The organism is Agrobacterium sp. 6Ca8 (assembly GCF_055382765.1).
Genome location: NZ_AP026434.1, coordinates 570306 through 685648 on the forward strand (window position 1 = coordinate 570306; position 115343 = coordinate 685648).

General features: G+C 59.0%; 97 protein-coding genes, 3 pseudogenes and 1 riboswitch (2 of these 101 cut by a window edge). Of the genes and pseudogenes, 49 read left to right on the forward strand and 51 right to left on the reverse strand.

All coding sequences use genetic code 11. From position 1 onward, the window contains the following. Window positions 1-832 carry the 3' portion of an ABC transporter permease gene (locus ACZ5A6_RS16835; RefSeq protein WP_003510990.1) on the forward strand. Its footprint begins 200 nt before the window's first position, so 832 of the gene's 1032 nt are visible here — the last part of the coding sequence; the start codon falls outside the window, past its left edge; its stop codon occupies window positions 830-832. Between the two features lie 98 nt (window positions 833-930). Here the strand turns inward: ACZ5A6_RS16835 and ACZ5A6_RS16840 are convergent, their stop codons facing one another. Then, window positions 931-1686, reverse strand: a complete 756-nt coding sequence (locus tag ACZ5A6_RS16840) for a gamma-glutamyl-gamma-aminobutyrate hydrolase family protein (protein ID WP_065704194.1) — start codon at window positions 1684-1686, stop codon at window positions 931-933. Between the two features lie 304 nt (window positions 1687-1990). On the opposite strand from ACZ5A6_RS16840, the gene ACZ5A6_RS16845 reads away from it, so the two are divergent. Further along, window positions 1991-3088: a TRAP transporter substrate-binding protein gene (locus ACZ5A6_RS16845; protein WP_003510986.1), complete on the forward strand. Its 1098-nt coding sequence runs from the start codon at window positions 1991-1993 to the stop codon at window positions 3086-3088. 313 nt (window positions 3089-3401) lie between these two features. Here the strand turns inward: ACZ5A6_RS16845 and ACZ5A6_RS16850 are convergent, their stop codons facing one another. After that, window positions 3402-4883 carry a TRAP transporter large permease gene (locus ACZ5A6_RS16850; RefSeq protein WP_003510985.1) on the reverse strand — a complete coding sequence of 494 codons (1482 nt, stop codon included), beginning with the start codon at window positions 4881-4883 and terminating at the stop codon, window positions 3402-3404. Between the two features lie 32 nt (window positions 4884-4915). Next, window positions 4916-5455 carry a TRAP transporter small permease subunit gene (locus tag ACZ5A6_RS16855; RefSeq protein WP_003510982.1) on the reverse strand — a complete coding sequence of 180 codons (540 nt, stop codon included), beginning with the start codon at window positions 5453-5455 and terminating at the stop codon, window positions 4916-4918. A 415-nt stretch (window positions 5456-5870) separates the two neighbouring features. On the opposite strand from ACZ5A6_RS16855, the gene ACZ5A6_RS16860 reads away from it, so the two are divergent. Both ACZ5A6_RS16860 and ACZ5A6_RS16865 read left to right on the forward strand, forming a co-directional pair. Continuing rightward, window positions 5871-6095, forward strand: coding sequence for an aa3-type cytochrome c oxidase subunit IV (locus tag ACZ5A6_RS16860; RefSeq protein ID WP_003510978.1), 225 nt, complete (start codon window positions 5871-5873; stop codon window positions 6093-6095). Window positions 6096-6177: 82 nt separating this feature from the next. Further along, window positions 6178-6711, forward strand: a complete 534-nt coding sequence (locus ACZ5A6_RS16865) for a hypothetical protein (RefSeq protein ID WP_035199477.1) — start codon at window positions 6178-6180, stop codon at window positions 6709-6711. Window positions 6712-6772: 61 nt separating this feature from the next. Here ACZ5A6_RS16865 and ACZ5A6_RS16870 read toward each other — a convergent pair whose 3' ends face one another. Next, window positions 6773-8026, reverse strand: a complete 1254-nt coding sequence (locus ACZ5A6_RS16870; protein WP_065704190.1) for an NAD(P)/FAD-dependent oxidoreductase — start codon at window positions 8024-8026, stop codon at window positions 6773-6775. Between the two features lie 332 nt (window positions 8027-8358). On the opposite strand from ACZ5A6_RS16870, the gene ACZ5A6_RS16875 reads away from it, so the two are divergent. Continuing rightward, a complete protein-coding gene (locus tag ACZ5A6_RS16875) occupies window positions 8359-10095 on the forward strand; it encodes a methyl-accepting chemotaxis protein (protein ID WP_112292092.1) in 1737 nt (578 codons plus the stop codon). 70 nt (window positions 10096-10165) lie between these two features. Here the strand turns inward: ACZ5A6_RS16875 and ACZ5A6_RS16880 are convergent, their stop codons facing one another. The 8 genes from ACZ5A6_RS16880 to ACZ5A6_RS16915 all read right to left on the reverse strand — a co-directional run bounded on the left by ACZ5A6_RS16880 (window position 10166) and on the right by ACZ5A6_RS16915 (window position 19924). Continuing rightward, a complete protein-coding gene (locus ACZ5A6_RS16880) occupies window positions 10166-11485 on the reverse strand; it encodes an LLM class flavin-dependent oxidoreductase (RefSeq protein WP_003510972.1) in 1320 nt (439 codons plus the stop codon). A gap of 18 nt (window positions 11486-11503) precedes the next feature. After that, window positions 11504-12850 (reverse strand): MmgE/PrpD family protein, encoded by a 1347-nt coding sequence (locus ACZ5A6_RS16885; RefSeq protein ID WP_019564697.1) that lies wholly within the window; start codon window positions 12848-12850, stop codon window positions 11504-11506. A gap of 4 nt (window positions 12851-12854) precedes the next feature. Next, the gene (locus tag ACZ5A6_RS16890; RefSeq protein ID WP_065704188.1) at window positions 12855-13655 is read right to left on the reverse strand and encodes an amino acid ABC transporter ATP-binding protein; all 801 of its coding nucleotides are present in this window, start codon (window positions 13653-13655) and stop codon (window positions 12855-12857) included. A 12-nt stretch (window positions 13656-13667) separates the two neighbouring features. Then, the gene (locus tag ACZ5A6_RS16895; RefSeq protein WP_013761604.1) at window positions 13668-14450 is read right to left on the reverse strand and encodes an amino acid ABC transporter permease; all 783 of its coding nucleotides are present in this window, start codon (window positions 14448-14450) and stop codon (window positions 13668-13670) included. Next, window positions 14447-15190, reverse strand: coding sequence for an amino acid ABC transporter permease (locus ACZ5A6_RS16900; RefSeq protein ID WP_003510965.1), 744 nt, complete (start codon window positions 15188-15190; stop codon window positions 14447-14449). Before ACZ5A6_RS16900 ends, ACZ5A6_RS16895 begins: the two co-directional genes overlap by 4 nt. Before the next feature lie 203 nt (window positions 15191-15393). Further along, window positions 15394-16233, reverse strand: coding sequence for a transporter substrate-binding domain-containing protein (locus tag ACZ5A6_RS16905; protein WP_019564695.1), 840 nt, complete (start codon window positions 16231-16233; stop codon window positions 15394-15396). A 267-nt stretch (window positions 16234-16500) separates the two neighbouring features. After that, window positions 16501-18789, reverse strand: coding sequence for an NADP-dependent malic enzyme (locus ACZ5A6_RS16910; protein ID WP_003510961.1), 2289 nt, complete (start codon window positions 18787-18789; stop codon window positions 16501-16503). Window positions 18790-18949: 160 nt separating this feature from the next. Then, window positions 18950-19924, reverse strand: a complete 975-nt coding sequence (locus tag ACZ5A6_RS16915) for a LysR family transcriptional regulator (RefSeq protein WP_162696582.1) — start codon at window positions 19922-19924, stop codon at window positions 18950-18952. Window positions 19925-20251: 327 nt separating this feature from the next. Here ACZ5A6_RS16915 and ACZ5A6_RS16920 point away from each other — a divergent pair. Together ACZ5A6_RS16920 and ACZ5A6_RS16925 are read left to right on the forward strand one after the other, a co-directional pair. Continuing rightward, window positions 20252-22680: pseudogene (locus tag ACZ5A6_RS16920) on the forward strand (glucose/quinate/shikimate family membrane-bound PQQ-dependent dehydrogenase). A gap of 267 nt (window positions 22681-22947) precedes the next feature. Beyond that, the gene (locus tag ACZ5A6_RS16925) at window positions 22948-24378 is read left to right on the forward strand and encodes a mannose-1-phosphate guanylyltransferase/mannose-6-phosphate isomerase (protein WP_111789776.1); all 1431 of its coding nucleotides are present in this window, start codon (window positions 22948-22950) and stop codon (window positions 24376-24378) included. Window positions 24379-24464: 86 nt separating this feature from the next. On the opposite strand, the gene ACZ5A6_RS16930 is transcribed toward ACZ5A6_RS16925, so the two are convergent. Continuing rightward, window positions 24465-25190 (reverse strand): CPBP family glutamic-type intramembrane protease, encoded by a 726-nt coding sequence (locus tag ACZ5A6_RS16930; RefSeq protein ID WP_065704079.1) that lies wholly within the window; start codon window positions 25188-25190, stop codon window positions 24465-24467. 305 nt (window positions 25191-25495) lie between these two features. On the opposite strand from ACZ5A6_RS16930, the gene ACZ5A6_RS16935 reads away from it, so the two are divergent. The 6 genes from ACZ5A6_RS16935 (at window position 25496) to ACZ5A6_RS16960 (ending at window position 31781) form a co-directional block, all read left to right on the forward strand. After that, complete coding sequence (locus ACZ5A6_RS16935) at window positions 25496-26728, forward strand: ABC transporter substrate-binding protein (protein ID WP_026330684.1); 1233 nt, start codon at window positions 25496-25498, stop codon at window positions 26726-26728. 141 nt (window positions 26729-26869) lie between these two features. Then, the gene (locus tag ACZ5A6_RS16940) at window positions 26870-27772 is read left to right on the forward strand and encodes a carbohydrate ABC transporter permease (RefSeq protein ID WP_003510951.1); all 903 of its coding nucleotides are present in this window, start codon (window positions 26870-26872) and stop codon (window positions 27770-27772) included. Next, window positions 27765-28706 carry a carbohydrate ABC transporter permease gene (locus tag ACZ5A6_RS16945; protein WP_003510950.1) on the forward strand — a complete coding sequence of 314 codons (942 nt, stop codon included), beginning with the start codon at window positions 27765-27767 and terminating at the stop codon, window positions 28704-28706. The genes ACZ5A6_RS16940 and ACZ5A6_RS16945 overlap by 8 nt, the downstream gene beginning before the upstream one ends. A gap of 5 nt (window positions 28707-28711) precedes the next feature. Further along, on the forward strand, window positions 28712-29800 hold the full coding sequence (locus ACZ5A6_RS16950) for an ABC transporter ATP-binding protein (RefSeq protein WP_003510949.1): 1089 nt from the start codon (window positions 28712-28714) through the stop codon (window positions 29798-29800). Between the two features lie 60 nt (window positions 29801-29860). Next, a complete protein-coding gene (locus ACZ5A6_RS16955) occupies window positions 29861-30625 on the forward strand; it encodes a sugar phosphate isomerase/epimerase family protein (RefSeq protein ID WP_065704077.1) in 765 nt (254 codons plus the stop codon). A gap of 22 nt (window positions 30626-30647) precedes the next feature. Further along, entirely contained in the window at window positions 30648-31781 is a 1134-nt protein-coding gene (locus tag ACZ5A6_RS16960) for a Gfo/Idh/MocA family protein (RefSeq protein WP_003510945.1), read from the forward strand. 249 nt (window positions 31782-32030) lie between these two features. On the opposite strand, the gene ACZ5A6_RS16965 is transcribed toward ACZ5A6_RS16960, so the two are convergent. Further along, window positions 32031-32168, reverse strand: coding sequence for a hypothetical protein (locus ACZ5A6_RS16965; protein ID WP_464111194.1), 138 nt, complete (start codon window positions 32166-32168; stop codon window positions 32031-32033). A 225-nt stretch (window positions 32169-32393) separates the two neighbouring features. On the opposite strand from ACZ5A6_RS16965, the gene queC reads away from it, so the two are divergent. The 3 genes from queC to queE are packed head-to-tail and all read left to right on the forward strand — an operon-like array spanning window position 32394 to window position 34212. Next, a complete protein-coding gene (gene queC, locus ACZ5A6_RS16970; protein WP_112292094.1) occupies window positions 32394-33104 on the forward strand; it encodes a 7-cyano-7-deazaguanine synthase QueC in 711 nt (236 codons plus the stop codon). Continuing rightward, window positions 33104-33460 (forward strand): 6-carboxytetrahydropterin synthase QueD, encoded by a 357-nt coding sequence (gene queD, locus ACZ5A6_RS16975; RefSeq protein WP_003510937.1) that lies wholly within the window; start codon window positions 33104-33106, stop codon window positions 33458-33460. Before queC ends, queD begins: the two co-directional genes overlap by 1 nt. Continuing rightward, complete coding sequence (gene queE / locus ACZ5A6_RS16980; protein WP_013761593.1) at window positions 33457-34212, forward strand: 7-carboxy-7-deazaguanine synthase QueE; 756 nt, start codon at window positions 33457-33459, stop codon at window positions 34210-34212. Before queD ends, queE begins: the two co-directional genes overlap by 4 nt. A gap of 102 nt (window positions 34213-34314) precedes the next feature. Here queE and ACZ5A6_RS16985 read toward each other — a convergent pair whose 3' ends face one another. From ACZ5A6_RS16985 to ACZ5A6_RS17010, 6 genes are all read right to left on the reverse strand, one after another. Further along, window positions 34315-35364 carry a Gfo/Idh/MocA family protein gene (locus ACZ5A6_RS16985; protein WP_003510934.1) on the reverse strand — a complete coding sequence of 350 codons (1050 nt, stop codon included), beginning with the start codon at window positions 35362-35364 and terminating at the stop codon, window positions 34315-34317. Between the two features lie 6 nt (window positions 35365-35370). After that, window positions 35371-36156 carry a ThuA domain-containing protein gene (locus ACZ5A6_RS16990; RefSeq protein ID WP_112292095.1) on the reverse strand — a complete coding sequence of 262 codons (786 nt, stop codon included), beginning with the start codon at window positions 36154-36156 and terminating at the stop codon, window positions 35371-35373. Window positions 36157-36212: 56 nt separating this feature from the next. Beyond that, window positions 36213-37241 carry an ABC transporter ATP-binding protein gene (locus ACZ5A6_RS16995; RefSeq protein WP_013761592.1) on the reverse strand — a complete coding sequence of 343 codons (1029 nt, stop codon included), beginning with the start codon at window positions 37239-37241 and terminating at the stop codon, window positions 36213-36215. A gap of 10 nt (window positions 37242-37251) precedes the next feature. After that, complete coding sequence (locus ACZ5A6_RS17000) at window positions 37252-38085, reverse strand: carbohydrate ABC transporter permease (protein WP_003510927.1); 834 nt, start codon at window positions 38083-38085, stop codon at window positions 37252-37254. Beyond that, window positions 38082-39056, reverse strand: a complete 975-nt coding sequence (locus ACZ5A6_RS17005) for a carbohydrate ABC transporter permease (protein ID WP_003510926.1) — start codon at window positions 39054-39056, stop codon at window positions 38082-38084. The genes ACZ5A6_RS17000 and ACZ5A6_RS17005 overlap by 4 nt, the downstream gene beginning before the upstream one ends. A gap of 64 nt (window positions 39057-39120) precedes the next feature. After that, a complete protein-coding gene (locus ACZ5A6_RS17010; RefSeq protein WP_111789780.1) occupies window positions 39121-40386 on the reverse strand; it encodes an ABC transporter substrate-binding protein in 1266 nt (421 codons plus the stop codon). Window positions 40387-40654: 268 nt separating this feature from the next. On the opposite strand from ACZ5A6_RS17010, the gene ACZ5A6_RS17015 reads away from it, so the two are divergent. From ACZ5A6_RS17015 to ACZ5A6_RS17025, 3 genes are all read left to right on the forward strand, one after another. Further along, a complete protein-coding gene (locus ACZ5A6_RS17015; RefSeq protein WP_003510924.1) occupies window positions 40655-41668 on the forward strand; it encodes a substrate-binding domain-containing protein in 1014 nt (337 codons plus the stop codon). Window positions 41669-41841: 173 nt separating this feature from the next. Then, window positions 41842-42039 carry a hypothetical protein gene (locus tag ACZ5A6_RS17020; protein ID WP_003510923.1) on the forward strand — a complete coding sequence of 66 codons (198 nt, stop codon included), beginning with the start codon at window positions 41842-41844 and terminating at the stop codon, window positions 42037-42039. A gap of 233 nt (window positions 42040-42272) precedes the next feature. Beyond that, complete coding sequence (locus tag ACZ5A6_RS17025) at window positions 42273-42431, forward strand: hypothetical protein (RefSeq protein ID WP_034501930.1); 159 nt, start codon at window positions 42273-42275, stop codon at window positions 42429-42431. A gap of 3 nt (window positions 42432-42434) precedes the next feature. On the opposite strand, the gene ACZ5A6_RS17030 is transcribed toward ACZ5A6_RS17025, so the two are convergent. Then, complete coding sequence (locus ACZ5A6_RS17030; protein ID WP_112292112.1) at window positions 42435-43010, reverse strand: DNA-3-methyladenine glycosylase; 576 nt, start codon at window positions 43008-43010, stop codon at window positions 42435-42437. A gap of 97 nt (window positions 43011-43107) precedes the next feature. On the opposite strand from ACZ5A6_RS17030, the gene ACZ5A6_RS17035 reads away from it, so the two are divergent. From ACZ5A6_RS17035 to ACZ5A6_RS17050, 4 genes are all read left to right on the forward strand, one after another. Then, on the forward strand, window positions 43108-43491 hold the full coding sequence (locus ACZ5A6_RS17035; RefSeq protein WP_162696583.1) for a hypothetical protein: 384 nt from the start codon (window positions 43108-43110) through the stop codon (window positions 43489-43491). Continuing rightward, a complete protein-coding gene (locus tag ACZ5A6_RS17040) occupies window positions 43488-44273 on the forward strand; it encodes an SDR family oxidoreductase (RefSeq protein ID WP_111789781.1) in 786 nt (261 codons plus the stop codon). Before ACZ5A6_RS17035 ends, ACZ5A6_RS17040 begins: the two co-directional genes overlap by 4 nt. 156 nt (window positions 44274-44429) lie before the next feature. Continuing rightward, window positions 44430-45485: a L,D-transpeptidase family protein gene (locus tag ACZ5A6_RS17045; protein WP_162647910.1), complete on the forward strand. Its 1056-nt coding sequence runs from the start codon at window positions 44430-44432 to the stop codon at window positions 45483-45485. A gap of 19 nt (window positions 45486-45504) precedes the next feature. Then, window positions 45505-46290 (forward strand): L,D-transpeptidase, encoded by a 786-nt coding sequence (locus ACZ5A6_RS17050; protein WP_035251547.1) that lies wholly within the window; start codon window positions 45505-45507, stop codon window positions 46288-46290. A gap of 110 nt (window positions 46291-46400) precedes the next feature. Here ACZ5A6_RS17050 and ACZ5A6_RS17055 read toward each other — a convergent pair whose 3' ends face one another. Beyond that, entirely contained in the window at window positions 46401-48221 is a 1821-nt protein-coding gene (locus ACZ5A6_RS17055) for a HAMP domain-containing methyl-accepting chemotaxis protein (RefSeq protein ID WP_025595667.1), read from the reverse strand. 146 nt (window positions 48222-48367) lie between these two features. Next, window positions 48368-49702, reverse strand: coding sequence for an omega-aminotransferase AptA (aptA, locus tag ACZ5A6_RS17060; RefSeq protein WP_003510911.1), 1335 nt, complete (start codon window positions 49700-49702; stop codon window positions 48368-48370). A gap of 146 nt (window positions 49703-49848) precedes the next feature. Between aptA and ACZ5A6_RS17065 the strand changes: the two genes are divergently transcribed. Continuing rightward, entirely contained in the window at window positions 49849-50397 is a 549-nt protein-coding gene (locus ACZ5A6_RS17065; protein ID WP_003510910.1) for a cupin domain-containing protein, read from the forward strand. Window positions 50398-50418: 21 nt separating this feature from the next. Here the strand turns inward: ACZ5A6_RS17065 and ACZ5A6_RS17070 are convergent, their stop codons facing one another. After that, window positions 50419-50628: a hypothetical protein gene (locus ACZ5A6_RS17070; RefSeq protein ID WP_141680512.1), complete on the reverse strand. Its 210-nt coding sequence runs from the start codon at window positions 50626-50628 to the stop codon at window positions 50419-50421. A gap of 385 nt (window positions 50629-51013) precedes the next feature. Here ACZ5A6_RS17070 and ACZ5A6_RS17075 point away from each other — a divergent pair, with 385 nt between their 5' ends. The 3 genes from ACZ5A6_RS17075 to ACZ5A6_RS17085 all read left to right on the forward strand — a co-directional run bounded on the left by ACZ5A6_RS17075 (window position 51014) and on the right by ACZ5A6_RS17085 (window position 54451). Continuing rightward, a complete protein-coding gene (locus tag ACZ5A6_RS17075) occupies window positions 51014-51694 on the forward strand; it encodes a sugar transferase (RefSeq protein WP_003510909.1) in 681 nt (226 codons plus the stop codon). Window positions 51695-51888: 194 nt separating this feature from the next. Next, complete coding sequence (locus ACZ5A6_RS17080) at window positions 51889-53175, forward strand: polysaccharide biosynthesis/export family protein (protein WP_013761580.1); 1287 nt, start codon at window positions 51889-51891, stop codon at window positions 53173-53175. Between the two features lie 7 nt (window positions 53176-53182). Then, on the forward strand, window positions 53183-54451 hold the full coding sequence (locus ACZ5A6_RS17085) for an O-antigen ligase family protein (RefSeq protein WP_019564678.1): 1269 nt from the start codon (window positions 53183-53185) through the stop codon (window positions 54449-54451). 19 nt (window positions 54452-54470) lie between these two features. Here ACZ5A6_RS17085 and ACZ5A6_RS17090 read toward each other — a convergent pair whose 3' ends face one another. The 5 genes from ACZ5A6_RS17090 to ACZ5A6_RS17110 all read right to left on the reverse strand — a co-directional run bounded on the left by ACZ5A6_RS17090 (window position 54471) and on the right by ACZ5A6_RS17110 (window position 61908). Further along, window positions 54471-54965, reverse strand: a complete 495-nt coding sequence (locus ACZ5A6_RS17090) for a hypothetical protein (RefSeq protein WP_013761578.1) — start codon at window positions 54963-54965, stop codon at window positions 54471-54473. Between the two features lie 137 nt (window positions 54966-55102). Further along, window positions 55103-56467, reverse strand: coding sequence for an HlyD family type I secretion periplasmic adaptor subunit (locus ACZ5A6_RS17095; RefSeq protein WP_003510897.1), 1365 nt, complete (start codon window positions 56465-56467; stop codon window positions 55103-55105). An 8-nt stretch (window positions 56468-56475) separates the two neighbouring features. Next, a complete protein-coding gene (locus ACZ5A6_RS17100; RefSeq protein ID WP_019564676.1) occupies window positions 56476-58698 on the reverse strand; it encodes a type I secretion system permease/ATPase in 2223 nt (740 codons plus the stop codon). A gap of 74 nt (window positions 58699-58772) precedes the next feature. Next, a complete protein-coding gene (locus ACZ5A6_RS17105) occupies window positions 58773-60794 on the reverse strand; it encodes a hypothetical protein (protein WP_112292283.1) in 2022 nt (673 codons plus the stop codon). A gap of 151 nt (window positions 60795-60945) precedes the next feature. Continuing rightward, on the reverse strand, window positions 60946-61908 hold the full coding sequence (locus tag ACZ5A6_RS17110) for a hypothetical protein (RefSeq protein WP_003510894.1): 963 nt from the start codon (window positions 61906-61908) through the stop codon (window positions 60946-60948). Window positions 61909-62816: 908 nt separating this feature from the next. Here ACZ5A6_RS17110 and ACZ5A6_RS17115 point away from each other — a divergent pair. After that, a complete protein-coding gene (locus ACZ5A6_RS17115; protein WP_019564673.1) occupies window positions 62817-63587 on the forward strand; it encodes a helix-turn-helix domain-containing protein in 771 nt (256 codons plus the stop codon). 60 nt (window positions 63588-63647) lie between these two features. Here ACZ5A6_RS17115 and ACZ5A6_RS17120 read toward each other — a convergent pair whose 3' ends face one another. After that, window positions 63648-63998 carry a hypothetical protein gene (locus tag ACZ5A6_RS17120; RefSeq protein WP_003510891.1) on the reverse strand — a complete coding sequence of 117 codons (351 nt, stop codon included), beginning with the start codon at window positions 63996-63998 and terminating at the stop codon, window positions 63648-63650. Between the two features lie 396 nt (window positions 63999-64394). Between ACZ5A6_RS17120 and ACZ5A6_RS17125 the strand changes: the two genes are divergently transcribed. The 5 genes from ACZ5A6_RS17125 to ACZ5A6_RS17145 are packed head-to-tail and all read left to right on the forward strand — an operon-like array spanning window position 64395 to window position 69824. Continuing rightward, window positions 64395-65417: a UDP-glucuronic acid decarboxylase family protein gene (locus tag ACZ5A6_RS17125; RefSeq protein WP_019564672.1), complete on the forward strand. Its 1023-nt coding sequence runs from the start codon at window positions 64395-64397 to the stop codon at window positions 65415-65417. Window position 65418: 1 nt separating this feature from the next. Further along, a complete protein-coding gene (galE, locus tag ACZ5A6_RS17130) occupies window positions 65419-66402 on the forward strand; it encodes a UDP-glucose 4-epimerase GalE (RefSeq protein ID WP_464111195.1) in 984 nt (327 codons plus the stop codon). Further along, window positions 66399-68327 carry a glycosyltransferase family 2 protein gene (locus ACZ5A6_RS17135; protein ID WP_026330682.1) on the forward strand — a complete coding sequence of 643 codons (1929 nt, stop codon included), beginning with the start codon at window positions 66399-66401 and terminating at the stop codon, window positions 68325-68327. Before galE ends, ACZ5A6_RS17135 begins: the two co-directional genes overlap by 4 nt. Window positions 68328-68342: 15 nt before the next feature. Next, window positions 68343-68846, forward strand: a complete 504-nt coding sequence (locus ACZ5A6_RS17140; protein WP_003510879.1) for a DUF995 domain-containing protein — start codon at window positions 68343-68345, stop codon at window positions 68844-68846. 12 nt (window positions 68847-68858) lie between these two features. Beyond that, entirely contained in the window at window positions 68859-69824 is a 966-nt protein-coding gene (locus tag ACZ5A6_RS17145; RefSeq protein WP_003510877.1) for a glycoside hydrolase family 26 protein, read from the forward strand. A gap of 48 nt (window positions 69825-69872) precedes the next feature. Here ACZ5A6_RS17145 and ACZ5A6_RS17150 read toward each other — a convergent pair whose 3' ends face one another. Continuing rightward, a complete protein-coding gene (locus tag ACZ5A6_RS17150; RefSeq protein ID WP_112153990.1) occupies window positions 69873-71057 on the reverse strand; it encodes an AGE family epimerase/isomerase in 1185 nt (394 codons plus the stop codon). A gap of 433 nt (window positions 71058-71490) precedes the next feature. Here ACZ5A6_RS17150 and bcsN point away from each other — a divergent pair, with 433 nt between their 5' ends. The 5 genes from bcsN (at window position 71491) to ACZ5A6_RS17175 (ending at window position 80542) form a co-directional block, all read left to right on the forward strand. After that, window positions 71491-72390 (forward strand): cellulose biosynthesis protein BcsN, encoded by a 900-nt coding sequence (gene bcsN, locus ACZ5A6_RS17155; protein WP_019564667.1) that lies wholly within the window; start codon window positions 71491-71493, stop codon window positions 72388-72390. Between the two features lie 82 nt (window positions 72391-72472). Further along, the gene (bcsA, locus tag ACZ5A6_RS17160; protein WP_003510865.1) at window positions 72473-74662 is read left to right on the forward strand and encodes a UDP-forming cellulose synthase catalytic subunit; all 2190 of its coding nucleotides are present in this window, start codon (window positions 72473-72475) and stop codon (window positions 74660-74662) included. Next, complete coding sequence (locus ACZ5A6_RS17165; protein ID WP_112292284.1) at window positions 74659-77145, forward strand: cellulose biosynthesis cyclic di-GMP-binding regulatory protein BcsB; 2487 nt, start codon at window positions 74659-74661, stop codon at window positions 77143-77145. Before bcsA ends, ACZ5A6_RS17165 begins: the two co-directional genes overlap by 4 nt. After that, window positions 77142-78197: a glycosyl hydrolase family 8 gene (locus tag ACZ5A6_RS17170; RefSeq protein ID WP_019564665.1), complete on the forward strand. Its 1056-nt coding sequence runs from the start codon at window positions 77142-77144 to the stop codon at window positions 78195-78197. Before ACZ5A6_RS17165 ends, ACZ5A6_RS17170 begins: the two co-directional genes overlap by 4 nt. Then, window positions 78194-80542 carry a cellulose synthesis protein gene (locus ACZ5A6_RS17175; RefSeq protein ID WP_019564664.1) on the forward strand — a complete coding sequence of 783 codons (2349 nt, stop codon included), beginning with the start codon at window positions 78194-78196 and terminating at the stop codon, window positions 80540-80542. The genes ACZ5A6_RS17170 and ACZ5A6_RS17175 overlap by 4 nt, the downstream gene beginning before the upstream one ends. Window positions 80543-80572: 30 nt before the next feature. On the opposite strand, the gene ACZ5A6_RS17180 is transcribed toward ACZ5A6_RS17175, so the two are convergent. Both ACZ5A6_RS17180 and ACZ5A6_RS17185 read right to left on the reverse strand, forming a co-directional pair. After that, window positions 80573-81727, reverse strand: a complete 1155-nt coding sequence (locus ACZ5A6_RS17180; protein WP_019564663.1) for an amidohydrolase — start codon at window positions 81725-81727, stop codon at window positions 80573-80575. A gap of 60 nt (window positions 81728-81787) precedes the next feature. Then, window positions 81788-83434: a GNAT family N-acetyltransferase gene (locus ACZ5A6_RS17185; RefSeq protein WP_019564662.1), complete on the reverse strand. Its 1647-nt coding sequence runs from the start codon at window positions 83432-83434 to the stop codon at window positions 81788-81790. 233 nt (window positions 83435-83667) lie between these two features. On the opposite strand from ACZ5A6_RS17185, the gene ACZ5A6_RS17190 reads away from it, so the two are divergent. Next, on the forward strand, window positions 83668-84402 hold the full coding sequence (locus ACZ5A6_RS17190; RefSeq protein ID WP_003510849.1) for an SDR family NAD(P)-dependent oxidoreductase: 735 nt from the start codon (window positions 83668-83670) through the stop codon (window positions 84400-84402). A 38-nt stretch (window positions 84403-84440) separates the two neighbouring features. After that, window positions 84441-85793, forward strand: a complete 1353-nt coding sequence (locus ACZ5A6_RS17195; protein ID WP_019564661.1) for an aspartate aminotransferase family protein — start codon at window positions 84441-84443, stop codon at window positions 85791-85793. Between the two features lie 56 nt (window positions 85794-85849). Here ACZ5A6_RS17195 and ACZ5A6_RS17200 read toward each other — a convergent pair whose 3' ends face one another. Continuing rightward, the gene (locus ACZ5A6_RS17200) at window positions 85850-86287 is read right to left on the reverse strand and encodes an EamA family transporter (protein ID WP_019564660.1); all 438 of its coding nucleotides are present in this window, start codon (window positions 86285-86287) and stop codon (window positions 85850-85852) included. A gap of 192 nt (window positions 86288-86479) precedes the next feature. Further along, complete coding sequence (locus tag ACZ5A6_RS17205) at window positions 86480-87826, reverse strand: dicarboxylate/amino acid:cation symporter (RefSeq protein ID WP_112292285.1); 1347 nt, start codon at window positions 87824-87826, stop codon at window positions 86480-86482. A 236-nt stretch (window positions 87827-88062) separates the two neighbouring features. On the opposite strand from ACZ5A6_RS17205, the gene ACZ5A6_RS17210 reads away from it, so the two are divergent. Next, entirely contained in the window at window positions 88063-89904 is a 1842-nt protein-coding gene (locus tag ACZ5A6_RS17210) for a sensor histidine kinase (RefSeq protein WP_464111196.1), read from the forward strand. A gap of 1 nt (window position 89905) precedes the next feature. After that, a complete protein-coding gene (locus tag ACZ5A6_RS17215) occupies window positions 89906-91270 on the forward strand; it encodes a sigma-54-dependent transcriptional regulator (protein ID WP_019564658.1) in 1365 nt (454 codons plus the stop codon). A 100-nt stretch (window positions 91271-91370) separates the two neighbouring features. On the opposite strand, the gene ACZ5A6_RS17220 is transcribed toward ACZ5A6_RS17215, so the two are convergent. After that, entirely contained in the window at window positions 91371-91865 is a 495-nt protein-coding gene (locus ACZ5A6_RS17220) for a BA14K family protein (RefSeq protein WP_019564657.1), read from the reverse strand. Between the two features lie 176 nt (window positions 91866-92041). Here ACZ5A6_RS17220 and ACZ5A6_RS17225 point away from each other — a divergent pair, with 176 nt between their 5' ends. After that, on the forward strand, window positions 92042-92752 hold the full coding sequence (locus tag ACZ5A6_RS17225) for a GntR family transcriptional regulator (RefSeq protein ID WP_025595694.1): 711 nt from the start codon (window positions 92042-92044) through the stop codon (window positions 92750-92752). A gap of 52 nt (window positions 92753-92804) precedes the next feature. On the opposite strand, the gene ACZ5A6_RS17230 is transcribed toward ACZ5A6_RS17225, so the two are convergent. Together ACZ5A6_RS17230 and alr are read right to left on the reverse strand one after the other, a co-directional pair. Then, window positions 92805-94061: a D-amino acid dehydrogenase gene (locus ACZ5A6_RS17230; protein WP_019564655.1), complete on the reverse strand. Its 1257-nt coding sequence runs from the start codon at window positions 94059-94061 to the stop codon at window positions 92805-92807. Between the two features lie 7 nt (window positions 94062-94068). Continuing rightward, entirely contained in the window at window positions 94069-95235 is a 1167-nt protein-coding gene (gene alr / locus ACZ5A6_RS17235; protein WP_019564654.1) for an alanine racemase, read from the reverse strand. 127 nt (window positions 95236-95362) lie between these two features. On the opposite strand from alr, the gene ACZ5A6_RS17240 reads away from it, so the two are divergent. After that, window positions 95363-95821 carry an Lrp/AsnC family transcriptional regulator gene (locus tag ACZ5A6_RS17240; protein WP_003500727.1) on the forward strand — a complete coding sequence of 153 codons (459 nt, stop codon included), beginning with the start codon at window positions 95363-95365 and terminating at the stop codon, window positions 95819-95821. Between the two features lie 226 nt (window positions 95822-96047). On the opposite strand, the gene thiD is transcribed toward ACZ5A6_RS17240, so the two are convergent. From thiD to ACZ5A6_RS17265, 5 genes are read right to left on the reverse strand one after another with little or no spacing between them, the layout of a single operon-like run. After that, a complete protein-coding gene (gene thiD / locus ACZ5A6_RS17245; protein ID WP_019564653.1) occupies window positions 96048-96845 on the reverse strand; it encodes a bifunctional hydroxymethylpyrimidine kinase/phosphomethylpyrimidine kinase in 798 nt (265 codons plus the stop codon). Beyond that, on the reverse strand, window positions 96842-97504 hold the full coding sequence (thiE, locus tag ACZ5A6_RS17250; protein WP_013761553.1) for a thiamine phosphate synthase: 663 nt from the start codon (window positions 97502-97504) through the stop codon (window positions 96842-96844). The genes thiD and thiE overlap by 4 nt, the downstream gene beginning before the upstream one ends. After that, window positions 97491-98231 carry a hydroxyethylthiazole kinase gene (locus tag ACZ5A6_RS17255; RefSeq protein ID WP_019564651.1) on the reverse strand — a complete coding sequence of 247 codons (741 nt, stop codon included), beginning with the start codon at window positions 98229-98231 and terminating at the stop codon, window positions 97491-97493. The genes thiE and ACZ5A6_RS17255 overlap by 14 nt, the downstream gene beginning before the upstream one ends. Before the next feature lie 2 nt (window positions 98232-98233). Then, window positions 98234-99178: an ABC transporter substrate-binding protein gene (locus tag ACZ5A6_RS17260; RefSeq protein ID WP_019564650.1), complete on the reverse strand. Its 945-nt coding sequence runs from the start codon at window positions 99176-99178 to the stop codon at window positions 98234-98236. Continuing rightward, on the reverse strand, window positions 99175-99960 hold the full coding sequence (locus ACZ5A6_RS17265; protein ID WP_019564649.1) for an ABC transporter permease: 786 nt from the start codon (window positions 99958-99960) through the stop codon (window positions 99175-99177). The genes ACZ5A6_RS17260 and ACZ5A6_RS17265 overlap by 4 nt, the downstream gene beginning before the upstream one ends. 128 nt (window positions 99961-100088) lie before the next feature. Continuing rightward, a riboswitch (TPP riboswitch) is annotated at window positions 100089-100191 on the reverse strand. 181 nt (window positions 100192-100372) lie between these two features. Between ACZ5A6_RS17265 and ACZ5A6_RS17270 the strand changes: the two genes are divergently transcribed. Beyond that, window positions 100373-101662 (forward strand): TadE/TadG family type IV pilus assembly protein, encoded by a 1290-nt coding sequence (locus tag ACZ5A6_RS17270; protein WP_019564648.1) that lies wholly within the window; start codon window positions 100373-100375, stop codon window positions 101660-101662. An 85-nt stretch (window positions 101663-101747) separates the two neighbouring features. On the opposite strand, the gene ACZ5A6_RS17275 is transcribed toward ACZ5A6_RS17270, so the two are convergent. From ACZ5A6_RS17275 to ACZ5A6_RS17310, 8 genes and pseudogenes are all read right to left on the reverse strand, one after another. After that, complete coding sequence (locus ACZ5A6_RS17275; protein ID WP_019564647.1) at window positions 101748-103742, reverse strand: alpha-glucosidase; 1995 nt, start codon at window positions 103740-103742, stop codon at window positions 101748-101750. A gap of 12 nt (window positions 103743-103754) precedes the next feature. Then, window positions 103755-104612, reverse strand: a complete 858-nt coding sequence (locus ACZ5A6_RS17280; protein ID WP_003500737.1) for a carbohydrate ABC transporter permease — start codon at window positions 104610-104612, stop codon at window positions 103755-103757. A gap of 4 nt (window positions 104613-104616) precedes the next feature. Continuing rightward, window positions 104617-104883, reverse strand: a pseudogene (locus tag ACZ5A6_RS17285) (sugar ABC transporter permease); the annotation flags it as partial. Window positions 104884-104886: 3 nt separating this feature from the next. After that, window positions 104887-105060 (reverse strand): annotated as a pseudogene (locus ACZ5A6_RS17290) (carbohydrate ABC transporter permease); the annotation flags it as partial. 4 nt (window positions 105061-105064) lie between these two features. After that, on the reverse strand, window positions 105065-105976 hold the full coding sequence (locus ACZ5A6_RS17295; protein WP_003510821.1) for a carbohydrate ABC transporter permease: 912 nt from the start codon (window positions 105974-105976) through the stop codon (window positions 105065-105067). A 174-nt stretch (window positions 105977-106150) separates the two neighbouring features. After that, entirely contained in the window at window positions 106151-107386 is a 1236-nt protein-coding gene (locus ACZ5A6_RS17300; protein ID WP_013761547.1) for an ABC transporter substrate-binding protein, read from the reverse strand. A 54-nt stretch (window positions 107387-107440) separates the two neighbouring features. Beyond that, complete coding sequence (locus ACZ5A6_RS17305; protein ID WP_003510819.1) at window positions 107441-108517, reverse strand: ABC transporter ATP-binding protein; 1077 nt, start codon at window positions 108515-108517, stop codon at window positions 107441-107443. Window positions 108518-108849: 332 nt separating this feature from the next. Next, window positions 108850-109554 (reverse strand): GntR family transcriptional regulator, encoded by a 705-nt coding sequence (locus ACZ5A6_RS17310; RefSeq protein WP_026330679.1) that lies wholly within the window; start codon window positions 109552-109554, stop codon window positions 108850-108852. Between the two features lie 100 nt (window positions 109555-109654). Here ACZ5A6_RS17310 and ACZ5A6_RS17315 point away from each other — a divergent pair, with 100 nt between their 5' ends. From ACZ5A6_RS17315 to ACZ5A6_RS17330, 4 genes are all read left to right on the forward strand, one after another. Beyond that, window positions 109655-110812 carry an LLM class flavin-dependent oxidoreductase gene (locus tag ACZ5A6_RS17315; protein WP_019564644.1) on the forward strand — a complete coding sequence of 386 codons (1158 nt, stop codon included), beginning with the start codon at window positions 109655-109657 and terminating at the stop codon, window positions 110810-110812. Further along, window positions 110812-111705 carry an aldo/keto reductase gene (locus ACZ5A6_RS17320; RefSeq protein WP_019564643.1) on the forward strand — a complete coding sequence of 298 codons (894 nt, stop codon included), beginning with the start codon at window positions 110812-110814 and terminating at the stop codon, window positions 111703-111705. Before ACZ5A6_RS17315 ends, ACZ5A6_RS17320 begins: the two co-directional genes overlap by 1 nt. Beyond that, window positions 111705-112229, forward strand: coding sequence for an NADH-dependent FMN reductase SmoA (smoA, locus tag ACZ5A6_RS17325; protein WP_013761544.1), 525 nt, complete (start codon window positions 111705-111707; stop codon window positions 112227-112229). Before ACZ5A6_RS17320 ends, smoA begins: the two co-directional genes overlap by 1 nt. 232 nt (window positions 112230-112461) lie before the next feature. Further along, window positions 112462-115343, forward strand: the 5' portion of a protein-coding gene (locus tag ACZ5A6_RS17330; RefSeq protein ID WP_019564642.1) for an autotransporter domain-containing protein. It continues 1087 nt past the right edge of the window; only the first 2882 of its 3969 coding nucleotides appear in the window; its start codon is at window positions 112462-112464; the stop codon falls past the right edge of the window.

A 115343-nucleotide genomic window follows, 5' to 3' on the forward strand; every position in this document is an offset into this window, starting at 1 on the left:
CGTCATCGGCATCATCGCCGTCGGCGTCACGCAGGTCATCATCACCGGCGGCATCGATCTGTCCTCCGGTTCGGTCGTCGGCCTGACGGCGATGCTGTCTGCCAGCGTGGGGCAGTCCTCCACATGGCCGCGGGCGCTTTATCCGGGTCTGACCGATCTGCCTTTCTTCATGCCGCTGGCTGTCGGCATTCTGGCTGGCGCTTTGGCCGGTTTCATCAACGGGCAGCTTATAGCACGCACGAAAATCCCGCCCTTCATCGCAACCCTGGGCATGATGGTGACGGCTCGCGGCCTTTCCAAATGGTACACCAAGGGCCAACCGATTTCCGGTCTGACCGACGGTTTCACCTTCATCGGTACAGGTGTCTGGCCGGTCGTGGTTTTCCTCGTCGTCGCGGTTATTTTCCACGTTGCGCTGCGTTACACCCGTTACGGCAAGTTCACCTATGCCATCGGCGCCAACCAGCAGGCCGCCCGCGTTTCCGGTATCAATATCGAGGCGCATCTGATCAAGGTCTATGCCATTGCCGGCATGCTGGCCGGTCTTGCTGGTGTCGTCACCGCTGCCCGTGCACAGACGGCCCAGGCCGGCATGGGTGTGATGTATGAACTCGACGCCATCGCCGCGGCCGTTATCGGCGGCACTTCGCTCGCCGGCGGTGCTGGCCGTATTACCGGCACAGTGATCGGCACCATCATTCTCGGTGTCATGACATCCGGTTTCACGTTCCTCAGGGTCGATGCCTATTACCAGGAGATCGTCAAGGGGCTGATCATCGTGGCTGCGGTCGTCGCTGACGTCTACCGCCAGAAGAAACGCGCAAAACGCTAAGCACTCCTCCTCCCGGACCTGGGGCAGGCCTTCAGGCTTGCCCCTTTTTTTGTCCTATCGACAAGGACCTGAATGGCCTTGGAGGGGAGGGGTCGGTTTCAGGTCTTGCTGTTCCGGTAGTCGTGAACTGCCTTGCCGAAAGCTTCAAACAAAGCGCGCGAGGGTGCGTCTGTCTCGGCCCAATATTCCGGGTGCCATTGCACACCAACGGCAAAGCCCTTGGCATCGATGACGGAAACGGCCTCGATCGTGCCGTCTGCCGCCGTCGCCTCCACCTGCAGGCGTGGCGCGGTCTCGGCAATTGCCTGCCGGTGCAGCGAATTGATCTGGATTTCTCCCGACACGCCAAGATGCTGCGCAATGCAGGAGCCTTCGCGCACATGCACCGGCTGGCGGATTGCGAAGGCCACGTCGCGGTCCTCATGTTCCGGCTTGCGGTGGTCCCATATTCCGGGCTGTTCCTGAATTTCGGAAGCAAGCGTGCCGCCCAGCGCGACGTTCAGCTCCTGAATGCCGCGACAGATGGCAAGCATCGGAATGCCGCGCTCCAACGCCCGGCGGATCAGCGGCAGGCTGGTGGCGTCGCGGGCTGGATCGAACGGGCCGTCACTCTCCTTTGCCTCTTTTCCGTAGAGAGAAGGGTGGACATTGGTGGCCGAGCCGGAGACGAGCAGGCCATCGACCCGGTCGAGGATGGCATCGACCTCATTGCCGTCCTCGAAGGCCGGAACGATGAAGGACATGACATCAGCCACCCTCAGCGCCGCGGAAAGATACTGGTTCTGCGCGGCGTGCCAGTCGGCTCCGGTGAAATGCCGGATGTCGGCGGGGACGGCGATAATCGGTTTTGGCATGGTGGCTCCGGGGGCGAATCTTCGAAAATTTGTGCGACTGCCAGCGGGCCAAGTCAAGCATGTGTTTCGTCCTCGGAACGCAATATATGCGGCTAAAGTATAAGGCGGCGTCGCGATATTTCAGTTGCAAATAAAATAGCGAAGAGGCCGCCGAAAAAATCCTGATATGGCTGGTTTTCCGGCAATTAATTCTTGGCGCGGGTGCTTGTCAGCTGGGCGGTAACCGTGCTTACTTTGCTGCGATGCCTGAACAGCACGAGGGGAATTCAAGCTGCGGGCAGCGTTGATATCTGGGAGGATATAGATGGATCGCCGTTCCTTTATGAAAAAAGGTGCGCTGGCGGGGGCTGCTGCGACAGCCTTGGCTGCGCCCGCAATTGCACAACAGAATACCAAGATCACCTGGCGACTGACGTCTTCGTTTCCGAAGTCGCTCGATACGATCTATGGCGGCGCCGAGGATATTGCCAAACATGTGGCGGCCGCTACCGACGGCAATTTCACCATCCAGCCCTTTGCGGCTGGCGAAATCGTGCCCGGCCTGCAGGCGGCCGATGCCGTATCATCAGGTACGGTGGAGATGTGCCATACCTGCTCCTATTATTACGTCGGCAAGGATCCGACCTTCGCTATCGGCACGGCGATACCGTTCGGTCTTAATGCCCGCCTGACCAATTCCTGGTTCTACGAAGGCAACGGCAACAAGCTGCTCAACGAGTTTTACGCCAAGCACAATCTCTACGGCATGATATCAGGTAATACCGGCGCCCAGATGGGCGGCTGGTTCCGCAAGGAAATCAACACCGTCGACGATTTCAAGGGCGTGAAGATGCGCATTGCCGGTCTTGCCGGCAAGGTGGTGGAAAAGCTCGGCGTGGTCCCGCAGCAGATCGCCGGCGGCGATATCTATCCGGCGCTGGAAAAAGGCACTATTGATGCCGCCGAATGGGTTGGTCCGTATGACGACCACAAGCTCGGTTTCCAGAAGGTGGCGAAATATTATTATTACCCGGCCTTCTGGGAAGGCGGACCGGTCATCCATTCCTTCGTCAATCTGGACAAGTGGAACAGCCTGCCGAAGAACTACCAGACGGTGCTGCAGGATGCCTGCGCTTTCGCCAATACCAGCATGATGGCGAAATACGACGCGAAAAACCCGATCGCCATCAAGCAGCTGGTTTCGGAGGGTGCCGTGCTGCGGCCCTTCAGCCAGGAAATCCTCGAGGCCTGCTATAAGGCGGCGTTGGAAGTCTATGCCAATATTTCAGCAACCAACCCGGACTTCAAGAAGATCTACGAGGATCAGGTCGCCTTCAAGCGCGAGGGTTACCTGTGGATGCAGCTTGCGGAATATACTTTCGATACTTTCATGATGATCCAGCAGCGTAACGGCAAGCTCTGATTATTCGGTGCGGCGGACCGGACAAAAGCCTCGGGGACTTCGGTCCCCGGGGTTTTTGTCGTGCCGTCGCGCCTGCATCCGCCCGATAGAAAAGGGCGATTGACGATCAGGGCTGTCGGAATCAACAGCAGCAGGCTCAGTGACCAGGCGCAGTCTCGGCAAGGATTGGCCACGCTGACCTCGGAAAAACCGGACAGGCTGGTCGATGACTGTCAGGTTCAATTTCCACACAGAGTAAATGGAAGGCAGGGGTGCAACCCTGTCTTCCACTCAGCAATGATCAGTTCTCCGAAAAATCCGTAAAAGACGCCGGTTAAGGCCCGATCTTCGGTGGTTCACCGAGGTTAGGCATGCCTGGCAACCCACCCGGCTGGCCTCCTGGCAGGCCGAAATTGGGCATGGTGTTGCCGCCCTGATTGCCGAAGGCAGGCACTTCGATCTTGATGGAGTTGAGGTCCACCTGGGGTGCTTTGTCCAACCAGTAGGTGACGGATTCCGGCCAGAAGATCACGATTGCGACGAGGATGAGCTGCATGCCGAGCCAGGGAATGGCACCCATGTAGATATCCGAGGTCTTGACCGTGCGCGGCGCGATTGAGCGCAGGTAGAACAGCGCGAAACCGAAGGGCGGGTGCATGAAGCTGGTCTGCATGTTGATGCAGATCAGCACGCCGAACCAGATCAGGTCGATGCCGAGCGCCTGCGCGATGGGTGCGAGCATCGGGATAACGATGAAGGCGATCTCGAAGAAATCGAGGAAGAAGGCGAGGAAGAAGATGAAGATGTTGACGAAGATCAGGAAGCCGATCGGGCCGCCCGGAATGCCCGACAACATGTGCTCGATCCACAGCGAACCGTCCATGCCCTGAAAGACGAGGGAAAAGCAGGTGGCGCCTACCAGAATGAACACCACCATGGACGTGATGTGCATGGTGGAATGCATACCCTGCTTGACGAGATCCCAGGTGAGGCGGCGGTGGGCTGCGGCCAGCGCCATGGCGCCGACGACGCCGAGCGCGCCGGCTTCCGTTGGTGTTGCAAGGCCGAGGAAGATGGTGCCGAGCACGAGGAAGATCAGCACGATGGAGGGCACCATGCCCGCCAGCACGCGAAATACCAGTGCACGGTTGAGTTCGCCCCGCGCTTCTGGCGGCAAAGCAGGCAAATCCTTCGGCCGCACGATCGACATGAACAGGATGAAGAGCATGAAGATGGCGACTTGCAGGATCGACGGGCCGATTGCGCCGAGATACATGTCGCCGACGGATTTGCCGAGCTGGTCGGCAAGAACGATCAGCACGAGCGAAGGCGGAATGACCTGCGTGATGGTGCCGGATGCGGCGATGACGCCGGTGGCGAGGCGCGGATTGTAACCGTATTTCAGCATGATCGGCAGCGAGATGACGCCCATGGTGATGACGGAGGCGGCAACCGTGCCGGTGATCGCGCCAAGGATTGCGCCGACGATGATGACGGCATAGGCGAGGCCGCCCGGAATGGCGCCGAACAGCTTGCCTGTGCCTTCAAGCAAATCTTCGGCAAGCCCGCATCGCTCCAGGATCGCGCCCATGAAGGTGAAGAACGGAATGGCGAGCAGCAGGTCGTTCGAGACGATGCCGAAGATGCGCAGCGGCAAGGCCTGAAGGAAGGCCGGCGAAAAATGCTCGGTGAAGATGCCGATGACGCCGAAAACCAGACCGACGGTGGCAAGAGAGAAAGCAACCGGAAATCCGTAGAGCATGAAGATGATCATGCCGAGGAACATCAGTGGCGGAAGAATTCCATATTCGAACATGGGAAATATCCTGAAGGTTCAGATCGCGGCGATCATTGCAGGGGTTTTTCGTACTTCGTATCGAGCGCATAAAGCCCGTTGAGGGCGCCGATGCGCTTGATGAGTTCGGAAAATCCCTGAAGAACCAGAAGGGCGAAACCGGCGAAGATGATGAGTTTCACCGGCCAGCGGATAAGCCCGCCCGCATTGGAGGACATTTCGTTCTGATGCCAGGAAAGCATGAACATCGGCCAGGAAAGCCAGGCCAGATAAAAGCAGGCGGGCATAAGAAAAAGTACGATGCCGATGATGTCCACCCACAGGCGCGTGCGCGACGAGATAGCCCCGTAGATGATGTCCACCCGCACATGTTCATTCATGCGCAGCGTGTAGGACGCACCCACCAGCACGATGAAGGCAAACATGTACCACTGGATTTCGAGCCAGCCGTTTGAACTATAGTTGAAGGTATAACGCACCATGGCGTTTCCGGCGCTGACGAGGCAGCAGACAAGCACCAGATAACCGGCGACCTTGCCCAGAGCTTCGCTGACAAGGTCGATCAGCGCACTTAATTTCAAAAGCGGTTTCATGACTTTCCCCTCTTCCCTTGCCGGGCCCTTTGCGGGTTATGGTGGCAAGCAAGCCGGTCGGCCATCGTGACGGGCACGCCTCCACGCGTATCCGCACAGCCAAATTCCGGCGTTCCTCCCCACAGAATCCCGTGTATGGGCAGGCTGTCCGAAAAGCAACCGAAACCACTATTAAACCGGCCGTATGGCCGCCGTTTTCAACCGTTTACAAAAGAATGTTGCACGACGGCACGCTTTGCACGGCATACCGTTTGCCCCGCTTGTCATCGATGTTCTTTCGTGTGGAACGCATTGCACTTTTCGCCGACTTCATGTTACCTCTGGCTCCGGAGAATCCGGCATGGGCCCGTTATCGTCCGCAGGGCAAATTGTCTTGTGCGGCGGGTATGGCGGATGGAGCAGAAGGGGAAGCGGAATGAGCGAACACCACACAGGTCCGGTCGAAGTTGGCGCCGAGATGAACTACGCCGAGCATGAAAAGACCTACAACGCTTTTCTTGCCATGACGAAGTACGGCACGATGCTGGTCTGCGTGCTGATGCTGGCCATGGTCGCGGGTTTCTTCACGTCCGTGGGTTTCCTTGGCGGCCTTATCGTTTTCCTCGTGCTTTCGGCTGCGGGTTTCATTCTGCTGCGCTGAGCAACGCTGTTCACAAGCGTGTCGCGGCGCGGACGTTGCGATGCCTTGCAACAGGCAAGCCCAAACCCGGAAAGGCGAAGCAATGAAACGCCTGTTTGCCTGGCTGTTATTGTTGGCGGTGATGTCGCATCCCGCTTTGTCGCGCGATCTTTTGCCGTCTGAGCAAGACAAGCTGCAAACACAGATAGAGCGGTTCAGCGCCGCCTTGAATGCGCAGGATTTTGATTTTGTCGGCCGGACGGTGCCGCCGAAAATCTTTGAATTCATTGCAAACGACGCGGGTGTTTCCGTCGGGCAGTTGCGTAGCGCTCTGACCACGCAGATGCAAATGGCGCTTGCAGCGGTCAAGATCACCGAATTCACCATGGACACGGCGGCGATCAGTGTGCAGCAGACGCCTGATGGAACGCCCTATGCGCTCGTTCCGACGAAAACGGTGATGGAAACCGGCGGCCAGACGATCGAAGCGAAATCCCATACCCTGGCGCTTATCGACGGTACGCAATGGTATTTGCTGCGTGTGAGCGATCAGCAGCAGGTGACCATCCTGCGAAAGGTCTATCCATCCTTCGCCACGGTGGAGTTTCCGGAAGATTCCGTACAGCAGGTGAAATAGCGTGCAGGCGTCCGCTAAACCGTAGAAACTCTAACCGGCTTGAAACCGGATTTCCGCATTGTCAGGAAAAACGCCCCGGACGGAACGGATCGACCGATATTGCGGTCTCCTCGCCGTTTGCCAGTTGCGTCACGAGGCGGGCGGTAGCTGCCGATTGCGTCAGCCCCAAATGACCATGGCCGAAGGCATAGATGACGGAAGGTGTTGTGCGCGCGGTGCCGATGACGGGAAGACAGTCCGGCATCGAAGGGCGGAACCCCATCCATTGCTGGCCGCCTTCAACCTTGAGACCGGGCAGGAAACGACCGGCTTTTTTGAGCATGGCCTCGGATCGCTTGAAATTCGGCTTCAACTCCAGACCGCCCAACTCGACTGCGCCGCCAACGCGGATGCCGGAAGATAGCGGTGTAACGACAAAACCGTGGTCGTTGAAATAAAGCTGGCGCGTGAGGTTGAAGGCGCCGGCGGGCAGGGTGGTGTTATAGCCGCGTTCGGTTTCCAGCGGCACGATGTTGCCAAGTGTTGCGGCAAGCGGCTTGGACCACGCGCCGCAGGCGATCACCACCTTGTCGGCGTCGATCTTGTCGCCGTTTTCCAGGGTCACGATCGTACTTTCGCCGACGGCGTCGATGCGTTCTGCCTCGCCCTTGCGCAGCTTTCCGCCACGGGCGATCACCAGGTCGAAAATGGCACGGGTGAAGTCGTAGGGATTGGAGACCTGCAAGCCATCAGGCGAGAACATGGCGTGGCGGAATTGCGGGGCAAGACCCGGCTGCAATTCGTCTATCTCGTTGCGGGCGACACGCTTGGAAGAGAAGCCTGCCTGTTCCTTTTCATCCCAGTCCTTGCGGGCAGCGTTGAGGCTGGCTTCGCTGTCGTAAAGATCGAGCGTGCCGGTTTTCGCGACAAAGTGCGAGAGCTCCGGCATGGCCGCGACATGGGCCATTTCGGTGGCAGACAGCCGGTTGATCTCGCTGAGCGTTCTCAGGCCGTGGCGAAAGTTGCGCTCAGCGCTGGCGCGCCAGAAACGCCACAGCCACGGCGCGATCTTCGGCGCATAAGCAGGCGGCACACTGAGCGGGCCAAGCGGATCGAAAAGCCAGCGCGGTGCTTTTCTCATGATGCCGGGGGCGGGAATGGGGATGATTTCGGGAAAGGCCAGGATGCCGGCATTACCGGAGCTTGCGCCGCGGGCAACTTCACCGCGCTCCAGAAGAAAGACCTCACGCCCGGCATTTTGCAGGTAAAGCGCCGCCATGGAACCGATAATGCCGGTGCCGATCACCAGCACGTCGCATTTCAGGGTTTTGGTCATCGGCGCTCCTGCAACACAAATCTTTCAAGCCCGCCATAACAATGAATGCCGTACCGATGAAAGCCCGTATCGCTCTGCGGCGGCAGAAATATCAGCACTGTGGCAAATAAGCGGTTCTCATCCGGTGCGGACGGGTTGGTAAAGGCAGCTCGGTCTGAAGTATTCTTGCCAACAGTTTCGGTCATTGGACCAATAGTTATGGGTCATCATTAATTGCTATTTAACGGTGTCCGGCTAGGTTTCGCGTACACGCAGACCGATCCTTTATTTTCATCTCTTTGGCATCGAGGAGGAAAGGTCCGCATACAAGTTATTGTTGGGAGTTCAAAGACATGTCTCAATTTTTCAAACTCGGTACGGACGCATCTGCGGTACTTGATGCCCTAAGCCGCTCGCAAGCCATCATCGAGTTCGATCTGACTGGCAAAATTCTGAAAGCGAACGACAATTTCTGCAAGGCGGTCGGCTATCAGCAATCAGAAATCATCGGACACCCCCATAGCATGTTCCTGTCTCCCGAAGATGCAGCGTCACCCGAATACAAGGCCTTCTGGGCGAAACTCTCACGCGGCGAATACGATCAGGGCCAATATCGGCGGCGGTCGAAAACCGGCGACGACATCTGGATTGAAGCCTCCTACAATCCGGTTTTTCGTTTCGGCAAACCTTACAAGGTGGTCAAGATCGCTTCCGATATCACGGCGACGAAGCGCCGAAGCACCGAGGATAACGGCAAGCTGGCAGCGCTTTCGCGTGCGCAGGCGATGATCGAGTTCACGCCCGAGGGGAAAATTCTCTCCGCGAATGAAAACTTCCTCACAGCACTCGGCTACACGGCGGAAGAGATCATCGGCAACCATCATTCGATGTTTTGTGAGCGTGGCTACGTGCAGTCCGAAGAGTACCGCAATTTCTGGAAGGATCTTGGTAAGGGAGAGTTCTCGACCGGTCAGTTCATGCGGCTTGGCAAGAACGAAAAACGCGTCTTCATCCAGGCGTCCTACAACCCGATCATCGACGAGCGGGGAAAAGTCGTCAAGGTGGTGAAATTTGCCTTCGATGTAACGGACCGCGTGCATGCGGTGGAAGAACTGGGCGCGGCGCTTGAGCGTCTTTCCCAGTGCAACATCCGCGTCACGCTCGACAAGCCTTTCGTGGGTGAGTTCGAGGGGCTGAGACGGGATTTCAACAAGTCCATCGCCGAATTCCAGAAAACCCTGGAAAATGTTCTTGGGCAGACCGATGACCTGACCAGAAGCAGCCAGGAAGTCAGCGAAGCCTCTGTTCATCTCGCTGAAAGATCGCGTGAGCAGGCCGTGGCGCTGGAGGAAACCTCGGCGGCGCTGGAAGAAATCACCGCGACCGTACGGGCATCGACGGAAAACACCAAGGAAACCCGAAAACTCGTTCAGAGTGCGCGGACGTCAACGGCGGCTTCCACCGAAGTCGTTGGGCGTACCGTCAACGCCATGCAGCGCATCGAGACGGCATCGCGGGAAATCAGCCAGATTATCGGCGTTATCGACGAAATCGCCTTCCAGACCAACCTTCTTGCCCTGAATGCGGGCGTCGAAGCCGCGCGCGCGGGTGATGCGGGCAAGGGTTTTGCGGTCGTGGCACAGGAGGTGCGCGAACTTGCGCAACGCTCCGCCAGTGCCGCCAAGGAAATCAAGGCGCTCATCAACAATTCCGGCACCGAAGTTATGGAAGGCGTGCGGCTTGTTGGCGAGACGGGTGAGGCGCTGAAGCAGATCGATGCGCTGGTGAAGCACATTGACGGCAATGTCGATATGATCGCCAAGGCCGCCGATGAACAGGCCTTAGGCATCAGCGAAATCAACCGCGCAGTCAACCAGCTCGACCGGATGACGCAGGAGAACGCGGCGATGAGCGCGCGCACGACCGCCATTAGCGCTACACTTGCCCAGGGTGCGGATGTGCTGGCGCAACTGGTCAGCCTGTTCAAACTGAACCGCCGCGCGACCCAGCGCGACGACGGGGCATCCATTTCATCCAACTCGTCGCGGACGAGCCACAGTGTGAAACTGTCGGGAAGGAAAGCAGCCTGACGGATCGGCGACAGCCTGCTTCCACGTGAGCCTCTTGTCATACGGATGCCCGTCGCCGGGCATCCGTTTTTTATGCCCGCAGGGCAGGCCTGTTGATGCCGAGATGGTCGCGCAACGTCGAGCCTTCGTATTCCTTGCGGAACAGGCCACGTTCCTGCAAGAGCGGCACGACTTCGCGGTTGAATTCTTCCAACCCGCCGGGGAAGAAGGGCGGCATGACGTTGAAGCCGTCTGCCGCGCCGTTCTCGAACCACTCCTGCATGCGATCCGCAACGTCCTTGGCCGTGCCCATGACGATATGGTGGCCACGACCAGCTGCAACGCGCAGCGCCAGTTCCCGGATCGTCAACTTTTCGCGGCGCGCCAGTTCTGTCAAAAGTTCGGCGCGGCTGCGCAACTGGTCGGAAATAGGCAGGTCCGGCAGCGGGCCGTCGAGATCATACTCGGTAAGGCTATGGCCGATGCGTTCCTCAAGCAACGGCATGGCGCTCTTGATGTCGGTCCAGCGGTTCAGCTCCTTCAGCTTCTCGCCGGCCTCTTCGAAGCTCTTGCCGATGATGGGCATGAAACCGGGCATCACGGCAACGCTTGCGGGATCGCGGCCGAATTTCTCCACTCGCGCCTTTAGGCTGGTGTAGAAGGCCTGCGCCTCGGAAATGGCCTGCTGGGCTGTGAAGACGATATCGGCAGTGCGGGCGGCGAGATCCTGCCCCGGGCCGGAGGAGCCGGCCTGAATGAGAACTGGGTGACCCTGCGGCGAACGCGGAATGTTCAGCGGCCCCTTCACCGTGAAATATTTGCCTTCGTGATCGAGAATGTGGACCTTCTGCGGATCGACGTAGCGGCCGCCTTCCTTGTCCTTGACGAAGGCGTCGTCGTCCCAGCTGTCCCACAGGCCACGCACGACGTTCACATATTCTTCCGCAACGGCATAACGCTCGTCATGCTCGGGATGGCTCTTGGAGAAGTTCGCCGCCGTGCGGGCATAGGAGGTGGTAACGATGTTCCACGCCGCACGTCCGTGGCTGAGATGGTCGATGGAGGCGAAGGCGCGTGCGGTGTGGTAGGGCTCACCATAGGTGGTGGAGGCGGTGGCGGCCAGTCCGATCTTGTTTGTCACCATGGCAAGCGCCGCAAGCAGGGTAAGCGGCTCGAAACGGGCGATCATCGAGGGATGGGCGTCGACGCCGCTTGTGAGGCCATCGGCCAGAAAGACCATGTCGAACTTGGCATCTTCGGCCATTTTCGTGACACGGGTCAACAGGTCGAAATTCTCGCTGCCGGCTTCCGCATCCGGGTGACGCCAGCCGGAAACGTGGTGGCCGGCTCCTTGCAGGAACAGGCCAAGATGCATCTGTCTTTTGCGGGTATTCGTGGTCATGGTGATCATGCCTTTATTTCGGTCGTGTTATATTTGCGTTGCCAGAAGCGCTTCTAGCTTCTTGAGGTCGGCTGAGGTTTTCATGGTCCGCACCAGTGCCGGAATTCCGGCGAATTTTTCATTGCCGCCGGTGGCGTCGGCAAATTTTTCCGTGGGGTCATCAATGCCGGGAAGACCGTCAATACGGCGCGACAGCACCGTGCCATCCTTCTTCGTCACGTCGATGACCACGAAACGGGTGGTAGGATCCGGCGAGAGGCGGCGGGCGGTCTCGTCGTGCCGGCGCGAGACTTTTGCGGAAAGTCCAAGCAGGTCGGCGCGTGCAGGGCGTTCGTCGAAATGGCTGATGCCGAGTGCGCCATCCGTCAGTGCGGCGGCGAAGACATATTCGGCGCTGAAACGCGCATCGATGCCCGTGGCGGGTGTGGCCGAACCCACAAGAGCGGCATCGCCTCCCGGGGGGAAGGTGATGACGACAGTTTCGATTTCATCTGGTGCCAGATCACTGGCGCTGCGCAGTGCAAGCGCACCAACGGCAACAGGGTGGCTGGCGGTGCAGCAGGGAAATGCCTTGAGCGTCAATCCGGGAGAGACGATCTGCCAGGGTGTACCCCAGCCGGACAGGAGCCGTTTCGGCTGTTCCGCGCCAAAGGCGAAGGCGGAATAAAAGCCGATAGGGTTTTCCAGAAAATCCGGCGCGCCCTGAAAACCTGATCTTGCCAGCTGCGCGGCGGTGAGGCCAGCGCGTGTCGCAAGCCCGGCATGCAGGGGCTTGGCATCATAACCAAATTGCAGGCGAAGTCCGGCCGACTGCGTGGCGGCAAGGCCGAGTGCGATAGCGGTCGTCTGCGGGGTGAATTTGAGAAGATGGGCAATGGCCGCCGCCGCACCGATGGGGCCGAGGGTCGCGGTGGCGTGGAAGCCATTTTCGTAATGCTTTGTACCGAGCGACAGGCCAAGCCGCGCCATGGTTTCCAGCCCGACAATATAGGCGGCGATAAATGCATCCGCCGTAGAGCCTTCCTCGACCGCAACAGCCAATAGAGCGGGAACGATGGCGACGGTGGGGTGGCCGCGCACGCTGCCATGGACGTCGTCATAATCCAGCACGTGCCCCGCATGACCATTGATGAGTGCGGCCGTGAAAGCATCCGTGCGCAGATCATGGCCGACAATGCCCGCCGTGCCGGATGTGCCTGACGTAAAGCTGTCGATGAGGATTTTCGTGCTTCGGTCGTAAGCGCCACCCAGCATACAGGCAAAAAAGTCGATCAGCGCCGTGCGGGCGATCGTCACAGCCTCTTCGTCGCGGAGCGGATCAGAGGCGGCGATGGCTTCTGCCAGATGAAGGGTGAGTTTTTCGTCGGCGGTCATGGCGTCAGATCCCTTCGCCGTCGGCGACCCGTGCCACCTGTCCGCCGAGGCCCTTTACGAAGGCGTTGATACGCGGATTGGTCGACTTGTAGAAGATGTGCTCCGGCGTGCCCTGATCAACGATCAGGCCGTTTTCCGTGAAGACGATATTGTCGCTGATTTCCTCGGCGAAGCGCATTTCGTGTGTCACGAGAATGCTGGTCATGCCGTCATTGACGAGATCGCGGATGACGGCGAGCACTTCGCCGACGGTTTCCGGATCAAGTGCGGAGGTAACCTCGTCGAACAGAACCAGTTCAGGCCGCATGGCAAGCGCGCGGGCAATGGCCACACGCTGCTGCTGGCCGCCGGACAGCTGACCGGGATAGGCATCCACCTTCTGCGACAGGCGGACTTTTTCCAGCAATTCGCGGGCATGACGCTCGGCTTCCGCCTTCGGCGTGCCGAGGATTTTAATCGGCGCGATGTTGATATTTTCCATGACAGTTAGATGCGGGAAGAGGTTGAACTGCTGGAAGACAATGCCGATGCGCTTGCGCAGCGTTATGCGCTCAGCTTCCGTTTTCAGCTGATCGACGCGGGTGCCCCCCACGGTGATCTTGCCAGATTGCGGAATGAGCAGGCCGTTGATGCAGCGCAGGATCGTGGATTTGCCCGAGCCGGAAGGGCCGATGATGGAGACGGCGTCGCCCTTGTTGACGGTGAGATCAATGCCTTTGAGCACTTGATTGTCGCCGAAGGACAGGTGCACGCCTTCCAGTTCAACCAGAGCTTTGGCGGCGGTTTGGGGGGCGGATGCGGACATGGTGTATTCCAATCAGCGGGAAGCGAAGCGCCGTTCAAGGCGCTGCGTGAAACGGGACACGGGATAGCAGAACAGGAAGAACGCCATCAGGACGGTGAGATAGACCACGACGGTGAAATCGTTGCGCTGCACGGCGGTGCTGGCATCGGTTGCGGCGTGGAGAAGCTCATGCACGCCGACCAGCGAGGCAAGCGCCGTGCCCATGGTGATGGAGGCGTAAAGGTTCATCCACGGCGGCAGCGAGCGCTTCACGCATTGCGGCAGGATGATCCAGCGCAGCGTCTGGTTGCGCGAAAACCCGAGGCCCTGCGCCGCTTCCCATTGTGCGGTGGGAATGGACTGGATGGCGCCCCGGGTGATTTCGGCGATGTGGGCGCTGGCCGGAATCGCAAGCCCGACCACGGCCTTGATCCAGTCTGGAAACGGAATGTAGTTGCCGAAGGCGACGATCTCGAAGGGGAAGATGTAGGTCGCGGCGAAAATCAGCACCAGATGCGGGGCGTTGCGGAAGATTTGCACGTAGGTGAGCGCCGGCGCGCGCACGAGCCGATAGGGCGCAAGCTCCATGATGCCAAGCACGACGCCGATGATGGTGCCGATGGCAATCGCCAGGATGCTGATCAGCACATTCATGGCAAAACCCTTGCCCAGATAGGGCAGCCATTCCAGCAGCACCTGTCCGAGCGAGGGATCGAGAACCAGCCACAGCACGACGGCAACCAGCACGCCGCACAGAAGAATGGTGCCGAAAGGCAGCTTCTTCGCCGCCTGTGTTGGAGAGACCACCGCGCTCATTGACCGAACCCCGGAACCGCAAGACGCCGCTCAAGCCACAGGCCCGCCCTTGCGACGATGAAATTGATGACACTGAAAAAGATGAGGATCACCAGCATAAGTTCGACCACATTGTCGCGCTGCGTCCAGATCAGGATCGAGGCATAGGTGATTTCACCGACCGCAATCGCCGAGCCGACGGTGGTGAGCTTCACCAGATTGATGAGATTGTTGATGATGGAAGGAAGTGCCGTGCGGATTGCCAGCGGAAATTCCACGTAACGTAAAATCTCGAAAGAGCTGAAACCGATGGCCCGTGCCGCCTCGATGGTGGTAGCCGGCACCGCCTCGATACCGCCGCGCAAGGCTTCCGCATGGAAGGCGGCAACGTGCAGGCCGGTGATGGCGACGACCCAGAAGAACGGGGTGAGCGGATTGTTCTGCGCGCCGCCGAGCGCGTTTGAAATCAACATGTTGAGCACAAGGAAACCACACATCAGCTGCACCAGCGTCGGCGTGTTGCGCGTCAATTCCACATAGGCGCGCACCGGACCGGCGAGCCAGCCTTTGCCTGACGTGAGCATGGCGGCGAAAATGAAGCCGAAAACGAGGCTGAGCGGCAGGGTGACGGCGACGAGGATGAGCGTCATCTTCATGCCGTCGAGCCAGATCTGAACCTCGTAGCCGCTGTTCAGAAAGTCATAGTTGAGGCCTATATGTGCGGCCAACTCTATGAAACGCGCTGTAAATCCATCCTGCATCGGATATCCATGCTGTTGTCGCGGCTGCCGCCCGGCAGGCGGTGCCAGAATGACCTGTCTTGCTATAAAGCAGAAAAGAACGGCGGGCGAAACCGGCCGTTCTCAGTGGTGAGGGGAAATCTCCGTGATGGCAGATGCCCCTACGACATGCCGGTCCCCCGGACCAGTTCCGGGGTGACGGAGCAAGCGGGATTGCCCAGCCGTTACTGCGCCGCGGAGAGCTTCGTCTTCTGCTCTTCCATGAAGCCGATGCTCGGCAGGCGGTTGGCCTTGGCGAATTCGATCATTTTGCCGGAAGCGTGCAGCTCCTTGACGATCTTGTCGAGCGCAGCCTGCGTGTCGGCCTCGCCCTTGCGCAGCCAGATGACGGAGTCAGAAGGGATAAGGTCGGTGGGGATCAGGATGCCGTAATCCTTCCACTCATCGGCGCGGTCCTGAAGCATCAGGCTCAGCGTGCCGTTGACGTGCACGGAGACATCGCAATTGCCGCCCTTCAGCGCGAGCAGCGATTCCGGCTGGCTCGGCAACGCCTTTACCTGCGCGCCATATTGCTCGATCAGCGGCTGGGTGTAGTTGGAGCCCTGCGATACGCAGGCAATCTTGCCCTTCAGGTCCGGCCAGTCCTTGATGCCCGAGTCCTTTCGACCGATGGCTGCGCCGCCCTGGCGGTCATAGGGGGTGGGCACGTAATCGAGCGTTTTGGCGCGCTCTTCCGTGTACTGCATGTTGGCGATCAGAATATCGACCTTGCCCTGCTGCAGGAACTGCACGCGGTTGGGCGGGGTCACGGTTTCGGTCACCAGCTCCACACCGAGACCGGCGGCCAGCGCCTTGGCGACGTCGATGTTGAGGCCCTTCTGCTCCTGCGTCTTCGGATCGATGAAGCCGAAAGGCGCGCCGGACAGGATGACGCCGACGGTGAGCTTGCCGCGACCCTTGATACGGTCGAGCGTCGCATCCGCGTGAGCGGCGGTGGCCATCGAAGCGATAGCGACGGTTCCGGCGATGAGTTTTGCGGCAAATCTGGAGAAGGAGAGGGCCATGGGTATTTCCTTTTGGTTGTGGGTGGAAACTACATGAGGCGTCCGTCGAGAGCGAGAATTGGCGTTGCGCAAAAAATTGTATAAATAAAATCGTGTTCCAATAAGTTCTCTGGTGAGAAAAAATAACCTAATAATTTGAAATCGTAGAATCTTGTTCTTACGGTGCCGGGGTTCGGCGCTTTGGCATATCCTCGCCACAGGGCGAGGATATGCTGGCTATGCCGGGGCATTTTGAGCACCCTTCTCCCGAAGAGCGCTCCCACACCGTTACCGACCGGCGTTATAGGCCGCGATCGCCGCCATATTGACGATGTCGCTGTCCTTGGCACCCATCGAGGTGATCTGCACCGATTTGTCGAGGCCGACGAGAAGCGGGCCGATGACGGTCGCGCCGCCCAGTTCCTGTAGCATCTTGGTGGAGATCGAGGCGGAATGGATGGCTGGCATGACCAGCACGTTGGCCGCACCGGAAAGGCGGGCAAAGGGATACTGGCTCTGCATGCGATGATGGTTCAGCGCCACATCGGCCGACATTTCCCCGTCGACCTCAAAATTGACGTTGCGCTTGTCGAGGATTTTCACCGCTTCGCGCACCTTGTCGGAGCGTTCGCCAACCGGCTGGCCGAAGGTGGAATAGGCGAGCATCGCCACACGCGGTTCGTAGCCGAAACGGCGGGCAAGACCGGCCGCTTCTTCGGCGATATCGGCAAGGTCTTCGGCGGACGGCATGTCGTGCACGGCGGTATCTGCCACGAAGACCGTTCGGTTGCGCGACACGACCAGAGAAACGCCGATGACACGGTGGCCGGGTTTGGTGTTGATGCAGCGGCGGATATCCTCGAGCGCCGTGGAATAGTTGCGGGTAACGCCGGTGACCACGGCGTCCGCATCGCCCATCGCCACCATGCAGGCGGCGAAATGGTTACGGTCGTTGTGGATCAGGCGCTGCACGTCGCGCAGCAGGAAGCCGCCGCGCTGCAAACGCGCATAGAGATAATCGACATAGGCATCGACGCGGCTGGAAAGGCGGGCATTGGTGATCTCTATATTGGCGCGGTCGAGATCGATGCCGGCACGCTCCGCATTGGCCTTGATGATGTCGTCACGGCCGAGCAGGATGGCGGTGCCAAGCCCCTGCGCGGTAAACGAGATCGCCGCGCGCATCACCTGTTCTTCTTCCGCTTCGGCGAAAACGACCCGCTTCGGAGAGCGGCGCACACGCTCGTAAAGGCGCTGCGTGGTCGACGCCATGGGGTCGCGACGGGCGGAAAGCTCGCGGGCATAGGCATCGAGATCGGGCAATTCGCGGCGAGCGACGCCGGTTTCGATGGCGGCCTTCGCCACGGCCACCGGAATTGCCGAGATCAGTCGCGGATCGAAGGGAACGGGAATGATATATTGCGATCCGAAGCGCGGGCGGTTGCCCTGATAGGCGGCGGCCACATCATCCGGCACATCCTCGCGGGCAAGATCGGCCAGCGCCTGTGCAGCGGCAATCTTCATTGCGTCGTTGATCTGGCTTGCGCGGACATCGAGCGCGCCGCGGAAGATATAGGGAAAGCCGAGGACGTTGTTGACCTGGTTCGGATAATCCGAACGCCCCGTCGCCATGATGGCGTCGTCGCGGATGCGGGCGACTTCTTCCGGGGTGATTTCCGGGTCAGGGTTGGCCATCGCGAAAATGATCGGCTTCGGCGCCATGGAGCGGATCATCTCTTCGGTGAAGGCACCCTTCTGCGACAGGCCGAAGACGACATCCGCGCCCTTCATGGCCTCAGTCAGCGTGCGGTTGTCAGTCTTTACCGCATGGGCGGATTTCCACTGGTTCATGCCTTCGGTGCGGCCCTGGTAGATCACGCCCTTGGTGTCGCAAAGCGTGATGTTTTCGGGGTTGAAACCCATGGCCTTGATGAGGTCCATGCAGGCGATGGCAGCAGCACCTGCGCCGTTACAGACGAGCTTCGTCGTCTTGAAGTCTCGGCCCGTCAGTTCGATGGCGTTGATGAGACCGGCGGCGGCGATGATGGCGGTTCCGTGCTGGTCGTCATGGAAAACGGGAATGTCCATCAGCTCGCGCAGGCGGCTTTCGATGATGAAACATTCCGGCGCCTTGATGTCTTCCAGATTGATGCCGCCGAAAGAGGGGCCAAGGTAACGCACGCAATTGATGAATTCGTCGGCGTCTTCGGTATCGACCTCGAGATCGATGGAATCCACATCCGCAAAGCGCTTGAACAGAACGGACTTGCCTTCCATGACAGGCTTGGAGGCGAGCGCGCCGAGATTGCCGAGACCGAGGATCGCCGTGCCGTTGGAGATCACTGCTACCATGTTGCCGCGTGTCGTATAATCGTAAGCGGTCGCCGGATTTTCGGCGATGGCTTTCACCGGCACGGCCACTCCCGGCGAATAGGCAAGCGACAGATCCCGCTGAGTCGCCATCGGCTTGGTCGGGGTGATTTCCAGTTTCCCCGGTCTGCCTTGCGCGTGGAAATCCAGTGCTTCCTGATCTGTAACCGATGTTCTGGGGCTGGCGGGCTTCGTCGTGTCGGACATGGGCTGAGTGTGCTTTCGTGTCGATAACAGTGCAAAAATATCCGTCGTTGTTATTGTATTTTTCGCGCGCGTGCCAAGCGTTGAATGTTGTTCAGTGCAGCAAATTTAGCCGTGGCGAAATTTGTGGCCGATTCAATCGATTAAGTGCGTATTGTCGGCATTATAGGTGGGACTGGTAGGCCTGCCGTACCATATTCACGAAGGCCTCCACGTGGAGGGCAAGCGGACCGCGTCTGACGACCAGCACGCTATCTGACCAGGCATCGGCGCTTTCGAGCGGCACACCTGTGATGCCCCTTGTGGAGCGCACGGTGCTTTCCGGCAGAATGGAAATTCCCGCGCCAGCTTCCACGAGGGCAAGGATGGTGTTGACGTTGGCGATGCGCGTGCCGATTTCCGGCTCACAGCCTGCATCCTCGAAAAGGGAAAGCGCGCTGCTGCTGAGCCCCAGGCCGATCTCGTCCACCGGTAGCAGCAGTTTTTCCTGCACGATATCGCCAACCGAAACTCTGGGGCGGGAGGCGAGCGGATGGCGCTCCGGCAGGGCGACGCACAGTTTGGAGCGGTCGAAGGGCATGGCCCGCAAGCTCTGCGGCAATTGGGGCAGGGGTGCGCGAATGAAAGCGACGTCTGTCTTGCGCGTCGCCACCTGCTCGATCAATTGTTCCATCGTCATGCCGGGCAGGAGTTCAAGCGTCACCTCCCTGTGGTCGTTGCCATAGCGGGTGATCAGCGCCGGCAATTTTCGTTCCGCCATTACGCTGGTGCCGAAGCCGATGCGCAGCGTGCCGAGCTGGCCGCGCCTGATCTGGTGTGCCTTTTCCAGCGCCCCCTTGGTGCGGGCAAGAATTTCCTCCGCATCGAGCAGCATCGACTGCCCAGCCGGCGTAAGTTCCACACCGCGGTTGACACGGAGGAAAAGCTTGAAGCCCAGATTCTCTTCCAGTTGCCGGATACGCTGCGTTACGGCCGGTTGGGCGATGCCCAGCTGCAAAGCGGCCGCGCGGAAATTTTTGGCCCTTGCGGCTTCCACGAAAATGGCGAGCTGGCGAATATCCATCGGCGGAGAGGTCTTTGTGTTGTAGGTGTTGATATGGTATAAGCGCAGCTTATCAAAAATGCCCGTCTTGCGCATTGTCATCTTGTCGCAGGCGACGTTATACCGCACCGAGGTTTCGGTCGCCCAGTGCCCGCATGCGGGCCTCTGCGATACGAACTTGGGAGGATTTGTTCGAGCACATTGTCCGCCGTCCATTGGGGCCGGCGATAAACTGCAGTGAATGGGTCAAAATGACAGTCACCACGGAAGTCTCCCGCACCATTGTTCCCCATTTCGCCTCGTCGCCTTCAGCGCATCTTCGCTCAGCCGTAAGTGCGGCGGACTGTCTGGCCTGGGCCGGGCATTGAAAGATCATCGGGCGTCAGCCTTCGCGGCGGCTCTCCTAACCGGATATTTAATTTCATGAGTAAACCAGCAACCTCAACGTCGCTTGCAGCCAGATTATGGCTCTTCGTGCTCGGCGCTGTCATTGTCGCTGCGGGACTGTTCTTCGCCATTGGCGGCGGGCAGCTCGCAACACTCGGCGGCAGCCTCTATTTCGTCTTTGCGGGTATCGCGCTGATCGTCTCCGGCTTGCTTATTCTGCTGCGCAAGCCTGCCGGCGCGCTCCTGTTCGGCCTTGTCTTCATCGTTAGCGGTGTTTGGGCAGTGTGGGAAGCCGGACTGCACTTCTGGCCGCTCATCTCCCGCCTGCTGGCGTTGGGCGTGGGCGCCACGGTGGTTGCGCTCTCCTATCCGCTGCTGCGGCGCGCGGCTGGCAAGACGCCTGCTTACGGCGCGTCCTTTGCCCTTGCTGGCGTTCTGGCCATTGCGTCCGCTGCCGGTTTTGCCGGCATGTTCGTGCCGCATCCGACCGTCGCCTTCAAGGGTGAGGTTGCTGCACTGACGCCGGTAACGCCGGAAAATGAGCAGAAGAACTGGGAACATTACGGCAATACGGCGGGCGGCAGCCGCTTTGTTGCGCTTGACGAAATCAACCGCGATAACGTCAAGAACCTTGAGGTGGCATGGACCTATCGGACCGGCGACATCCCGATCAGCCCCGGCGCGAACGGTGCGGAAGATCAGGAAACGCCGCTTCAGGTCGGCGACACCGTGTTTGTGTGCACACCGCACAACAATGTCATCGCCCTCGACGCCGATACCGGCGCGCAGAAGTGGAAGACCGAAATCAACGCCAAATCCACCGTCTGGATGCGTTGCCGTGGTCTCGCCTATTTCGATGCCAAGGCGCCGCTGAAGCAGCCGACCGCTCCGGGCGCAACGCCTGTCACCCCGGCGATCGTAGCTGACGGCGCGCTTTGCCAGCGCCGCATTCTCATGAACACCATCAACGCGGAACTCATCGCGCTCGACGCCGACACCGGCGCGTTTTGCCCGGATTTCGGCACCAACGGCCGCGTCGATCTGAAGATCGGTCTTGGTGATGCGCCGGACCCGCAATATGTGCTGACATCGGCCCCCACACTGGCCGGCACCACCGTCGTGGTCGGCGGGCGTATCGCTGACAACGTACAGGTGGATATGCCTGGCGGCGTGATGCGCGGTTTCGACGTTGTGACGGGTGAGCTTCGCTGGGCTTTCGATCCCGGCAACCCTGAAATCACCAAACTGCCGCCCGAGGGCCAGACCTACACCCGTTCCACGCCGAACGTCTGGGCATCCATGTCCTACGATCCGGAGCTGAACACGGTCTTCATGCCGGTAGGCAGCCCCTCGGTCGATCTTTATGGCGCGACGCGCACACCGCTCGATCATAAATACGGCGCTTCCATGCTGGCGCTCGATGCCACGACCGGCCGCGAAAAGTGGGTCTACCAGACGGTTCATAACGACCTATGGGACTTCGACGTGCCGATGCAGCCGAGCTTCGTCGATTTCCCGAAGGCTGACGGAACGACCGTTCCGGCTCTGGTCTTCGGCACCAAGGCCGGTCAGATCTATGTGCTGGACCGTGCGACTGGCCAGCCGCTGACCAAGGTGGAAGACGTTCCGGTCAAGGCCGGCAACATTCCGAACGAGCCATATGCACCAACGCAGCCGCGTTCGGTGGGCATGCCGCAAATCGGCGCGCAGACGCTGACGGAAGCCGATATGTGGGGTGCCACCCCTTTCGATCAGCTTCTTTGCCGTATCGCTTTCAAGGGCATGCGTTATGAAGGCCTCTATACGGCGCCGGGCACGGACCTCTCCCTCGCCTTCCCGGGTTCGCTCGGTGGCATGAACTGGGGCGGCATCTCGACTGACCCGACGACCAACACAATCTTCATCAACGACATGCGCCTCGGCCTGTGGATTGAGATGAAGGAAGCTGCTCCCACCAAGGCAACGGCAAGCGGCGGCGAAAGCGTCAATACCGGCATGGGCGTCGTTCCCATGAAGGGCACGCCCTATGCGGTGAACAAGAACCGTTTCCTGTCTGCTCTCGGCATTCCCTGCCAGGCTCCACCCTATGGCTCGATGACTGCGATTGACATGAAGACGCAGCAGATCAAGTGGCAGGTTCCTGTCGGCACCGTTGAGGATACCGGTCCGCTTGGCATCAAGATGGGTCTGCCGATCCCGATCGGCATGCCCACGCTCGGCGGAACGCTTGCCACCCAGGGCGGTCTCGTCTTCATCGCCGGCACACAGATTATTATCTGCGCGCCTTCGATACGGCGACCGGCAAGGAAGTCTGGAAGGCCCGCCTTCCTGTCGGCAGCCAGGGCGGCCCGATGAGCTACAAGTCTCCGAAGACAGGCAAGCAATATGTCGTCATCTCGGCCGGCGGTGCACGTCAGTCTCCTGACCGTGGCGACTACGTGATCGCTTACGCGCTGCCGAACTGATCCTGACAGGTCATCGCTCTGAAAACGGAAACCCGGGCCATTCGCCCGGGTTTTTCTTTGCGGCCTGTCAAAGCCATTGATCGCCCTTTGCGCGGAACCTCACCCTGTGCGTTGCGTTAGCAAAACGGGTCCGACATTCACCAAGCTTTCACAAGGCGAACTTATGAGCTTGCGCTTATCCGCCCGTGAACCGATGATGGCAGCATTGGTAAATATGTATATTGTCCGGCCCGCCGGAAGTTTTTTAAAGTTGGAAAGGTTTTTATTGTGACGGAACAATCTCGAAAGATCACGCCGGTTCTTCTTGCTGGTGGGGCGGGATCACGGCTTTGGCCGGTATCGCGCGATCAGTTGCCCAAGCAGTTCCAGCCGCTGGTCGGCAATCTTTCGACCTATCAGCAGACACTGACGCGCGTGGCCGACAAGGCGCTTTATGCCGAGCCGCTGGTGATCACCAACGAGGATTTCCGTTTCTTCGCCCGCCGCCAGGCTGAGGAGATCGATCTTCCGGCGACGGTGGTTCTCGAACCCGCCCGCCGCGACAGTGCCGCCGCCATGGCCGCTGCCGCCGTGCTGGCCGAGCGCCGGGAGCCGGGATGCCTCGTGCTGGCGCTCGCCGCCGACCATGTGGTGCTGGATGCCGACAAATTTTCAGAGTCCGTGAGGCTTGGCGCCAAGGCCGCCGATCAGGGCAATATCGTCGTTTTCGGTCTGGTGCCAACCGAGCCGCGCACCTCTTACGGCTACATCAAGCCTGGTGAAGCAATTGATGGTGAGGCTGACTTGAGCATCGTCGAGGCATTCGTGGAAAAGCCGGACGTGAAGACGGCAATCTCCTATCTGGAGAAGGGGTATCTCTGGAACTCCGGCAACTTCCTGTTCCGTTCCGACGTGATGATTGCCGAACTCAAGGCATTCGCGCCGGAAATTCTTGCGGCAGTAACGAAGTCGGTCGAACAATATGAAAGCGACCTTGGCTTCGTGCGCCTGCATCAGGCGAGCTTCGAAGCCTCTCCGAAAAACTCCATCGACTATGCGGTGATCGAGAAGACCAAGCGCATGGCGGTGGTGCACGGCCATTTCCGCTGGTCGGATATCGGCAGCTGGGACGCGATCTGGGAAATCGCCGACAAGCACGGCAACGACAATGCGCTCGAGGGCGACGGCGTCTTCATCGATTCCGAGGGCTGCCTGATCCATTCCACGCAATTGCTGACGACCGTGGTGGGGGCAAAGGATTTGGTGGTGGTGGCTACCAAGGATGCGGTTCTGGTGGTGCCGAAAAACCGGGTTCAGGACGTGAAGGGCCTGGTGGAGACACTGAAGGATGGCGAACACGCGCCGCGGACGCAAGCGCACAGGCGAGTGTATCGTCCATGGGGTTACATCGAACATATGTATGTGGACGAGCGCTACCGCGTGGGCCACATCACGGTTGATCCTGGCCACCGCATCTCGTTCCAGAAACACTATCACCGCTCGGAGCACTGGATCATCGTCAAGGGCACGGCAACCGTAACGATTGGCGACGAAACCCGGCTGCTGACGGAAAACCAGTCCGTCTATATCCCGATTGGTCAACCGCACCGGCTTGCCAATGAGGGGCAGATTCCGCTCGAGTTGGTCGAAATCCAGACCGGCGCCTATCTTGGCGAAGACGACGTCATCCGCATCGAGGATGATTATAAGAGGCATTAGGACTGCTGCGCGCACCGACGCGGCATTTTATCCCGGCCGGCGAGGCCGGGATGATAAATCCCTGACTTATCTGTCGGCTCGACGGATCAGGAGACAGTTGCATTCACGCAGTGGGCGAAAGCGTGGGAAAGCATCGCTGCTTCCAGCCCGCGACGCCAGAACAGCCACCCGAACATCAGTCCGGGGATAAAATTGCCGAGCATGACACTGACAATCAGCAATGGTTGCGGATGAACGGGAATGGCAAACAGAAAGGGCAGGTGGCCCACGGCAAAAAGGGCCGCTGCGATAAAAATTGCATTCCACAGCATGACCGGTTGGACTTGCCCCTTGCCCACTATTCGCCAGAGCACCCATGCGAATAATGTCATCAAGCCCCATCGGGTCAGCAGCTCCTCCGTTATGCCACCATAGAGAACCCGGGTGACACGTGGGACTTCAAACGCCGCCATTTTTTCCATGGTTGCCGTATCGGTGAAGGCAGGCAGGATCACAGACGAATAAGCGATCATCAGCAGGCCGACGATAAGACCCGTCAGCAAAGCTGCTGGGGCTTGCCTGCGCAAGACTGGCCCGAACCCGGTTCCTTTCAGCCAGGCATCGATCAGCGGAGTGCCGAGCCCGAGTTTGCCGGCAAGCGCTTGACCCGTCGCCACCGCAGCAATGATCAGGACTGCCGGCTGGACGAGCATCACAACCCGTATCGTGAAGGAAAGATCCTGTCCCGCCGCCAGTCGTTCGAACGGTGCGAGCAAAAGCGATAACACGCCCGCCAGACCGATCATCAAAAGAATGTGCCAACGTTTTGCCATCGCTCACCTTATGTTCGCCCGTCCATGCGGGCTTGGCACTCTGTGCGCAGGAACCGACGCCAAAGTCGGAAGACTATGAAGATGCTACGTTGCCTGCAGATTACCGGTGCGCAGTCTTTGTCGTGCCATTCGGCATCCTTCCAATTTCCCAATCTTCTTTCTCAACAAAATCTAGCCGTTCGGCACGTTTGTAGCTGCTCGACACAGCGCGGCGAGCTGCGGCGAGATTCATTTTTTAGGCGGTTGCCTAATCAAAAATCTTCGCTTACGTTCCAACTGCAACGTTTCAGTGAGGGAGGAGACTCATGCGAATGCGCTTTATTTCTGCGGCCTTTTTGGCCAGTGTTATGATTCCGGCGGGTGTCGCTGGGGCTACCGATCTTGAAGTTACCCATTGGTGGACATCGGGCGGTGAAGCCGCTGCCGTTGCCGAACTTGCCAAGGCTTTTGATGCCACCGGCAACAAGTGGGTGGACGGCGCTATTGCCGGTTCGGGCGGCACCGCCCGTCCGATCATGATCAGCCGTATCACCGGCGGCGACCCGATGGGTGCCACCCAGTTCAACCATGGCAGACAGGCCGAAGAGCTGGTGCAGGCCGGCCTGATGCGCGACCTGACCGACGTTGCCGAAAAGGGCAAGTGGAAAGACGTCATAAAGCCGGCAAGCCTGCTCGACAGCTGCACCATCGACGGCAAGATCTATTGCGCGCCGGTCAACATCCATTCCTGGCAATGGTTGTGGCTTTCCAACGAAGCGTTCAAGAAAGCGGGCGTCGAAGTTCCCAAGAACTGGACTGAATTTGCTGCCGCAGCACCGGCACTGAAAAAAGCCGGCATCCAGCCGCTCGCGCTCGGCGGTCAGGCATGGCAGGCCAATGGCCTGTTCGACACGTTGACGCTTTCGATCGGCGGCAAGGATCTTTATCAGAAGGTCTATGGCGACAAGGATGCCGAAGCAGCGGCCGGTCCTGACATGGCCAAGATTTTTGCGGCCGCCGTCGAGGCCCGCGACATGGCCAAGGGCACAAATGTTCAGGACTGGAACCAGGCCACCAACATGGTCATAACAGGCAAGGCCGGCGGCCAGATCATGGGCGACTGGGCGCAGGGCGAGTTCCAGCTTGCCAACCAGAAGGCGGGTACGGACTACACCTGCCTGCCGGGTCTCGGCCTTAATGACTATCTCACCACCGGCGGCGACGCCTTTTATTTCCCGCTGCTGAAGGATGAAGCAAAATCCAAGGCGCAGGACGTTCTGGCCGCAACCATCGTCGATCCTAAAACGCAGGTGGCTTTCAACCTTAAGAAGGGCTCGCTGCCGATCCGTGGCGACGTCGACCTCAATGCGGCCAATGACTGCATGAAGAAGGGTCTGGAAATTCTGGCCAAGGGCAATGCGCTGACCAGCACAGACCAGCTGATTTCTGCTGATACGCAGAAGCAGAAAGAAGACCTGATGGCAGAGTTTTTTGCCAGCGCGATGACTGCAGAAGATGCACAGAAGCGCTTCGCCGGCATCATCGGTTCCGCTGACTAACCGCAACCTCTTGTGCGGCGGGTGGCATCCATCCGCCGCAAGCTCCCTGCGGGATGCGTAAACGCGCAAGCCCGGAGGATTGGGGCAAGGTCTTTGAGACCTTGCCTGGCTATCAACGGCAACGTTACAGGAGGGTCATCCATGGCGGGTCTAGCGCGCTCCGGCCGCCCCAACCAGCTTTTCCGCAATCTCAATTCGAAGATTGCTTCCATTCCCATGATATTGACCGCCGTCGTGATTTTTCTCGGCGGAACGGTCTGGACGGTGATTTATTCATTCACCAATTCCAAGCTTCTGCCACGTGCAAGCTTCATCGGTTTCGACCAGTATGAGCGGTTGTGGGCCGCGCCGCGCTGGATCATTTCCATCCAGAATCTGGCGATCTACGGCATTCTGTCGCTGATCTTCAGTCTGGTGATCGGCTTCGTGCTGGCGGCGCTGATGGATCAGAAGATCCGTTTCGAGAACACCTTCCGCACCATCTTCCTTTATCCCTTTGCTCTGTCGTTCATCGTAACCGGCCTTGTCTGGCAATGGCTGTTGAACCCGGAATTCGGCATTCAGTCGGTGGTCCGCTCGATGGGGTGGGAAAGCTTCACCTTCGACCCGCTTTATAATTCCGAGATCGTTATCTACGGCATCCTGATTGCTGCGCTCTGGCAGGGCACGGGGCTCGTCATGTGCCTGATGCTGGCCGGTCTTCGCGGCATAGACGAGGATATCTGGAAGGCGACGCGCGTCGACGGCATTCCGATGTGGAAGACCTATATCCTCATCATCATTCCCATGATGCGGCCGGTCTTCATCACCACGCTTGTCATTATCGCGAGCGGCATCGTCAAGGTGTACGATCTGGTGGTGGCGCAGACCAGTGGCGGACCGGGCATCGCATCCGAAGTGCCGGCGAAATATGTCTACGACTACATGTTCCAGGCGCAGAACCTGGGGCAGGGCTTTGCCGCCTCCACCATGATGCTTCTGACCGTCGCCATTATCGTCATTCCATGGGCGTACCTCGAATTCGGAGGCAAGAAGCGTGGCTAATATCAGCACATTGAACACGGTCGCCGCCGCAACCGATGCGGTTGCCACGGACCTTTCCGGTCCCCGCGGCAAGAAGCCGAAAAAAACGTTTTCCCGCCGCAACATCATTCTCTATGGCACGCTGTTTGTCGCTGCCGCCTACTACCTGCTGCCGCTTTACGTGATGGTCGTCACCTCTCTGAAGGGTATGCCGGAAATACGGCTCGGCAACATTTTCGCGCCACCGGTGGAAATCACCTTCGAACCCTGGGTGAAAGCCTGGGCGAATGCCTGCACCGGGCTGAACTGCGACGGGCTTTCACGCGGCTTCTGGAACTCGGTACGCATCCTCATACCGTCGGTCGTGATCTCGATCATCGTGGCTTCCGTCAGCGGTTACGCCATCGCGAACTGGAAGTTCAAGGGTTCGGAACTGTTCTTCTCGATCCTCATCATCGGCGCCTTCATCCCCTATCAGGTAATGATCTACCCGATCGTCATCGTGCTGCGCGAATTGGGCATTTATGGCACGCTGACCGGCCTCGTGATCGTGCACACGATTTTCGGCATGCCGATCCTGACGCTGCTCTTCCGCAACTATTTCGCGTCGCTGCCGGAGGAATTGTTCAAGGCGGCACGTATTGATGGCGCCAATTTCTGGCAGATCTATTTTCGCATCATGCTGCCCATGTCGCTGCCGATCTTCGTCGTGGCGATGATCCTGCAGGTCACCGGCATCTGGAACGACTTCCTGTTCGGCGTCGTGTTCACGCGGCCGGAATATTACCCGATGACGGTGCAGCTCAATAATATCGTCAACTCCGTGCAGGGCGTGAAGGAATACAACGTCAACATGGCTGCAACCCTTCTCACCGGGGCCGTGCCGTTGATCGTTTATTTCGTCTCCGGCAGGCTTTTCGTCCGTGGCATCGCCGCAGGCGCAGTAAAAGGTTGAGTTATATGAACAAAAGCGTTTCCATTCGCGATCTTTCCCTGTCCTTCGGTGCCGTTACCGTCCTGAAAGACCTCAATCTCGATATTTACGACGGCGAGTTCCTCGTGCTGCTCGGCTCTTCCGGCTGCGGCAAGTCGACACTTCTCAATTGCATTGCGGGCCTTCTGGAGCCAACCGACGGGCAAATCTTCATCAAGGACCGCAACGTTACCTGGGAGGAGCCGAAGGATCGTGGCATCGGCATGGTGTTCCAGTCCTATGCGCTTTATCCGCAGATGACGGTGGAGAAGAACCTCTCCTTCGGCCTTCAGGTCGCCAAGGTTCCGAAAGAGGAAATCGACCGGCGCGTCAAAAGGGCGGCGGGCATATTGCAGATCGAACCACTCCTGAAGCGCAAGCCCGCCGAGCTTTCCGGCGGCCAGCGCCAGCGCGTGGCGATCGGCCGGGCGCTGGTGCGCGATGTGGATGTGTTCCTGTTCGATGAACCGCTTTCCAACCTCGATGCCAAGCTGCGCTCGGAACTGCGCGTCGAGATCAAACGGCTGCACCAGGCGCTGAAAAACACCATGATCTACGTGACACACGATCAGATCGAGGCGCTGACACTGGCTGATCGTATCGCCATCATGAAAAGCGGCGTCATCCAGCAGCTTGCCGATCCCGTCACCATCTACAACAAGCCAAGGAACCTCTTCGTCGCGGGCTTCATCGGTTCGCCCTCGATGAATTTCCTGCGTGGCGAATTGATCGAGAAGGACGGCAAGGTGGTCTTCACCACCAACGGCGTCACCTTCTCACTGGATGGTTATCAGCCGGAGGCGCCGCTTGTCGCCGGTCGTGCCGTGGTTCTCGGTGTGCGTCCCGAACATGTGCGCGTCGATGCCGACATCGTCAGCGGCGAGGTGCATGAGGCGATCGTTGACATCGAGGAGCCGATGGGCGCCGACAATCTGATCTGGCTCAAACATGCCGGTCATACCTTGTCCGTGCGCGTTGGCGGCCACAGGCGGTTTGCGCCGGGCACCCGGGTTCGCCTCGGCCTAGACCTCACCATGGCCTCGCTGTTCGACGCACAGAGCGAAGAGCGGCTTTAGGAAGGGCCCCGTTTTACCCCCAACACCATCCCAAGCACCCACATCTCTATGGAGGAGATAATGACAGAACTCGGTTTCCAGCTTTACAGCGCCCGCAATTTCCAGCCGTTTTCCAATATTTTGAAGAAGCTTTCGGCGGCTGGTTACAAACATGTCGAAGGTTACGGCGCCATGTACGCCTCGCTTGATGACGCTGGGTTGAACAGCCTGCGCTCCGAACTCGATGCCAATGGTCTTGCCATGCCGACCGGCCATTTCGGCCTTGACCTTCTCGAGGGTGATCCGAAAAAGGCTCTGAACATCGCCAAGGTTCTGGGCGTGGAAGCGATTTATTGCCCTTACCTGATGCCCGACCAGCGCCCGGCGGACGCGGCTGGTTGGTTCGCCTTCGGCAAGCGCCTGCAGGAAGCGGGTAAGCCATTCGTGGATGCCGGGCTGACCTTCGGCTGGCACAACCACGATTTCGAGTTCCAGGTGCTCCCGGACGGCTCCACCCCGCAGGAGCAGATTTTTGCCGGCGGACCGGACCTGAAATGGGAAGCGGATATCGCCTGGATTATCAGAGGCAATGCCGATCCGCTCGCCTGGATCGAAAGCTACGGCAAGCGCATTACCGCCGTGCACGTGAAGGACATCGCACCATCAGGCGAAAATGCGGATGAGGACGGCTGGGCGGATGTCGGCCACGGCACGGTGGACTGGAAGGCCCTCGTGGCAGCACTGAGGGCAAAATCCGCCACGAAACATTTCGTGGTCGAACACGACAATCCCAAGGATATCGATCGGCTGATCACTCGCTCCATCGCATCCTTCAAAACCTATTGAGCATCAATCCGGAGTTTTCATCATGCAAAGGGAACTGGGCGTCGGCATCATCGGGTGCGGCAACATCTCGTCTGCTTACTTTTCGCTGGCACCGCTCTTCAAGGGCATCAAGGTGCTGGCCTGCGCCGACCTTAACCGCAATGCGGCGGAACTGAGGGCAGAAGAATTTGGTGTCACGGCGCAGTCGATCGAGGAACTCCTCGCCAACAAGGACATCGACGTGGTGGTGAACCTCACCATTCCCGCCGCGCATTTTCCCGTGTCGAAAGCGGCACTCGAGGCGGGTAAACACGTCTATTCGGAAAAGCCGCTGGTGCTTTCGCTGGAGGAAGGCGAGGAGTTGCGGCGCATCGCCCGCGAGAAGAACCTTTCCGTTGGCTGCGCGCCTGATACTTTCCTTGGCGGCGCGCATCAGCTTGCCCGGCAATATATCGACGAGGGCAAGGTCGGGCGCATCACCTCCGGCACCTGCCATGTGATGAGCCCCGGCATGGAGATGTGGCACCCCAATCCGGGCTTCTTCTTCCTGAAGGGGGGCGGGCCGATCCTTGATCTTGGCCCCTATTATGTGGCGAACCTCATCAACCTCATCGGCCCGGTCAAGCGCGTTGGCGCACTGACATCAATGGCCAACCCCACCCGAACGGTGACCAGCCAGCCGCTGAACGGCGAGATCATCCCGGTAGAAACGCCTACCAACATCCATGCGCTTCTGGAATTCGTGAACGGAGCAACGATCACACTTTCGGCCAGCTGGGATGTGTGGTCGCATCGCCACGCCAATATGGAACTTTACGGTACGGAAGGATCGATCTACGTGCCGGACCCCAACTTCTTCGGCGGTGTGGTGGAGGCGAGCGGACGCGACAAAAATATCCAGCCGCTGGAAGACTGGGCGCATCCCTTCGGCATTGCCAACCAGGAAAGCCCGAATGGCCCGCGCGCCAACTATCGCACGGCAGGCCTGGCCGATATGGCGATTGCTATCCTTGAAGGCCGCGATGCCCGCTGCTCGCTGGATCGCTCCCTGCACGGTATCGACGTGATGACCTCCATCCTCAAATCCGGGGAAGAAGGCCGCTTCATCGAGATGACCACAACCTGCACGCAGCCGGCAGCACTCGGCATCGAGGAGGCGCAGGCGCTGCTGCGCTGAGCCCGGTCTATCGAAAAAAAGAGCCCGGCGCACTGCCGTTTTGCCGGGCTCCTTCCGCTCCGCCGCATCATGGCGAGCTTCGTGTCTCAAAAGCCGATGAAAAAACCAAGCCAGCGTGCGACGGTCGTGACCATCCAGATCAGGAAGACGAACGGGGCGATCCCTATCGTGGCGACGAGCGTCGCGGAGGCTATGAAAAGTAAGACTGCAAGATTGCGCCTGAGCCCTGGGCGTCTGTTGCCGAGTGCCTTATCCATGACGCACGGTGGCCATCAGCCTACGAACGGTAAGGGTGACATAAAGCGTGCCTGCCAACGCCATCAAAATGCCGGAGCCGATGGAGTTGAGATCGCTTAGCGAAAAGAGGAACATAGAACCGGCCGCCATCGGCAACATCCTTCAAGAACTGCAACGTTCAGTCCGTTCTAGATCAAGCCGGTTTCCCGCTTATGTCGCGATTGTTTCGTCTTGTTGCTGCGGCGGGGCAATTTCGTGGATTGCGCGGAATTTCCGCTATTTCCGCAAAGCCCTTCACAATCGCTTCGCTTTGGTTTAAAGCCGCCCCCGTAATCCGGTCGCAGCCCACCCGGTCAAAACAAGGGATCCCAACGTATGAAAACCATCGTCATCTGCTCCGGCGGATTGGACTCCGTTTCGCTTGCGCACAAAATCGCGGCGGAACATGAACTTTTCGCTCTTGTCTCCTTCGATTACGGCCAGCGCCACAAGAAGGAGCTGGATTTCGCAGCCGACTGCGCAAAACGTCTCGGCGTGCCGCATCATCTCATAGACATCACAACCATCGGCGCGCACCTCACCGGTTCCGCGCTAACGGACGATATCGACGTGCCGGACGGACATTATGCGGAAGAGACAATGCGCTCCACGGTGGTCCCGAACCGCAACGCCATCATGCTGACCATCGCCTTCGGCCTTGCCGCCGCCCAGCAGGCGGATGCGGTGGCGATCGCCGTGCATGGCGGCGACCATTTCATCTATCCCGATTGCCGGCCGGGCTTCATCGACAGCTTTAATGCCATGCAGGCGCATGCGCTGGAAGGCTACGCAGACGTCACCTTGTTTGCGCCCTATGTCACCGTCTCCAAAGCGGCGATTGTGACTGACGCGGTCAAATACGGGACCCCATTTGGCGAAACCTGGTCCTGTTACAAGGGCGGCTCTCGCCATTGTGGCCGTTGCGGCACCTGCGTGGAGCGGCGCGAGGCCTTCCATCTGGCAGGTGTTACCGATCCGACGGACTATGAGGACCCGGATTTCTGGGTGGCGGCCACCCATGCCTATGCGGCACAGGAGGTGCGTTGATGTTTCGCATCACCAAGGAGTTCCATTTCTCCGCCTCTCACCAGCTGAAAAGCCTGCCCGCCGACCATCAGTGCGCCCGCCTGCACGGGCATAATTACATCGTTGAGGTCGAACTATCAGGCGAAGAGCTGAACGAGCACGGTTTCGTGCGTGATTACCACGAACTCGCGCCGCTGAAGCGCTACATCGACGATCATTTCGATCATCGCCACCTGAACGACGTTCTCGGCCATGACCGGGTCACCGCGGAATGTCTGGCGAAGCACTTTTACGATTGGTGCAAGACGAGCCTGCCGGAAACCAGCGCCGTGCGAGTGAGCGAAACCGCCAAGACCTGGGCGGAATACCGGCCATGACGGCGGCTGCACAGAAAGTTGCAGCGAAGGAAACAGCGATCCGCATCAGCGAAATCTTCGGCCCGACCATTCAGGGCGAGGGTTTGCTGATTGGTCTGCCCACCGTTTTCGTTCGCACTGGTGGCTGCGATTACCGCTGCTCCTGGTGCGATACGCTGCATGCCGTCGACAGCGAGTATCGCGACACATGGAAACCGATGTCCGTGGAGGCGATCTGGCAGGAGGTGCGACGGCTTTCCGGCGGTGTGCCGCTGACGGTGTCGCTTTCGGGCGGCAATCCCGCCATCCAGCCCCTTGGGCAACTAATCGCGAAGGGGCAGGGCGAGGGCTATAGGTTCGCGCTGGAAACGCAGGGCAGCATCGCAAAAGACTGGTTTGGCGATCTCGATCATCTGGTGCTAAGCCCGAAGCCACCATCGAGCGGCATGGAAACCGACTGGCAGGCCTTTGAAGACTGTCTTGCCGCCGCCGGCGATGGACCGCAGGTGGCGCTGAAGATCGTCGTGTTTGACGATGCGGACTATGCTTATGCCAAGGCTGCATCAGCCCGTTTCCCGCATTTGCCGATTTACCTCCAGCCCGGCAACCACACCCCGCCGCCGCCTGATGACGACAACGCGCGTGTGGATATCGATGGTATCATGGATCGCATGTTGTGGCTGGTGGACAAGGTCAGCGAAGACCGTTGGTTTTCCGCCCGGGTGCTGCCGCAGTTGCATGTGCTCTTGTGGGGGAATAGGCGAGGCGTTTGAGGTAGTACCTCCGTCACGCAGCGCTAGATTCGGGGTGACGGGAGATAATAGTACACGCTGCAGTATTGGAAGCGGCGGCTTACGCCGCCGCGCCCTTGCAATTCAAGCAGAGACGGCCAGCTCCCGCCGTTCGCGGTCGGCGATGATCGAGAGATCAAGCACCTTCTGCAAATTCGCGGCGTGGCGGAAGTCCGGGTCAGCAATGCCACCTTCCATGACGGCCTTGGCGAATTTTTCGTAATTCGTCGGCACCGGGTCGACATCGATTGTCTTCCAGATCGCCTTTTCCACATCGTCGCCGATGCAGGCTCGCAGGCTGGAATAGTCAGGCGTGTGAATCACTTCCAGCGCACCCTTGTCGCCGTGGATGCGCAGGCGCAGTTCGTTGAGATGGCCCGTTGCCCAGCGGCTGGCGTGAATGACGCCCATGGCGCCGTTTTCCAACTCGGCGGTCATGGTGAAGCTGTCATTGGCGTCAAGATCGTAGGCGCCGATCTTGTTGCCTTCATATTTGTCGAAGGTCTTCAGACGCGTGAAGATGCGCTCCACATCGCTGCCCGCGCCATAGGAGGCGAAGTCGAGAATGTGGATGCCGACATCACCCAGAACACCGTTTGAGCCGTGCTTGGTGGAAAGCCGCCACAGCCACTTGCTCTCCGTCATCCAGTCGCCCCAGGCCTTGGAAACGAGCCAGCTCTGGAGATAGGAGGCTTCCAGATGGCGCACCTTTCCGATCTTGCCGGCCAGCACCATTTCGCGTGCCGCCTGCAAGGGGGCGACATTGCGATAAGTGAGGTTGACCATGGCAACAAGGCCCGCTTTTTCTGCGGCATCGGCCATTTCGGCGGCCTTGGCGTAGTTCTCCGCCAGCGGCTTTTCGCAGAAAACATGTTTGCCCGCCGCCAGAAGCTTGAGGCTGGTCGGGTGGTGGATGGCATCCGGCGTGACGTTTGCCGCCGCGTCGAACTCGCCCCAGGCAATCGCGTCATCCAGCGAGGTAAAGGAGAGTGGAATGTTGTGGCGAAGCGCAAAGCCCCGCACAACCACATCATCCACATCCACCGCAGCCACCAGTTCGACGCCGGGGATTTGCGAGAAATATGTGGCATGGTTGTTGGCCATGCCGCCGGTTCCGAGAATGAGAAGTCTCATGGCTGTTTACCTGTAACCTGCTTCGCCTGCCTTGTGCAGCTTGGGGCCGCGTTCTTCGATAGGCTCCAGCGCCTTGTCGACGGGAACGTTAGGGGCGTCATGAATGCTTTTCAGTGCGCCGACCGGATTATAGGCCCATTTCACCGAATTGCTGATGACCTTCTGTACATTGGCGTCGTGATAGGTCGGATAAGTCTCGTGACCGGGGCGGAAATAGAAGATGTTGCCTGCGCCACGGCGCCAGGTAAGGCCGGAACGGAAGACTTCGCCGCCCTGGAACCAGGAGATGAACACGGTTTCCAGCGGCTCCGGCACGGAGAACTGCTCGCCATACATCTCTTCGTTTTCCAGCTCGAAATGCTCGGGCAGGCCGGCTGCAATCGGGTGGCGCGGATTGATCGTCCACAGGCGTTCGCGTTCGCCCGCCTCACGCCACTTAAGCGCGCAGGGCGTGCCCATCAGTCGCTTGAAAGGCTTGGAGAAGTGGCCGGAATGCAGGACGATGAGGCCCATGCCTTCCCAGACACGCTTGGCAACGCGCTCGACGATTTCATCCTGAACCGCACCGTGGTCCTTGTGGCCCCACCAGACCAGAACGTCGGTCTTGTCCAGACGCTCCTGCGAAAGGCCGTGTTCCGGTTCCTGAAGCGTGGCGGTGGTGGCGCTGATCTCAGGGTTGGTATTCAGCGCATCGGCAATCGTATTGTGCATACCATTAGGGTAGATCGAACGCACCGTCTCGTTGATGTGTTCGTGGATATTTTCGCCCCATACAACGGTGTTGATGGTCATTTTCTTGCTCCTTGGTGAAAGCCGGAAGCTTGGGTGATCCGGCGAAAGTTAACTGTTCAGGCGGCGCCGCGCACGGGATTGCGCGCAAGGGCCTGGCCCTGCGCGTCGAAGCGGTGGATCTGCGCCGCATCCGGCACGAGAACGATTTTTTCTCCCGGCTTGCGGTCGGTCACACCTTCCTCACGAACGACGATGGGTTCGCCAGCACCAATCTCGACATAGATGTAGCTGTCCGATCCCAGCATTTCCGAATGGATGATTTCGCCGTTCCAGCCGGTCTCACCGGCACCGATCGCAAGGTGTTCGGGGCGGATGCCGATGGTCGCGGCACCTTCGACTTCCGCATATTTGCCGGCAAGGAAGTTCATCTTCGGCGAGCCGATGAAGCCGGCAACGAAGGTGTTGACCGGGCTTTCGTAAAGCTCGAGCGGCGTGCCGATCTGTTCGACGCGGCCATCGCGCAGAACGCAGATGCGGTCGGCAAGCGTCATGGCTTCCACCTGATCATGGGTGACGTAGATCATCGTCGTGTCATGCATCTCCCGGTGCAGCTTGGCGATTTCGAGACGGGTTGCGACGCGCAGCGCCGCATCGAGGTTGGAGAGCGGTTCATCGAACAGGAACACCTTCGGATCACGCACGATGGCACGGCCGATGGCGACACGCTGGCGCTGGCCGCCGGAAAGCTGCTTCGGCAGACGTTCCAGATAGGGCGTGAGCTGCAGCATTTCCGCTGCCGCCTCTACACGCTTGCGGCGCTGCTCCTTGTCGGCGCCTGAGAGTTTCATGCCGAATGCCATGTTTTCGAATACGGTCATATGCGGATAAAGCGCATAGGACTGGAAGACCATGGCGACGCCACGCTTGGCGGGTGGCAGGCGGTTGACGGCCTCTCCGTCAAAGGAGAGCGTGCCGCCAGTGATTTCCTCGAGCCCGCAGATGAGGCGTAGCAGCGTGGACTTGCCGCAACCGGAAGGGCCGACGAAAACCATGAACTCGCCGGAGCGGATGTCCATGTCGATGCCCTTGATGACATCGAAGGCGCCGAAGGATTTGCGAAGATTGCGCAGTTGAATGGTGGTCATAAGTTTTCTCCTAGCCTTTGACGCCGCCGGCGGTGAGGCCGGAAATGATGCGTCGCTGGAAGATAAGAACGAGGACGACGAGCGGGGCGGTGACGATGACGGAGGCCGCCATGATCGTTCCCCAGGGGATTTCAAACTGCGAACCGCCCGAAAGAAGTGCGATGGCGACGGGCACCGTGCGCTGTTCGTTCGATGAGGTAAAGGTGAGCGCGAAGAGGAACTCGTTCCACGCCGCAATGAAGGCGAGGAGCCCTGTGGTGACGAGCGCCGGCCACATCAGCGGCATGAAGACCTGGGTGATGATGACCCATGGCGTTGCGCCATCGACGATTGCCGCTTCCTCGATTTCGATCGGCAGGTCGCGCATGAATGTCGTCAGCACCCAGACAGTGAAGGGCAGGGTGAAGATCATGTAGGAAAAGATCAGCGCGAGCGGCGTGTTGAAGATGCCAGCCCAGCGGATGAGTTCGAACAGGCCGGCGAGAACGGCGATCTGTGGAAACATCGAGACCGAGAGGATGGTGAGCAGAAGCAGCGAGCGGCCGCGGAAACGGACACGGGCGAGAGCATAGGACGCCGTTACCGCAAGGAACAGCGACAGTACGACGACTGAAGATGCAACGAACAGCGAATTGCCGAGATTGCGCAGGAACGTGCCGTTGCCGATGACGAAGTTGTAATTGGTCAGCGAGAATTCACGCGGCCAGTAATTCACCTGGAACAGCGCTGAGCCGGATTTCAGGCTGGTCAGTATCGCGTAATAGAACGGGAATACCGAAATCACCATGATGACGGCGACCAGCGCATAAAAGGCGGTGGTTTTCAGGATGCTTGGCAGGGTCATCGCGAAGCTCCATCTGTGTTGACGCGCCCGAGCCACATATAAACGACTGTTATCGAGGCGATGATGAGGAACAGCATGGTGGAAGCGGCTGCGCCATAGGCGAACTTGTCGAAATCGAACAGGTTCTCACGCGCCAGCACCGACATCGTGCGGGTCTGGGCGTTATTCGGCGTCAGAATGTAGATGAGGTCAAAGACGCGCATCGCATCCAGCATACGGAAGATGACGGCAACCATGAGCGCTGGCCGGATCATGGGCAGGGTGACGCGGAAGAACACTTTGACGGGGTGGATACCGTCCACCTTCGCCGCCTCATACATGTCCTTCGGCACCATTTGCAGGCCGGCGAGAATGAGCAGCGCCATGAAGGGCGTCGTCTTCCAGATATCGACAATAAGAACGGCGACCATTGCGGTGTCCGGATTGGCGGTCCATGCGATCTTGTGGGAGATCAGCCCGAGATTGAGGAACAGGTCGTTCAAGATACCGAACTGGTCGTTCAGCATCCACGCCCACATCTGCGCCGAAACGATGGTGGGAATGGCCCATGGAACGAGGATGGCGGCGCGCACGAGGCCGCGTCCCTTGAATTCCGCGTTCAGCACCAGCGCAACGATAAGGCCGAGAACGGTTTCGAAGCTGACCGAAAGGATGGTGAATTTCAGCGTGTTCAGAACCGCGCCCCACCAGGCGGGATCAGCCAACAGGCCGCGATAGATGGTTCGGCCGCTGCTGAGCGTGATCCAGGTGAGGTAGTTCTTGAAGCCAACGAATTGTGCGCCGTCGAGATTGGTCAGCGACGCGTCGGTGAGGCTGAACCAGACGGTGCGTACCAGCGGCCAGCCGGCCACCATCGCAAGTACCAGAAACGTGGGGGCAAGGAACAGCCATGCGGATTTCAGGCGTTCCGACTGAAGGTCGGAGCCGGTGCCGGATGCCGCGGCCGGTCTTTGAAGGGCGGTATCGTTCATGGGGATATCTCGCAGTTGGGGTGTGGGAAACGCTCAGGCGAGACCGCTTCCCACACGGGCCGGATTACCAGCCGTTGCCTTTGAGATCGGTCAATTCGACTTCAAGGAGCTCAAGGTTTTCCGCCGCCGTGCCGTTGCCGGAGAGCGTGTTGTGCACGGCACCCCAGAATTTGGCCGAAACCTCGTTGTATTTCACCTTCGCCGAGGCAGAGGGGCGTGGAACGGCGGTCTGGAAAATTGGCTTCCATGTCGGCATGAAAGGCTGTGCGTCCGCGACATCCTTGTCGTCGTAAAGCGAGGCGATCGTGGGCATGTTGGAAAGCTGGATCGCACGCATCTTCTGGGTATCCTTCGATGCGAGGAACTTCACGAGCTGGATGGCAGCTTCTTGATCGTCGGAATATTTCGAAACGGCGAGGTTCCAGCCGCCGAGCGTTGAGGCGGGTGCCGCACCCTCTTCACCGGCCGGCAACGGCGTGACGCCGAATTTGCCCTTGATGGCGCTGTCGGCACCGTTTCCAAGCGCATATGCATAGGGCCAGTTGCGCATGAAGACAGAATTGCCGGTCTGCCAGACGCCGCGTGCTTCCTCTTCCTTGTAGGCAAGCACGCCCTGCGGCGCGATGGTGCCGACCCAGCCCTTGGCGGCTTCGATCGCGGCTGCGGCTTTCTCGTTGTTGATGGAGATGTCGCCGTTGGTCTCAACGATATGACCGCCACCGGCGGATGCAATCCATTCCAGCGCGTTGCAGGTCAGACCTTCATAGGCGCTGCCCTGGAAGACGAAGCCCCAGAGGTCCTTCTGCCCGTCTTCGCGTTCCTTGTCCTGAATTTCCTTGGCGGTCTCGCCCAGTTCCTTCCAGGTTTTCGGCGGCTGCTTGCCGTATTTTTCCAGAAGGTCCTTGCGGTAGAACAGAGCGGGTGCATCGGTGAACATCGGCATGGCGACGAGCTTGCCGTCCACCGTCTGTGACGCCACGATGGAGGGGAAATGATCGCCAATGACATCCTTGGTTGCTTCGGTCAGATCCACGAATTGGTCGGAGAGCTGCGGCGCCCAGATCACGTCCGTCTGGTAGACGTCGACATCCTTGTTACCCGCTGCAAGCCATAGCCTGTACTGGCTGAACTGCTCACTGGACGATGACGGCATGGTGACGAGATTGACCTTGTGGCCGGTCTCTTTTTCGAAGGCGGCGATCCGCTCCTTGAAAAATGCAATGTTCTTGCCGGTCGAGTTGGCGGCGATGGAAAGTTCGGCCGCCTGCGCGGAAACTGCCGCAGACAGCACGCTGCCACACAGCAACAAAGTCTTCATGGAAATATTCATTGTCAAACTCCTCCGTTGACGCTTCCAATCATCCTCAAAATTGAAAGCGCTTTTGACTGGTGTGACGTTCGCAAAAGCCGACAAATCTGTCAATACTCTTTCTTATGGCGTGGAAATTGGGCGTCTTCGGGTGTTGCCACGGAGGGTTTGCCTTTCGAAACGGCGAACTGTAAGGTTTCAGGTGGGAATAAATTGAAAGCGATTTCAATTTTTGCCCGCTTGAAAAATCTGCGGCGGCGACGCATGCAGGAGCAAATTGGCAGAAAACATGAAGCTCAAGGAATTCGCAGAAAAGGTCGGGCTGTCACCCACCACGGTCAGCCGCGCGCTTGGCGGCTATCCCGAGGTGCGTGAAGAGACGCGCCAGCGGGTGATGGATGCTGCGCTGAAATACGGCTACCGTCCCAATGCCAACGCGGTCAGGCTGGCAACAGGCAGGGCTGGCGCCATCGGTGTCGTGATGGGCCGTTCGGGCGGCGGGCATTTCTTTTCGGAATTCATGGGCGGCATGGCGACGCGGCTGGAAGGCGAAGAGACCGACATTCTCGTCAGCGTCACCGTCGACAATAACATTGAGGAAGAGCTCGCGATTTTCAGCCGGCTGGCGTCGAGCGGACGGGTGGATGGCATAATCGTGCATTCGCCGCGTCCGGAGGACGAGCGCATCGCGCTGCTCAATCGGCTGGGCGTGCCTTTCATCGTGCATGGTCGCTCGAAGACGGCGTTCGAGCACGCCTGGCTCGATATCGACAATCATGATGTGACGTATCGTCCGACAATCCATTTTCTGGAACGTGGCCACCGTCGCATCGCGATGATAAACGGCCCGACAGGCCGTACATTCGTGCAGGACCGCGAACAGGGTTTTCGTGATGCGCTCGCGACCCATGGCATCACGCCTGATCCGCGCCTCATGATGAGCGAGCATTTCAGCGAAGATGCCGCCTTCCGTTTCGCCCGCTCGCTGCTGGAGCAGACGCCGCGCCCGACCGCCTTCGTCGCCGGTGCGATGATGACGGCGCAGGGCGTCTATCGCGCGGCAACCCAACTGGGATTGGTGATCGGCAAGGACGTGTCCGTCATCGCCCATGACGACGTGTTTCCTTACCTCACTCCGGAAAGCATGATGCCGCCGCTTTCCACCACCCGCTCGCCCATGCGCATGGCTGGCATGCGGGTTACGGACCTGCTTCTGCAGATCGTCGGCGGCCGTCCTGTCCGCGAGGTTCAGGAATTGTGGCCGGTCGAACTGATCCTGCGGGAATCGGTCGGTCCAGCCTGACCTCGTCGCCATAGCTCACTGATTCCATTCCATTTTGTGAACGTCAATTGATTGCCGTTCGTCTTTCATCGCCTATACGGCAGCGTCATCTCGTGTATAATTGAAGCTGCACAGGCCTTTTGGAACAGGACCTGGGCCAGCGCGTTGAGGGGACGTGTTGAAGGAGGTGACCGATGTTTGAATTTTTAAAGCCGCAACAACAGACTGTGATCGATGACGTGGAGGCAACCGGCACCTATGCCGACGCGCTGCTCAACGTGCCCAGCCCGGAACTGACCCGTTCCACCGCTCGCGAACACGGCCATGAGGCCCACTCCCGCGACTATTGCGAAAACCGCGATATTTCCCGCAGCTCGCTCGGTTTCGCCTGAGCCCTCGCAAAAGCTTCCCAAAAAAAACGGAACTGACCGGCGTTTTCCCGCGTTTGCCTTGTACAATCCGCACGGCGGCGCAATGAAATCGAAGGGACCTGACCGGCATTTGACCGATGGGCGAATTGGGTGTTGCGCCGCCTGAGGAGGGGCGGCGCGCTCGCGTTGTCTCAGCAGATGAAAGCGCATTTCGATTCCGCATTGGAAGAAAGCGCTTATATCCAGGAGCTGCAATGCCAACTGTTCCCGTTGAACCCTATCCAGACCCGCCAATGCCGGTGCCGCCACAGCCGGATATACCGCCGGTCAAAGAGCCGGAGCCCGACAGGCTGCCGGACGAGGCGCCAACCCCCAATCCAGATGAAAACGACGGACCGCCCAAGGTCTTGTAGGTTTCAAGCCTGTTCGAATTTCCTGCTGAGGAAGGCCGAGCCTTCAAGTCCGAACCGCCACGGATAATCCTGCGCGCGGCTTATGCCGATGCGTCTGCCGCTGGTAACGGCGGCGGCCTCCTTTGGCAGGCGGAGGAAAAACGGCGGGCGGTCCAGCGCTGCTCCGTCCATTTCTCCGGTAATGGCCAAGGCCTGACAAAGCCTGCCGGGGCCGGAACATAACAGTTTCAGTTTGTCAGTTCCTCGCCGCAGTTTCATCATGTCTATGCCGGTGAGGGGTTCGATGGCGCGCAGAAGCACGGCGGAGCCCGGAGCGCATACGAAGTTTGCGCACCAGTGAATGCCGTAGGACCGGTAGACATAGAGATGGCCGGCCGGGCCGAACATCGCCTTGGTGCGCGGGGTCTGCCCATTGAAACTATGGGATGCCGGATCATCAGGATGATAGGCTTCGGTTTCCACGATGATGCCGCCTGTATTGCCAACGCGGAATTCCACGCCGATGAGGGCGCGCGCAACGTTAACGGGATCGCGCTGAAAGAAGCGCTCCTGCATTTCCGGGCCCAAGGCCTGATCCATCTGGAACCCCTTCTGCTCCGCCATCGTTGTGAATTCAGGTTTCAGTGTGTTGTCGCATCGGATTACGCCGATGCTTTTTCAAATCGGAGGACATGTCATGCAACTTTCTACGACCTATGTAAAACGGGATAGCGGAGTGATTTCCGTGGAATTTGTCGGCAGCGACGGCGATCAGGTCTCGGTCCGCCTTGCCGACGGTCTTGATGGCATCGACGATGCGGAGGCCATCAAACGCGCGAGCGCGGTGATGGTTCAGCTGACGGCATTCGGAACGCGTCAGGGCGCCGATGCGCCGTCGCAGTTTTCCGCTCTCGGCACGGCGCAGGATGAAGTCCCGCACGGTCAGGCGAGCGCCCGCACATCGAAGGATCGTGACATTCTTGAAGAGGAACTGGAAGAGGGGCTGGAAGACAGTTTTCCGGCCAGCGACCCCGTCTCGGCAACGGTCACCTCGATCGCGTCTAGAAAAGGAGGGCTGTGACCTTGGCCACTGGTAAAGTCGCCCTCGTGACCGGCGCTGGCTCCGGCATTGGCCGGGCTGCTGCCCTTCATCTGGCTGCGGAAGGCTTTTCCGTAGGCCTTCTCGGCCGTACCGAATCTGAATTGCAGGCGGTGAAAAATGAGATTTCCGCCTTATCCGGCGCTTCTAAGGTCCTCGTCGCCGATGTGGCGGAAGAGGCAGTCATGCGACACTCCGTTGCAGAGCTTGTGGATGCTTTCGGCCGTCTGGATGTCGTGGTGGCCAATGCGGGCGTCAACGGCGTCTGGGCACCGATTGACGAGCTGACGCCTTCGGAGTGGGACGATACGATCCGCATCAACCTGCGAGGCACCTATCTCACTATCCATGCCAGTGTGCCGCATCTGAGGGCGGCGGGTGGTGGCTCCATCATCATCGTCTCTTCCATCAACGGCACACGCACTTTCAACTCGCCTGGCGCTACCGCCTATTCGGTGACGAAGGCCGGGCAGCTTGCCATGGCCCAGCAACTGGCGCTGGAGCTCGGGCGTCATCGCATTCGTGTCAACGCGGTGTGTCCGGGCGAAATTGAAACGGCGATTGACGAAAATACCGACATACGCGGGCGCGACAGGACCGAAGTGCCAGTCCGTTTCCCGGCGGGTGACATTCCGGTCACCGGCGGGGTTGCAGGGACGAGCGAGGATGTTGCTGCATTGATCGGTTTTCTGGCATCGGACCAGTCGCGCCATATCACCGGAACGCCGGTATGGATCGATGGCGGGCAGGGGCTTCTTCGGTAGCGGCAGTTCCATCACAGGCTTGTGTGCGTATGATTAACGAATGGGTAACGTCTGTTCACGAGACTTTGTCCTTGCGGGAGGTTGCCGCCATATGGCCACCTTCGCTAGTTAAGCCTCTGCCACAAAGGCGGGCAAATCGGGCGGGCAGAACGATCCATGGGTATGAATGCATTGCTGAACTTCGCAAGTGCGGGGCTGCGGCGCAGGGTAAAAGTGGGAATGAGAATAGCTGCGGTCGTCGCGATCGGCAGCGGTCTCGCCGCGTGCACCTCCATGGGTCTCGACAGCGTCAAAAAGGACCCGCCGAAGCTGTCATCCAAGATGATGGCGCAGATGTCTGCCAAGAGCATGCGCCCGGAAAGCCCGGTTCTCGTTCGCATTTTCAAGCAGGAAAGCGAGCTTGAGGTCTGGAAGATCGACAAGACCGGTAATTATGCGCTGCTCAAGACCTATCCCATGTGCCGCTGGTCCGGAAAACTTGGCCCGAAGACGAAGACGGGCGACCGGCAGGCGCCGGAAGGATTTTATCATGTCTCCGCAGGCATGCTGAACCCCAATTCGCAATATTACGTCTCCTTCAATCTCGGCTATCCCAACCGGCTGGAATCGGCGCTTGGTTACACCGGCGAAGCGTTGATGGTGCATGGCGCCTGTTCTTCGTCGGGCTGTTACGCGATGACCGATCAACAGGTCGGCGAGATTTATGCGGTCGTGGCGCGCGCGCTGCAGGGCGGGCAGGACCGCTTTCAGGTTCAGGCCTATCCCTTCCGCATGAGCGCGCGGAACATGGTGGCGAATCGGGACGATCCCAATATGCCCTTCTGGAAGACGCTCAAGGAAGGCTATGACTATTTCGAGGTGACGCGCCGCCAGCCAAAGGTTTCCGTTTGCGGCCGGCGATACGTTTTTAACAGCGAATTTGCCGGCGGTGAGCCTGCCGATCCGCTGGCGGCCTGCCCACCTGCGATAAACCAGCCGGACCCCTTGGTGGCGTCGAAAATGGCCGAAGAGCAACAGAAATTTGCCGCCGCGATGAACGAGGGAACTTCTGCCCCGGTCAGCGCGTATGTAGACGGCGGCATGCACCCAAGCTTCCGTGCCATCCTGAAATCCAGTGGCGCAAAGGCCATGGCATCGCAGGTCTCCGGCACGAAGTACCCTATAAGCCGCCCCGAGGCGGCGCTGGCAGATCCCTTTGCCAGCGCAAGATGACGCAGATGAGGTTTTTCAATTGAACGACACGACAACGACCCGGCGAGGTTTCCTGCTTGGAGCGGGTGGATTGGCGCTGGCCGGCCTTGCAGGCTGCAACACCACCGCGCGTGAGGCTACACGGCCAACAGCCCCCGCCGACGACCCGATGTATGCCCTGATGTACGGTCCGAAGCCCGACGAGCAGTTTCCGTTGCCGGAAATTCCCTACAAGCGGATCCCGCGCCAGTTCCTGCGCCAAATGGTGGAAAATCCCACCGGTGAGCGTCCCGGCATCATTGTGGTCGATACCGCCAACCATTTCCTTTATCTCACCTACGAGAATAACCAGGCCATGCGTTACGGCGTCGGTCTCGGCCGCGCGGGCTTCGAATGGGCCGGACGCGGCGTTATCCAGTACAAGCGTCAATGGCCGCGCTGGACGCCGCCCGACGAGATGATTGCCCGCCAGCCTGAGCTGGAACCCTATAGCGGCCGCAATGGCGGCATGGAGCCGGGCCTCAAGAACCCGCTCGGTGCGCGTGCACTTTATATCTTCAAGGACGGCAAGGACACGATCTACCGTCTGCACGGCTCGCCGGAATGGTGGACGATCGGCAAGTCGGTTTCCTCCGGCTGCGTGCGTCTGCTGAACCAGGATATTGTCGACCTCTATAACCGTGTGCCTGATGGTACGCCGATTGTGGTGACGGCGCTCGGGCCGGCACAGCAGGGTGTTCCTATCGGGCAGGCGGGCGTGCCCGTGGCGCAGTATGGCGGCGGCGTGGTCGGCGACGGCCTGTCGCAACCAATGCAGACCTATTGATAGACAAAATTTCCAGCCGCCTGAGAAGGCGGCTGGAAATGGCTAATGAATGAAGGCGCAATCACAGCGCTTCGATACTGCTGCTGCCGGCGCGATTTGCGGCAGCAACCTCAGGCCACGCGACGGGTAACGTCGCGGCTGCCGGCACTTTCCATTTCCAGACGGAACCGCGATACAAGCGAGCGCAGCTTTGCCGTTTCGGCGGCGAGCATTGCAGAAGCCGCGGTGGACTGCTCCACCATGGCCGCATTTTGCTGGGTGGCATGATCCATGGAGTTTACCGCCGCGTTGATTTCGGCAAGACCGGTCGATTGTTCGGTCGCCGATGTGGCGATGGCGTTCATATGGCGATCGATGCCGGCGATACGCTCGCCGATCTCCTTCAGCGCCGTGCCGGTGTCGAGAACCAGTTTCACGCCGCTTTCCACTTCCGTCGAGGATTGCCGGATATGATCGCGGATTTCGCTTGCGGCCTTTGCTGCGCGCTGGGCGAGATCGCGCACTTCCTGCGCCACTACCGCAAATCCCTTGCCGGCTTCACCGGCGCGTGCGGCTTCCACGCCTGCATTCAACGCCAGAAGATTTGTCTGGAAGGCGATCTCGTCTATGGCGCCGACGATGCCGGTGATCTGCCGGGACGAGGTTTCGATGCGGCGCATCGCCTCTTCCGCATGGCTGACAACCTCCACAGATTTCAGTGCGCTGTGGTTGGCATCGGTGGCGGCGAGCCGCGCTTCGGCGGCACGCTTGTTGGCGTTTGAAACATTGACCGTGATTTCATCGAGCGCTGCTGCGGTCTGTTCCAGAGACGCTGCCTGATTTTCCGTGCGGCGGGAAAGATCGCCGGCACCTGCGGCGATTTCCCGGCTGCTGCCGTCAATCGTGCTGATGCCATCGGAAATGGCGAACAGCGTTTCGCCGAGTTGACGCACTGAGCTGTTGAAATCGTGTCGCAAGGCCTCGAATTGAGGGGCAAAGGCCTGATCGAGCTGAAAGGCCAGATCGCCCGATGCCAGCCGCTTCAGTCCTGTCGCAAGACCGGAAGTGGCGATGCGCAGCCGCTCAGACGCATCGTCCTCCGCTTGCTGTCGCGCGGCCGCCTGATCGGCTTCTGCCTGCAGTCTGGCTGCTGCTGCCTGTTCTTCGAGCGCCCGATTGGCAATCGCCGCCTGCCGGAATATTTCGACCGCGGCGGACATGGAGCCGATCTCATCCTTCCGGTCCATGCCGGAAGGAGGCTGTGACGTGTCGCCGCTGGCAAGGATTTCCATCGTCTTCGACAGGCGCAGGATTGGACCCGTTACCGTTTTGCGAGTGAGGATAAAGAGGCCTACGCAGAAGAGTGTCGCCAGAACCAGCAGCCCTTCTAATACGAGCTCGATTACCGCCTTCGTCTCCTGGCTTTCCGCGACAGTTGCTTCGGAAAGCGCGTCGATCTGTTCGCTCGCCGTTTCCATCGCGGTTTCGAGAGTGGTGAACTGGCGCATGAAGTCCGGAATCATTTTTGTCGCCGCGCCCGGATCGGCTTTGACGAGGCCAACCACCGTTTTGGCGCTTTCAAGATAGGACTGAAGCGGTTTTTCAACGCTCTCGATAACGGCTTTGGCGTTCGTACCTTCGGTAAGCGCCTTGTTTAGCTTCAATGCTTCAAGGAAAGTGGCTTCATGTTCGGCAAGGTCGGCCTTTACCGCGTCGAACGACAGGCCCATCGTATCATTCGTGGAAAGAATGGCTGCCAGCACGTCTGAGCGCAGCGCATCGTGCATCATGTCGGCTCGCATATGATTGTGAAGTATCTCGGCGGACCGCGATACATCCGTACTATTGCGATTGAGCGTATTCGTCGCCCAGATACCGACCCCCGCCGCGCTTCCGGTGATGGAAAAGATCGCAATGCTTGCCAATATGATTTTTTTCTGAATCGACGCCATGAGGCCATTCCCGCTCGGTTGGTTATACTACGGGAAATTAATAGAATATGCTTAAGAAATGATCTATTTTTGTTGCGGTCTTGATAAATGCAAAAAAAAGGCTGCAATAGAAATTGCAGCCTTTTATTTATTAGAGATTTATACTTTTAATCCGCTCTTTTCAGCGCGTCGCCCAAGATCGAGACGATATCGTCGAAATGGGATTTTTCGGCGATAAGCGGCGGCGAAAGGGCAATGATATCGCCCGTGACGCGAATGAGCAGACCGCGCTCGAAGCAATCCACGAAAACGTCATAGGCGCGTGCGCCGATAGCTCCATCACGCGATTGCAGCTCGATGCCGGCGATGAAGCCGATGGTGCGGATGTCGATGACATTGGGCAGGCCCTTCAGCGAATGGATGGCGTCGTGCCAGACATCCTGCATTTCTGCCGCGCGGGTAAAGAGCCCTTCGTCGCGGTAGATGTTGAGCGTGGCGATGCCGGCGGCGCAGGCAACCGGATGTCCGGAATAGGTATAACCGTGGAACAGCTCTATCTGGTTGTCCGGCCCATGCATCAACGCATCGTGCACCTTGCGGCTGGTAAAAACCGCACCCATCGGGATTGCGCCGTTGGTCAGCCCCTTGGCGGTGGTAACGATGTCAGGCGTAACGCCGAAGTAGTTGCTGGCAAAGGACGAGCCCATACGGCCGAAACCGGTGATAACCTCATCGAAGATCAACAGAATGCCGTGCTTGTCGCAGATGGCCCGCAGGCGCTCCAGATAACCCTTCGGCGGCACCAGCACGCCGGTGGAGCCGGCAACCGGTTCAACGATACAGGCCGCGATTGTTTCGGCCCCATGCAGAGCAACCAGCCGTTCCAGATCGTCTGCCAGTTCGGCACCATGCTCGGGCTGGCCCTTTACGAAGCTGTTTTTCGCCAAATCGTGGGTATGACGCAGGTGGTCGGCCGGGATTTGCGGAAAAACACGGCGGTTGTTGACAAGGCCGCCAACGGAGATGCCGCCGAAACCGACGCCGTGATAACCGCGCTCACGGCCGATCAGACGGCTGCGGGTGCCCTGACCGATGGCGCGCTGATAGGCGATCGCAATCTTCAGCGCCGTATCGACTGATTCAGAACCCGAGCCGGTGTAGAACACGCGGTCGAGCTTCGCGCCTTCCGGGCCAGGCGCGATTTCCGCCAGCCGCTCGGCGAATTCGAAGGCGACGGGATGGCCCATCTGAAACGAGGGCGCATAATCCATGGTCGAAAGCTGATGTTTGACGGCGGATGCAATCTGGTGGCGGCCATGGCCGACATTGACGCACCACAGGCCAGCTGTACCGTCGAGAACCTGACGACCGTCATTGCTGGTGTAATACATGCCCTCCGCGCTCGTCAGCAGGCGGGGATTGGCCTTGAACTGCCGGTTGGCGGTAAATGGCATCCAGTAGCTGTCGAGTGAGGTGGAGTTGGATCGGTTGGGGTTGTCCATAACGGTTCTCCTGTTCGGTGCCGGTGATTGAAAGCTATTTTCCGGGCTGAACAAGCCCTTTTCTCGCTGTGGCCAAGCCATTGAAAATGTTATAGGCGGGAAAGGTAGTTTTCGATATTTCGAACAACGGCAACGGGGGATCACGCATGTCGGTGGATATAGGCGGGCGTTTGCGCCATTTGCGGCTGCGTCACAATATTTCCCAGCGTGAACTGGCAAGACGTGCTGGCGTTACCAATTCGACGATTTCCCTGATCGAATCCAACACCTCCAACCCGTCCGTCGGCGCGCTGAAGCGCATTCTCGACGGTATACCGATCGGCCTTGCCGAATTTTTCGCCTACGAGCCGGAGACCAGCCGCAAGGCATTTTACCGCGCGGATGAACTTGTCGAAATCGGCAAAGGACCGATATCCTTCCGGCAGGTGGGCGAAAATGTTTTTGGCCGCAGCCTGCAAATCTTGAAGGAATGTTATCAGCCGGGTGCCGATACCGGCAAGGTGCCACTGGTCCACGATGGAGAGGAGGGGGGTATCATCCTCTCCGGGCGTCTGGAGGTGACGGTCGACGAGGAGCGCCGTGTTCTCGGTCCGGGGGATGCCTATTATTTCGAAAGCCGCAGGCCGCACCGCTTCCGTTGCGTTGGTCCAGTGCCGTGCGAGGTCATCAGCGCCTGCACACCACCCACCTTCTGATTCTATGGCTTTCGCGTAAAGTCACGCCGGAATGGTGGTCGGACCGTTGCAGCCGGAGATAATATGGTCCAGCCGGAGAGATTTTCTACGAGCCGACCGAACTTTGATACGGGTTCCTGCCATTATTTTGCCGCTTTTGCGCCGCTTTTGCAATTTTTCCATCGCTTTTTCTTGGCGAAGTTGGCGTGCCGGCAAAAAAATCCCGGTTAATATGTCAAATTTTATATGCATTGCCACAATCTTGCTGCGCTGCAAAAAAATTTAATATTCTTCCTGACGCATGGCTGTTCTTGGCGTTCCTGTCTCACCTGATTAAGTCACAAGAAACATATAAGAAAAGACTATCTGTTGTCGAAAACGCAATACATGCGGGAGCGGCACCCATGCTCTCAACACATGGCCGCCGGCACATTTGTTGCTTTTTTATGCAACCGTTAATATTGCCCTGACGTTGATCGGCCGCTCTCGCAAGAAATCGCATAGACGGTCAGGGGCAATGTGCCTTACAAAAAATCCATTAGCATCAAATTCAGAACACAGACTTGTTATCTCTTTTAGACGGAAAGACACGCCTCCGGGCACCGACCAATCGCAAAACATAAATGGAGTTCTCTCTATGAAGTCCGCGACCCAATCGGCTGAACAGACACTCAGCAGTTCCGAAGACTTCGATGTCAGTTTCCCTATCGGGGGCATCGCAAAACGCAGCTTCGATATGACATCGGCCCTGCTTGCGCTGCTCATCTTCAGCCCGATTTTTCTGTTGATCGCCGCACTGGTGAAATTGTCCGATCCCGGCCCGATCTTTTATGGGCACCGGCGTGTGGGACATAATGGCCGCTATTTCCATTGCCTGAAATTCAGGACGATGGCGATGAACGGTGATGAAATGTTGCGGCAATATCTTGCCGCCAATCCGGAGGCTGCCGAGGAATGGCGTGCGACCCGCAAACTCAAGAATGATCCGCGCGTAACCGCAGTTGGTGCCGTGCTGCGAAAGCTCAGCCTTGATGAGCTGCCGCAGCTTCTCAACATCATCCGCGGCGAAATGAGCGTCGTTGGCCCGCGCCCCGTCGTCGACGAGGAGCTGAGCTACTACGAAAGCGATGCCGCCTATTACCTCAGCACCCGTCCGGGCCTGACCGGCCTTTGGCAGATCAGCGGCCGCAATGACGTAAGCTACAAGACCCGCGTGGCTTTCGACACGCAATATGTGCAGAACTGGTCGATGCGACAGGACGTCTTCATCATCGTCAAGACCATTCCCGCCGTGTGCCTTTCACGCGGAAGCTACTGAAAACCGATATTGAGTTTGGCTTTATCGATCTTTGTTTTGCCACGCACCCTGACCGGGATCCCAAGTCCGGTCTTTGGGTGCGTCATTGGTGCAAATCATAATGGCCGCTTTTTGCGGCGCTGTGCAGCCGGCACCGTCCGGCTGCTCTATCGCCTGATCGCCCGCGCGGCGATCCGCAAACAGGGAGTTTCCCGATGAACGGTCCTATTGCCGTCGCTAGCCGTCCGCTTGCAAAAAGAACCGCCGGACGCACTTTCTCCGCCCTTCTGCTTGTCGCATCCGTCGCATTCGGAGCGCCGCTTTCCGCAATGGCTGCGGAAGGCGCTCAATACAAGCTCGGCACCGCCGACAAGCTGCGCATCCGCGTTGCCGAATGGCAGCCGGCCGATGGTAGCATCCGCAACTGGGATGTCATCAACGGCGATTATTCCGTCGGCCCATCCGGCGCGCTGTCGCTGCCCTTCATCGGCCAGTTGGATGTGGCGGGGAAGACGTCCGCGGAGGTCGGTGAGGCGATTGGAGCCCAGCTCCAGAGCAAGTTCGCCCTTCGCAATCTGCCGTCGGCTTCTGTCGAAATCGCCCAGTTCCGGCCGATCTTCCTCAGCGGAGATGTACAGACGCCCGGCGAATATCCCTATGCTGCCAATCTCACGGTGTTGAAGGCCGTGAGCCTTGCCGGTGGGTTGCGGCGCTCCGATGCCGGGCAGCGTTTTGCCCGCGACTTCATAAATGCCCGCGGCGACGCAGCCGTTTACGACAACCAGCGCGCAAGGCTGCTTGCCCGTCAGGCGCGTTTGATCGCCGAGGTCAAGGGTGACACGGTCATCGCCAAGACGCCGGAAATGGAAAAGATTGCCGAGATCGACGCGCTTCTCGCCAGCGAAAGCGCGCTGATGAAATCGCGCACCGAGCGTTACACTTTGCAGCTCAAGGCACTGACGGATCTGCATGCGCTTCTGGAAAGCGAAGTCGAATCGCTGAAAAAGAAATCGGAAACGCAAAACCGCCAGCTCGAGCTTGCCAATGAGGACCGAGACCGCGTCAACCGGCTGAACGAGCAGGGCCTTGCACTATCGCAACGGCGTATTTCCGCGGAAGAACGTGCAGCAGAGGTCGAAGCCGCACTGCTTGATATCGACACGCAGTCATTGCGTGCCAAGCAGGATATCAACAAGGCGACCCAGGATGAAATCAACCTGCGCAATGACTGGGTGGCACAGCGCTCCAAGGAATTGCAGGACACGGAAGCGGAACTCGACAAGCTCAATCTGCAACTGGGTACAAGCCGGGAATTGATGTCGGAGGCGCTCGCGCAATCGGCTGAGGCGATCCGTTTCGATCCGTCGGGAAAATCCGCGACAATCAGCTACGTCGTGGTGCGTGAGGAAAACGGCAAGCCGAAGGAAGTGAAGGTGGATGAAAACGCCATGCTTCAGCCAGGCGACGTCATCAAGGTCTCGTCCGAAATCCTGATGCAGTGAGGTTTTCATGCGGATCGCCAAATCGGCACTGATCGATCCCGAACGCAATGAAGTATACGGAATGGCGGCGATTGCGCTGTCATTCTTCGTTTTCGCCTATTCGTCGCGTTTCGGGCAAATCTCGATTCTGGCCTATTATGGCATGTGGCTGCCCCTTGTAGTGGTCAATTACCGGCGCGTGCTGGGTAACTATCCGCGCTATCTGTGGATATTCGCCTTCGGCATCCTGACCGTGCTGTCGAGCTTCTGGTCGGAGGCAGCATCGGTCACCATGCGCGCTTCCATCCAGTATATGACGCATATCGTCTGTGCACTTATCGCCATGCGGGTGGTCTCCATCCGCACGCTGACGCGTGGGGCGTTGATCGGCATCACCGTCATTCTGCTCTATTCGCTGCTGTTCGGTGTCCACCTTTTCGATGCGCTTGATGGAACCTACAGTTTTGTCGGGGCTTTCTCATCGAAGAACCAGCTTGGCTTTTACGCCTCGCTCGGCGTCATTTTCGCCGTCTCATCCGTGCTGATCCTCAAGCAAAGGGATATCTGGCTGCCGATCGCGGGCATCACCGGGCTCTTATCGGCCTATAGCCTAATTGCTTCGCAATCGGCCACATCCACCATTACCACGGCGGCGGTGGTCGCCCTCATCATCGGTTTCATCCCGATTGGCATGCTTTCACCGGCCAACCGCAAGATGACCTTTTTCGCACTCGGCGGTATTGGCATATTGCTGGTGGTCGCGTCCCTGCAGTTCGGCTTGCTTGATGCCATTCTCGGCCTTTTCGGCAAGGATTCGACACTGACAGGACGCACCTATCTCTGGCAGCAGGGCATCGAAGCGGCAAAGCAGACACCGATCCTCGGCGTTGGTTACCAAGGGTTCTGGGTGGTGGGTTTTGCCGATGCCGAGCGCCTGTGGAACGACTTCTTCATTACCGGACGCAGCGGCTTCCATTTTCACAACACCTATATCGAGACGGTGGTGGAGAATGGCATCGTCGGCATGGTTCTGCTCGGCATGGTGCTTTACGGAACGCTGCTCGGCCATCTGCGCTCGGTCCTGATGCGCCAGCGCGATCCGCAGGGCGTCATTCTCTTTGCCATCTGCGCGCTGTTCGTCGTCCGCTCCTTCGTGGAGATCGATATCATCTTCCCATTCCAGATCGGCTCGTTCCTGCTGTATTTCGCCGCCGGAAAACTATGCCTGCCGGCGAAAGCCACGCAGAACAGCGAAACTCATCCCGCGATTGGCGTGCGGTTACAGACGCGAGCCTGAGCATTCGCTCTGCCCGATCCTAGAGGTAATCCGATGAGACGTGCGGGCTGGCGTGGATGAAACTCCACATGTCCTTGCTGACAGAGACGATGTCGGCGATGGATTTCTCGAGGTGTTCGATTTCTTTCTCGTCCATGCGTTCTACCTTGCCGTAACGGACCTGGGTTTCGTCCTCCACCAGTCGCATGAGCTGGGTGCTGGCAATTTCGCCCTTTTCGTCGAAGGAGTAGATGCAATGATTGTATTTGTTGCGCGTTTTCGATTCTTTCTTGAGCCGCGCCATGATGGAGAGAATGGTCTTGCGATCCGGCGCTGGTGTTGAGGGAAGTTTTGCCAGACGCTCGATGAGATCCATGCGTGCGCGCGTGGTGTTGAGCGTCAGAAACACGACGATGGCCGCTTCCTTCTCCACTTTCAGGAGATGGACGATCAGATAGATCATCAGGCTTTCGGTGTTGGTCCACACGTAATTCAGCCTGCCGACCATCAGCAATATATCCGACATTGCTGCCATGCTGTTCTCCCGCCCCACCAGACATATACTGGCATTCTATGCCGATCTGGACGGGATTGACAGCGTAGGTCCTTCTGCGTTCCGCATTTTCCAGACGCAAAACCGCCATCCAACCTTCCTGGAAAAGCGGTATTTCTTCATCTTTCCTTGAATGCTCGGGACATGCTCTCGGAGATAGGCTTGGTCAGATATTCGAAGAAGGTTCGCTCCGAAGTCTGGATCAGGACATCCGCCGGCATGCCGGGAACGGGATGGAAATTATGGACCTTCGCGATCTCCTCGTCTGAAACCTGCACGCGCACGATATAGACGTCCTTAACCTGCAGGCCTGCATTTTCCTCGATGCTGTCGGCGGATACGTAAAAGACCTTACCGTTCAGAACAGGCGTGGTGCGGCGGTTCAGTGCCGAAAGGCGGATCGCTGCCGTCTGGCCCTCATGCAACTGGTCGATGGAGGTTCTCAGAACCTGCGCCTCAAGGATCAGGGGAACGTGGGCGGGCAGGATTTCCATGATCGGCTTGCCGGTGGTGATGACGCCGCCTGCCGTGTGGTAATAGGCGCGCACCACGGTACCGTTGACCGGGGAGCGGATGACGGTGCGTTCCAGCACTTCGGCGGCACCGCGCACCTGCTCGCGCACGCTGTCCAGATCGGCTTCGGCGGTTTCCAGCGCGTCGAGAGCAGCCTGCTTGTTGGCGTTGATGGCAATGACCGCTTCCTGCTTGAACTTGGCGATTTCAGCCTCGCTCTGGTTCATCTCGCCGGTCAGTCGGGCGATATCGCCCATGGCATCGGCAATGGCGCGCTCCAGCGCCAGCATGTCGGTCTTGCGGATGACACCGTCCTTGGCAAGCCTTTCCTTGGAATCACGCTCCTGGGTCAGAAGTGCCAGCTGACGGTCGAATGACTGCTTCTGCCCCTCATAGCCCGCATAACGAAACTCCAGCGACTTGATGTTCTTTTCGATGAGATTCAGTTGCTCGTCGAGTTTCACGATCTTGCTGTGGAACACGATGTTCTGGCTCTGGATGATGGATTTGATATCAGGATCGCTGGCTTCCTTCATGACGATGTCAGGCACCTTGAAGCTTTTTTGGCCCTGCGCCTCGGCGCGCAGGCGCGTGACGATGGTTTCGAGGCGAAGGCGTCTCAGCTGGAACATGCGCTCGTTGGCGAGCGCCGTCGTCTTGTCGAGCGTCAGAAGCACGTCTCCTTCCTTGACGGTGTCGCCTTCGCTGACCATCATTTCCTTGATGATGCCGCCCTCCAGATGCTGCACGACCTTGTTGTTGCCGGTGGCGACAAAGCTGCCCTGGGCAATGATGGCGGCGGAGAGCGGTGCAGTGCCGGCCCAGTACCCGAAACCGCCGAAGGAGGCGAGCAGCACGGCAAGACCGATTGAACTGTGGAGGCGAATGGAACGTGGCACTTCGCTGTACCACTCAAGCTGGCCCTGGGGTTTTACCTCTGCGACGGCGACGGCGGTTTTTTTCTTGAACATGACGATCCTCAACCCTCGATCTGCGGAGACTGGCTACTTTGCCGGCCATTGCCGGAAATGGCCTTCAGTACGTCCATCCGTTCGCCGAACATGGCGACCGATCCGTCCTTCAGCACCATTATCTTGTCGACGCACTGAAGAAGTGCGGGTCGCTGGGTGATGGTGACGGTGGTGATGCCCTGTTTCTTGGCGTGCAGAATGGCTTTTGCCAGCGCCTGTTCGCCCTGCGTATCAAGGTTGGAGTTTGGTTCGTCCAGAACCACGAATTTTGGATCACCGAAGAATGCGCGGGCAAGCGCGATGCGCTGCTTCTGGCCGCCCGAAAGCGGTGCGCCATCGGCGGCAACCACGGTTTCGTAACCCTGCGGAAAACCGGCGATCAGCTCGTGTACGTCGGCGAGCACAGCCGCCTCGTAGATCTGCCGGTCTTCGACATCGTCACGCATGCGACAGATATTGGCCTTGATGGTGCCGGGGAACAGCTGCACGTCCTGGGGCAGATAACCGATGCTTTCACCGAATTGCCGCTGGTCCCAGTTGCGCAGGTCCATGAGGTCAAGGCGGACATTGCCGGAAGTGGGAAGGATGGAGCCGACCAGCATCTTGCCAAGCGTCGTCTTGCCGGAACCGGAATTGCCGATGATGGCAAGGGATTCCCCTTTCTTCAGCGAAAAGGAAATGCCGTTCAAGATCACCTTCTTCTGCGGCGGCGGCACGAAAAGGATACGTTCCACATCCAGACGCCCTTCCGGATTGGGCAGGCGCAGACGCGGGAAATTGAGCGGTGAGGTGATGAGAAGCTGCTTGATACGGCTATAGGAGGCTGCAGATTTGTTGAACTGATGCCAACCCTCGATCGCCCCTTCGATCGGTGCCAGCGCGCGGCCGGAAATGATGGATGCTGCGATCACCATGCCGCCTGTCAGTTCGCCTGCGAGAGACAGATGCGCGCCCCAACCCAGGAGTGCGACCTGCGTGATCATGCGGGCTGCTTTGGAAACACCTGAGAACATGATGTTGCGATCCTGCGCCGCCACATGCGACTTCAGCGATCCGGCTGTTTCACGACCCCACATCTTCACGGCCTCAGGGATCATTGCCATGGCATTGATGATCTGCGAGTTGCGCGACATGGAATCGAGATGGAAATTGGCGCGGCTCAGATAACCGGAGGCTTCGGCGAACTGTCTGGCGGTGAAGCGCTGGTTCAGCCAGGCTATGATGAACAGCACCGCGCAGCAGACCATGATGATGATGCCGAGATGCGGATGTACAAGATAGACCACCACGATGAAGAGGGGCATCAACGGCGCATCGAGAAAGGCGATCAGGGTGCCGGAGGTAATGAAGGAACGCAGCTGCTGCAGGTCCTGCAGGATCTGGTAGTCCTTGCCGCTGCCATGCAGGGAGGCACGGGCCGCAGCCGACAGAATCGGCGCTCCAAGCTGCACTTCAAGCTCGACAGCGGTGCGCATCAGGATGAAGCGCCGGATGGCGTCCATGAAGGCTTGCAACAGAACCGCGCCGAGAACGGCGACCGTCAGCATGACGAGGGTATCCATGGAGCGGCTTGTCAGGACCCGGTCCGAGATTTGAAACAGATAGAGCGGGATGGCAAGCAGCAGAACGTTGATGGCGATGGTGAACAGCATCACGATCGCCATGTTGCGCCGTATCGCGGCGATGCCCTTGGCGAGGCTGGCGGCGAAATTGACGGGTTCACTGCGCTTGTGGAAGCCGCTCTGGCTTCCGCCGCCTCCTCCGCCACCACCGCCATTCTCCGTCGGCTCCTTGCCGTTGCCGCCGCCGCCCGTCACCGGACGGCGCTCGTTTTCTCGGATAGGCCCGTCATTATTGTCGATGGTCTTGACGAAGGGCAGGTCGGGTGCGCTTTTCAGCTCGGTATTGTCCACCTTTGCTTCCGGCTCCGGCGGTGAGGCGGGGCGCCGGTCTTGCTGCGGCGGCACTGGCCTTTCCTGCGGAACGTCACGCATTTGCGGTTGTTCGGCGTATGGGGAATGTTGCGGAAGGGGCCGGGGCGGTGTGATCTCAGGGGAGGGCGGGGCTGCTTTCGCGCTCGGTTCCGCGCCGGACAGATGGCGCAGGTTTTCGACGGCCTCGTTTATGGCCGAAATGCAGGCATCAGTCAGCTTGCTGTCTTCCGCATCCTGATCCAGCGGCAAGTCCAGCGAGTGCCCGGCGGTAATGGTTTTTCTTGAAATATGATCCATTTTTTATTAATCCCCTCGGTGATCTCGCGGTTTCTGCGGCTTTGGCGGGGGCGTTTCTCTCCGCCTGTCAAAACCTATGCAGTGACCGCCTGCATGACGTCGGATGAATGCGCGCTGGACCACGACATGTCGTGACCGGCGTTGATGACGCCATCGGATTCATTCTGAATGGTGGCGGGATCGTCGTGCAGAAACGCGATCACTTCGTTTGCCAGCTGCTGGCCTTGGTGACCCGGTTGCGATGCATCGTTTTCGATGATGCCGCCCTGTATAAGGATAGCATCCGAATAAAGCCCGCCTGCGACGTAGGTGGTGGAACCGAAGCTGTCGTAATCGATAATCTGCGCGAGATTGATGACGGCGTTGCTGCCGGTATCGATATGGATCGTGACGTTCTCGTTGTTTTCGAGAATCTTTGCTGCTGCCTGCGTCACATAGTCGGAATCGCCCAGCACGCTCACCTGTTTGATGATGCTGACGTCATAAAGATTGCCAGTGATGTAAAGGACGTTGATCCCCTGATAGCCCGCAAAATTGGCATCGTGGGCAAGCGCGTCCGGCATGTTCGGATCACGCTCGTTAATCGCTTTCACCGTCTGCGCCATATAGTCCGGCATGGTTTCGAAACGGTCGTTGCTACCGACATTGTGGATGCTGGCGTCGTTCCACAACAGGTTGTTGCCGGACTGAACGGTGGCACCCTCAGGCGCGTCGGGGTTGGCGCGGATCCAGTCATTGTCGTAAAGCACGGCGATCTGGCTGATGAGGTTCATGTCCAGCACATTGCCGCCGACGATGACCAGATCGTACTGCATGCCGATGCCGAGGAAATTGGCGATGTTGAGGGCAGCGTTGCCACCGCTCAGCAAGCTGACGCTGGCACCTGAAGAGGTAACCGTCAGTGTGTCGTTGTCGCTGATGAACTGGTACTGCTCGATCCAGTGGACGAAGGACACGTCTCCCTCGAGGACGCTGACACGCCAGGCAGTGGGAAATATTGGCGTTTCACCACTATCGTGACTGCTGTCGGCGCTTTCCGCACCCGGATAGACACTGCGTGAGAAGGTCGCAATATTGTAGGCGGCGGTTGCGTCATGGTCTTCGGACTGCGTGAAAACGGAATCGACCTCATCGCGGTCGCTATAGACATAGGCCTGGGTGATTGCGTCGATCTGGTGATAATCGCCCATGACGGTGGTGACGGAGGCCATGACGGCAGTATTGACCAGCGTTGCTATGTTGGCGACGACATTTGCGCCGGCAGCCACATCGAGGCTGTTTCCGGCGGGGCTATCCTCATGCAGCGAAACATCGCTCTTTTCCGGCTCTTCAGCGGGCTTGGCAATGCCACGATCCGGCATGAAGTCGTCGAGCGTTGGCTTTTCGCTTGCCATGGAGCCATTGATGTAGAGGCCGTTGATGTCATTGCCAGCGAGAACGAAATCCTGTTCAGCGCCGGTTCCAAGGGACGTCACGTCATTTTCGCGTGCATGGTCGATATAATCATGTGCTGATTTGGCGAGCGCCTGCAACGCGTCGTAGCTGTCGGTGCGCTGGAAAACGGAAAAGGGCGTGAAGACGGCTGCTTCGTTATGGAACTCGACGGTGCGCTGGGTCACGAAACTGGTGTCGCGCGCCACATTGGGGCCGTCCGTCATGTTCAGATAGTCGTCGTCCTGAAGAATATTGACCTGAGTGACATGGGCGATAACCGAGCCAGGGCCGGTGTGAAGCACCAGTTCGCGTTCTTGCTCAAAGGAGACACTGCCCGGAAAACGGAAATGCGCCGCTGACATATCGACCGGTATCGCATTTGCAAGCTGCTGCATGTCGTGTTCGACCATGCGGGCGAAATGCGGTTGCAGATAGTCGAAGTCGTAATAGCCGGCGCGATATTTAACGCCGGGATCGTAATCCTGAAGCTGCAAGTCGTAGTTCTTGTCTAGCAGTCTTGCCGCGTCATCATCCGACAACCGGTCTTGGTTCGCGTGTGCTGTGCCTTCGGCATAGTTGCTTCTTAGACGCGCTTCCTCGATCACCGTGTCGAACAGGCCGATGAAATGCGCAATCATGTCTGAAATTCTGTCGATTTGCATTGCAGGTCCCTCCCTGATCATCGCGGCAGAGCCTGGGCGGCGGGCGGCACACGTCCAAGAGGCGGTGCTTCGTCTTCGCGCAAACCCGGTCCTTCAACCGCAAACTGCACCGGCGAATGCCGGTGCAGCTTTTTTCATAGAGAGGTACTCGTCAGGAGCCGCTGTCCTCGCCGGTATCGGAAACATGCGAGTTACCGCCTGTGACCGAGATATCAACGGCATTGGAGAGCATGTTGGCGCCCTGCACCAGTTCCAGATGGAAGCCGGAGTTTGCAAGGATAGCCGACGCATCTGCAGTGCTGGTACCCGCAGCGTCGTCGCCAGCCTTGAGGTCCCATCCCTTGCCGTCCATGCCTTCTGCGCCAAAGGCGTCGCCGGCATTCGCGCTCAGGTGGTTCTGTGCACCACCATTGTCCATCCTGACATCCCAGGCCTGATCCTGATCCGCCAGGTGGTTGGCCTGCACAAGGCTGAAGCCCGTGTCGTTGCCTTCGCCGTTGAGCGAGCTGTTGAGGATATTGTCGACATCAAGTGTGAAGGAGAAGTCGTCACCGAGGTTAAAGGTGAGGTCTCCGCCAGCGATGCCGAGATTGCCGACATCCTTGACGCCGGCGATGTTGCCGAAGTCGTCATCCGACTTGTAGAAACTGTCAGCGGAGTTGAAGCTGTCGGAAGTCGTCGTTGTTGTTGTTGTCGTGTCGTCGTCGGAATAGGAGAAGGTCTTGGTGTCCGTATCCGTGACCGTCTTCACGTTGGTGTCGTTGTCGCTGTACGACTTGCTTTCATAGCTCCAGTCGTAATCGGTCTTGATTTCGGTGCTGGTTTCGGTGCTCGTCTTTACGGTCGTATCGTTGTCGCTGTAAGACTTGCTGTCATAGCTCCAGTCATAGTCGTTGTCGCGATTGTCGCCGTTGCCCACTGCAACGTCGATTTTGGCGTCAACATCCACATTGGTGCTGTTGTCGCTGTTGTCGTTGTTGCGGTTTTCACCGTTTGCGGTGCCGACGTTGCTGTCGTCCACCTTTGCGTCATTGGTCGAGGTGTTGGCGAAACCCTCCGAAAGCGCGCCAATCTTGGTGATGTCGTCGCCCGCAGGCTGTGGATTGTAACCCATGTCGATTTCCTCCGAAAAAGCTCGGAGCAGCTTTCGAAATCCCTCTCATCTAAAACGGGATTTTTTCGCGCTTGCTCCGCGTTGCACAAAGATTGATGTTCTGCAGATGCACTCGGTACGTCTCATCTGCGGCTTGGCATCGGCCCGTAACCGGGCTCTTCTCGTTCAGCCCTTGTGCGCTACTCGGTATTAAGGCGCACAAATCCGTTCCTCGCTCCGTTGGGAGCGCGGTGGCTTCGTCTTTTTGCTTTCGTTATGTCTTGAAAAGGAACCGGCGTTTGCAAACACACGTCAAAGGCCGGGGTTGTCTTTCCATCGGTCACTGTTTGCAGCGACGGTCAGACTGTGCAGCAGAAAAATCGCGCTTCCTAGCTATCAATTCGGGCTAAACATATCGGCACCCTTACCACCAATATATATGTCGGAAGGCGGTCGCATGGAGATTTGCAGCCGGTTCAGACGCAAATAATTGCGCTCAGGCCGGGAAAAGCTGCTTTTTCTAAAAATATAGTCAATGGCGGTGAGAAGGGTCCCTATCCCGAAATGGCACATTCCGGAAGTTCGTTTGCCGGGCAGGTATGTAAAGGGATATCAACCAAAAGTTATATTTTCCCGGATTGCAAAACCGGAGCGAAAGCTTTTCCGATGTGTTTGTTTTTACACTGGTTCCGGGCTCAACGATTCATTACGGGCGTAACCAATTTTGTACGTCAATTGCAAGAAATAACCCATTTGGGCCATTTCTTTGCACAGCTTTTCGTATTAGCCTCCTTAATTAACGGGTAATTAATGATAGTTGACATGGCGTGAAGCGGGAGTTGCCCCATTTGTTTCTAGGGGTATCCCGGCGAATGACAGAGCACACAACCAAAAAGAACGTAATGCGTAGCGCTTTAGGGGAGACGTCGATGTTCATGGGAACTTCAGATTATGCGGCAAAACAAAGTGGAGCCGTTGCGCCTGTAAATGGAACTTTATTGATCATCGCGGATCCGGACCTGTTTTCCGAGTGCCTCGTGGAGGCGCTGGGCAAAAAGTTCCCTACATTCGCTGTGATGAGCGTTATGTCGTCGGCAACGATCGACGATGACTATGGCGCCGATGTCCGGCTGGTCCTGCCGTACCGCATGTCGGGCGAGCGGCTTCATAGCGTTCTTTCGGCGGTCCGCGAAAAGCATCCGGATGCCCCAATTGCACTTGTCGTCGAAACCATCGACAAGTTTGAGGAGCCGCTGAAGCAACTGGTGGGGATGCGTATCATTGATGGCGTGCTGCCGCTTAATCTGCGGCTCGACGTTTTCATGGCGGCGGTTGATCTCCTCATGAAGGGCGGGGAGCATTTTCCCGCTGCCCTTCTCGGCAAGCTCACCCCCTATTCCCAGGCCGTGAACGGCAAAAGCGTTCAAAGCAACGCCGTGATTGCCAACCGCGCCGACGCTCTTGCCGTCAGCAAGAGTGAAATGGCGGCGCTGACGACGCGCGAGGTGCAGATCCTCGACCTGCTTTGCAAGGGAACGCAAAACAAGATCATCGCCGACCGGCTTCACCTGTCCGAGAATACCGTGAAGGTGCACGTTCGCAACATCTATAAGAAGATGAATGTGCGCAACCGAACGGAGGCAGCGTCGCGCTTCTTTCACAAGGACGACGACGCGGCTATCTCCGGCTGGAGAAACTGAACATCTGGCGGGCCTGATGCCGCAATGACGCCAGTTTCAAGCAGAGGTTATGCCTGAGGCTCAGGGCCTCAGGAAACAGCGGGACTTCTGACCAAATCCGCTCGGTGAGCAGATATAGGGAGAAGAACCGGAATAGGAATGCCGCGGCGATATCGTCGGTGTGTCGTAAGTATCGGCAACAAGCGTGACGGCTGCGTTGCCTGTCTTGTCATAGCCGTAGGACGCCTTGGCTGGAGTAACCCGGCTCTTGATCGTCGCCGTATTAGCAGATGCGGTCTTGATCAGAACGGCATCTTCAACGACGGAGCACGAGGCCGTTGCGAAAGTGAACGTCGCAAGTGCGGCGGCAACAAGTGCAAAACGACAGCGGCGGGCCGCTTTGCTGTTATGGGAATAAGGCATTTCATTCATGATGTATGTCCCCTGAAATCGACTAGCTGTCGCATCTCGCCGGGTGGTTTTGCCCCGGTGGACCGAGCCTTACAAAACCAGAATAGTCCCGACTGGTTGAGCGAAGCTTGCGCTAATGCTCAATAAGAAAGGCATAATGGAGGCGTAGTTAAAAAGTATTAAATCGAGTGATTAATACGAGTAATTCGGGGTAATCAATTGTAATATTTCGATAAAATAAAGTTGACCTGTTTTATGACGCGCCTATCATAAAAGTTGAAATATACCGAATCCAAATATTAAAACCTCCAGAAGAAATAAAAACCGGAGGTGACATTCGAAATATCCTGCAATCTGGAGTTTGATCTAGTTCAAGTCGAATCAGCCGGGCTGGTTCCTCATTGGGAGGAGTGTGTAATGCGTAATTTCGTTCCCAACGACCATGACAACGGCGCTACAATCTATTCCGAGTGGCGGCCAGGCCAGCGCGTTCTGGTCAACGGCGGGGCTGGTTTCCTTGGCTCCCATCTTTGCGAACGTCTGTTGGCTTGCGGTCATGAGGTGATCTGTCTCGACGATCTTTCGACTGGACGGACCGTGAATGTTGAGCATTTGCAAGCCAACAAGCGGTTTTTGATGGTCGAGCATGATGTCCGCAAGCCCTATGACATAGACGTCTCGCTGATCTTCAACTTCGCGTCGCCGGCCTCGCCGCCGGACTACCAGCGTGATCCAGTCGGCACCCTGCTTACCAATGTGCTCGGCGCGGTCAACGTTCTCGAAGTCGCTCGCAGATGCGGTGCAACCGTGGTGCAATCCTCGACATCGGAAGTCTATGGCGACCCGCTCGTCAATCCGCAGCCGGAAAGCTATTTCGGCAACGTAAATACAATCGGGCCGCGAGCCTGCTACGATGAGGGCAAGCGCAGCGCCGAAACGCTTTTTTTCGATTATCACCGCTTTTATGGCGTCGATATCAAGGTTGGGCGCATCTTCAACACCTATGGGCCGCGCATGCGCCCCGATGACGGGCGGGTGGTCTCCAACTTCATCGTCCAGGCGCTGAAGGGTTCGGACATCACCATTTATGGCGACGGCAGCCAGACGCGCTCCTTCTGCTACGTCGATGATCTGATCGACGGGTTCCTGCGTTTTTCAGCCAAGCCGAAGGATTGCACCGGACCGATCAATCTCGGCAACCCGAGCGAAATTCCGGTGCGGCAACTGGCCGATATCGTCATCCGCATGACGAATTCCCGCTCGCGCATCGTGCATCTGCCCGCCGCGATCGATGATCCGCAGCAGCGCCGTCCCGATATTTCGCGTGCCAAGGAAATGCTCAGATGGCAACCGCGCGTACCGCTCGAAACCGGTCTGGAGAAAACCATCGTCTATTTCGATGCGCTGCTGGCCGGCAAGAAGGTTGCGGAGGCCGTATGAGATGTCCCGTACAATCCTCGTCACGGGCGGGGCCGGATTCATAGGCAGCCACATCTGCAAGGCGCTGGCGCATTCCGGCTTCAAGCCCATTGCTTACGATAATCTCTCGACGGGTCACGCGGATTCAGTTCGCTGGGGTCCCTTCATTGAAGGCGACATTCTCGATCGTAGTCTCTTGAAGGCCACGCTCAAGGAGTTCTCGCCAGCCTTCGTCATCCATTGCGCCGCAAATGCCTATGTCGGCGAATCCGTCGAGGATCCGCGCAAATATTACCGCAACAATGTCGGCGGCAGTCTGGCGCTTCTAGATGCCTGTCTCGACCAGAATATCGGCGGGCTGGTATTTTCCTCCAGCTGCGCCACCTATGGCGTGCCGCCGCAATTACCGATCCGCGAGGAAACGGCGCAGATGCCGGTCAATCCCTACGGTCGTACGAAGCTGATTTTCGAAATGGCGCTCGATGATTACGCTGCCGCCTATGGCATGCGTTTCGTCGCGCTGCGCTACTTCAATGCGGCGGGTGCCGACCCGGATGGCGAACTTTACGAACGCCACGAGCCGGAAACCCATCTGATCCCCCGGGCAATGATGGCTGCCGCCTCGCGGCTGCCGCAACTTGATGTATTCGGCCAGGATTACGACACCAGCGACGGCACCTGTATCCGCGACTACATCCATGTCAGCGATCTGGCTGATGCCCATGTGGCCGCCGTCAACTATCTTTCCGATGGCGGCGAGACCCTGCGTGTCAATCTCGGCTCCGGCCACGGCACATCGGTCGGGGATATCATCCGCGCGATCCATCGCGTCACGGGACAGGAAGTGCCGGTGCATTTCGGCGCAAGGCGCGCCGGTGATCCGCCCGCCCTGTTCGCCGACATAGAAAGAGCGAGGGCGACCCTCGGCTTTGCGCCGAAGCGCTCCGATATAGACACCATCATCCGCACGGCTGGTCCCGGCTTCGGGCTGGAGGTGCTGTCATGAAAGCTCGCTCTACCCCTTCCTTACCATCATCGCGTCCCGTCGCGGGGCAATTGCGAATGCTGCCCGTCTTCACCGGCTGGAACCGCATGGCCTATCGTCTCGGAATTGGCGGTTGGCTGGTGACGCTTGCCTATTTCTGGATCTGGTGGCTGGACCGGGATCGGGTCATCGACTGGCCGTATTTTACGGTCGTTACGGTAACGCTCGCGTGGATCACGCTTCTGCCGTCCTATTTCATCTTCATCTTCCTGAACGCCAGGGTCGTCGACCGGCGCTCTCCTCTGCCGCAGGGCAGGGTGGCGATGGTTGTAACCAAGGCGCCATCGGAGCCTTTTGCCGTAGTACAAAAGACGCTGCAGGCCATGCTGGAGCAGAAGGGCCTGGAATTCGACGTGTGGCTTGCGGATGAGGACCCGGATGCGCAAACGTTGAAATGGTGCGGCGCGCACGGTGTTTTCGTTTCGACGCGGAAGGGTGTCGTCGATTATCACCGCAAGACATGGCCTCGCCGCACCCGTTGCAAGGAAGGCAATCTCGCTTATTTCTACGATCATTACGGGTATGAGCGTTATGATTTCGTCGCGCAATTCGACGCCGATCACGTTCCGGAACCGGACTATCTGAGTGAAATCATCCGTCCTTTCGCCGATCCGGCGGTTGGATATGTCTCCGCACCAAGCATCTGCGATGCCAATGCAAAGGAAAGCTGGGCTGCGCGTGGCAGGCTTTATGCCGAGGCAAGCCTGCACGGCGCCCTGCAGCTGGGTTACAACAACAGCTGGGCGCCGCTTTGTATCGGCTCGCATTATGCCGTGCGCACCAAAGCCCTGCGTGAGGTGGGCGGTCTGGGACCCGAGCTTGCCGAGGACCATTCCACCACGCTTTTGATGAATGCGGGCGGCTGGCGCGGCGTCCATGCCGTCAACGCAATCGCGCATGGCGACGGGCCGGTGACTTTTACCGATCTCGTGGTGCAGGAATTCCAGTGGTCACGCAGTCTGATGACCATCCTCTTGCAATATTCGCGGCATTACGTGCCGAAGCTTCCCTTGCGGTTGAAATTCCAGTTCCTGTTTTCACAGCTCTGGTATCCCCTGTTTTCCGGCTTCATGGCACTGATGTTCGTGCTTCCCGCTTTTGCACTGTTGAGCGGCCAGGTACTCGTCAATGCCTCCTATCCAGTGTTTCTGGCGCATTTCCTGCCGATTTCGCTCATCATGATCGTGTTCGCCTTTTTCTGGCGGGCCACGGGGGCCTTTCGCCCGCATGATGCGAAACTCTTCGGGTGGGAAGCCATCGTGTTTCTGTTCCTGCGCTGGCCCTGGTCGTTGATGGGTGTGCTTGCGGCGATACGCGATACGATCCGTGGTGATTTTGTCGACTTTCGCATTACACCCAAGGGCACGCAGGCAAAACCGCCGCTGCCGCTGCGTGTAATCGCGCCTTACATGGTTCTGGCGGCACTAAGCCTTCTCGCAATGGTGCTGGCGCCGCGTGAAAACGCTGCGGAAGGTTTCTTCGTCTTCGCCGCGATCAATGTGGCGATCTACGCGGGCCTTTCGGTTTTTCTTCTCGTCCGACACACCATGGAAAACGGCTTGCCACGGCTGCCGGCATTGCGCGGTGGGGCGACGGTTGCCGCCTGTTCGTTACTGCTTGTGGCAGGTAGTGCCGCGGAACTCAGCTCCCATGCGATTGGTGGGCTGGAGGCCCTGTCGCACGGGCAACCCTATGTCAGCTTCACCGAAACGCGGTTCACCGTGGCCGGTGCTGGCGTGGAGGGAGCGAGATCGGTGCGTCTGAAACTGCGCATCGTACTGCCGGGAATGCCCGGAATTCGAAACATGCAGGCGGAGCCCATGGTGCCGCCACCGGTCATGACAACCGGAGAAATCATGCTGGCCGACAATAGGGTCGGACAATAGAAGGAGGAGGCTGTGATGAGAACAACAATAAGCAAATGCGGGTTCTCCGCTTTCGTACTCTGCCTTGCGGTGATCGCGCCAAGTGCCGTCCACGCCGCGGGCGGCACGAAGACGCCGAAACCGCTCCGGACCAGCGAAGTCGTAGATATGTATTACGACAAGACCTGGAAATGGGAGACTGGTGGCGGACGCTTCATCGCCGATGGCCGCAAGTTCATCGCCCTGACTGAAGAGAAAGGCAAGAAGGCCGTCGGTGAAGGCCGCTGGACTGTCGATGCCAAAGGTACGCTGTGCATGCGAGCTACCTGGAAAACCGATGCCGGAAACGGCAAGGCAGACACGTGTTTCGACCACGGTCGCATCGGTCAGGTGCTTTACCAGCGCAAGCAGGGCGGCCCCTGGTACGTCTTCCGGCATAATCCGCCACGGCCCGGAGATGAATTCCTGAAACTTGTCCGCAAGGACGACGTCACCCCGCAAATCGCCGCCTATGGCAAGGCGATGACTGCGACGAGGTAGGAGGAAAGTGTCATGCAAATAACAAGAAGAAGACTGCTCTTTGCAAGCGGGGCTGCTGTTGCTGCTTCAGCCAGCATGTACCCCATATTCAAACTGGATGCCCAGGGGGTCGCGCCCATGGGCTCCACGGGCATGAAGACGCTTGCCGACAAACGTCCGACATTGCACGCGGATGGTATACGCTTCGGCGCCTACGATCCGCACGGCGATTTCACCGGCCAGACCGGGGTGGCGACGGAACATCTGTTCCTGCCCTGGGAGGACGTGGATCTCGACAGCCTCGCGCTCGCAGATGCCTATGCTCTGGAGCGCAAGCGTAATGTGTTGATCACGGTCGAACCCTGGTCATGGGACGTCAACTGGCGGCTCACCTCCGACGAGTTGCGTCGCAAGGTGATGGGAGGCGACTACGACAAGAACATGCAGGCGATCGCCGCACGCATGTCCGCAATGAAGAGCCCGCTGATCCTGCGTTGGGGACAGGAAATGGAAGACACATCCGGCCGCTTCTCGTGGTCGGGCTGGAACCCGCAGGACTATATCACGGCCTACAAACGCATGGTGGACATGACCCGCAAGGCGGTCCCCGGCGTCAAGGTGATGTGGTCGCCGAAAGGTCTCGACGGTCTGCGCGCTTACTATCCTGGTGACAATTACGCGGACCTGGTCGGTCTCTCGGTCTTCGGTCTCGAGGACTATGACAAGATCGAATATGGCGGGCCGCAGAAGTTCACCGATCTACTGCGCAAGGGCTATGGGCTTGTCGAAACCTTCAATAAACCGGTCTGGGTTGCTGAACTGGGTTATGAAGGCGGCGATTCCTACGTCCGTCCATGGATGAACGACGTGACGCTCAAACAGGCGGATTTTCCCAAGCTGGAAGAGGTCGTCTATTTCAACGACAAGGACGTGCACCCATGGCCGCACAATCTCGGCAAGCCCGACTGGCGCGTTGTGCGCCCGGCGCGGCTTAACTGAGGCTGGAGCGGGTAGAGCGGACGCCCGGCCCGCTCGCCCGCCCGGACTCTAATGGCTGGAGGCGAGTACGGCCTCGGCCTCATAGATGGCGCAGACGATGTGGTAGAAAGTGCTGGCCGGTGCCGGTTCGTCCAGCATCGGCTTGTCGGCCGGCCATTTGTCGAACCAAAGTCCTTTGACCGGTGTGTCGAGGAAAGGCTGCAGCGCGCCGATGGCCCTCAGGCCCGAGGCAAGATAACGCTGTCTTTCTTCACCAATGGTCACGCTGGCAAGGCGCAAGGCTGCCTTCAGCCATTCCGTCTGCGGCCAGAGCCGTGCCAGCCCGTCATGTACCGAAAAATCATCGTACAAGCTCATGATCGCGACCTTGCGGCGTGGGCAGATGCCATGCGCTTCGCCGATCTCGAACATGCGCTTGGCCTTGGCGATTGCCTCGTCATTGTTGCGCAGGCTGCCCCAGCGCACCAGAAGCCAGGCCCATTCGAACTGGTGACCGGGCTCCATGATGCGGCCCTTCTCGCCTTCAAACGGCATCCAGTCATGGCCGAAGAATTCGCGTAGCCCGCCATTGCTGCCATCGATGAAGCGGGTGAGTGCAAGGCCGGCGATCTCATCGGCCAGCGCGGTCCATGGACCTTCGGGGTCCTGCACTTCCCAGGCAAGCATCGCCTCGAAAAGATGCATATGCGGATTGGAGCACAGCGGCGTGCGCGGCGGGTTCGCTTCCTCAAAGCCGGCGACGGGGTGTTTGTAGTCGCGATTGAGGACGGCGAGGATCTCGAGCGCCCGGGCACGCATCTCGTCCTTGCGGTCGGGAAGGGCTGCGGCCGTCTGTGCTGCGGCGAAAAGCGCGAAAGCCTGATTGTAGAGATCGAAGGACGGATCGATCAGCTTGCCGGTCTGGTCGGCGAGGTTGCCGTAAAGGCCGTTATCGAGGCGATAGACCTTTTCGAACCAGCTCAACCCATGCAGCAACGCATCCTTCCACGGACCCTGCCAGCCGTTCTGGCCGGCGGCAGCGAAACAATAGGCCTGACGAGGCTGCACGCGGGCGCGGCGGTCATCAGAAAAAACCGGTTTCGCATCCTGGCCGAGGCGCTCGTAAAAACCGCCGTCCGGACGGGCGGAGCCAACCTCCCACCACAGCGGCAGTGCGTCCTCTTCAAGCCATTTCCGTAAGGTTCCGATCTCTTCGGCCAGCGCCTGAACGATACTCGGAAATTGCACAGTCATGCGTCAACTCTCTGTTTTTACAGTTGAATGAAAAAAGTGATCAATAAAAATACGTCATTATAGACGCAAGTAGACCATGGGACATATTGCGCTGCAACCGTAAAAATATCGACCTCACGCCGAGCGAACCCGCACCAGCGCGATTTGGTTCCGTCGTCTCGTCCGGCAAAGAAGGGATCCGAAACGATTCGGAGGCCACAAAGCATCAGAAATTACAATATAAATTTGATATTGCTTATTCGCCTGCCTCCAGTATTTCGTAACAATGGTCTGGTCATTAGTGATTCGGTCTCCTTTTAACCTGTTAGGGCTTGGGGAAATAAAGGGGCACGGGGCAGTGAAATTTTCTGCCTTTACTTCATTGCTATTCTCTATTGCAGTTCTTTCGGGCTGCAATACTCCCTCGGGCGTCAGGTCGTTCGGGGGCGCAAAGATGTTGTCTGCGTCCGAAGCACTGGTTTTCCCACCGCCCGGCGGTCCGGAAATCGTCACCGTAGTCAATCGCACCTACTCCAATGCCGTGGCACAGCAGGTCGTATTGCGCGCCGAAGCCGCTACGCCCGGACAGAACTACATCAAGGCCGAGTTCTTCGGTCCGCAGCAAGCCGGCGACACTGATCGCGATGCTTTGACTTTCTCCGGCTTTAAGGCATCCTCCGTCGCGCGGGAAATCCGCTCGGAGTTTCCGGGTGAGAACATCGTCATGTCGGCGAATTATCTGCAGAACGGTTACGGCGCCTTTTCTTATGCGGCCGGCAAGGGCCGGGGCAGCGATACCTGCCTTTATGGCTGGCAGGACATCCGCTCACCCGAAAGCATGCGGCAGGATTTCCGCAACCTGGGGCGTATCAAGGTGCGACTGCGCCTCTGCCAGTCGGGGGCAAGCGTCGAGCAGCTTCTGACGGTCATGTATAATTACACGATCACCGGCACCTATGCCTCGCAAAGCTGGAACCCCTATGGCACGCCGCAGGCGGTGGATCAGAACCTTGGGCGGCCGGGCCATCCGGTCTATCCCATGAAGACCAATGAGGTGCCGATGCGGCCCGGCAGTGAAGTGACTGCGAGCATACCATTGCAACCCGTGCGCCGTGCTGCCGTACCCGTCACGCCTGTTCAGCCGACGGCGCAGCCGCTACCGCCGGTGGCGGCAGTCAGTATTCCGTCACCCGCATCCGTTGGCGCGCCCGCCCAGCCCGCAAGGCCTGCTGTAGTCGGCAGGCGCGCGGCCAGCGTGCAGGTGGAGAGCCAGCAGCCGACGCAGGTTCCGCAGGTGGCTATTCCGTCGCCCACATGTCTGTCCGGTTCGGCAGCGCCTCCGGGATGCAGGTGATGGCTGGAGCAACAGCAGAAGAGGGCATTGCAAAAGATCCCGGTAAAAATTCCGGGCGGGGAAGAGAGCGGAAAGTTTCGGGATGAACAAGGCCATCACAATCATTGTCTGGTTTCTTGTGTCGCTTTGCGTTCTGGCCATCGTCACGATGCCGGTCAGCCTGCAGACGCACCTGGTCGCCACGGCGATCTCGCTCGTACTTCTCGCTACAATAAAGAGTTTCAACGGGCAGGGAGCCTGGCGGCTCGTGGCGCTTGGTTTCGGCACGGCCATCGTGCTTCGCTATGTCTATTGGCGCACCACGAGCACGCTGCCGCCCGTCAACCAGCTCGAAAACTTCATTCCCGGCTTTCTGCTTTATCTCGCTGAAATGTACAGCGTCGTGATGCTGGGTCTCAGCCTCGTCATCGTGTCGATGCCGCTGCCTTCCCGCAAGACCCGGCCTGGCTCGCCCGATTACCGGCCGACGGTCGATGTTTTCGTGCCGAGTTACAACGAGGACGCGGAGCTTCTCGCCAATACGCTGGCGGCGGCCAAGAACATGGATTACCCGGCCGACAAGTTCACCGTCTGGCTGTTGGACGACGGCGGCTCGGTGCAGAAGCGCAATGCCAGCAATATCGTCGAGGCGCAGGCGGCACAGCGCCGCCATGAGGAGTTGAAGAAGCTTTGCGAGGACCTCGACGTGCGTTATCTGACGCGCGAGCGCAACGTCCACGCCAAGGCCGGAAATCTCAATAACGGCCTCGCCCATTCCACCGGCGAACTGGTGACGGTGTTTGACGCCGACCATGCGCCGGCGCGCGATTTCCTTCTGGAAACGGTGGGCTATTTCGAGGAAGATCCCCGGCTCTTCCTGGTGCAGACGCCGCACTTCTTCGTCAATCCCGATCCGATCGAGCGCAATCTGCGCACCTTCGAGACGATGCCGAGCGAAAACGAGATGTTTTACGGCATCATCCAGCGCGGTCTCGACAAGTGGAACGGCGCGTTTTTCTGTGGTTCCGCCGCCGTGCTGCGGCGCGAGGCACTGCTGGATACGGAAGGGTTCAGCGGCGTCAGCATCACCGAGGACTGCGAAACGGCGCTCGCGCTGCATTCGCGCGGCTGGAACAGCGTCTATGTCGACAAGCCCCTGATCGCCGGGCTGCAACCGGCCACCTTCGCAAGCTTCATCGGCCAGCGCAGCCGCTGGGCGCAGGGCATGATGCAGATCCTGATCTTTCGCCAGCCTCTGTTCCGCCGTGGTCTCTCCTTCACGCAGCGTCTTTGCTACATGTCGTCGACGCTGTTCTGGCTTTTCCCGTTCCCGCGCACGATCTTCCTGTTTGCGCCGTTGTTCTACCTGTTCTTCGATCTTCAGATTTTCGTGGCTTCCGGCGGCGAGTTTTTGGCTTATACGGCCGCGTATATGCTCGTGAACCTGATGATGCAGAACTATCTCTATGGCAGCTTCCGCTGGCCGTGGATTTCTGAACTCTACGAATATGTGCAGACGGTCCACCTTCTGCCAGCCGTCGTGTCGGTGATCTTCAATCCCGGCAAGCCGACCTTCAAGGTGACGGCGAAGGACGAATCCATCGCCGAGGCGCGGCTTTCGGAAATCAGCCGCCCGTTCTTTGTCATTTTCGCACTTTTGCTGGTTGCGATGGCCTTTGCCATCTGGCGCATCTACGCCGAGCCATACAAGGCGGACGTCACACTCGTCGTCGGCGGCTGGAACCTGCTCAACCTTATCTTCGCGGGCTGTGCGCTTGGCGTCGTCTCCGAGCGCGGCGAAAAATCGGCGTCGCGGCGCATCACCGTCAAGCGGCGCTGCGAGGTCAAGCTTGAGGGTAGTGACGCATGGGTGCCGGCCTCCATTGACAACGTGTCGGTGCATGGCCTGCTGATCAATCTTTTCGACAGCACCACCGCTATCGAAAAGAACACGACAGCGATCATTAGGGTGAAGCCTCATAGCGAGGGCGTGCCGGAAACCATGACCATCAATGTGGTCCGCACGGTCCGGAACGACGGTTTCATTTCCATAGGCTGCACATTCTCGCCGCAGCGCGCCATCGATCATCGCCTGATCGCCGACCTGATCTTCGCCAATTCCGAGCAATGGAGCGAGTTCCAGCGCGTGCGCCGCAAGAACCCCGGCCTCATCAGAGGCACGGCGATCTTTCTGGCGATATCGCTCTTCCAGACGCAGCGCGGCCTGTTCTATCTGGCCAAGGCGCTCCGGCCCGCCTCCAAAACCGTCAAACCTGCCGGAGTTGTAAAATGAACGGCGGTAAAACGATCAGGAGTTCACTGACAGCGCTGATGTTGGGTGTCGTCGCAACCGGTGCGATGGCGCAGTCCTCACCCTTCGACATGTCGCCGGAGAAGCCCGCACAGACAGCCCCGGCACCCGTGCCGTCGCCGACACTTCCCCCAGCTGTACCGCGCCAGCCGCAGCCAGCCCAGCAATCGACCCAGCCTGCAGTGGGCCAGCCTCCTGTGGTAATGCAGCCCGCACCTGCGCCGCAACCGCCGCTGCGGCCGCTGACGCCACCCGTATCCATGCCGCCGCAGGGTCAGGCGAGACCCGCACCCGTTCAGGCATCGTCACCCGCGGCGGATAGCCGTCGCCGGTATATCTTGCCGTACGAAAAGCTCAGCCTTTCCGGCGAAATGGATCGGCGGCAGTGGAGCATTTATCTGACGCCCGAGCAGGTGAATGCCGCCGTTTCGCTGAATATTGGTTATCAGAACGCCATCGTGGTCGCGCCGGAAGACTCGAATTTCCAGGTCAGCCTCAACAATGTTCCGCTGGAGACGGCGCGCATTGAGGCGCCCGACGGTGAGGGCAATGTTTCCTTGAAAATTCCACCCGGTGTCCTGCAGGTGGGCGCGAATGTCGTGACGCTTGGCGTGCAGCAGCGCCACAGAACCGATTGCACAATCCAGTCCACTTATGATCTGTGGACCGATGTTAATCCGGCAAATACCTATATCGGCTTTAACGCCGATGTCGCGGGCAACTTCACCAATATCGACGATATCCAGGCAACCGGTCCGGACGCCAAGGCGGCAACGTCGATCGAGATCGTTGCACCTGCCCTCGGCAATCCGGCATTTGCAGATTCGCTGCTGCGCCTTTCTCAGGCTCTGGCACTCCGAACCCAGATGCCGAACCAGACGATCCGTTTCGTGGCAGCACCCTCCGCCGAACGCAAGGCGGGAACGCTGGTGGTTCTTGTCGGCACCGCACGCGAGATTGCCGGCTTCACCGGCGCGGTGCCGCCCGAGGCGTCGGCGGGTGCTTTTGCCGGCTTCGATACCACTGCACCGGGTGGCCTCTCGCCGCTCCTCGTCAGCGGTCCCACCCCGCAGGCGGTACAGGCGGCGATTGAGACGCTGTTTTCCTCGATCGCGCGCACGCCCGGTGCCCAGAGAACGACCTTTTCCACCCGCAGCTGGCATGCGCCGGATGTACCGCTCGTCATGTCGGACCGTCGCATCGCGCTTTCCGAGCTTGGGCTTGAGAGCAGCGAATTTGGTGGACGGCGTTTCCGCAACGAATTCTACGTCGGCATGCCCGCCGATTTTTATGCGTCGGCCTATGGCGAGGCGGCCATGCTGCTCGATGCCGCCTATTCCTCGCAGGTGCTGCCCGGTAGCCATATAGACATCTACGTCAATGACGAGATCGCCTCGACCGTGCCGATCTCCAACAATGGTGGCGGCATTTTCCGGCATCTGCCCATCAATGTGACGATGCGCCACTTCAAGCCTGGCCCGAACAAGATCACCATCGAGGCCGTGTTGATGACGGCGCAGGATCAGGTCTGCGCGCCGGGAGCGCCGGCCAGTACGACCCCGCGTTTTGCCCTGTTCGACACATCGGAAATCCATATTCCCGATTACGCGCAGATCGGTCGCAAACCGGATCTCGCCGCGATGTCCGGTGCCGGGCAGCCCTACAGGTTTGCCGCAAATCCCGTCGCGCTGTCGCTTGATCGTTTCGATAACGACACCATGTCGGCGGCGGCGACATTGGTCAGCCGGCTGGCAAGCGCTGCGGGATATCCGATCAATGTCGAGACCGTGGCCTCTCCGCTGGTGATCGGCGACCGTGACGCCCTGTTCGTCGGGACGATTTCGCAGTTCCCGCAATCGCTGATCAGCCAGTTCAATCTTGTCCCTTCCAGCCAGATATCCTGGAAAATGGGAACGGGCGTTCAGCCGCCTGCGCAGAACAGCGAAACCCTCTTTAATGACTGGCGAGAGCGGGTGGACGGCGGCATCTGGCAAGGCCAGGTTTCCTCCTTTGAGGAGTGGATGAAGCGGAATTTCGATCTGAGTTCCGATACGCTGCGTTTCCTGCCGGCGGCCGAGCAGCCCTATGCGCCGCCCGGCAATGTCTCCTTCATGCTGGTGCAGGGTCTAAGCCCTTCCGGCGAAGGGGTCTGGACGCTGGCTACCGCCCCGACGTCGGCGGAGCTTCGTGACGGCATGTCTTCGATGGTGCGTGAAAACCATTGGCGCGACGTCACCGGGCGGGTCGCAGCTTACGATGCCGGTGCAGAAAAGATCGAAACGGTCGAGGTGGGGCAGCCGTATTTCTATGTCACGCGGGCGTTTTCCCTCTCGAACTGGAGGTTGATCGCTGCTAATTGGCTGTCTTCCAATGTTCTTTCCTATTCGCTGGCATTCATCGGGTTCGTGTCGCTCCTGGGCTTTGCCACCTTCGCGATGCTGCGTATGATGGGGCGACACCGATGAGGCGTGGGATTTTTAGACTTGCCGGCATTTTCTGCGTGTCGCTGATGGCGTTGATCTCAGGCATCTCGATTGCCCGCGCCGCATCTGTCTCGCCTGAGGCCTGGTCGGCCTATAAAAGTGCGTTTCTCGATCCCGGCGGGCGCATCATCGATACCGGTAACGGCAATATCAGCCACAGCGAAGGCCAGGGTTACGGCATGTGGCTTGCCGTTCTTTCAGAGAACATTGCCGACTTCGAGCTGATATGGAGTTTTACCCGCACGGAACTCCTGGTGCGCGACGACGGTCTCTCCGCGTGGAAATGGGACCCGCGCACCAGACCGCATGTGACTGACATCAACAATGCCACGGATGGCGATATTCTGATTGCCTACGCGCTGGCGCTGGCTGCCGCGCAGTGGAACCGGCAGGACTATGCAGAGGCATCGGCGGCCATCGCATCGGCGGTCCTCAAGAAGACTGTCGTTCAGCGCGGCGGGCGAACGCTGCTTTTGCCCGCCGCCAGCGGCTTTGGCGAGGTTGACCGGGGCGACGGCCCGGTGGTCAATCCTTCCTATCTGATTTTCGAAGCATTTCCGGTCCTCAATCTCGTCGCACCATCGCCACTCTGGAAGGCGCTTGCCGACGACGGCGTGGCGCAGATCGCCACATTTGCTTTCAGCGACAGGAAACTGCCCGCCGACTGGGTGTCGATGAAGACGAAACCGCAACCGGCATCGGCGTTTCCGCCCGAGTTCGGTTACAATGCGGTGCGGATTCCGCTTTATCTTGCAAGGGCGAAAATGGGCTCGCCGGAGCTGCTTGACCGCCTGAAAAACGGCATGACGCTGGAAAGCGGTGCTGCGGGAACCTTCGATCTCAAGAGCGGCGCGGTCAAGGACGTTCTGTCGGATCCCGGTTATCGCATCATTCCGGCGCTCGCAGCCTGCGCCGGCGGCGGCCCGGCTGTGCCTGCCGAACTGAAAGGCTTTCAGCCAACGCTTTATTATCCTTCTACATTGCATCTTCTGGCATTGTCGTTTCTGGCAAGGAATAACGGGGAGTGCCGATGAACAAACCGCTGTCTACCTCGGCTCTCATCCTGCTTCTGATTGCTCTCGCCGCCTTCCACTGGCGCGACACCATTCTCGGACGTGTATCGGACATTCATACTTCGGCGGTTGGCGGCAACCGTGCGGCGCAGCGCGTTTCTCCAGCGGCAGCCAATCCGGCCCAGATCAACGCGTTCCTTAAAAATCGCGAGATGGCGCAGCTAACCCAACCCGTGACGCCAGCGGTAACGGTGCCGGCGACTGATCCGCAACCGCCGGTTACGCAGACACAGACGGGTGGACAGATATCGCAGCCCCAAATGGCGCAGGCGCCCGCACCCCGCCAGACCCAGCCGGCGTCATCAGACATGCTCGAGGTCGATCTCAGCGCGCTGCGCTATTTCGCGGCCAAGGGCGATACCCAGCGCCTTCAGGCCGAAATCGCGAGGCTGCGCACGCTCTATCCGAACTGGACACCGCCTGCCGATCCGCTCGCCATTCCCGTTAACGGCGATCCCCGGCTCGATGCCATGTGGCAGCTTTATAGCGACGGCCGTTACGCCGAGGTCAGAAAGGCGATCGCCGACCGCCAGCAGGCGGAACCCGGCTGGCAGCCTCCCGACAATCTGACCGGCATGCTTTCCCTCGCCGAGGCCCGCCAGCGGCTCGTCAACGCTTCCGATCTCAAGCAATATGCGACAGTGGTGGACGCGGCCGCCAGCAATCCCGGCCTGCTGACCTGTAGCGAGGTGGATGTCCTGTGGCGGGTTGCCGATGCGTTTGCCAATACCGACCGCATGGGACGGGCGCGCGACGCCTATCTCTACATTCTCAACAATTGCACGACGCCAAGCGACAGGCTCGCCACGGTGCAGAAGGCGTCCGCGCTTTTGCCGGCGGAGATGATCGGCGATTTGCTTGCCAAGGAAAAGCCCAACGCAGACGGTCAGCTGGAATTCGAACCGGTCAAGAACGATCTCGCCCGCCAATTCGTGGCGAAGGCAGGGGAGAAGGAGGGAATTTCCGTTCCTTCCGCCTATCTGATGCGGCTTGAAAGGCTTGCCGAGACCGACAAGCTTGCAAGCGATGCCCTGTTGCTCGGCTGGTATAATATCCGCCAGAAGAACATGGCGGAGGCGGAAAAGTGGTTTCGCAAGGCGCGGGAAGAGGAAGACAGCGCGTCTGCTTCGCAGGGGTTGGCGCTGGCGCTGATCGACCGCAACGAGCCACGTGAAGCTGAGGAGGTCATGTATAAGTGGCGCACCGCTTCGGACGACGGGCTTGCGACCTATCTTGCCGCGACAGCCAATCTTCTGGCGCTTGAGCCGCCTGTGGTCCTTCCGCCGGATGTGTTGCAGCGCATCGCCGCTGAAACAATAACTCGCAAGGATGCGGCGACCGCGCAGCAGTTCGGCTGGTATTCGCTTGCTTTCCGGCAGACGCCGCTCGCCTTGCAATGGTTCAGCACTGCGCTTGGCTGGAAAGCCGATGACGAACCATCGGCCTATGGCATGGCAGTCAGCTATCACGATCTGCGCAATCTCGCCGGTCTGCGCAGCATACAGCAGCAATGGGCAAGCCGCTCGCAACGCATCGCTGATGTGGGAACGGCACGTATGGTGGACCAGTCCGCGCAGCAGATAGCGCCCGTCACCGCACCGCCTGTCGCCACAGCTTCCCAGACAACGGCACCCGCGCCCTATGCGCCGCAGTCTGAGACAGTGGTGGCTTATAGCCAGCCCCAGCCGTCTGTCCAGCAGCCGGCTCCGGAACCTTCGCGCAAGCAGGCGCGTCTGCCAGCGCAGACGCAGAGGACCGTAAGTGCCTCGTCACGTCCACGCTCCTGCGCGGTCTATCCCGATCCCCAGCGCCTGCCCGCACAGCAGGCGCTTGATCTCGGCTGGTGCCTGATGGAGACCAACCGGCCGGCGGAAGCCCTGAAGGCTTTCGAATCCGCAATTGCCGGTGGCCAGTCGACTGTTAAAAGCGATGCGGCCTATGGCCAGAGCCTTGCCTATCTGCGCATGGGGCTGACGGACCATGCCGCTGTCTCGGCGACGAAATCGCGCATGGACCGCCCGCGCGCGACTGAGTTGCAGGTTTCAATCCTGGCCGACAGAGCGGTTTCCGCCTTCCAGTCCAAACGTTATGCGGAAACGCTTCTCCTGCTTGATCAGCGTGCGCGGCTTGCCGATGAGCGCACCGATCTCATGGTATTGCGCGGTTATTCCTATCTTGCCATGAACCGCTACGCCGATGCTGCGCAGATTTTCGAAAGTCTGACGTCCATTGGCGATAAGGAGGGCATCAGGGGACTGGCAGCTGTCCGTGCCGCCCGGCCGAGCAGAGGGCCCCAGGGCGGCTGATGGCGTGGGGCGGCAATGGGCTGCCGCTGCTTACCCCGCGTCTGTGAGGTTGCGGATGATGCGCATGAAGATGCGTGCGCCGATATCGATCAGCCCATCCGGAAAGTCGTAGTCGGGATTGTGCAGGTTGGGATAGTCCTTGCCTGCACCCAAAAAGAACATGGCCGATGACGAGACGGCGCGGAACCTTCCGAAATCCTCGGAGGCTCGCATCGGCAAACCTTCCGAACCGTGGGAAATTTTCTCTGCAGTCAGCGCCCGCAGGATATGGTCGACGGCTTCCGGCGCATTTTCGCAATGCAGGAAAATATCGTCATAGGCGATATCGAGTGTCAGTTTCTGTTCTTCGGCCACCTTTTTTGCCAGCGCTTCCGCATCTGCGCAGAGTTTTTCCATTCGGTCGTCTGTCAGCGTCCGGAGCGTCGCCCAGATTTCCGCATCTGCCGGAGAAATGCCGAAGGCCGCTTCACCCATCACGGCATGGGTGATTGTCACCATCGAAAAATCGGGTTGCGGTGGAAAGCCGGAACCGAGATCGGTCAAAGCCGGCATCAACTCAGATATCGCCCGCATCGGCGAGACGCCATGCTCCGGTGAGGAGGCGTGCGCGGTCTTGCCGGAGAAGCGGATTTTGATGCCGCGTGATGCGCAGTTGACCGGCCCTTCCACCACGCTGACATGGCCGAATGGCAGGCCTGGAAGATTGTGAAGAGAAAAGGAATAATCCGGCTTCATCTCGCCAAAGCGCGGATCGGCGATGACGGCGGCCGCGCCCGCACCTGTCTCTTCTGCCGGTTGGTAGAGCAGTACGACGCTGCCGGTTTCCGGGCGCTTTCTGGAAAGTCCAAGTGCAAGCGCCGTCAGAATGGTGGAATGACCGTCATGGCCGCAAAGATGGCCCTTACCATCTGTGCCGGAGCGGTATTCGGCGTCGGTTTTTTCCTGAATGGGCAGAGCGTCGAGTTCCGAGCGGATGAGGACTACCGGACCGCTTTTGCCGCTGTCATAGACCGCTGCCACGCCATGACCACCCAGATCGGTGAACATCCGATCCGGTTTTGCCTGCTCGAGGAAATCGCGAATACGCCGCGCTGTTTCCTTCTCCTCGCCGGAAATTTCCGGATGGCGGTGCAGATCATGGCGCAGCTCGATGAGGTCAAGCATATCCTTGTTGGTCAGAAACATAAAAAACCCTTGCAAGTCGTCCGGCCGATTTTTTCTGCCGCAACTTACAGGTCATTACGTTCAATGCAAAACCTTTGGCGGACGCCAGCGCTTGCCCGTCGATTTTGGCCTGGCGCTCAGCGTGATGACATCGGCAGGCAGCGGAATCCTGGCCTTTCCCAGTTCCAGCCGGGCAAGGGCTGCGCGCGCCTTTTCGGCATATTCCAGATGCGTAGCGTCGTCAGAATGGTAATGCTGCAATCTGTCGAGGATTTCGGCGCCTTCCATCGTTCTTTCGGCCGCAATCAGCGCCACGGCGCATTTGTAGAGCGCCTCGCGGTGGAAGGGGGCGCGATTGGTCACCTGACGGAATGCTTCGGACGCCTCGTGATATTGCCGTTGCGCCAACCGCGCTTCGCCTATGCGCATCCAAAGCAGAACCGGGTCCTGACCGCTGCCGAGGAGACCGAGGAAAGCGATTTCCGCTTCGCGGAATTCACCGCGGTCGAAGGTCAGATTGGCCAGCCCGAATTGTGCGCCAAGGTGATCGGGCGCGGCTGCCAGCACCTGGGAAAAGGCGATGTTGGCGGCCGCCTTCTTGCCCGTCTTATAAAGTTTGAGACCCTCTTCGTAGACGAAGCGTATGCTGCGCGGGTGGAGCTTGCCGCCGAGATTGTCGCCCGAGCGGGTGCGGAACAGCGTGCAGCTGAGCTTGTGCTCCTCCGGGCCGAAGAAATATTTGTACGGCTCGTTGCCTCGCAGGAAATCATAAGTCTTGAAACCCTGTTCGATCGCCCTGCGGATGCAGTGTCCGTGCAGCACGAGGCCGGGTGAGGGGGTCTTCCAGTTCTCGTCACGACCGGTAATGTAGAACAATACCGATTTTTTCTGCCGGTCGATGATATTGGCAAGCGCGCCGAGCGGCTGGTCGCCGAACCACAGGACCGGCACTTCCAGATCGCCGCGTATATACACATCCATCAGCATTTGCCGTGTTGCGCCGATCAACAGTTCGGTGCGCTCCTTGCCCTTGTGCGGCGCCCAGCGGATGCGCCAGAAATCGAACAGGATGCCCATGTCCCGCTTGATTGTTTCTCTCGTTGCGAAGGTGATGCGGTATTCGTCACCGCTTTCCACCTTCCTCATGAAGCGCCGGAGCTTTTGCCGGGACTGGCTGCTCATATGGCTGTCGAGATAGGAGTCGAACGTGTCCGGCAGGGCCACGACCGGGCAGATGCAATTGTTGATGTTATAGGGGTTGGTCGGCATGTTGTCGCGGAACATGACGAGCGGCCCCTGAAGCGCGCGGATCATCGCGTCGCGCCGCTCCGGTGGGCCGGAAAGATAGTCGAGCTTGAGTTCGGTCCAGTTCTGCTGCCGAATATAGGAACAGAAACCGGCAACCGCGTTATTTTCATATTCCGGCAGAGTGATGAAGCCGGTGTAATCCGCCGCGGCATTGCCAGCCATGACTATGCTGTCGTGGAAGCGGCCGGTTTTCTTGTCCGGTTCGGTGACGATGCGCAGCGGAAAAAATGCCACATAGGGCGAGCCTTCGGGGCGTTCCCTGAGCGCCAGGATGAACCAGCGCTTGCGGCGCGGCATGTAATCCCGCAGCCAGCCCCAGGACAGGAAGTGTCGGGAATGGGGATCGGCCATGAACACCGTTTCCCAGTTTTGCCGGATCGCCTCGAAGCCGGCGTCGGTGTCGATGATGTCGATACGCATTCGTCCCCCTCCCAATACGGATCACAGATTCGGGAGATTGCATTTTATGAGCAAATGGCCGGCTTCAAATATTCCCTTCGGGTGAAAGGCCTATATCAAATGGGATTAGCCCGTAACGCGGCTCCCATTCGTGCACCGCGACAAAATAGCCCTTGTCAGCGGGTCGCAGCACTCTAACATGCGGGCTGAATGCGCGACCGGCTCAACGGTTCGCATGGCAAAGGAGTTCTTTCATGGCTGTTCCTTTTATGCTTTTGACTGGTGCGAGCCGCGGAATAGGGCATGCCACCGTCAAGCTGTTTCAGGAAAAAGGCTGGAGAATCCTGACCGTATCGCGGCAACCCTTTTCGGAGGAATGCCGCTGGCCATCCGCGCGCGAAAGCCATATCCAGGCCGATCTGGAGGACCTGTCCCGCATCGACGATCTGGCCGACGAGGTGCGCTCGCGCCTGCCGGAAGGAAAGCTGGCCGCACTCGTCAACAATGCCGGAATCTCGCCGAAGGGCGAAGGCGGTAGCCGCCTTGGCGTTGCCGACACAACGGCGGAGATTTGGACGCGGGTGCTAAACGTCAATCTCGTCTCGACGGCGCTTCTTGCCCGTGCGCTTTTGCCGGAACTGGAGGCGGCAAAAGGCTGCATCGTCAACGTTACCTCCATTGTCGGCTCGCGGGTGCACCCTTTCGCCGGCGTCGCCTATGCCGCATCGAAGGCGGGACTTGCGGCGCTGACACGGGAGCTGGCGCATGAATTCGGGCCGCGCGGCGTGCGCGCCAATGCCATAGCGCCCGGCGAAATCAACACCGCCATCCTTTCACCCGGAACCGCTGAACTCGTGGAAGCGCAGGTCCCGCTCGGGCGGCTCGGCACCACGGCGGAGGTGGCGCAGACCATCTACTTCCTCTGCTCGGAGCAGTCGAGCTACATCAACGGCGCAGAAATTCTCATCAATGGCGGCCAGCACGTCTGACGCTTCAGCCCATCCAACCGAAACGGAGCCTTTATCCCATGACCATTCTGCCGAATTCCGTCGAGGCACGCGATATCGCCTACCAGATGCATCCAAACGTCAATCTGCGTAAATTCGAAAAGACCGGTGGTCTGGTCATCGAAAGTGGTGAAGGCATCTATGTGACCGACAGCAGCGGCAAGCGTTATATCGAGGCGATGGCAGGGCTTTGGTCTGTGGCGCTTGGCTTCGGTGAACAGCGACTGGTGGACGCTGCGACAAAGCAGATGCAGAAGCTGCCCTATTACCACACCTTCTCCTACAAGACGCACGGCCCGTCGGTCGATCTTGCCGAGTTGCTGATCGAGCTTGCGCCAGTGCCGATGTCGAAGGTTCATTTCACGTCTTCGGGATCGGAGGCGAACGATCTCGTTGCCAAGATGGTGTGGTATCGCTCCAATGCGCTGGGCAAAAAGAACAAGAAGAAGATCATTGGCCGCATCAAGGGTTATCATGGCGTGACGATTGCCTCTGCCTCGATCACCGGCCTGCCGCGCAACCATGAAAGCTTCGACCTGCCGCTGGACCGCATGCTGCATACGGCCTGCCCCTCCTATGTGCACTTCGGCAAGCAAGGTGAAAGCGAGGCGGATTTTACCGCGCGTATTCTGAAGGAACTCGAAGATCTGATCCTCAGCGAAGGCCCGGAAACCGTTGCCGCCTTCTGGGGCGAGCCGGTGATGGGTGCCGGCGGGGTTCTTCTGCCGCCTGAAGGTTATTGGGAAGGTGTGCAGGCGATCCTGAAGAAATACGACATTCTGCTTGTCGTGGACGAGGTCATCTGCGGGTTCGGCCGCACCGGCAAGATGTTCGCCTGCGAGACCTACGGCATCAAGCCGGATGTGCTTGTTGTTTCCAAGCAGATATCCTCATCCTACATGCCGCTGTCGGCGATCATCATGAATGACGGTTTTTACCAGCCGATCGCCGACGAATCCGACCGGATCGGCTCCTTCGGCCATGGTTATACCGCCTCCGGCCACCCGGTCGCGACGGCCGTCGGTCTCGAAAACCTGAAGATTATTCAGGAGCGCGATCTGGTCGGCAATGTCGCGAGGCTGGAAGGCAAGTTCCTCGATCATCTGAAAGCGCTTTCCGACCATCCGCTGGTGCATTCCTCGCGCGGCGTCGGTCTTCTTGGCGCGCTGGAGATAAAGCCGTGGGAAGGTACGAAGCCGGGCGATGCGACGCTCGTCATTGCCGCCGGCATTGAGGATGAGGGCGTGATCACTCGCCCGATCGGCGAATCGATCTGCTTCTGCCCACCGCTGATCATCACGGCCGAGCAGCTTGATGAGCTGTTCGCCGGCGTTAAGCGGGGACTGGACAAGGTTGCGGCCGCACGCGCTTGATGACTTTGCGAATGTCCCGGCCGGTTCGTCCGGCCGGGCGCCGCTGTTAGCTTGCCTTATCCCCGGTATGCCACAAGCACCGCGCCGCAGGCGATTAGCACCACACCCAGCCAGTTGGGCAGCGACAGCCGTTCCCCCAGAAACAGAACCGCGAAGACGGCGACGAACACGACACTGAGCTTGTCGATGGGGGCGACGCGGGCGGCATCGCCGATTTTCAGCGCCCGGAAGTAACATATCCAAGATGCGCCGGTCGCCAGCCCCGAAAGCACGAGAAAGGTCCAGGTACGCGCCGAAATGGTGGAGGGCTGTTGCCAGTTGCCGGTAACATAAACCATCAGGCCAGCGGCAGCGAGAATGACGATGGTGCGTATGAAGGTGGCGAAATCGGAATTGACGTTTTCGATGCCGATTTTCGCAAAAATCGCAGTCAATGCCGCAAAGGCCGCCGATAGCAGTGCCCAGAATTGCCAGGCCAGAAACAGGTTCTTCATAAGGGCCTACTCCGTTTTTCGCATTCGTTCTCGCTCGATCTGGCCTATAACATCCGCACGGCGATAAAAACCGTTTTCGACGGTTGGGAGGGCTTCAAACGATGAAAGGCCGGAGCATCGATCTGATGCGCCGGCCTTCATTCGAGAGCCTGCCCGGACGAACCGGGACAGGCTGGACCTTGGGAGGTCGTGTTATTCGGCGGGCTGAACCGCACCCGGAAGCGAATCCACATCGGCGATGCCAGTGAATTCTTCCTTGCCGCTGAGAACGCGGGCGAGCTGTTCCTGATCCAGTTCACCTTCCCAGCGGGCAACAACGATGGTCGCGACCGCATTGCCGACGAAGTTGGTGAGTGCGCGGCATTCCGACATGAAGCGGTCGATGCCGAGGATGAGCGCCATGCCGGCAACCGGAACCGACGGCACGACGGAGAGCGTTGCGGCCAACGTGATGAAGCCAGCGCCTGTGATGCCGGCAGCACCCTTGGAGGAGAGCATGGCCACGAGCAGCAGCAGGATCTGTTCGCCGAAGGAGAGGTGGATGCCGGTCGCCTGTGCGATGAACAGGGCAGCCAGCGTCATGTAGATGTTGGTGCCGTCGAGGTTGAAGGAATAACCGGTGGGGATGACGAGACCGACGACGGAGCGCTTGCAGCCCGCCTTTTCCATCTTGCTCATCAGGCCCGGCAGGGCGGCTTCCGAAGACGAGGTACCGAGAACCAGAAGCAGTTCTTCCTTGATGTAGCGGATAAGCGCGACGATCGAGAAGCCGTTATAGCGGCAGACAGCGCCGAGGACCACGAACACGAACAGTGCTGATGTGACGTAGAAGGTGCCGATCAGCATCGCGAGGTTGGTGACGGACGAGATGCCGTATTTGCCGATGGTGAATGCCATGGCGCCGAAGGCACCGATGGGGGCGGCCTTCATCAGGATCGCGACCAGCTTGAAGATCGGATACATCATGGCATGCATGAAATCGGTGACGGGCTTGCCCTTTTCGCCGACGATACCGAGCGCGATGCCGAACAGCACGGAGAAGAACAGCACCTGCAGGATATCACCGCTGGCGAATGCGCCGACGATGGTGGTCGGGATGATGTTCATCAGGAAGCCGGTGATGGTCTGCTCATGGGCCTTGTCGGCGTAGGTCGCGACGGCCTTGGCATCCAGCGTGGCCGGATCGATGTTCATGCCGGCACCCGGCTGCACAGTGTTGGCGACGATGAGGCCGACAATGAGCGCGAGGGTGGAGAACACGAGGAAGTAGATCATGGCCTTGCCGGCCACGCGTCCAACCTTCTTCATATCGTTCATGCCGGCGATGCCGGTTGCGACAGTGAGGAAGATGACGGGAGCGATGATCATCTTGACGAGACGGATAAAGCCGTCGCCGAGCGGCTTCAGCTGTTCGCCAAAGGCCGGATAGAAATGGCCAAGCGCGATACCGGCGATAATGGCGACCACAACCTGGAAATACAGGTGCTTGTAGAATGGCTGCTTGGCGTGGCCTGCCGCCACGGTTGTTGTATCGATCATGTTTTTTCCTCCTCGGCCTCACCCTGCCTTAATTGGCCTCCCGGGATCGCCGTGTCGTTGACGGCTTCGCGCCGATTGAGGAGTCATGTGCAATACGCATGCCAGACTTGCTTATTTGGTGTAACTGGCTGATTTAAAAAGTACTTTTTATTGACGCCGTATCAGCTCGCCGATGTATGTGCGGATATCCGGACAAAACCTCTTGCGGTCTGTGTGTAAATCCGCACAATTGTCGCATGACCCAAGAAGATCAGGCCTCTCATTCCCAGGCACGACGGCGCGCTCAATGGCTGGCGTTGGCGGGCTTGTGGCTGCTCGTCAGCCTGGGAGTTCTGTTGGTTGCCGATGACTTTGCGCGAAACCAGGCAATACGCACCGCCGCGTCCGAGGCCTCCACCGATGCCGAACTCAAGATCGCGCTTCTGAATGTTGCGCTGGAGCGGCCGCGCGCCATTCCGCTGGTTCTGTCCGGCGACCCCGACCTTGCGATTGCGCTGGATGGCGGTGGCGCGCCTGCCATTGACCGGCTGAACCGCAAGCTGGAGGGGCTGATCGAAGGCACGCAGTCCTCTGTCATCTATGTGACCGGACCGACCGGCTTGACAATTGCCTCCAGTAACTGGCGACAGGCCGACAGCTTCGTCGGCTCCAATTATGCCTTCCGCGAGTATTTTCAGGCGGCGATGAATACCGGCATGTCCGAACATTATGCGCTTGGCAATGTCAGCCGCCGGCCGGGCCTTTATATCTCGCGCCGCATCGATGCCGCAGACGGTCGGCCGCTCGGCGTCGTCATCGCCAAGGTGGAGTTCAACCGTCTGGAGGCGGATTGGAACATCGGCGGCAAACCGGTCTATGTGGTTGACAGGAACGGCGTCGTGCTGATGACGAGCGTGCCGGATTGGCGCTTCAAGACCGTAGCGCCGATTGACGAGGCGCGACGCAAAGCCATTTCCGAAAGCCTGCAATTCGGTAACGAGGCGCTTACAACGCTGCCGTTCCGGATGGCGCGACTCTCGAGCGACGGCGTTCCGCTTATCCGTGTCGATGACCCGGCAAGTGAGCGCGGCGATTATCTGCGGTTGGAAACGCCGGTGCCGACGACCTCATGGACCCTGCATTATCTGCAACCGGTGGCACCGGCGCTGAACGCCGCCATTCGCGAGGGCAGGGTGGTGGCGCTGGCAACGCTGATGCCGCTGATGGCGCTTTCGGCTCTGTGGCTGTGGCGCAGGCACAAGGCGCTGAGGGAAAAGGAAGAGGAGCAGCGCGCCCGCACCGAGCTGGAAATGAAGGTGCAGGAGCGCACCCGTGATCTGACAAGGACCCGCGACCATCTTCAGGCGGAAATTGCCCTGCACGAAAAGACGACAGGTGAATTGCGCAACGTGCAGCACGAGCTGGTGCAGGCCAACCGTCTCTCCATTCTAGGGCAGGTGGCGGCGGGCGTTGCCCACGAAATCAACCAGCCGGTAGCGACGATCCGCGCCTTTGCCGACAATGCCCGCACCCTGCTGAAACGCGACCGCATGGCGGAGGCCAACGAAAATCTCGAAAACATCGCGGCATTGACCGATCGCATCGGCACGATTACCGGCGACCTGAAGATATTGGCGCGCAAGGGCCGCACCGCTGCCGAACCGGTCAGTCTCAAGCTGGTCATCGAAGGCGCGGTGATGCTGTTGCGCAGTCGTTTTTCCGGACAGATGGATGCACTTGATATCGTGTTGCCGGATCAGGACCTGAAGGTGCTTGGCAGCCGCATCCGGCTCGAGCAAATTCTCATCAACCTTCTGCAAAACGCACTGGAAGCCACTGAAGAAATTGATGCGGCGCGTGTCGAGGTGCGGGTGCGCGAGGAAGGGGACATGGTCTTGCTTTCGGTCAGCGACAATGGGACCGGCATTCCCGAAGCGATCCGCGCCCAGCTTTTTTCGCCCTTTAATACATCTAAGGAAAGCGGCCTAGGCCTTGGTCTCGTCATCTCCAACGATATCGCCTCCGACTATGGCGGGCGGATTGAGGTAACGAGCAGCGAGGCAGGCACGTCTTTTTCCGTATATCTGAAGCGAGCATAACATGATGGCAGGTGGAACCATATTTCTGGTGGATGACGACTCCCAGCTGCGCAAGGCGATGGTGCAGACGTTGGAACTCGACGGATTGCCCGTTACCTCCTTTTCCCGCGCCGAACAGGCACTTGCGGCGCTCAACGAGGATTTCGACGGCGTCGTCATCACCGATGTGCGCATGCCCGGCATGACCGGGCTTGAGTTCTTCGACCATGTCCGCAAGATCGATGCCGATCTGCCGGTTATCCTCATCACCGGCCACGGTGATGTGCCGATGGCGGTCGATGCCCTTCACAACGGCGCCTATGATTTCATCGCCAAACCATTCCCCGCCGAACGCATGGTTGAAAGCGCCCGCCGCGCACTGGAAAAGCGCCGCCTCGTGCTGGAAAACCGCGCGCTTCGCCGGGCGAGTGCTCAAGCCGAGGACGATTTACCTCTGATTGGCCAGACGCCCGCCATGGAACGCCTGCGCACCACGCTCCGGCACATTGCTGATACGGATGTAGACGTGCTGGTGGCAGGTGAGACGGGCAGCGGCAAGGAAGTGGTGGCAACGGCGCTGCATCGCTGGAGCAAGAAGCGATCCAGGGGCAATTTTGTGGCACTGAATTGCGGGGCGCTGCCGGAAACGGTGATCGAAAGCGAGCTTTTCGGCCATGAGCCGGGTGCTTTCACCGGTGCGCAGAAAAAACGCGTTGGTCGCATCGAACATTCAAGCGGCGGCACGCTGTTTCTCGACGAGATCGAAAGTATGCCGCTTGCCGTACAGGTGAAGATGTTGCGCGTTCTGGAAATGCGCGAGGTCTCGCCACTCGGTTCAAATGAGGAGCGACCGGTCGATATTCGCGTGGTGGCGGCGGCGAAGGTGGATCTCGGCGACCCGGCCGAGCGTGGCACGTTTCGCGAGGACCTATATTACCGGCTGAATGTGGTGACGCTGTCGATACCGCCGCTGCGCGAGCGCAAGGCGGATATTCCGCTGCTGTTTTCGCACTTCGTCACCAAGGCCGCCAACCGGTTCAACATGCCGGTACCGCAGATCAGCGCCGGCGTTTCCCGCCGCCTTAACGACTACGACTGGCCGGGCAATGTGCGCGAACTCGGGCATTTCGCTGAAAGGGTAGTATTGGGGCTGGAGATGGATGCGGCCACCACGACTGTTTCGCAATCGAGCATTCCGGCTTCCGGCACCCTGCCGGAGCGAATGGATGAAATAGAAGCGCAGATCATTCGCGAAACGCTTGTGCAATCTAATGGCGACGTGGCCGAAACCATTGCGATACTCGGCATTGCCCGCAAGACCTTTTACGACAAGCTGCAACGTCACGGCATCAACCGGGCGGATTATGTGAAAAACGGCGCTGCTTGAGGTGCCGCAGGATCTGGGGTGACACTTAATGAAAAGCCGCGGACGTTTCCGTCCGCGGCCTGATTATTAACAGCGATAACTGCGCAGACGTTATCCCAGATCAACCCGCTACGCAGAAATGACGCTGGCCGTCATTGCCGACATAGGTGCCGGAGCGGCCGTTGAAGCTGCGATAACGTTGCGAGCAATAATCGTACCAGGCATTCGTCCACGGCTCGATGGTGCGGTAGGTACGGCGTTGCTGGTAGTAGCCGGAATTATTGTCATAGACCGGTTGGGCACGGTAAACCGGTGCCGGACGATAGACAGGCTGCGGCTGTGGCTGATAATAGCGGTAGTCCGGCTCTTCGTACACATAGCTCGGTTCATAGCGACGCGGCGGGTCGATATAGACTCGCTCGTCGTCTACCGGTGCCGGGCGGGAAAGGGCTGAGCCAACGGCGACACCGGCGGCAAGGCCAAGCACGCCACCCAGAATGGCGGCATCGCGACGGTCGCGGCGGCCCCAGTCATCGGCGGATGCGCTGTTGAAGGGCACGATGGTGGCGGCGGCGACGGCGATAGCCAGAACGGTTTTAGCTGCAAAGGACGACATGATCTTCTTCCATCCGGATGGCAGGGCGCTGCCAGTTGCAAATTCAATGGTTAAAGAAATATAGCGCGCCTGCTGAACGGGCGCTGAATGAATTGTGGCGGCTGGCGACAGCTCGCAATTCCTGTTTGCGCAAGCCGCGCTTCGCGCTAGAACTCAAGTTCAAACAGGACAATTCCATGAGCCTTGCCCATATAACCGTCAATTCCGATTCATCCCACGAAGACCGTGCCCAGGCTATTCGAGATACGCTGCGCGACGCCATTGTCGACCGACGGCTTGCCCCGGGAACGAAGCTGTCGGAATCGGAAGTGGGAACGCTGTTCGATGTCAGCCGCACGGTGGTGCGGGCGGCTCTTCAGATGCTGGCTTACGAAGGACTGGTCAAGGCCGAGCGCAACCGCGGCGCTTTTGTCTCCAATCCCACACCGGACGAAGCGCGGCAGGTTTTTGCTTCGCGCCGGCTGATCGAGCCCGGCGTTCTGGACGCCGCAATCGAAAAGATCACGCCTGCGGCGGTGAAGCAGCTGAGAGAGCATCTGGTTCAGGAAAGCCGCCACCAGCATGAGCGCGGCCCGCACGCCAGGCGCGCGGAAATCAAGGCATCAGGCGATTTCCACCTGATGCTGGCCTCGCTTGCCGGCAATGCCATCCTCGAAAAATTCATGGACGAACTGGTCGCCCGCTCGTCGCTGGTTATCGCGCTCTACGGGCGCTCGGGCGTTTCAAGCTGCGGCCACAACGATCATGCCGACCTGCTCGATGCACTGGAGGCGAAGGATGCGGCAAAGGCCCGTGCCTTGATGCTGCAGCACCTCGATCACATCGAGGCCGATCTCGACCTTCGCATGAAGGAAGGATTGGCGCTGAAGGATGCACTGGCACTTTGAGCGGCCACCATCCCCGCCCTTCAGGCGGGGATAAGCGCCGCCCTGTCGCACTTCAGGCTGCGTAACGGCTGAGTGCCAGATCGTGCGTGTCTATCTCGGGCTTGTTCCCGCTGATGAGATCGGCAAGCACACGGGCCGAGCCGCAGGACATGGTCCAGCCAAGCGTACCGTGGCCGGTGTTGAGATAAAGATTGCTGTAGCGGGTGGTGCCGATAACAGGCGTGCCATCCGGCGTCATCGGGCGCAGGCCGCACCAGAATTTCGCCTGGCTCTGGTCACCTGCGCCGCCGAACAGGTCTTCCACCGAATGGGCCAGAGTTTCCTGTCTTGCTGCGGGCAGATCCTTGCTGAAACCGGCGATTTCCGCCATGCCACCGGCGCGGATGCGCGAGCCGAGCCGGGTGATTGCCACCTTGAACGTTTCGTCCATCACGGTCGAAACGGGCGCGCGTTCCTCCTTCACGATCGGAACCGTGATGGAGTAGCCCTTGACCGGGTAAACCGGCAGGGTAAGGCCGAGCTGGCGGACGAATTGCGGGGAATAGCTGCCCAGTGCGGCGACGAAAATATCGGCTTCCACCAGCCCCTTGGTGGTCTCCACGGCCTTGATACGGCCTGCCTCGACGATGGGGCGCATGATGCCGGTATCGTAGATGAAGGTGACTCCCGCCTCTTCAGCCATGCGCGCAAGTTCGGTGGTGAACATGAAGCAGTCGCCGGTTTCATCACCGGGCAGGCGCAGTCCGCCGACGATCTTTTCCCTGGAAGGAGAAAGGCCGGGCTCGATGGCGGCGCAGCCTTCGCGGTCGAGAATTTCGAAAGGCACGCCACCTGCCGTCAGCACGTCCACATCCTTGCCGATGGCGTCGAACTGCTTCTGGGTGCGGAAAACCTCCAGTGTGCCCTGCATGCGCTGGTCGTATTCTATCCCGGTTTCGTCGCGCAGCGCCATCAGGCAATCGCGGCTATATTCGGCAATGCGCACCATGCGGCTCTTGTTGATGGCATAACGCGCCGATGTGCAATTGCGCAGCATCTGGCTCATCCAGCGCCACGCCGCCGGATCGGCGGTCGGGCGGATGATGAGCGGGGCATGCTTCATGAACAGCCATTTCATGGCCTTCATCGGAATGCCGGGCGCGGCCCATGGCGAGGAATAGCCGGGGGAAACCTCGCCGGCATTGGCAAAGCTGGTTTCAAGTGCTGCCGCCGGCTGGCGGTCGATCACCGTCACCTTGTGTCCGGCTTTGGCCAGATACCAGGCGGAGGTCACGCCGACGACGCCGGCTCCGAGGATAGTGACGTTCATGATCGTCTCACTTATGGCTGACAGATGTTGAAGCGACGGCCGGGTTTTCGCCCGGCTGAATATAATTGCGGCGGTAACGGCGTCCGAGGCCGGTCAGGATTTCATAGGCGATCGTGCCCGCATCCTCGGCAATGTCTTCCAGCGTCTGGTCAGGCCCGATCATCTGCACGAAGCTGCCTTGCGTCAATGTTCCCAAGGGCAGGGCGGATATATCGAGAATGATGCTGTCCATTGAAACGCGACCAGCAATGGGTAGGCGAACGCCATTATACCATGCCGCACCGCGATTGCTGAGCGATCGCGGCAGGCCATCGGCATAACCAGCCGCGATCGTCGCAAGCCGCGTCGGCCCGGCCGCTTCGAAAGAGCCGCCATAACCGACCAGCGATCCGGCGGGAACGTCGCGGGTTTGAATAACGGCGACATCAAGCCGGACAACCGGTTTCATCGGGTTGGGACGGGTAACTGAGGGCGCGCCGCCATAAAGCGCGATGCCGGGGCGTAGCAGGGAGTTGTGATAGTCGTTGCCCAGAAAGATGCCGCCGGAATTGGAAAAGCAGACGGATACATCAGGAAAAGCGACAGCGGCTTTTCGCATCACAGAGAGTTGGGCGGCATTGGAGAGGTGATCCGGTTCGTCGGCGCAGGCGAGGTGGCTCATCACGAGGGCGATGTCGATACCATCAAGCAGTTGCGGCCGGGAGGCGAGGACTTCAAGCTCCTCGGGAGAGAGGCCGAGACGGCACATGCCGGTATCGATCTGCACTGCGGCGGGTAACGTCTTGCCAAGATTTTTGGCGTGGGCCGCCCATTGGGCGATCTGCTCGAGCGAATTCAGAACCGGTGTGACGGCCATGGCTGCGCAGGAGGTTTCGTTACCGGGCTGAAGCCCGTTGAGGACGAAAATCCGCGCTTCCGCTGAAAGACGCAGCCGGAGCGCCAGCGCTTCATCGATATGGGCGACGAAGAAATTCCGGCAGCCCGCTTCAAACAGCACCTGCGAGACGATATCCGCGCCGAGTCCGTATGCGTCAGCCTTGACGACCGCTGCCGTCTGCGATGTGGGCGCCATTGCCGCAAGTGCGAGATAATTATCGCGCAATGCGCCAAGATCGATGGTCAGATGGCCGCTTGCACCACCCGCTGCCTGCTGGCGGCTGATCTGCATGTCCATGGTCGTTCACCCTCATTTTTATCATATGAGAGTATTGCAACGATTGTCGAATTTCTTGGCTATTGTTCGAATAAGATGCGATAAAAATGCAATCTACGCAACTTTCATTGTCGTATTGGAATTTTCTATGTCGTCACTCGACGCGACCGACCGCCACATCATCCGCCTGCTCCGGCTCAATGCCCGCATCAGCAATGCGAAACTTGCTGCGGAAGTCGGCCTTTCGGCCTCTGCCTGCCTTCGCCGGGTCGATATTCTGGAACGGGAGGGTATCATCCGGGGCTATACGGCGCTGACCAGCGGCCTTGCCGGCGGCGAGGTGATCTCGGTCATCGTGCAGATCACGCTTGATCGCCAGACGGAGGATTTTCTCAACAGGTTTGAGAACGCGGTGCGGCGTTATCCAGAAATCCGCGAATGTTACCTGATGACGGGCGGGTCGGATTATTTCCTGCGATGTGAGGCGGAAAGTGCGGGCGATTTCGAGCGCATCCATAAGGAGATTCTGTCGAAGCTGCCGGGTGTTTCGCGGATTCATTCGAGTTTTGCGATCAGGAATGTGCTGGCGACGCCGAAGGCGCGGTGAAGGCGGATGCGCAGAGCGTGCGGCTCACCCCCTCTGTCCTGCCGGACATCTCCCCCTCAAGGGGGGAGATCGGGTGAGGTTTTCGCCTCGGTCCCCATTAACGTCGGTATCGCGATCTCGTTCGCCAACTAAAACGCCCGGGGCAGGCCACTTGTCGATCTCCCCCCTTGAGGGGGAGATGTCCGGCAGGACAGAGGGGGGTAAGCCCTACGCTCCACTCTAACCTTCACCCCCACCACCGATAAAAATGATGCACCGGTCCTCGACCCTGACCGACGGCAAGCTCCCGGCCAGCATCAAGCGCTCCATTCAGATAGTCCTTCGCAAGACCAACCGCCTCCGCCAGGTTATGCCCCATGGCCAGATGCGCGGTAATCGCCGCCGCCAGCGTGCAGCCGGTCCCATGGTCGTTTTTCGTGTCCACTCGCGTAGCGGAAAGCGCCTGCACGGTGCCGTCTGCAAACAGATAATCCGTACTCTGCGGCCCGTCGCCATGGCCGCCCTTGATGAGCACGGCTTTCGCGCCCACCTTCAGGATCATCTCGGCCTGACGGGTGATCTCCGCCTCGGTGTCTGCAATAGGTAAGCCGGTGAGAAGCGCTGCTTCAGGCAGATTCGGCGTGACGATGGTGGCGAGCGGCAGCAGGTCGCGCCGCAATGTCTCGATCGCATCCGCATGCAATAGACGGTCGCCGGAGGTCGCAACCATCACGGGGTCGAGCACCACCGGTTGGGGCTGCTGCCGAAGCCTTGCAGCTATGGCCGCGATGGTTTCGATCCGCGATACCATGCCGATCTTCACCGCATTGACGGCAAGATCGGAAAAAACCGCATCCATCTGCGCGACGATGGTGGCGACGGAAATATCCTCCACTGCCGTCACACCTTTGGTGTTCTGGGCGGTGATGGCGGTGATGACGCTGGCGGCATAGGCGCCGAGTGCCGAGAAAGTCTTGATGTCGGCCTGAATGCCCGCGCCGCCGCCGCTGTCTGAGCCGGCGATGGTCAATGCGATTGCTGTCATGACTGTCTCGCTTTCAGCGCTGCATCGACTGCCGCGCGGAAGTCCCTGGTTGTGCTGGCAATATCGCCTGCGCGGAAGATTGCAGAAATGACGGCAACACCATCCGCACCGGCAGCGATGACGTTCGGCACGCGGGCAAGATCGATACCGGCGATGGCGCCCACCGGCATGCCCGGCCGCAATTCGCGGAGCAGAGTGCGGAGCGTCGTAAAGCCGTCAAGGCCGACAGGCTTGTCTGGATTGACCTTGGAAACGGTTTCGAACACGCCACCAATGCAGGCGTAATCGGCGGGCATGGAGGCCGCCCGCTCGCCATCGGCGCGGTTCTTGACGGTGAGGCCGATGATCGCCTTATCTCCAAGGATGCGTCTGGCGGTTTTGGCATCCATATCATCGGCGCCGAGATGCACCCCGTCCGCGCCAGAGGCGAGCGCCACATCCACCCGGTCGTTGATGACCAGCGGCACGCCCGTGCCGGCAATAGCTTCGCGAATGGCGCTGGCGTTTTCGATCATCTCCCGCGTGGAGGCGTGTTTGTCGCGATATTGCAGAATGGTCGCGCCGTTGAGTGCGGCCGCCAGAGCAAGCTCGCCCAACGGCGCAACATCGCCGAGGCTCGCATCGACCAGCGCGTTGAGACGGTAATCAACCTTGTTCATGCTCAATCCTCGCATGGTTTATTATGTCTTCGCCGGAAATTTCTGAAAGCACATCCAGAAATGCCGGCTCGAATGTGCCGGGGCCTTTGGCGTTTTTCGCTGCCAGTTCGGCTGCGACACCCGTGATGGCGAGGGCGGCGGCGGCGGCCGTCAGTGCGTCTTTTTCCACCGCCATGAAGGCGGCGATGACGCCACCCGATAGGCAACCCGTGCCTGTCACCTTCGCCATCCACGGGTGACCGTTGACGATTCTGACACTCCTTGTGGCGTCGCGCAGGTTATCGACAGGTCCGGTCTCTATCCTGATGGCGTTCGGAACAGCACCGATCAGGCTCATCTCAGCGCTGTTGCCGCGCACGATGGTGGGTCCAAGCGAGATCAGGTCACGCGCGAACGCCAGTCGCGATGGCGAATAGTCGCAATGCACGGGGTCCAGAATCCACGGCTTGCCAGCCGCGCGGGCGATCTCGACGGCAAATCGAATGACTTTGCGCCGGTCGGCGTCGAGCGTGCCGAGATTGATCGTTACCGCATCGGCTTTCGTGACGAAAGCACCGATTTCTTCGAGTGAGGTTGTCATCGAGGGGATGCCGCCGACGACGGTAATGCCATCCGCGGTGAATTTCTGTACCACGGTGTTCATCAGGCAATGCACGCGCGGGCGCGTCTGCCTTACCCTTTCGAGGATCTCTGCGGCCTTCGCCGCAGTCGGAAAACTGTTTGCCATGGTTATTGCAACTCCACGGCAATGTCTTCCGCCGCCGGCGCCTGCTTGATCAGTTGCATGTCCTGCATGAAGGTGCCGAAGCGTGTGTAGCGGGTGCGATCGAGTGCGGCTGGACGTTTGGCGAAACGCGGCAGCGTATCGAAAAACGCCTGTTTGTTCAGCGCGTCGTCAAGGTTCGGATAGGCCTTGATGAAAAGCTGCCAGGATTCTTGCGGGTGGTTGGTGATGAAAATCGCCGCCTGCTCAACGGCCGAGAGAAAACGCGGCAGGCGGCTATCTTTCACGAGATCTAGATGGGTGACGAAGATGAGCTCGTCATAGGCGGGCACGCCATGTTCCTCGGGGAAGAACGAGCGGCCTTCGTGGCCCTCAAGCTTCATCTGCGTCAGTTCGAAATTGCGGAAACCGCCAAGCGTGGCATCGACCTTGCCGGCGATCAGGGACGGCGAGAGTGAGAAATTGACGTTGACCAGTTCAACATCGTCCTTTGTCAGTCCCTCCTTCTCCAGCATGCGCTTCAGCATCGCATCCTCGAAGCCGGAAACGGAGAAGCCGACCTTCTTGCCCTTCAGGTCCTTCAGGCTCTTGATTGGACCATCGGCCAGAACGGTGACGGTGTTCAGCGGGGTTTCCACCAGCGTGCCGAAACGGACGAGCGGCAGCCCTGCATCGTGGTCGAGATAGAGGTTCGGCTGGTAGTGTACACCGATATCGGCCTGCTTTGCCGAGACCAGACGCGGTACGGCGGATGGGTCTGCGGGCGGGATCAACTCGACCTCCAGCCCTGCATCGGCGAAAAGGCCGCGTTCCTTGGCAATCACCATCGGGGCATGGTCCGGGTTCAGGAACCATTCCAGCAATACGGTAAGCTTGTCGGCCGCCTGCGATTGCGCGGGCGAAAGCACGCTTGCTGCCGCGACGACGAGGGAAAGAAGAGTTCGTTTCATGGTGCCGAAAGTCTCCGCAAATGTTTGAAAGGAATGACGTGGTCTGTTTCTTTGGCCCAGGGGGCGAGGTTGGCCGTTGCCCGGTCGACGACAAGCCGCAGCAGCACCGCAATGACGGCGAGGATGGTCATGGCGGCGAACATTGTGTCGGTCTGCATGCGGGCATTGGACTGGATCATGACAAAACCGAGCCCGGCGGAGGCGCCCACCCATTCGCCAATGACCGCGCCGAGCGGGGCGAGCGGAGCTGCGACCCTCAGCCCGGAAATGAGTGAGGGAAGCGCCAGCGGCACACGCAGCCGGATTAGGATTTGCCAGTGGCTCGCCTCCGTCAGCGAGGCGGCATCGAGGATTGTCCGATCCGTGCGGTTGAGGCCGTCGGTGAAGGCTGAAGCGACGGGGAAAAAGATGATGATCGCCGTCATGACAACTTTCGAGGCCATGCCGAAACCGAACCAGAGTACGAGAATAGGGGCCAGCACGAAGACCGGAAATGCCTGCAACACGAGAACCATGGGCCAGACGAGGCGGCCAAAACGCGGGACGGCGGCAATCGTAAAGGCAACGAGAATGCCGGCGGCAATGCCAGCCGCAAGCCCGACAGCCATTTCACCTGATGTCACCATGGCCTGTCCGAACAGGAAGGCTGGCTGGCGCAGGAGTGCTGCGGTAACATTGGCCGGCGAGGGCAGGATGTAGCGGGGCGGTGCAAACAGCCAGATGCCCAGCTGCCAGACAATCAGAATAAGAACGACGCCCTTCAGCGCATGGGAGGCACGCATCGGCCGGGGCTCAGACGCAGCCGTACCGTATACGAAGGGAAGGATGTTTCATCATCATCGTTCGGTCTCCAGCTGTGGCGATCACGGAGATCCGGGCAAAGCGGAGAAGAGAAAGGGCAGTAACGCAAAGGCGCTACAGTTTCCGTTCCTACGCCGGCATGACCCGGATCAGGTTCAAGGGTCCGGCTCATCGCCATCTCAGCACCGTCAGGTGCTCCCCTCGGAAGAGACTGTTTTGCTAGGAGGGTTTTGAAGTAATGTCAACGTTGAAAGTTAACGAGAATATTGGCGAATTTGCCGCGAACATATTAGTTGTTTATTATATTAAGTTTATCAAAAATTAGTTATTTATTGAAACCGCTTTTCAATTCCGCTGTATTAGCTTCAGCTCCCAGATTGGTTGGGGGCGAACTTGAAAAACTTCTGGCAAGAGAAATCTGGAAATTTTGGCATTCTGACCGCGCTGCTCATGGTGCCTCTGTGCGGGGCTGCCGGTGTGGCGCTCGATATTACGCGCGGCATGTCGGTCAAAGCCGATCTGCAGCAGGCGGCGGATTCCGCGGCTCTGGCGGCAGTCGCCGATATGTCCGCAAGTGTTCAGGCGGCAAAGAAGATGTCGGGGGACGGTGTCATTCCCGTCGGCAATGAAGAAGCCCGGGCATTCTTCGATGGCAATCAGCGCGGCGACGCGGACTACACCATTACCTCTGTCGATGTCTCGGTGATCAAGCACGGCAATGTGGTCGAGTCGTCCGTCAGCTTCAAGGCGTCGGTCAGCACGACCCTCTCAGGGCTTCTGGGGAAGGATTTCGTTTCGGTTGCCGGCACGGCCACGGCCAAATACGAAACGGAAACCTTCAGCGATTTCTATCTTCTGCTTGATAATACGCCCTCCATGGGAGTGGGCGCGACACCCACGGATGTTGCCACCCTGGTTGCGAACACTGGCGATAAATGCGCTTTTGCCTGTCACATCGTGAAGGACGGCGTGGCAGACCCGAACAGCTATTACTTCAAGGCCAAGAAACTCGGGGTTACGACGCGTATCGACGTGGTTGCCAAGGCAACCGCCAGCCTGATGGACACGGCAAAGTCCACGCGCAAAAGCAGCAATCAATATCGCATGGCCGTCTATACCTTCGGGGAACGGGCGGAAGATACCAAGCTGCTTGAGGTCGTTTCGCTAACCTCGGATCTGGACGCAGCAAAGAAAAAAGCTGGTGAAATCAACCTGATGTCAATCCCCTATCAGGGATACAACAACGACCAGCAAACAGATTTCGACCGGGCACTGATCCAGATTGGAGATAAGGTCGGCAGTTCGGGCACGGGCGCAAGCTCGGCAAATCCGGATAAGGTTATTTTCTTTGTTTCAGACGGGGTGGGCGACAGTTACAAGCCGTCCTCCTGTACTAAAAAACTGACGGGAGGCCGCTGTCAGGAGCCGATCGACATCAAAGACTGTACGAAATTGAAGGAAAAGGGTTTTCGTATCGCGGTGCTTTATACCACCTATCTGCCGCTGCCGACGAATGACTGGTATAATAGCTGGATCAAGCCCTTTCAGGCGGAAATCGGCTCACGCATGCAGAGCTGCGCTTCCCCGGGCCTGTACTTCGAAGTCAGCCCGTCCCAGGGCATCAGCGACGCGATGACGGCATTGTTCAAGAAAGCCATTACATCACCACGCCTGACGGGCTGATGGCCTTTTAGCGAGGCCTGTTAAAGCATCGGTTGAACGCCGCAATATCTGCGGCGTTTTTTGGAAATGGCCGGAAGGTGATGCTTCAAGCGATATTGCGAAGCTGTTCAAATAACGCAGTAAAGGGCGTTTCAGCGCGGTGGAACACAGCCGGCTGGCCTATCGGAGCCTCCACGGTGATCTCGTGCCCGCCAAAATACCGCGCGCCACTCCAAAGATGCATCCATTCCCCATCGCCCGGAAGGTAAAGCGTGCGCTGCGTCTCCCCCGCCTTCCACACTGGTGCGACCAGCATGTCGGCCCCATAGAGATAGCTGTCCTGAATGGCATAGGTCTGCCGGTCGTTCTCGTGATGCAGGAAAAGCGGGCGCTGTACCGGCAGGCCGGTTTTGGCTGCTTCAGTGGAGAGCGATTTCAGATAGGGGGCGAGTGCGACATAGATTGCCGTCATGCGGGCAAAATGGCCAAGAACGGTCTCGTCCTGATCGATCTGGAGATTGTCGCGCGGGCGATTGCCCTCATGGGTTCGCATGACAGGAGTAAAGGCTGCCATCTCCGTCCAGCGCATGATGAGTTCCGGGGTTCTGACATTGCCGAACAGGCTGGTATAACCGCCAATGTCGGAATGGTGATAGGCATTGCCGAGAAGACCGGAGGACAGCGCACCGCATATGACGGTGACGAGACCGTCATGGCGGGAGAAATCGACGGACTGGTCGCCGCCCCACAGCAGCGGGCAGTGGGCTTGCACACCGGTAAAGCCCGCCCGCATGAAGAACAGCGCTTCGCCGGTTTTGCCACGGCTTTCAACAGCCTTGGCGTTGACCTCTGCCCAGAGCGTCGGCCAGGTATTGTGCATCAGCTTGGCGTCGATGCCGTTCGATAGCGTGATGTCGATCGGCAGATATTCGCCGAAATCGGCCATCCAGCCAGAAAGGCCGAAATCCAGCATGTTCTTGCCGATGATCTCTTCGGAAAACCACTCGGCTGCGGCCGGATTGGTGAAATCGACCACGCCACAATCGAACTCGCCGAAATCCACGAGCGCCGTCTTGCCGTCCGCGCCGGTGGCGAAATAACCGGCCGCCTCCGCCTCCGGAAAAAGCGGGCCGTCGACGCAGAGATAGGGGTTCACGTATCCCAGAAAACGAATGCCCTGATCGGCAAGCTCGGCGATCTTCTGACGCAAATGCGGATAACGCGCCTCATTGGCCTGCCAGTCCCAGAAGAGCCGGGCGCCGAATGATGTCTGGCGAAGCCCCACCCAGTCCTCGCACCACAGGCCGGAGACCTTGGTTCCGGCAGCGCGGATTTTTTCCAGCCGGGCAAAGGAGTTGGCGCCATCCTTTAACCCGATGATCGCGCCGCCATAGACCCACTCCGGCAGTTCCGGCTGGCGTCCGAACCGCAGCGAGAGGGCGGAAACGATATCGGTGAAACGATCGCCGGTGAAAAACTCGATCCTTTCGGGGATCGCCCAGATCTCGACTTCGTGGAAATCTTCGTTGCGGAAATCGAAGACCGAATAGGCGCTGGTTTCCACATGCAGCGCATATTTGCGCGACGACAGATAGGTCGGCTGCGGGTAATTGGTGTTGTAATAATCGCCACCCGCCTTGCCGCTGACGTCAGCCTTGAAGGTGATTTCAGCGGTCTTGTCGCGGCCGACACCGGGTTCGGAGGTCCAGAGCGGAAAGCGGCGGCCGCGCATGTCGAAATAGGACATCTGTTCGCCACCGCCCCAGACATGTTCGTCCTCATCTGCGACGATCCGCAGCCACAGCCGATTGATGGTTTCATCCAGCGCCGTGACCCTGATGGCATTTCCATCCAGCGCCAGATGAAGGCGCGCGGCCTGCCCGGGTGCGGAAGACAGCGTAACGCTGTCGCCACTGACTTCGGCGTGGCGGAGCGCAGTTCGTTCGATGACATAGTCCTCGATATCGAAATTGCCGCGATACATATCCATCCGCTCCTTGCCCAAACCGGCGAAGAAAGCCGGGTTCTCAGGCGAATGAGAAAGAATGGTGTGGCTGCCAATCGCAAGCGTGAAGCCGTCTCTGGTCTTTTCGAATTGCATGACTGTACCTGTTTAACCCTTGAGACCGCCGGCGGTGAGACCGGAGACGACGCGTTCCTGAAAGATGACGATCAGGATCGCAACCGGGACGATGCCGACCACCAGCGCCGCCGAGATGACGGGCCAGGGGAAAGCGAACTCACCCTGGTAAAGCTGGATGCCGACCGGCAGCGTGCGCAGTGCCGGATTGGAATTGAAGGAGAGCGCCAGCAGGAATTCGTCCCAGGCGTTCACGAAAGCGAGAATACCGGCGGTGAAGACACCCGGCGCGCATAGCGGCACGACAACCTTGAACAGCGCACCGATGCGGGTGCAGCCATCAATCATGGCGGCGTTTTCCAGATCGCGCGGGATGCTTTCGAAGAAGGACACCAGCATCAGCGTGCAGACCGGCAGGGAGAGCACGGTGTAAGGCAGTATAAGAGCGGTCCAGCTATTGAGCAGGTTGAGCGCACGCATGATCTCGAACAGAGGCACCAGCAGCGTTACCAGCGGGAATGTGGAAACGGCGATGATGAGCGAGAGGATCAGCGCCCGGTACTTGAGATCGAGCCGCGCCAGCGCATAGGCTGCCAGCACCGAAATCAGAATTGTGAGGGCCGTGGAAAGCAGCGCGACCATGAAGCTGTTGAACAGGAAGAGGTGCAGCGGCTGGTCGGAAAAGGCCTGCATGTAATTGGCGAGTGTGGGCGCATGCGGAAACCATGTGATCGGTTTCACCGTCAGTTCCGCTTCGGTTTTCAGCGAGGTGAACAGGATCCATATTGCCGGGAACAGGCCGTTGACCAGCAATATGGAGGCCGCAATGAAGCGCAGCGGCTTGCCGGAGAAGAAGGAGGACAGACCGGAGGAGGTCGCAACGGTGCTCATAGGATCAGTCCTTCGTCCTGATAATGCGGAGATAAACGGCGGTGACGCACATGGAGAGCGCAAACATCATGACCGCCAGTGCCGAACCGTAACCGAGATCGAGGAAGGAAACGGTGTTCTGGTGAATGTACATGGCGAGCGTCGTGGTTGATGTGCCGGGGCCGCCGCCGGTCATCATGTATGGAATATCAAAGGTCTGCAGCGCCGTAATCGTACGGAAGATGAGAGCAACGACGATCGAGGGCTTTAGGAGCGGCAGCGTGATCTCGAAGAGCGGAAACCATGTGATCGGTTTCACCGTCAGTTCCGCTTCGGTTTTCAGCGAGGTGAACAGGATCCATATTGCCGGAAACAGGCCGTTGACCAGCAATATGGAGGCCGCAATGAAGCGCAGCGGCTTGCCGGAGAAGAAGGAGGACAGACCGGAGGAGGTCGCAACGGTGCTCATAGGATCAGTCCTTCGTCCTGATAATGCGGAGATAAACGGCGGTGACGCACATGGAGAGCGCAAACATCATGACCGCCAGCGCCGAACCGTAACCGAGATCGAGGAAGGAAACGGTGTTCTGGTGAATGTACATGGCGAGCGTCGTGGTTGATGTGCCGGGGCCGCCGCCGGTCATCATGTATGGAATATCAAAGGTCTGCAGCGCCGTAATCGTACGGAAGATGAGAGCAACGACGATCGAGGGCTTTAGGAGCGGCAGCGTGATCTCGAAGAACTGCCTGAGCTTGCCGGCGCCATCCACATCGGCGGCTTCATAAAGCGAGCGCGGAATGGTTTGCAGCCCTGCAAGGATCATCAGTGCCATGAAGGAGGAGGTCTTCCAGATGATGGTCAGGCAGATGGCCGCAAAGGCCCAGTTCGGGGAGTTGAACCAGATGATGCCTTCAAAGCCCAGCCGGTTCAGCACATCGTTGACCACGCCGTATTCGTAGTGGAAAAACCACGCGAAGATGAGGCCGGCGAACGACAGAGGCAGCGCCCAGGGGATGAGCAGCGACAGGCGCATCGGCCATTGCATCGAAAACGGCAGGTTGGCGAGGAGCGCAAGGCCCAGGCCCATGAACAGCGCTCCCGGCACCGTTATCAGCGTTATCAGCACCGTATTCCAGGTCGTTTCCCAGAAAATCGGATCATCGAGCATCGCCGTGTAGTTTTCAAAGCCGATGAATTCCGCCGGCAGACCTGATGTCAGCGAAAGGCTGAAAAACGAGGTGTAGACGAGACGCGCCACCGGATAGACGATGATAAGGGAAAGAAGAATGGCTGCAGGCGCCAGCAAAAGCACGGCAAGCGACCGGTCACCGAGATCGAGCCACCGCGTCCAGCGCGGCTGCGGTTTCTCGTCCACCCTGACCATTGTTCTCTCCGGCATCGTCACGTCTGCCACTCCCGCAACTGAATTCACGTCATCGTCTCCCGATCAGACCGGTTAAGTCCCGGCCCGTTTATCGCGCCGTTCAGGCGATTTTCACTGGTTCGGCCAAACGGGCCGGCAACGGCATGTCCTGCATGCCGCCCCCGGCCACAGGGCTTAGCGCAATACGCGGCGCAGACGGCTTTCCATCTGCTTTGCGCCGTCTTCCGGCGACATCACGCCCGCAAGCACGCCATTGACGGTGGTGCGGATCGTTTCGCTGACCTCGTTGTAACGCGGTGTTACCGGACGGGCCTTTGCCGTTTCAACAACCGGAAGAGCATCCGCAAACCAAGGGATGGACTTGGTCACATCAGCATCCTTGTAGAGCGAGGCATAGGTGGGCAGCAGCGCGGCATTGATGGCCATGAACTTCGAAACATCCTGGCTGGACAGATATTCCACCAGTTTCTTGGCTTCGTCCTGCTGCTTGGAATAGGCGGAAACGCCGAATTCCCAGCCGCCGAGGCACGTCGTCTGCTCTCCGCCCTTGACGGCCGGCAACCGGGCGACGCCAACCTTGTCGTTGACTTGGGATTCCTTGCCCTGAAAATGGGTCCAGGCGTAGGACCAGTTGACGGCGAAGAGAACCTTGCCCGCCTGGAATTCCTTGCGCGTGTCGTCGGTCGCCACTTCGGAAATGTTCTTCTTGGAAATGCCTTCGTCGACGAAGCTCTTCCAGAGCTTCAGCGAATCCACGGCCGCCTGATTGTCAAAATTCAGCTTGCCGTTTTGAACCAGCGACTTGCCTTCGCTCCAGTAGGGCAGCAGGAACGTGCATACCGCACCTTCGATGGCCTTACCCTGGAAGGAGAGGCCCTGAAGTTCGGGGTTCTTTTCGCCCTCCATCACCTTTTTTGAGGCTTCCTTAAGCTCATCCCAGGTGGTCGGCGGCTGGATGCCGTATTTGTCCAGCAAGTCCTTGCGATAGTAGAGGAACATGGAATCGGCGAACGCCGGCAGCGCCACGATCTTGCCGTTCACGGTGTTTGCTTCTGCATAGGTCGGCAGGTAGGCGGACAAGTCCTTGCCGGAGAAATCGCTGGTCCAGCCAGCGGTTGCGAACTGTGCGGGACGGATGACATCGAGCATCAGCACGTCGAGGCTCGAATCTTTGGCAGACATGACGGTGTTGAGATATTGCGCCTGCATTTCGGAGGTATTGCCGCCGGTCTCGATCACGACTTTCACGCCTGGCGTCTTCGCCTCATATTGATCGAGCGCCTTGCGCCACACGTCGGGTTGATGCTGGCTGGAAACGAAGATTTTGAGTTCGGCGTCGGCAAAGGCCTGTCCCGAAAAGCTGAGCATCGTTGCGCAGAGCGCCGCTCCCGTAAGGGCTTTGAATTTCATGTTTTCCTCCCGTTATTGAAATCTTGAAGCCGGGCCGGTGGCGGCCCGATCCTGTCACTGAATGGAGCGTTCCGTCGTCACGTCGAACAGGTGCACCTTCGATGGGTCGAGGCCGATCTTCAGTTCCTCATTCGGAGCCGGTTTCATCTCTGGCGGCATTCTCGCCGTCAGCGCCGCATCACCGAGGGTGAAATGCACCAGCGTATCCGACCCCAAAGGCTCCACCACCTGCACCTTGACGGAGAGCTGTGTGTCAAATCCCCCGGCGGGACCGAAATGTTCAGGGCGAATGCCGACGATGACCTCCCGTCCATCGAGCGCCGTTTCACGGGACGGTCTGATTGCTGCCAGTGGAAGAGAGTTGCCGTCCGTAAATGTCAGCCTGTCGCCGGTCACTCTGGCGCGGGCGAAATTCATGGCAGGCGCACCGACGAAACCGCCGACGAACACGCTTTCCGGACGGTTATAGACCTCGTCCGGCGTGCCCACCTGCTCGATATCGCCGCCGCGCAGAATGACGATGCGGTCAGCCAGCGTCATCGCCTCCACCTGATCATGCGTCACGTAGATGATGGTGGTGCCCAGCTGCTGGTGCAGGCGCTTGATTTCCGTGCGAACCTGTCCGCGCAGTTTTGCGTCGAGGTTGGAAAGCGGCTCGTCGAACAGAAACACCTGCGGGCGGCGCACGATGGCGCGACCCATGGCCACGCGCTGGCGCTGGCCGCCGGAAAGCTGGCCCGGACGACGGTCCAGCAGATGGCTGATGCCCAGCATATTCGCTGCCTCATCAATGCTGGCATTGGCCTGCGAGGCGCTTACACCACGTACCTTCAGGCTGAAACCCATGTTTTCACGCACCGTCTTGTGCGGGTAAAGCGCGTAGTCCTGAAACACCATGGCGATGTCACGCTCGCGCGGCGGCAGTTTGTTGACAACGCGGTCGCCGATCATCACCTCACCGCCGCTGATGCTTTCCAGCCCGGCGACCATGCGCAACGTCGTGGATTTTCCGCAGCCGGAGGGGCCGACGAAAACCACGAATTCACCATCGTTGATTTCAAGGTCGATACCCTTGACGATGCGCAGGGCACCGTAACTCTTGTCCAGCTTGCGCAGGCTGACTGAAGCCATCTTTTCCTCCTCACGTCCGGGGCGTCCAAAATCGGATGAACGCAAACCCGGCATCAACCTTCAAATCCACGCATCGCTTTTCGAAAAAATCATCCCGATCGTCCGGCGATATCGTGGGACGGCCAAACGCCTGTCTCCCTAGGCCCGCGATATTACCTTTCGTCAAAAGGAAATCAATAGTGTATCAATTTTATTTCTGACAGAAATCAAAAACCGGCAAAGCTTTGATTTGTAGAAATATTTCAGCGAAAATCCCTGCGTGGCAGGTCTCGGCTTCCTTGCCTGTGGTCAATTTTCTCTGTCCATGTGCATCACGCGAATTTCGTGCGTTTTCAACGTATGCGTGAAACGTACCGTGCGACGGTGTGATCGAACCATGTCCATGAGACTTCAGCCACGGCTCCGTCCTGACCCTGGCTCAGGCGAAGGACACGCGGGACCGACGCGCCGGGTTTCTGGCCGAATTGTGCAGGCGCCCATTCTGGCACTTCCCCGAGGTCGATGCGGTCTTCTGCCTTCGATATCCAGAGATTGAGGCGGGTGCGATAATAGAGATAGAGCGATTCCGACAGGTTCTCGATGGTAATCGTATCGACATAGGAACCGTCGAGCCAGATCTCCTCGATTGCCGCCGCTTTCCCCGCGATACGCCTCAGGCGGCGGATGCGGTGGCCTTCCGGCGATGTGCCAAAGTCGGGCAGGGTGGATGGCTTGGCAAGGCGGGCAACATCCACCACCTCCGCCGTTGGCAGGCCACCGCCCTCGATCATCTCCAGCCGGAAGAAGGCATAAACGCTCTGGGGATCGCTGACCGCGCGGATATAATTGCCGGAACCCTGCACACGCTCCAGCAGTCCACGCTCCTGCAACTCCGCAAGCGCCTTGCGAAGCGTGCCGACAGCAATGCCGAGATCGGCTGCCATATCCCTTTCGGGAGCAAGCTTTTCACCATCTGTCAGACGGCCCGCAGCGACTTCGCGCACCAGCATTTCGGCGATCTGCAGATACATAGGCAGGCTGCCGCCCGTGTGTTTCATGATGCTATCCCCTCCGCAAAACAAAAATTGATACATCATTGATTTACATATTTCTTGATGTTATGCAAGAAAAACGAGAGCGGCCTTGAGGAGGAATTGCATGACCGTCGTACCCGTTACATCCGCTGATCTCGATGCTGCCGAGGTCTCCTGGTTTTCTGCCCTTTGTTCCGATGATTACGCCTATCTGGGCGTGCCGGATGGCAGCCTGCGCTCCAGCTTCGAACATTGCTCGGATATCGTCAAAAAGGCCGAGGAACTCGGTTTTCGCAACATTCTCTGCCCCTCTTCCTATCAGGTCGGCCAGGACACGTTGAGCTTCGTGGCAGGTTGCGCTCCGATCAGCGACCGCATCAATTTCCTTGCTGCAATCCGTTGCGGCGAAATGCAGCCGATCATGCTGGCGCGTACGGTGGCGACGCTCGATCACATGCTGAAGGGTCGCCTGACGCTCAACGTCATCAGCTCCGATTTTCCCGGCGAGGTGGCTGACAGCGCGTTTCGCTACAAACGCAGCCATGAAGTCGTGCAGATTTTGCGCCAGGCCTGGACCCGTGACACGATTGACCATGACGGCGAAATCTACCAGTTCCAGGGTGTCTCCACCGAGCCTGCACGTCCGTACCAGCAGAATGGCGGTCCGCTGCTCTATTTCGGCGGTTATTCGCCGGATGCGCTGGAGCTGTGCGGCGCGCAATGCGACGTGTATCTGATGTGGCCCGAAACGAAAGACCAGCTCGCAGACCGCATGCGCGCTGCCCATGAGCGTGCCGCAGCCCATGGCCGCACGCTGGATTACGGCCTGCGAGTCCACATGGTCGTGCGCGATACCGAACAGGAAGCGCGTGAATATGCCGAGCATCTGGTTTCGAAGCTCGACGACGAATATGGCCAGCTGATCCGCAACCGCGCCCACGACAGCGGCTCACTCGGTGTATCGCATCAGGCGCGGGCCCGGGAACTGGCCGACAAGTTCGGTTATGTCGAACCCAACCTGTGGACCGGCATCGGCCGGGCGCGCTCCGGCTGTGGTGCAGCGCTCGTCGGCTCCACCGACAAGGTCCTTTCGGCGTTGGAGGAATACCAGAAGATGGGTATTCGCGCCTTCATCCTCTCGGGTTATCCGCATCTCGACGAGGCTGAACACTTCGGAACCAAGGTCCTGCCGCAAATGAAAACCTGCTCCCTGCCGCATGCATACGGCCGGGTGCCTTCTGAAACACCTGCCACGCCGCTGGGCAACGGGGAACGCCACTGATGGAACGTATCGCTCTTTCTGAAAACCTGGAACTTAGCCGCATCGTTTACGGCATGTGGCGCATCGGCGACGATGCTGATACTTCGCCTTCCCATGTACAGGCAAAGATCGAAGCCTGCCTGGCGCAGGGCATCACCACCATGGATCAGGCTGATATATATGGTGGATACACGGCGGAAGCCATTCTGGGTGCCGGCCTCAAGGCAGCTCCATCCCTTCGCGACAAGATCGAGATCGTGACGAAATGCGGCATCGTGGCGCCAGCCGGGCGTCACTCAGCCGCCCGCGTCAAGCATTACGATACCACGGCTGGCCATATCAACGCTTCAGTCGAGGCCTCCTTGCGTGACATGGGCACAGATCATGTCGATCTCTTGCTGATCCACCGGCCCGATCCGCTGATCGATCCCGAAGAAACCGGCAAGGCGCTCGATGCACTGGTAGCGTCCGGCAAGGTCAAGGCCGTGGGCGTTTCCAATTTCCGCCCTTGGGATTTCTCCCTGCTCCAATCGGCTATGAGCAATAGGCTGGTTACGAACCAGATCGAAATGAGCTTGCTTGCTACCGATAGCTTCACCAATGGCGATCTGGCCTTCCTGCAGGAAAAGCGCGTTTCACCGATGGCGTGGTCGCCGCTTGGCGGCGGTTCGCTGTTTTCCGGTGCGCATGGTGGAACCATGGCTGCCCTGCAGCGCATCGGCAACGAGCAGGGCGTCGATGCCACTGCCGTTGCCATCGCCTGGCTGCTGCGGCATCCAGCAAAGATCGTGCCCGTGCTCGGCACCAACAATATTCAGCGCATAAAAACGGCGGCCGATGCCCTGCGCGTCACCATCGACCGCCAGACCTGGTTTGAGCTTTACACACTTGCAATTGGAAGCGAGGTGCCGTGATGACAGTCGCAGAAGCGATCAAAATGCCCAATGAGCATGTATTTGTTCCCGGCGGCGAAAACAGCCGCAGCTTTCGCAATGCGCTCGGCGCTTTCACCACCGGCGTGACGGTGGTGACGGCAACGACGCCCGAAGGGCCGATCGGAATGACGGTCAACAGCTTCGCGTCGGTATCGCTCGATCCGCCGCTGGTGCTGTGGTCGCCTGCCAAAAATTCATCGCGCTATCCGGCCTTCAGCGGCGCAACGCATTTCGCCATCCATGTGCTGAGCGCAGATCAGGACGTGCTGAGCGCCCGCTTCACCCGCAACGGCCGCGCATTTGACGATCTTGACTGGGAAATCAACGACGAGGGCGTTCCGGTCATTCCGGGCACGCTCGCCCGTTTCGAATGCCGGCAGGCGGCAGCCCACGATGCGGGCGATCACACCATCATCGTCGGCGAAGTGCTGCGTGCCGCCCACCGCGATGGCGATCCCCTGTGCTTTTCAGGCGGAGCCTTCGGGCGGTTTTCAAAGCAGTAGGCAGAACGGGATTTTCCCGTTCGATCTCGGCAGAGATTTACTCCAGCCATCTGTTGCTTATTTAACGGAGCACGCCTGTCGTGCTCCGTTTTTGTTTCGTCTGTCAGTAAAAACCACGCTTTGCGCTGTTCATACTGGAAATCATCTTTCAAACTGGCGTAGTTGATCTGATTCACAAAATGATTCGCTCGATCAAAGGAAGACCGCACGTCGCGCGGGTTAGGGAGACTGAATGTCCGCTTGTTTCTGCCATGTTTCGGAAGGGGAAACCTGTCCGACAGCGGAAATGCGTGCCTTGACGCCAAGCAGGCTTTTCGTCTGCGGTACGGCGGGTCTTTTTTTCTTTATATTTTCGCTTGCCGCTACATCGGAGGCTATCGCCGAAACGTTGCTCTGGACGGGGTCCGATGGGGGTGACTGGTTTACCGACGCGGACTGGGGTCCGTCGCGCCGCGTGCCTGGTGCCAGCGATGATGTGATGATCGATACCTACGGCCCGGTCATTACGATAGGGACGAGCGCCAAAGCCCGTGAATTGTTGATAGGCACCGCGCCAGGGGCCGGCACGCTGGTAGTGCAGGGCGGCTTGCAGACAGATTCAGTTTTTCTCGGCGCTGTCAGTGGCGCGTCCGGCACCGCAAGTTTCATCGGTGCGAAATGGCAGAATGACGGTGATGTCTCCATCGGTGGCAGCGGCGTGGGTAACCTTTCCCTTTTGCACGGCACGACGGCATCGTCGAAGAACGTCCTTATTGGCGGAAGCGGGACTGGAAATGGCTCCCTCAAGCTCGATAACTCTTCCACTCTCACGACTTCCGACACCGTTTTTGTGAGCGGGTCGTCTTCCGGAGCTGGCGGCGGTGGAAATCTGGAGGTGCTCGGCGCCAGCGAGCTTTACAGTGCGAGAGGCGTTCTGGCCGAAGACCTCGGCACGACGGGAACCGCGCTGGTTTCCGGTGAAGACAGCCACTGGACCATGTCCGGGGATATGGTCGTTGGCGAAGCAGGCGTTGGTAAGCTCACCGTAACCGGTGGCGGCACGGTCATCAGTCAGACAACGACGGTGATTGCCAATCTGGCTTCTGCGGACGGAAGTTCTGTGACGGTAAGCCGTCTGGGCTCCGCGCTGCAAAGCGGCGGATCGCTCGTCGTTGGCAATTCGGGAGCTGCAACGCTTCTCGTAGAGGCCGCAGGGACCATAACCAGTGGCGAGGCCATTATCGGCCGCCATTCGGCAAGTGAGGCGACTGTCACCGGCGACGGCTCGAATTGGAGGACCGGCGACCTGCAGGTCGGCGGCGATGTCGCCGATCCGGGCGGTGCCGCCGGCAATGGTAAGCTCAACGTTATGGCGGGTGGCTCCGTTGATAGTACGGCGGCGCGGCTTGGTGTTGTGGCGGGTGCGACGGGCACTGCCGCCGTGGATGGGCAGGGCTCGGTCTGGACAGTCAACCGTGGCGATCTCGAGGTGGGGGTGAATGGCACGGGTTCGCTGGCAGTCACGGGCGGCGGCCTTGTCGATGCAGCGAATATCATCATCGGAGCAAATGCCGGTGGTACTGGTTCCGCCCGGGTATCCGGTGCCGGCAGCAAATTGCAAAGCCGCGCCGATCTCAATGTCGGCCTTGACGGCAACGGTTCCATGACCGTCGAGGCCGGTGGCACGGTGGAAAGCCGCGACGGCTATGTTGCGGCCCATGGCGGCTCCACTTCCACCGTAACGGTGGCGGGCGACGGATCGAGCTGGGCGATGACCGGAACGTTTTTTGTCGGATACGGAGGCGGGACTACAGGAAATGTGTCGGTCAGCGCCGGCGGCGGTATCAAAGCTGCCAAGGTGATGCTCGGTGATCTTGCCGGTTCCTCCGGCACGATGACGATCACAGGATCGGGTTCGAACGTCACCGCTTATATCGACAACGGCGTTGTGAACTCCGGCTCCGTCGATGTGGGTTTTGAAGGTTCCGGAAGCTTGACCGTTACGAATGGCGGATCGCTTGATGCCTATGATCTCTATGCGGGCAGTGCGGCGGGATCGAATGGAAACGTTCTGGTCAGCGGTGTGGGATCGCGCGTTGCGGTTGGCAATCTCATGGTCGTCGGCGATGCCGGAAACGGTTCCGTGGAGATAACCGGCGGAGCCTCGCTGGCTGCGCCCACTATTCTCATTGCCGCATCGGCGGGTTCCACAGGGGTGCTCAACATCGGAGCTGCCGTGGGCCAAACCGCCCGCTCAGCGGGTGCGTTGGAAGCGCGCACGATTGCTTTCGGTGCAGGCAACGGCAGCATCGTCTTCAACCATTCCGAGACCGGCTATATACTCTCAGCCGATATTTCAGGTGCGGGCAAAGTCGTTGCCGAAGCTGGCGTCACAACGCTTGGCGGCAATAACAGCTATTCCGGCGGCACCACGATTTCCTCCGGCACGCTGAAAGGCACCTCAAAAAGTTTCGGCTCGGGCGGCATCGCCAACGATGCGCAACTCGTTGTCGATGGTGCCGGCACGCTTTCCAATGCCATCAGCGGTACTGGCACCTTTGAAAAGACCGGCGATGGCAATCTGGTCTTGACCGGAAATAGTACCTATACGGGCACCAGTGCGGTTTCCTCTGGAAAGCTCAGCGTCAATGGCTCGCTTGCAAGCGCTGTTTCGGTCGGTACCGGCGCGACACTTGGCGGCTCCGGCACCATCGGAGGCCTGACCGTCGGCTCGGGTGGCACGCTCGCGCCCGGCAATTCGATCGGCACGCTGGCTTCCACGGGCAGCGCAACATTTGCTAGTGGCTCTCGCTATGAGGTTGAAATCGACGCCGCCGGCAATTCCGACAGGCTTGCCGTGACCGGAACCATCACTATCGACAATGATGTCAGTCTTGTCGTTACGTCGCTGGCGAACCAAACTGCCTATAGCCTCAGCACCCGCTACACGATCCTGACGGCAACGGGCGGAATTACCGGTACGTTTTCAAGTGTCGGCGAAAATTTCGCCTATCTGACCGCAAGGGTAGCCCGGAGTGCCGACGACGGCAGCACCTATCTTTCCTTCGCCCGGGCATCACCGGATGCCGGCTTTCTGGCCGTTGAAACATCGACGGCCAATGCGCGCGGGGCCGC

Excerpts from the sequence above, each read along its gene's own strand:
- ACZ5A6_RS16890 (WP_065704188.1), bottom strand. The coding sequence starts at position 13,655 with ATGTCCGCATCCGCCCCCCAAACCGCCGCCAAAGCTCTGGTTGAACTG.
- queD (WP_003510937.1), top strand. The coding sequence starts at position 33,104 with ATGTTTCGCATCACCAAGGAGTTCCATTTCTCCGCCTCTCACCAGCTG.
- ACZ5A6_RS17035 (WP_162696583.1), top strand. The coding sequence starts at position 43,108 with ATGCAACTTTCTACGACCTATGTAAAACGGGATAGCGGAGTGATTTCC.
- ACZ5A6_RS16870 (WP_065704190.1), bottom strand. The coding sequence starts at position 8,026 with ATGACCAAAACCCTGAAATGCGACGTGCTGGTGATCGGCACCGGCATT.
- ACZ5A6_RS16955 (WP_065704077.1), top strand. The coding sequence starts at position 29,861 with ATGACAGAACTCGGTTTCCAGCTTTACAGCGCCCGCAATTTCCAGCCG.
- ACZ5A6_RS16915 (WP_162696582.1), bottom strand. The coding sequence starts at position 19,924 with ATGCGCAAGACGGGCATTTTTGATAAGCTGCGCTTATACCATATCAAC.
- ACZ5A6_RS17220 (WP_019564657.1), bottom strand. The coding sequence starts at position 91,865 with ATGTCGTCCTTTGCAGCTAAAACCGTTCTGGCTATCGCCGTCGCCGCC.
- ACZ5A6_RS17055 (WP_025595667.1), bottom strand. The coding sequence starts at position 48,221 with ATGGCGTCGATTCAGAAAAAAATCATATTGGCAAGCATTGCGATCTTT.
- ACZ5A6_RS17075 (WP_003510909.1), top strand. The coding sequence starts at position 51,014 with ATGAAGTCCGCGACCCAATCGGCTGAACAGACACTCAGCAGTTCCGAA.
- ACZ5A6_RS16860 (WP_003510978.1), top strand. The coding sequence starts at position 5,871 with ATGAGCGAACACCACACAGGTCCGGTCGAAGTTGGCGCCGAGATGAAC.
- ACZ5A6_RS16935 (WP_026330684.1), top strand. The coding sequence starts at position 25,496 with ATGCGAATGCGCTTTATTTCTGCGGCCTTTTTGGCCAGTGTTATGATT.
- ACZ5A6_RS17230 (WP_019564655.1), bottom strand. The coding sequence starts at position 94,061 with ATGAACGTCACTATCCTCGGAGCCGGCGTCGTCGGCGTGACCTCCGCC.
- ACZ5A6_RS17240 (WP_003500727.1), top strand. The coding sequence starts at position 95,363 with ATGTCGTCACTCGACGCGACCGACCGCCACATCATCCGCCTGCTCCGG.
- ACZ5A6_RS16845 (WP_003510986.1), top strand. The coding sequence starts at position 1,991 with ATGGATCGCCGTTCCTTTATGAAAAAAGGTGCGCTGGCGGGGGCTGCT.
- ACZ5A6_RS17165 (WP_112292284.1), top strand. The coding sequence starts at position 74,659 with ATGAACGGCGGTAAAACGATCAGGAGTTCACTGACAGCGCTGATGTTG.
- ACZ5A6_RS16990 (WP_112292095.1), bottom strand. The coding sequence starts at position 36,156 with ATGACCATCAACACCGTTGTATGGGGCGAAAATATCCACGAACACATC.
- ACZ5A6_RS17200 (WP_019564660.1), bottom strand. The coding sequence starts at position 86,287 with ATGAAGAACCTGTTTCTGGCCTGGCAATTCTGGGCACTGCTATCGGCG.
- ACZ5A6_RS17015 (WP_003510924.1), top strand. The coding sequence starts at position 40,655 with ATGAAGCTCAAGGAATTCGCAGAAAAGGTCGGGCTGTCACCCACCACG.
- ACZ5A6_RS17140 (WP_003510879.1), top strand. The coding sequence starts at position 68,343 with ATGAGAACAACAATAAGCAAATGCGGGTTCTCCGCTTTCGTACTCTGC.
- smoA (WP_013761544.1), top strand. The coding sequence starts at position 111,705 with ATGACAGTCGCAGAAGCGATCAAAATGCCCAATGAGCATGTATTTGTT.
- ACZ5A6_RS17225 (WP_025595694.1), top strand. The coding sequence starts at position 92,042 with ATGAGCCTTGCCCATATAACCGTCAATTCCGATTCATCCCACGAAGAC.
- ACZ5A6_RS17070 (WP_141680512.1), bottom strand. The coding sequence starts at position 50,628 with ATGCATATAAAATTTGACATATTAACCGGGATTTTTTTGCCGGCACGC.
- ACZ5A6_RS16905 (WP_019564695.1), bottom strand. The coding sequence starts at position 16,233 with ATGGCCCTCTCCTTCTCCAGATTTGCCGCAAAACTCATCGCCGGAACC.
- ACZ5A6_RS17020 (WP_003510923.1), top strand. The coding sequence starts at position 41,842 with ATGTTTGAATTTTTAAAGCCGCAACAACAGACTGTGATCGATGACGTG.
- ACZ5A6_RS17320 (WP_019564643.1), top strand. The coding sequence starts at position 110,812 with ATGGAACGTATCGCTCTTTCTGAAAACCTGGAACTTAGCCGCATCGTT.
- ACZ5A6_RS17000 (WP_003510927.1), bottom strand. The coding sequence starts at position 38,085 with ATGACCCTGCCAAGCATCCTGAAAACCACCGCCTTTTATGCGCTGGTC.
- ACZ5A6_RS16855 (WP_003510982.1), bottom strand. The coding sequence starts at position 5,455 with ATGAAACCGCTTTTGAAATTAAGTGCGCTGATCGACCTTGTCAGCGAA.
- queE (WP_013761593.1), top strand. The coding sequence starts at position 33,457 with ATGACGGCGGCTGCACAGAAAGTTGCAGCGAAGGAAACAGCGATCCGC.
- ACZ5A6_RS16995 (WP_013761592.1), bottom strand. The coding sequence starts at position 37,241 with ATGACCACCATTCAACTGCGCAATCTTCGCAAATCCTTCGGCGCCTTC.
- ACZ5A6_RS17005 (WP_003510926.1), bottom strand. The coding sequence starts at position 39,056 with ATGAACGATACCGCCCTTCAAAGACCGGCCGCGGCATCCGGCACCGGC.
- ACZ5A6_RS17260 (WP_019564650.1), bottom strand. The coding sequence starts at position 99,178 with ATGAAACGAACTCTTCTTTCCCTCGTCGTCGCGGCAGCAAGCGTGCTT.
- ACZ5A6_RS17190 (WP_003510849.1), top strand. The coding sequence starts at position 83,668 with ATGGCTGTTCCTTTTATGCTTTTGACTGGTGCGAGCCGCGGAATAGGG.
- ACZ5A6_RS16940 (WP_003510951.1), top strand. The coding sequence starts at position 26,870 with ATGGCGGGTCTAGCGCGCTCCGGCCGCCCCAACCAGCTTTTCCGCAAT.
- bcsN (WP_019564667.1), top strand. The coding sequence starts at position 71,491 with ATGTTGTCTGCGTCCGAAGCACTGGTTTTCCCACCGCCCGGCGGTCCG.
- ACZ5A6_RS17080 (WP_013761580.1), top strand. The coding sequence starts at position 51,889 with ATGAACGGTCCTATTGCCGTCGCTAGCCGTCCGCTTGCAAAAAGAACC.
- ACZ5A6_RS16850 (WP_003510985.1), bottom strand. The coding sequence starts at position 4,883 with ATGTTCGAATATGGAATTCTTCCGCCACTGATGTTCCTCGGCATGATC.
- ACZ5A6_RS16960 (WP_003510945.1), top strand. The coding sequence starts at position 30,648 with ATGCAAAGGGAACTGGGCGTCGGCATCATCGGGTGCGGCAACATCTCG.
- ACZ5A6_RS17300 (WP_013761547.1), bottom strand. The coding sequence starts at position 107,386 with ATGAAATTCAAAGCCCTTACGGGAGCGGCGCTCTGCGCAACGATGCTC.
- galE (WP_464111195.1), top strand. The coding sequence starts at position 65,419 with ATGTCCCGTACAATCCTCGTCACGGGCGGGGCCGGATTCATAGGCAGC.
- ACZ5A6_RS17295 (WP_003510821.1), bottom strand. The coding sequence starts at position 105,976 with ATGGTCAGGGTGGACGAGAAACCGCAGCCGCGCTGGACGCGGTGGCTC.
- ACZ5A6_RS16985 (WP_003510934.1), bottom strand. The coding sequence starts at position 35,364 with ATGAGACTTCTCATTCTCGGAACCGGCGGCATGGCCAACAACCATGCC.
- ACZ5A6_RS17275 (WP_019564647.1), bottom strand. The coding sequence starts at position 103,742 with ATGCAATTCGAAAAGACCAGAGACGGCTTCACGCTTGCGATTGGCAGC.
- ACZ5A6_RS17310 (WP_026330679.1), bottom strand. The coding sequence starts at position 109,554 with ATGAAACACACGGGCGGCAGCCTGCCTATGTATCTGCAGATCGCCGAA.
- aptA (WP_003510911.1), bottom strand. The coding sequence starts at position 49,702 with ATGGACAACCCCAACCGATCCAACTCCACCTCACTCGACAGCTACTGG.
- thiE (WP_013761553.1), bottom strand. The coding sequence starts at position 97,504 with ATGAACAAGGTTGATTACCGTCTCAACGCGCTGGTCGATGCGAGCCTC.
- ACZ5A6_RS16950 (WP_003510949.1), top strand. The coding sequence starts at position 28,712 with ATGAACAAAAGCGTTTCCATTCGCGATCTTTCCCTGTCCTTCGGTGCC.
- ACZ5A6_RS17010 (WP_111789780.1), bottom strand. The coding sequence starts at position 40,386 with ATGAATATTTCCATGAAGACTTTGTTGCTGTGTGGCAGCGTGCTGTCT.
- ACZ5A6_RS17305 (WP_003510819.1), bottom strand. The coding sequence starts at position 108,517 with ATGGCTTCAGTCAGCCTGCGCAAGCTGGACAAGAGTTACGGTGCCCTG.
- ACZ5A6_RS17095 (WP_003510897.1), bottom strand. The coding sequence starts at position 56,467 with ATGTTCAAGAAAAAAACCGCCGTCGCCGTCGCAGAGGTAAAACCCCAG.
- thiD (WP_019564653.1), bottom strand. The coding sequence starts at position 96,845 with ATGACAGCAATCGCATTGACCATCGCCGGCTCAGACAGCGGCGGCGGC.
- ACZ5A6_RS17150 (WP_112153990.1), bottom strand. The coding sequence starts at position 71,057 with ATGACTGTGCAATTTCCGAGTATCGTTCAGGCGCTGGCCGAAGAGATC.
- ACZ5A6_RS17255 (WP_019564651.1), bottom strand. The coding sequence starts at position 98,231 with ATGGCAAACAGTTTTCCGACTGCGGCGAAGGCCGCAGAGATCCTCGAA.
- ACZ5A6_RS17110 (WP_003510894.1), bottom strand. The coding sequence starts at position 61,908 with ATGGGTTACAATCCACAGCCTGCGGGCGACGACATCACCAAGATTGGC.
- ACZ5A6_RS16895 (WP_013761604.1), bottom strand. The coding sequence starts at position 14,450 with ATGAGCGCGGTGGTCTCTCCAACACAGGCGGCGAAGAAGCTGCCTTTC.
- ACZ5A6_RS17065 (WP_003510910.1), top strand. The coding sequence starts at position 49,849 with ATGTCGGTGGATATAGGCGGGCGTTTGCGCCATTTGCGGCTGCGTCAC.
- ACZ5A6_RS17170 (WP_019564665.1), top strand. The coding sequence starts at position 77,142 with ATGAGGCGTGGGATTTTTAGACTTGCCGGCATTTTCTGCGTGTCGCTG.
- ACZ5A6_RS16910 (WP_003510961.1), bottom strand. The coding sequence starts at position 18,789 with ATGTCCGACACGACGAAGCCCGCCAGCCCCAGAACATCGGTTACAGAT.
- ACZ5A6_RS17135 (WP_026330682.1), top strand. The coding sequence starts at position 66,399 with ATGAAAGCTCGCTCTACCCCTTCCTTACCATCATCGCGTCCCGTCGCG.
- ACZ5A6_RS17205 (WP_112292285.1), bottom strand. The coding sequence starts at position 87,826 with ATGATCGATACAACAACCGTGGCGGCAGGCCACGCCAAGCAGCCATTC.
- ACZ5A6_RS17090 (WP_013761578.1), bottom strand. The coding sequence starts at position 54,965 with ATGGCAGCAATGTCGGATATATTGCTGATGGTCGGCAGGCTGAATTAC.
- ACZ5A6_RS17265 (WP_019564649.1), bottom strand. The coding sequence starts at position 99,960 with ATGCGTGCCTCCCATGCGCTGAAGGGCGTCGTTCTTATTCTGATTGTC.
- ACZ5A6_RS17125 (WP_019564672.1), top strand. The coding sequence starts at position 64,395 with ATGCGTAATTTCGTTCCCAACGACCATGACAACGGCGCTACAATCTAT.
- ACZ5A6_RS16865 (WP_035199477.1), top strand. The coding sequence starts at position 6,178 with ATGAAACGCCTGTTTGCCTGGCTGTTATTGTTGGCGGTGATGTCGCAT.
- ACZ5A6_RS17115 (WP_019564673.1), top strand. The coding sequence starts at position 62,817 with ATGTTCATGGGAACTTCAGATTATGCGGCAAAACAAAGTGGAGCCGTT.
- queC (WP_112292094.1), top strand. The coding sequence starts at position 32,394 with ATGAAAACCATCGTCATCTGCTCCGGCGGATTGGACTCCGTTTCGCTT.
- ACZ5A6_RS17195 (WP_019564661.1), top strand. The coding sequence starts at position 84,441 with ATGACCATTCTGCCGAATTCCGTCGAGGCACGCGATATCGCCTACCAG.
- ACZ5A6_RS17085 (WP_019564678.1), top strand. The coding sequence starts at position 53,183 with ATGCGGATCGCCAAATCGGCACTGATCGATCCCGAACGCAATGAAGTA.
- ACZ5A6_RS16840 (WP_065704194.1), bottom strand. The coding sequence starts at position 1,686 with ATGCCAAAACCGATTATCGCCGTCCCCGCCGACATCCGGCATTTCACC.
- ACZ5A6_RS17145 (WP_003510877.1), top strand. The coding sequence starts at position 68,859 with ATGCAAATAACAAGAAGAAGACTGCTCTTTGCAAGCGGGGCTGCTGTT.
- bcsA (WP_003510865.1), top strand. The coding sequence starts at position 72,473 with ATGAACAAGGCCATCACAATCATTGTCTGGTTTCTTGTGTCGCTTTGC.
- alr (WP_019564654.1), bottom strand. The coding sequence starts at position 95,235 with ATGGACATGCAGATCAGCCGCCAGCAGGCAGCGGGTGGTGCAAGCGGC.
- ACZ5A6_RS17215 (WP_019564658.1), top strand. The coding sequence starts at position 89,906 with ATGATGGCAGGTGGAACCATATTTCTGGTGGATGACGACTCCCAGCTG.
- ACZ5A6_RS17025 (WP_034501930.1), top strand. The coding sequence starts at position 42,273 with ATGCCAACTGTTCCCGTTGAACCCTATCCAGACCCGCCAATGCCGGTG.
- ACZ5A6_RS17175 (WP_019564664.1), top strand. The coding sequence starts at position 78,194 with ATGAACAAACCGCTGTCTACCTCGGCTCTCATCCTGCTTCTGATTGCT.
- ACZ5A6_RS17315 (WP_019564644.1), top strand. The coding sequence starts at position 109,655 with ATGACCGTCGTACCCGTTACATCCGCTGATCTCGATGCTGCCGAGGTC.
- ACZ5A6_RS16930 (WP_065704079.1), bottom strand. The coding sequence starts at position 25,190 with ATGGCAAAACGTTGGCACATTCTTTTGATGATCGGTCTGGCGGGCGTG.
- ACZ5A6_RS17030 (WP_112292112.1), bottom strand. The coding sequence starts at position 43,010 with ATGGATCAGGCCTTGGGCCCGGAAATGCAGGAGCGCTTCTTTCAGCGC.
- ACZ5A6_RS17120 (WP_003510891.1), bottom strand. The coding sequence starts at position 63,998 with ATGAATGAAATGCCTTATTCCCATAACAGCAAAGCGGCCCGCCGCTGT.
- ACZ5A6_RS16880 (WP_003510972.1), bottom strand. The coding sequence starts at position 11,485 with ATGATCACCATGACCACGAATACCCGCAAAAGACAGATGCATCTTGGC.
- ACZ5A6_RS17045 (WP_162647910.1), top strand. The coding sequence starts at position 44,430 with ATGGGTATGAATGCATTGCTGAACTTCGCAAGTGCGGGGCTGCGGCGC.
- ACZ5A6_RS16885 (WP_019564697.1), bottom strand. The coding sequence starts at position 12,850 with ATGACCGCCGACGAAAAACTCACCCTTCATCTGGCAGAAGCCATCGCC.
- ACZ5A6_RS17280 (WP_003500737.1), bottom strand. The coding sequence starts at position 104,612 with ATGAGCACCGTTGCGACCTCCTCCGGTCTGTCCTCCTTCTTCTCCGGC.
- ACZ5A6_RS16965 (WP_464111194.1), bottom strand. The coding sequence starts at position 32,168 with ATGGCGGCCGGTTCTATGTTCCTCTTTTCGCTAAGCGATCTCAACTCC.
- ACZ5A6_RS17100 (WP_019564676.1), bottom strand. The coding sequence starts at position 58,698 with ATGGATCATATTTCAAGAAAAACCATTACCGCCGGGCACTCGCTGGAC.
- ACZ5A6_RS16875 (WP_112292092.1), top strand. The coding sequence starts at position 8,359 with ATGTCTCAATTTTTCAAACTCGGTACGGACGCATCTGCGGTACTTGAT.
- ACZ5A6_RS17185 (WP_019564662.1), bottom strand. The coding sequence starts at position 83,434 with ATGCGTATCGACATCATCGACACCGACGCCGGCTTCGAGGCGATCCGG.
- ACZ5A6_RS17180 (WP_019564663.1), bottom strand. The coding sequence starts at position 81,727 with ATGTTTCTGACCAACAAGGATATGCTTGACCTCATCGAGCTGCGCCAT.
- ACZ5A6_RS17210 (WP_464111196.1), top strand. The coding sequence starts at position 88,063 with ATGACCCAAGAAGATCAGGCCTCTCATTCCCAGGCACGACGGCGCGCT.
- ACZ5A6_RS17105 (WP_112292283.1), bottom strand. The coding sequence starts at position 60,794 with ATGCAAATCGACAGAATTTCAGACATGATTGCGCATTTCATCGGCCTG.
- ACZ5A6_RS16900 (WP_003510965.1), bottom strand. The coding sequence starts at position 15,190 with ATGCAGGATGGATTTACAGCGCGTTTCATAGAGTTGGCCGCACATATA.